Below are 113,104 nucleotides of genomic sequence, written 5' to 3' on the forward strand. Positions count from 1 at the left end.
GGCGGCGGCCCGGGTGGCGTCGGCGGATGCCGGCGTGGCCCCCGCGGATGCCCGGGCGGGCGCCCCGGAGGCCCGGCGGAAGGAGGCGAAGAGCGTGCTCACGTGCCCCAGCATCCCGTTTCCGGCGCGGGCGCGTCCCGTCCGCCGTCTGCGTCGTCTGGTTCGGGATCATGGGCGGCACGACGATGTTCTTCGAGCACGCCGGGCGGGCGATCAGCGAGGCCGGACCGCCCGAGGCCGTGCTGTTCGCCGTGCTGCACGAGCTGCCGTTCGGGACCGTGCTGTCGGTGCTGGCGATGATCTCCATCGTGCTGTTCTTCGTCACCTCCGCCGACTCCGCGTCGATCGTGATGGCCTCGATGAGCCAGCGCGGCAAGCCCGAGCCGTCCACGTGGGTGACCATCACCTGGGGCGTGCTGCTGGGCGCGGCCGCCCTGGCGCTGCTGCTGGCGGGCGGTGAGACGGCGCTGTCGGGGCTGCAGTCGATCATGGTGGTCTCGGCGCTGCCGTTCGCCCTCGTCGTGATCGGCATCATGTTCGCGTGGGCCACGGAGCTGCACACCGACCCCTACATGCTGCGACGCCGGTTCGCCCGGGCCGCGATCGCGCAGGGCGTGCGCCGGGGAATCAGCGAGCACGGCGACGACTTCGTGTTCGGGGCGACCGAGGTCGCCACGGAGGAGGGCGCCGGCGCCGGCATCGACACCGACGACCCGCCCTGACCGAGTGGTACGAGACCGCCACCGAGCAGGCGCCGGTCGTCACCGCCACCGACGTCACCCGCACGCTGGAGCCGGGACGCATCCAGCACCGAGGTCCCGAGGACCCGCACCACACCGCCTCGGGCGACGCCTCCCTCACCGTCGGCGAGGAGCGCCGCGAGTTGCGCCGGGCCCGCCGGCACCGCGACGGCGACGACCACGGCCACGACGACCACGCCGACGACCACGGCCACGACGGCGACCGCCGCGATGACGCCGGCCCCCCGTCCTCTTAGTGGGTCGCGGCGCCCCGCGTCAACCCCCGAGACGGACACCCGCGCAGGGGGCATGGTGGGCTGTGGGGGATTCTGACGTCAAGGAGGGGCCGTGGTTCTCGCCGATCTTCACCAGGTGGCGGCCGAGGCGCTGCCCGCACTGCAGCAGCTCCCCACCCGCATCACGCGCCGCGAGCCCGACCCCGGCCGGGTCGTGCGCTGGGAGCGCGTGGCATCCGAACGCTACGTCGTGTGCGACGGCGACCGGATCGCCGGCTTCGTCGACGTCGTCGGCGCGGTCTTCGTCGTGCTGCACGGCGAGCGGTACGACCGGGCGACCGAGATCGGGCAGACGCTCGTCTTCGCCGACGCGGTCGCCGCGCTCACCCGCTGAGCAGCGCCGGCGCGGGGCTGCGGCACACGCGGGTGGCCGCCGCGCCCGGATCCCCTGCCCCGCGGCATCCGTCATCCGCGCCACCCCGACGCGGCGAGCCTGCGAGAATGGAGAGTCCTGACCCCCGGAGGAGCCACGTGCAGTACATCTCCACCCGCGGCGGCATGCAGCCGCAGCCGTTCAGCGAGACGCTGCTCGAGGGACTGGCGCCCGACGGCGGCCTGGCCGTCCCCGAGCAGCTGCCGCGCGTCGACGCGGAGACCCTCGAGTCGTGGCGCGGCCTGAGCTATCCGCAGCTGGCGACCGAGGTGCTCGCCCTGTTCGCCACCGACATCCCGCGCGACGACCTGGCGCGGATGTGCGCGGAGGCGTACGCGGGCTTCCCCGAGCAGGTCGTGCCGCTGCGGTCCATCGGGGACGGGATCACCCTCGTCGGGCTGTCCGAGGGGCCGACCCTCGCGTTCAAGGACATGGCCATGCAGTTCCTCGGCCAGGTTCTCGAGTACGTGCTCGAGCGCAACGACGGGGTGCTGAACATCCTCGGCGCGACGTCCGGCGACACCGGGTCCGCCGCCGAGCACGCGCTGCGCGGCAAGGACCGGGTCTCGGTGTTCATGCTCTCGCCGCAGGGCCGGATGAGCGCGTTCCAGCGTGCGCAGATGTACTCGCTGCAGGACGAGAACATCCACAACATCGCCGTCGACGGGGTCTTCGACGACTGCCAGAACCTCGTCAAGCGCCTCGCCGGCGACCTCGAGTTCAAGCGCAGTCAGCACCTGGGCGCCGTGAACTCGATCAACCTCGCCCGCATCACCGCCCAGATCGTGTACTACTTCTGGGCCTGGCTGCGGGTGACGGATGCCGTGGAGCCCGACTTCCGCGCCGGCTTCGAGGTCTCCTTCACCGTACCGTCCGGCAACTTCGGCAACATCCTCTCCGGCTTCTTCGCCAAGGGCATGGGCCTGCCGATCCGCCGGCTCGTGCTCGCCGCGAACGAGAACAACGTGCTCGACGAGTTCTTCCGCACCGGCGTGTACCGGCCGCGCAGCGCCGCGCAGACCCTCGCGACCTCCAGCCCGTCGATGGACATCTCCAAGGCGTCCAACCTGGAGCGGTTCCTGTTCGAGCTCGTCGGCCGCGACCCCGAGCGGATGGTCGCCGTCTGGGACGACCTGGAGGCCCGCGGCCACGTCGACTTCTCCGCCGAGCAGCCGCGCTTCGCCTCCGAGTTCGGCATCGTCAGCGGCACCAGCACGCACGCCGACCGGCTCGCCACGATCCGCGCCGTGCACGAGGCCTCCGGCGAGATCATCGACCCGCACACCGCCGACGGCGTGCACGTGGCGCGGTCGTTCGTGGAGCAGGACGTGCCGATGCTCGTCCTCGAGACCGCCAAGCCGCAGAAATTCGCAGACACCATCCGCGAAGCCATCGGCGTCGATCTCGAGTTCTCGCCCGAGCTGCAGCGGATGCTGGAGGCTCCACAGCGCGTGGTGGAGATGCCGGACGACGCCGCGGCGCTGCGCGGATACATCGAGACGCACGCTCGGCACTGACGGCGAGCGGAGGGCGCGATGGACTTCGACTTCGACGACGTCGGGTTCGTCACCTCCGATCACCACTTCGGGCACGCGCGGATCATCGAGCTGTGCGACCGGCCGTTCGGCTCCGTCGAGGAGATGGACGCCGAGCTGCTCGTGCCCGGCAACCACGACCGGGTCTCCACCGCGACCCAGACCAGGGCCGCGATCGCCCGCTTCACGCCGGTGTACCAGGCGGCCGGGTGGACGGTGCTGCCCGAGACCCTGCGCGGCGGGCGCCGCGGCATCCGTCTCGCGGCGAGCCACTACCCGTACTACGGCGACTCGCACGGCGAGGACCGGTTCCGCCGGTGCCGCCCGGTCGACGACGGCACCCCGCTGCTGCACGGGCACATCCACGCGCGCGACCACGGCCCGAACCTGCGCCAGTTCCACGTCGGGGTCGACGCCTGGGACTTCGCGCCCGTGCCGATGGCGACGGTCGACGCCTGGCTCGCCGGGCTGGGAGCGGCGATCGCCTGATCCCGCGCCCCGCCCGCATCGCGTCCGGCATCCGCATTCAGGTCTAAAAGAGATAACCCTTGACTTTAGAACGCGGCCAGGCCTGTAATGGAAGCGGACGCGAGGAGGTCGCCATGACGATGCCACTGGCCTTCGACGAGAACGGGATCGACGACGAGGACGGACCGCTCAGGGCGCTCCCCGACGGCCCGGACCGGGTCCGGATCCATGCGGCGCCGCATCCGGTGGACCTCCCCGCCGCCGAGCGTGCGGGCCGCGCGTTCCTGCGCGCGCTCGGCATCGAGACGGATGCCGCGGACGCGCCAGACCTGGCCCGCACGCCGCACCGCTTCGCCGCCGCCTACGCGGAGCTGCTCAGCCCGGAGCCGTTCGACTTCACCACGTTCCCGAACCGGGAGGGCTACGACGAGATGGTGCTCGTCCGCGACATCCCGGTGCGCTCGCTCTGCGAGCACCACCTGCTGCCCTTCACCGGCATCGCGCACGTCGCCTACCTCCCCGCCGATCGCGTGGTCGGGCTCTCCAAGATCCCCCGGCTCGTCGACCACTGCGCGTGCCGCCCGCAGACGCAGGAGCGGCTGACCGTGGAGATCGCGGAGGCCCTCGCCGGCCACCTGCAGCCGCGCGGCGTCGGGGTGATCGTCGAGGCCGTGCACAGCTGCATGACGCTGCGCGGCGCCCGAGCCGCGGGCACCGCGACCAGCACCTCCGCGGTGCGAGGCGCCCTGCGCGAGGACGCCCGTTCGCGGGCGGAGTTCTTCGCGCTCGTCGACGGACGCACGCGCTGAGGCCGTGCTCGAGAAGGGACAGGACATGACCATCGCCATCGTCGGCGGCGGGCTCGCCGCCGCCACCGCCGTCACCGAGCTGCGGGAGCAGGGGTATCAGGGGGAGCTGGTGCTCTACGCCGCGGAGAACCACCTGCCCTACGAGCGCCCGCCGCTGTCGAAGGGCTACCTCCTCGGCGACGCCGACCTGCACGCCGCGAGCGTGCACGACGCCGCCTGGTACCGCGACCACGACGTGCGCCTGGAACTCGGCACCCGGGTGACGCGCCTGGATCCGGCGGCGCACACCCTCACCGCAGGGCCGGACGACCGCGAGCAGCGGTACGACCGCCTGCTCCTCGCGACCGGGTCCGCACCACGCCGCTTCGCCCTGGCCGACGAGACCGGCGACCCGGTGTACCTGCGCACCATGGAGGACAGCATCCGGCTGAAGGAGAGCCTGCGTCCCGGCGTCCGCGTCGTGATCGTGGGCGCCGGCTGGATCGGGCTCGAGGTCGCCTCCGCAGCCCGGCACGCCGGCGCCGACGTGACCGTGTTCGAGGCTGCGGAGCTCCCGCTGGTGCGCGTGCTGGGGCCGGAGGTGGCCGCCGTGTTCGCCGACCTGCACCGGCACCACGGGGTCGACCTGCGCCTGAGCAGCAAGGTCACGGCATCCGATCTCGCCGGCGGCGACCTCGTCGTCGTCGGCGTGGGGGCCGTCCCCGACACCACGCTCGCCGAGGCGGCCGGGCTCGCGGTGGCAGGCGGCGTGCTCGTGGACGCCACCCTGCGCACCTCCGACCCCGACATCTACGCCATCGGCGACGTCGCGAACCATGACCACCCGGTGCTCGGCCGCCGCATCCGGGTCGAGCACTGGGACACCGCGATCGAACAGGGCAAAGTGGCGGCGCGCAACCTGCTCGGCGGCGCGGAGCCGTACACGCGGCAGCCGTACTTCTTCACCGACCAGTACGATCTCGGCATGGAGTACGTCGGCAGCGTCCCGCCGTCCGGATACGACCGCGTGGACATCGAGGGGGACACCGACGTGGCCCACGGCGGCGCTTTCCGCGCGTACTGGATCGCCGACGGGACGGTGTGCGCGGCCATGCACGCCAACGACTGGGACGCCTCCGACGCCATCCGCGAGAGCATCGGGACGCACCGGTGACGACGGGCCCGGTCAGCGCGACCCGCATCGGCGGGCGCGACTTCGACTTCGCGCGTCAGGTGGCGGTGATGGCGGTCGTCAACCGCACGCCGGACTCGTTCTACGACCGCGGCGCGACCTTCGCGCTGGACCGGGCCGTCGGCAGCGCGCTGCGCGCCGCGGACCTCGGCGCCGACTGGGTCGACGTCGGCGGGGTGCCGTTCGGACGCGGCCCCGCGGTGTCGGTGCCGGAGGAGATCGACCGGGTCGTGCCCGTGGTGGAGGCCATCGCGCGGGAGCGGCCGGACCTGGTCGTCTCCGTCGACACCAACCGGGCGGAGGTGGCGCGGCACGCGATCGCGGCCGGAGCCGGCGTGATCAACGACACCAGCGGACTCGGCGACCCGGAGATGGCGGGCGTCGTCGCCCACGGTGGGGCGCACGTCGTGATCACGCACAGCGTCGGCCCGCCGCGGGTGGAGAAGCCCGCCGCGCACTACGGCGACGTCGTCGCCGAGGTCCGAGCCTTCCTCACCGACCGGGTCGCCCGCGCCGAGGCTGCCGGCATCCCGCGCGAGCGCCTCATCATCGATCCCGGGCACGACCTCGACAAGAACACGCTGCACTCCCTCGAACTCACCCGCCGGCTCGACGAGATCGCGGACATCGGGCTCCCGCTGCTCGTCGCGGTGTCGAACAAGGACTTCATCGGCGAGTCCATCGACCGCCCGCAGGGTCAGCGGCTGGCCGGGTCGCTGGCCGCGATGACGGCGTGCATCCTCAAGGGTGCGCGGATCGTGCGGATGCACGACGTCGCCGAGGCCGTCGACGCGGCGCGCATGGCAGAGGCCATCCTCGGGCTGCGCCCGCCGGTGCGGCTCGAGCACAACACGCATCCGACGCGCAACGTCTGAAGGCCGGGGACCTCGGAACGATCCCGAGCGCAACGTCCGAACCGCCCCGCAGAACCGAACCGTCCCGCAGAACCGAACCGTCCCGCAGAGGAGCGACATGACGCACATCGACCGCATCTGGCCCGACCCGGCATCCGACCTGAGCGACGACGACCTCCTCGCACAGACCCGCATGCCGGAGGGGCGGCGCTGGGTGCGGATGAACTTCATTTCCAGCCTGGACGGCGCCGCGACCCACGAGGGACGTTCCGGCGGGCTCGGCGACCCGGCCGACCGCCGGCTCTTCGACCTGCTGCGCCGGCCCGCCGACGTCGTGCTCCTCGGGGCCGGGACGGCACGCATCGAGGGATACGGCGGCCTGCGGCTCGACGAGCCCGCGGTGCGCTGGCGGCGGGAGCGCGGCATGCCGCCGCATCCGGTGCTGGCCCTCGTCTCGCGCCGGCTCGACCTCGACCCGGATTCGGCGGTCTTCGCCGACGCCCCGGTGCGCCCGATCGTGTGCACGGTGCCGACCGCGCCGGCCGACCGGCGGGAGGCGCTCGCGGAGGTCGCGGACCTCATCGAGACCGGCGAGCACGACGTCGACCCCCGGCGGCTGCTCGACGAGCTGGCCGATCGTGGCCTGCGCCACGTGCACAGCGAGGGCGGGCCGAGCCTGTTCGGCTCCTTCCTCGACGCCGGCGTCGTCGACGCGCTGCACCTCACCCTCGCGCCCCGGCTTGAGGGTGCCACCACGCGCCGGATCACCGACCACGGCCCCGCGGCCCCGGTGGGCATGCGGCTGGAATCCGTGCTGCGGGCCGGGAGCGAGCTGCTGCTGCATTACGTCAGGGAGTGAGCCGGCGCGGGGGAGCGGATCACTCGACGAGCTTCCCCGCCGTGTCCACCTCGCGGACCAGCCGGGCGACCTCCTCCGGCACCGCGGGGATCTCCTCACGGGTGACGCCGGTGGCGGGCGACCAGACGAGGTTCACCTGCAGCTGCGGGTCGAGGTCGGGGAAGTCGCTGCGGTTGTGGCATCCGCGGGTCTCCCGCCGCTCCCGCGCGGCCGCGAGCGTCGCGCGAGCGGCCAGCGCGGACGCTTTCAGGTCGAACGCGTGGGCGAGGTCCTGGAAGCCCGCGATGTCGGGATGGATGCCGATGTCGTGCATCCGCTCCTCGATCGCGTCCAGTTCGGCGAGCCCCGCCCGCAGGCCCTCCTCGGACCGGACCACGCCGGCGTGCGCGGTCATCGTGTTGCGGATCGCGCGCTGCAGCGCCCGCACGTTCTCGCGGCCGTCGGCGGCGAGGAGGTCGTCGATCTCCCGCCGCGCCTGGGCGACGGCTGCGGGCGAGCGGCGCTGCGCGTCGAGGGAGGCCGCATGCTCGATCGCCGCCCGGCCGACGAGCCGGCCGTAGACGAGCAGCTCGATGAGAGAGTTGCCGCCGAGCCGGTTCGCACCGTGCAGCCCGCTGGAGGCCTCTCCGATCGCGTAGAGCCCGTCGACGTCGGTGCCGTGGTCCTCGGAGCGCACCCCACACCCCGCCCATGGAGTAGTGCGCCGTCGGGGCGACCTCGATCGGCTCGGCGGTGATGTCGAGCATCTGCAGCTCGAGCATGGTCTGGTAGACGCGCGGCAGCCGGTTCATGATCGTCTCGCGCCGCAGGTGCGAGACGTCGAGCCACACGCCCCCCTTCTCGGTGCCGCGCCCCTCGCTGATCTCGGTGTACGCGGCGAGGGCCACGCGGTCGCGGGTGGACAGCTCCATCCGCTCGGGGTCGTAGCGCTCCATGAAGCGCTCGCCGAGCGCGTTGCGCAGGATCCCGCCCTCGCCGCGGGCGGCCTCGGAGATCAGCGTGCCCGCCGCGTTCTCCGGCTCGATGATCCCGGACGGGTGGAACTGCACCAGTTCCGGGTCGCGCAGCCCGGCGCCGGCGTCGACCGCGAGGCGGAAGGAATCGCCGGTGTTCTCGTCGCGGCGCGACGACGTGCGCCGCCAGATCCGGTTGTGCCCTCCCGCGGCGAGGATCACGGCATCCGCGTGGATGAGGAGGCGGGTGCCGTCGCTCTGGTCGAAGCCGTACGCCCCGAAGACCACGTTGTCGCGCACCAGGATGCGGGTGATGTAGACGCCGTCGAGGATCGGCACCCCCAGGTGCTCGGCCCGGCGCACCAGGGTGCGCTGGATCTCGAGCCCGGTGTAGTCGCCGGCGAACGCGGTGCGGCGGTAGGTGTGCGCCCCGAAGAAGCGCTGCGAGATGCGCCCGTCGTCCTCGCGGGGAAGAATAGCTAGGAACCGCGTTTCGATAACTCCAATGAATTGTGCCACTGGTGACGATACGGCTATGGTATCGACATGAACCTGGAGCAGCTGCGGAGCTTCGTCGAGGTCGCGCACCTCGGGCACTTCACCCGGGCCGCCGAACTGCTGCATGTGACACAGCCCTCCCTGAGCCGACAGATCTCGACCCTGGAGCAGGAGCTCGGCTCGGAGCTGTTCCACCGGGCGCGCGGCAACATCCGGCTGACCGCCGCAGGCGAGGCGCTGCTGCCGCGGGCGAAGCGGATGCTCGCGGATGCCGACGCGATCCGCGCGGAGATGGCGGAGCTCGCCGGGCTGCAGCGCGGCCGCGTGCGGCTGGGCGCCCCGCCGACGCTGTGCGTGAGCCTGGTCGCCGAGGCGATGAGCACGTTCCGTGCGGCGCATCCGGGCGTGGATCTGCAGCTGACCGAGGGCGGGTCGAATCTGCTGATCGAACAGCTCGCCGGCGGCGTGCTGGACCTGGCGCTCATCACCGCGTCGGCAGGGATGCCGGCATCCGGGACGGCGCTGGTGCGCGTGCCGCTGCTCACCGAGGAGCTCGTGGTCGTCTCGTCCGCGGCCCAGCCGCCCGTGGCCGAGGGCGAGACCGTCGACCTCCGGCGCCTGGCCGGGCTGCCGCTGATCGCGTTCCCCGGAAGTTACGCGCTGCGCGCCGTGACGGATGCCGTCTTCCGGGCGGCCGCGCTGACCCCGTCGATCGTCGTCGAGGGTGCGGAGATGGACACCGTGCTGCGGTTCGTCGAGCGCGGTCTCGGCGTCGCGGTGGTGCCGGCGATGGTGCTCCTCGACCGGCCCGGGCTCCGGTCGGTGCGGCTGGTGGAGCCGACGCTGACCCGCACCGTGAGCCTCGCGCACCGGTCGGACATCACCTCCACGCGGGCCGCCGCCGCGATGCACCGCGTCCTCGTCAGCACCGCGCGGGAGCTCGCCGAGCGGGCCCCGGAGCGGATGCGAGCGGCGGAGGCGCACGCCTGAACCGGAGCGTCGGGCGTCAGGCGCAGGTTCTCTCGCGTCAGTTGTCGATCGCGATCATCCACGCGATCCCGAACCGATCGACGAGCATGCCGAACTCGCCGCCCCACGGTGCGGGCTCCAGGGGCAGGGTCACCGTCGCGCCGTCGCTGAGCCCGGTCCAGATCGCGTGCAGCCGGTCGCTCTCGGATCCGCTGACCGACACCGAGACGCCCTGCGGCTCCCGATACTCCATGCCGCCCGGCGTGTCGGACGCCATCAGCACCATGCCGTCGTCGGTGGTGAGCTGTCCGTGCATGACGAGCTCGCTCTCGCTCGGGTCGTAGCCCATGTCGGGCATGGAGCCGAAGGTCATGATGTCGAGCGAGCCGCCGAGCACGTTCTGGTAGTACTCGAGGGCCACGCGGGCGTTGTCGCGGAACGTGAGGTAGGGGTTGAGGGTGGGCACGTCGGGCTCCTTCGACGAACGGATGCCGCGGCAGGCCGTCGCGGCACGCTCAGTCTCATCCCGGGGGCGGGGCGGCGCAACCCTTCGTCGCCGCCGCATCCGGGTCCGGCGGAGCCGTTGTTCACGCCGCCATCCATCGAGACTACTGTCCTGGCATGAGACTGCACGACAGCCGTGAGGTTTCGTGCTGAAAGATAAGTCTCGTCGGCGGGGCGGTGCGCGGGCTACTCGCGGAGTTCGGCCGGCGGGTTGTGCATGAACTCGATGCGGATGCCGTTGTCGTCCTCGACGAACGAGGCGTAGTACCGGTCCGAGAACCGGGGGTACGGCTTCGGCTCGCGCACCACGTGCCAGCCGGCGTCGACCGCGACCCGGTGCAGACGGTCCACCTCGTCGCGGGAGTCCATCGCGAACGCGAGGTGCTGCCAGCCGACCCGTCCGTGCCGGTGCGGTCCGGAGTCTGTCTCGCGCGGGGCGTAGATGATGATCTCGGTCTCGTCGCCGCAGTGCCACGAGATCCCGCCCTCCTCCTCGGTGCCGAGCGTGTACCCGAGAGCCTCGATCACCGGGCCGAACTGCGCGTGTCCCCGCTCGATGTCGTCCACCGTGATGCCCAGATGATCCACAAGCGCCATGCATCCAGTCTGCGCGATCCCCCGGGCGCGGGAGGAACCGCCGCGCCTGGCGGTCTCGCCTGGCGCGGGCAGCGGGTCTCAGTGCGGGGCGTGGTACTCCGCCTCGCCGCGCTTCCAGTAGCCCTTCACGACCGCATTCGCCGGGTCGACGCCCCAGCGCTCCAGCAGTGCACGCCCCGGCTTGACGATCTGCTGCTCGGCGGCGATGAAGCAGAACGGGTCCGCGCCGACGGCATCCGTCGCGCCGAGCCCCTCGAGGAAGGCGATCAGCGCCGAGCCGGCCGGCGCGTCGCCGCGGTGCAGCCACTCGATCGCGACCGGGGCGTCGATGTCGACCTCGTCCGCGGGAGTCGCCGTCTCCACGACGATGCGCGCGGGGGCATCCGCGGGGATGAGCGCGGCGAAGCGCCGGATCGCCGGGATCGCCGTCTCGTCGCCGACGAGCAGCCACGATGAGGGCGTGCCGGTCAGCACCGCAGAGCCGCGCGGGCCGCCCACGCCGATCACGGAGCCGATCTCCGCCGTGGCCGCCCAGCGTGCGGCCACGCCCTCGTCGCCGTGCACCGCGAATTCGACGTCGAGCCAGTCCTCGCCCCACGCGAGCGGGGTGTACTCGCGGCTCGGCGCGGCCCGCATCTCCTCGATCGAGGACACCGGGCCCTCCGGGAAGAACAGCCGCATGTGGTCGTCCGCGCCCAGCGAGGCGAAGCCCGCCAGCTCCGGTCCGGTCAGTTGGACGCGCACGTAGTTGGGCGCGAGCCACTCCCGTGCGCCCAGTGCCACGGAGCGGAAGCGGAGATCGAGGCCGCGGCGCTCGAGCGAGAAGCCGGATTTCGTGGATCTCATAAAGTAAGGCTAACCTACATTCGAGTCGCGGCGGGGTCGCCTCGCACCGGCTCGATCGGCGCTCTTCGCGCACCAACACACAGCAGAACAGGAGTCTCTCCATGTCCGTGCCCAGAATCCTCACCGCCACCGGTCTCGGTCTCGTGACCGTTCTCGCCCTCGCCGGCTGCTCCGGTCAGGCGGCCACCGAACCCGAAGAGAGCACGCCCGCGGCGGGCACGGTCACGGTGGAGGACAACAACGGCACGCAGAAGATCGCGGCGCCCCCGGCATCCGTCGTCGCCACCGACAACCGCACCTTCCAGACCCTGTCCGACTGGGGCATCGAGCTCTCGGCAGCCGCCGTCTCGCTGATGCCGGACACCGTCGGCTACGTCGACGACGAGGGCATCGTCGACCTGGGCACGCATAACGAGCCCGACCTCGAGGCCGTCGTCGCCGCCGACCCCGACCTCATCATCAACGGGCAGCGCTTCGCCCAGTACCACGCCGACTTCGAGGAGCTCGTGCCGGACGCGACCGTGCTCGAGCTCGACCCCCGCGAGGGCGAGCCGTTCGACGCCGAGCTGAAGCGGCAGGTCACCGTGCTCGGTGAGATCTTCGGCAAGCAGGACGAGGCGAAGAGGCTCGTCGACGACTTCGAGGCCGCCATCGAGCGTGCGAAGAAGGCGTACGACGACGCCGACACGGTCATGGCCGTCACCACCTCCGGCGGGCAGATCGGCTACATCGCCCCCGCGGTCGGCCGCACCCTCGGCCCCGTGTTCGACATCCTCGGTCTCACCCCGGCGCTCGAGGTGCCGGAAGCGACCGACGACCACCAGGGCGACGACATCTCCGTGGAAGCCATCGCCGAGGCGAACCCGGACTGGATCCTGGTGATGGACCGCGACGCGGTCTTCGCCGATGAGACCCCCGACTACGTGCAGGCCGCCGAGATCCTGGAAGGCACCGAGGCACTCGCATCCGTCACCGCCGTGCAGGAGAGCCAGATCGTGTACATGCCGACGGACACCTACCTCAACGAGGGCATCCAGACCTACACGACGTTCCTCAACGACTTCGCCGACGCCCTCGAGAAGGCCGCGAAGAAGAAGTGATCCCGCCGGCGGCGGCATCCGGCACAGCCCCGGATGCCGCCGCCGCGGCGTCCTCAGCATGACCGCCACCACCGCATCGCCGTCCCGCCGCACCGGGCGGCTCGTCGACGCCCGGCTCCTCGTCGGGGTCCTCGTCGTCGCCGCGCTCCTCGTCCTCTCCCTGTTCACCGGCGTGTACGACATCGCCGGGGCCGCGGACGGCGCGGAGATGTTCCAGATCACCCGCGTCCCGCGCACGATCGCCCTCGTCCTCGCCGGAGCCGCCATGGCGATGTCGGGGCTCGTGATGCAGCTGCTCACGCAGAACCGCTTCGTCGAGCCGACGACGACCGGCACCACCGAGTGGGCGGGCCTCGGGCTGCTCGCCGTCATGGTGCTCGTCCCGCAGCCGTCGATCCCGCTCCGGATGGCGGGCGCCGTGCTGGCGGCCTTCCTCGGAACCATGGTGTTCTTCCTGTTCCTGCGCCGGGTGTCGCTGCGCTCCTCCCTGATCGTCCCGATCGTCGGCATCATGCTCGGCGCCGTCGTCGGCGCGGTCTCCACCTACCTCGCCCTGGCCACCAACACGCTGCAGAGCCTGGGCATCTGGTTCGCCGGCAGCTTCACCTCGGTGCTGCGAGGTCAGTACGAGCTGCTGTGGATCGTGGCCGCCGCCGGCGCGGTCGTCTTCGTCGTCGCCGACCGGCTCACCGTCGCCGGCCTCGGCGAGGAGATCGCGACCAGCATCGGGCTGAACTACGACCGGATCATCCTGCTCGGCACCGTGCTCATCGCGGTGGCGACCGGGGTGGTCACCGTCGTCGTCGGCAACCTGCCCTTCCTCGGGCTGATCGTGCCGAACATCGTCTCGATGGTCCGCGGCGACGACCTGCGCAGCAACCTGCCCTGGGTCTGCCTGCTCGGCATCGCGATCGTCACCGTGTGCGACCTGATCGGCCGCACGATCATCATGCCGTTCGAGGTGCCCGTGTCCCTGATCCTCGGCGTCGTCGGCGCCGCCGTGTTCATCCTGCTCCTGCTGAGGCAGCGTCGTCGTGCCTAGGCCCGTCACCGCCACCGGCATGCTCGCTCCGTCCGGCGTCCTCGCGCGGGCATCCGGCCCGCTCTCCGCGCCCGGAGCGCGACGGCGCTACGCCCTCGTGCTCACCGTGCTCATCCTGGCCGCCGCCGGCTTCGCGTTCGCGCTGCTCGCCGGGGACAATCCGATGCCGGTCGGCTCGGAGGGCTTCTGGCGCATCGCGCATCGCCGGCTCACGAACGTGACGGTGATGGCGATCGTCGCCGTCTGCCAGGCGGTGGCGACGGTCAGCTTCCAGACCGTGACGACGAACCGCATCATCACGCCGTCGATCATGGGCTTCGAGTCCCTCTACCGGGCGGTGCAGACCTCGTCGGTGTACTTCTTCGGGGTCGCCGGCCTCGTGGCCATCCAGGGCCTGTGGCAGTTCGGGCTGCAGATCGCGCTCATGGTGGGTCTGGCCATGCTGCTCTACGGCTGGCTGCTGTCCGGCCGCTACGCGAACCTGCAGATCATGCTGCTGATCGGCATCGTCCTCGGCGGGGGCCTGGGCGCGGTGGCCACGTTCATGCAGCGGCTGCTCACGCCCAGCGAGTTCGACGTGCTCGCGGCGCGCCTGTTCGGGAACATCTCCAACGCCGACGCCTCCCTCCTGCCGCTGGCCGTCCCGCTCTGCGCGGGGGCATCCGCTCTGCTGTGGATGCGTGCGCGGCGTCTGAACATCATGGCGCTGGGGGCCGACACCGCCCGGGCCCTCGGCGTCGACCACCGCAGGGAGCTCATGATCGTGCTGTTCCTCGTGGCGGTGCTGATGGCGACCTCCACCGCCCTGGTCGGCCCGATGACCTTCCTCGGCTTCCTGGTCGCGACGCTCGCCTACCAGGTCGCCGACACCTACGACCATCGGCTGGTGTTCCCGGTCGCGGTGCTCATCGCGTTCACGATCATCGCCGGCGCGTACGTCGTGATGCGCACCATCTTCTCCGCGCAGGGCGTCGTCTCGATCGTCATCGAGCTCGTCGGCGGCCTCGTGTTCCTCATCGTCATCCTCCGGAAGGGGCGACTGTGATCACCATCGACGGCGTGCGCCGCAACTACAGCACCGAGGTCGCGATCGGTCCCGTGGACCTGAGGATCCCGACCGGCGGCATCACCGCGCTGATCGGGCCCAACGGCGCCGGCAAGTCGACGCTGCTGACCATGATCGGCCGGCTGATGGGGATGGACGCCGGCAGCATCGAGATCGCCGGCTACGACGTGACCTCGACGAAGTCGGCGGACCTGGCGAAGATCGTCTCGATCCTGCGACAGGAGAACCACTTCATCACCCGCCTCACCGTGCGCCAGCTCGTCGGCTTCGGGCGCTTCCCGTATTCGAAGGGGCGGCTGAACCGGGCCGACGAGGAGATCATCAGCCGCGCGATCGACTTCCTCGACCTGCGTGAGCTGGAGGACCGCTACCTGGACGAGCTCTCCGGCGGGCAGCGGCAGCGGGCGTACGTCGCGATGGTGCTCGCGCAGGACACCGAGTTCGTGCTGCTGGACGAGCCGCTGAACAACCTCGACATGAAGCACGCTGTGCAGATGATGAAGCACCTGCGCCGGGCCGCCGAGGAGCTCGGGCGCACCATCGTCATCGTGCTGCACGACATCAACTTCGCCGGGCACTACGCCGATCACATCTGCGCCATGAAGGACGGCGGGGTGGTCGAGTTCGGGCGGCCGGAGGAGATCATGACGGATGCCGTGCTCACCCGCGTCTTCGACACCGAGGTGCGGGTCGTCGAGGGGCCGTCGGGGCCGCTCGCGGTGTACTACTGAGTCGCGCTCAGCGGCGGCGGTGGTCCTCCGGAGCCAGCCGGGGCGCGCGCCGGGGCTCGGAGACGCCGGATGCCAGGATGAGCCGGATCACCCGCTGACGGTGGCCCTTCCACGGGGCGAGCAGCTCGAGCATCCCGGCGTCGTCGGTGCGCTGCCCGGTGAGGGCGTAGCCCACCTGGTGCGCGAGATGGAAGTCGCCGACGCTCACCGCATCCGGGTCGCCCAGAGCGCGCACCCGCGTCTCCGCCGAGGTCCACGGGCCGATGCCGTGCAGGCTGGTCAGCACGCGGTCGCGCTCCTCGCCGGTCGCGGCCGCGCGGACCGCGCGCTCGATGCTGGGTCCGCGCATCGCGGCGGCGGTCAGGGTGCGCGACTGCGGCGGCTGCACCCCGGCGCGATGCCACGCCCAGGACGGGATGCGGTACCAGACCTCGGGTGCCGGTGCGGCGAACAGGGGCCGCGGCGTCGGCCCAGGGGCGCGCTCCCCGTAGCTGGAGACGAGCCGGCGCCACGCGCCGAACGCCTGCATGGTGGTGACCTTCTGCTCGAGGATCGAGCAGGCCAGCGCGTCGAAGACACGGTCGGTCCGGCCCAGCCGCATCCCCGGGTTCCGCCGTGCCGCGTCAGCGAGAAGCGGATGCCGGGACACGTCGAATCCGGTCGGATCGTCGTCGGCGCCGCACAGGCGCGGCACGCGATCCAGCGCCTCGCCGGCGCCGGGACCCCAGGCGATGGCGCGGATCTCGCCGCGCGCGGCGCGCAGTTGGAGGGTGGCGATGCCGGCGGCGGTGCGGAACGCCATCCAGATCGCGGGGCCGTCGATCACCATCGTGGGGTCGGTGCCGCCGCGTCGCAGTCTCCCGACGGTGCTGATCAGATCGACCGGATGTGGCGGGCGGTAGACGGCGTGGCGTGCGGGCGTCACGGCCCGCGGCGCAGCATCCGAGGGCGCAGCTGCCTGGGGCGCAGCATCCGCCATCAACGTCATGCGCTCACCCTACGCGCCGCGAGCGACATCCCGTGCATCGTCCGCGCGGGCATCGCCTGCCGGGCGACGTCGACACCCCGTGCTGCCGTCGCCGCGGGATCAGAACCGGTCGGGCGAGGGGGTGCCGTGGCCGTAGCGGATCACGACGTCCGCGTGACGGTCGAAGCGGTAGCCGACGCCGCGCACGGTGCGGACGATGTCCTCGTAGCGCCCGAGCTTCGCGCGCAGCCGGCGCACGTGCACGTCGATGGTGCGCTCGCCGGGGGCCTCCTCGTCGGACGCCTGCCACAGGGCGGCGACCAGCTCGGAGCGCTCGATGGTGCGGCCCTCGCGCAGCACCAGGTACTGCAGCAGTTCGAACTCCTTGTAGGTGAACGACGCGGACTCGCCGTCCAGCAGCACGCGCTTGCGGGAGATGTCGACGACGACGCCGGACTCCTCGTCCTTCTCCTCGACGGTGGCGGCCTTGGCGCGGGCGATCGCGCCGGGCTCCTGCAGGGCGAGGCGCACGACGTCGAGGTCGCGGCCACCCGAGCCGTGCGGGGCGAGGGCGACGGTCGCGTGCGTCTCGGCCTTCGGCGCGAGCTCGGCGAGCGTGCGGCGCAGGGCGTCGACGAGAAGCGGGAGGCTCACGCCGGCCTCGGCGGCCTTGATCTCGTCGATGCCGACGTACAGGGCGAAGCCTCGCGGCGAGCGGACCGAGGGCAGATCCGCGCTCTGCGGGTCGGTGACCTGGCGGACCGGGACGGCGCGGACGGGAGCGGTGGCGGGGCGGTCGAGGAGAGCGGTGTTCGACATGATGATGGGTCCTTGGAGGGGAGGTCGAGCCGTCGGGCTCTGAATGCGTTGCACGAATGACCGGGCGGAGCCGGTGGGAGAGGAGCACAGGGTGGGTGCTCGGGACTCACTCCCCAGAGATGCGGGGAGGGATGAGTCGGGCGGGGAGGTTGCGCCTTAGCAACACATTCGGCAACACATGCCAACGCGGCCGGCCATCATCATGCCGGCAGTCCCGTTCGCCTCCTGGGCGGACATGGGGCGTGCGTTGGTGGTCATGGGTGGGATTATGTCGGATCGTGACCCGCCGTGTCAAAACGTGACGGCCCGGCGCGGGCCCTGCCGCCGCAACCCGGCGTAACGTAGTCGCGTGAGCCTGCCCGCCGACGACACCAGATTCGTGGTCACCGACGAGAAGGACGCCTCGCGCTACACGCTGATGCGCAACGGCGTCCTGGTCAGCGTGCTCGACTACCGCGACGACGGCCGCACGGTAGCCCTGACGCGCGCGTTCACGATCCCCGCCTACCGCGGCAAGGGGTATGCCGCGCAGGTGGTCGCCGGGGCGGTCGCCGACATCGCGGCGCGCGGGGACCGCACGGTGGATGCGGTGTGCTGGTACGTCGCCGAGTGGTTCGCCGATCACCCCGAATACCGGCACCTGCTCCGTCGCGGCTGAAGGATCTCCGTCGGCGCCGTCGCGGGGGTGACGGATGCCCGGTGTCCGGCCTTCGCGGCACGCCTCGGCGGCGATGTCGGAGGCGGTCCGTACCGTGAGGGCATGCGAATCCTGCACACCTCCGACTGGCACATCGGCCGCACGTTCCACGGGCACTCCACGCTCGACGCGCTCGCCGTCGTGCTGGAGGCGCTGGTGCAGCAGGTGCGCGAGCACGCCGTGGACGTGGTCGTCGTCGCCGGCGACGTGTTCGACTCGGCCACGCCCGCGGCGGCCGCCTACACGCTGCTCGACGAGGCGATGGCCTCGCTGCACGAGACCGGGGCGACCGTGATCGTCACGAGCGGGAACCACGACTCCGCTGCGCGGCTCGGCTTCCGTTCGCGACTGCTGCGCGACGGCATCCACGTCCTCACCGATCCCCGCACCATCGCCACCCCGGTCACCGTGGCCGACGAGCACGGGCCGGTGCACTTCTTCGGCATCCCGTATCTGGAGCCGTCGATCGTGCGCCAGCACTGGGCGCACGGCGAGGACGGCCCCGTCCTGCGCACACAGGCGCAGACGATGTCGCACGCCATGGACCTGGTCCGGGCCGGCATGGACGCGCATCCGGGGCGTGCCGTCGCGATCGCGCACTGCTTCGCGGCGGGGGTGGACGCCACCGCCGGGCTGGAGCGCGAGGTGCGGCAGGGCGGGCTGGACGTCGTCCCGCTCGCGGCCTTCGATGGCCCCGACTATGTCGCTCTGGGGCACATCCACGGCCGACAGCAGGTCAGTGACCGGGTCCGCTACTGCGGGGCTCCGCTGCACTACAGCTTCGGCGAACAGCACAAGGAGCGCGGGTCGTGGCTGGTCGAGCTCGACGCGGACGGCCTGGCCGGCGTCGAGTGGCTTCCGCTGCCCGTGCCGCGGGCGCTGGTGACGCTCACCGGCACGCTGGACGAGATCCTCACCGCGGCGAACGCGGACGCGCACGCGGAGAGCTGGGTGTGCGCGGTCTACACCGACGCGCTGCCGCAGCACGAGCCCATGCGCCGGCTGCGCGAACGGTTCCCGTACTGCGCCATGGTGCAGCACCAGCCGTCGGCCCGGCCGGCGGCGGACGAGCGGTCGTATGCGCAGCGCCTGCGCACCGCCGTGACCGACACCGAGCGGATCGAGGCGTTCCTGGTGCACGTGCGCGACGGCGCCGGGCCGACCGAGCGGGAGGCGGAGCTCATCCGCGACGTGCTGGACGACCGGGTGCGCGCCGAGGCGCTCATCTGAGGGACGCGGATGCGACTGCACAGACTCGAGGTCGAGGGGTTCGGCCCGTTCCGGTCCCGGCAGGTGGTGGACTTCGACGCGTTCGCCGACGACGGCATCTTCCTCATCGGCGGTCGCACCGGCGCCGGCAAGTCCAGCATCCTGGACGCGGTCTGCTTCGGCCTGTACGGCGGCGTCCCGCGTTACGACGGCGGCGAGAAGCGGCTGCGCAGCGACCACTGCGAACCGGACGACCCGACCTCGGTCGCAGTCGAGTTCAGCACCGTCGCCGGCCGGTTCCGGGTGACGCGCTCGCCCTCCTACGAGCGGCCCGCCAAGCGCGGGGGCGGCATGACGACGCAGGCGCCGTCCGCCTCGCTGGAGGAGCTCACGGATGCCGGGTGGGTGGGCCGGGCCGCGCGCGTCGTCGACGTCGCCAACGAGCTCGCCGACATCCTGCAGCTGTCGCAGGAGCAGTTCCTGCAGGTGATCCTGCTGGCGCAGAACCGCTTCGCCGACTTCCTCCTCGCCGACAGCAGGGAGCGGCAGAAGCTGCTGCGCCGGCTGTTCGGCACCGAGCGCTTCGAGGACTACCAGCAGCGGTTCGACGAGCGGCGGCGCCTCGCCGAGCAGAGCCTCGCCGCCCGGCGCGCAACGATCGAGGCCCGGCTCGAGGAGGCGGAGCGGATCGCGACGGATGCTGAGCTGTGGGGCGACTCCGGCCCCGCGGCGGGCGGTGCGACGACCGAGGAACGGCTCGAAACGCTGCAGCGTGCCCTCGCCCGGGCGGAGTACCGGGCGGAGCGGCTCGCCGCCGAGCGCGCCGACGCCGAGAAGCGGCTGGAGGCCGCGGATGCCGCGCTCACCGAGCTCACCCGGCAGCGGGAGGCGCAGACCGAGCGCGACCGGGCGCGCGCGGCTCTCGCCGCGCTCGACGCCCAGGCCGACGAGATCGCCGCGGACCGGCGGCGCCGCGACCTCGGCCGGGCCGCCGAGGCGCTGCGCGGTGTGATCGCCGCCGCGCGGAGGGCGCAGGCCGCGCTCGCCGACGCCGAGCGCGGCGAGTCGGAGGCCCGCGACGCTCTGCCTGCCGCGGTGGCGGCGGCGTGCCGGCAGACGGAGACCGACGGCGACCTCCCGCCGGCGGCCGAGGGGAGCGGGGACGTCACCCGGCTGCGCGCCTTCGCTTCGGACCTGACACGGGAGAGCGGAGCGTGGCAGCGCGCCGCCGAACTGGAGCAGCGGAGCGCCGACCGTGAGCGCGAGCTCGCCGAGGCCGAGCAGGAGGCCGCGGCGGCGGGGGAGCGGATCACCGCTCTGCAGGCCGAGCGTGCCGAACTCCCCGGCCGCATCGCCGAGCTGACCGCGGAGCGCGACGCCGCCCGGCGCGCCGGAGATCGTGCCGAAGACCTCGCCCGGGCGGTCGAGGACGCCCGCACCTGCCGGGCGGCCGCGGCCGAGGTGGCGCGCCTGGACGACGAGATCGCGGCGGCCGAGCGACGGCTCGCCGAGCTCACCACCGCCCATGCCGAGGCGCAGACCGCGCTCGCCCGCCTGCGCCAGCGGCGGCTGGACGGATTCGCCGGCGAGCTCGCCACCGCGCTCGTCCCCGGTGAGCCCTGCGCCGTGTGCGGGGCGACCGAGCATCCGTCCCCGGCCGAGCACGCCGATCCCGTCTCCGCCGAGGACATCGCGGACGCCGAGGCGCGCCGCGACGACGCCGCCCGGGCCGAACGGCAGGCGGAGAGCAGGCTCGGCGAGCGGCGCGCCGAGCGCGCGGCCGCCGCGGAGCGCTCACGGGGCCTCAGCCCGTCCGCGGCGGAGGCCGTGCTCGAGACGGCATCCGCCGCGCACGCCGAGGCCGAAGCCGCGGCCGAACGCGCCCTCGCCCTGGACGCCGCCCTGGCCCGGTGCACCGCTCAGGCCGAGGACGTGGAGCGCCGGCAGACGGAGGCCGCCCAGGAGCAGGCCGCGGCGCGGGAGCGGCTCGCCCTCCTCCGGCAGACGGCCGAGGATGCCCAGCGGGCGATCGCCGCCGCGCGCGGCGCGCACGCCACCGTCGCCGACCGCCTCGCCGAGGCCGGCGCGCACATCCACGCCGCGACCCGCGCCGCGGACGCCATCGAGGACCGGCTCGTCCGTGAGACCGCCGCCGCCGACGCGGACGCCGATCTCGCGGCGGCCCTGGAGACGTCCCCGTTCGGGGACACCGCCGAGGTCGAGGCCGCACTGCTGCCTGCGGCGGAGATCGCCCGGCTGGACGACCGCATCACCCAGCACGCCGTCCAGCGCGAGAAGGAACGCGGCATCCTCCTCGAACTGGAGCTGCTCACCCTGCCCGAGGAGCCGATCGACCTGGCGCCGGCGACGGCCGCAGCCGCGGAGGCCCGCGCCGCCTGGATCGCAGCGGTGGAGGCCGCCGGCCGCATCGACGGCGTGAACGCCGCCCTCGCCGCGGCCATCGACGGCGCGGCATCCGAACACCGCGTCTCGGCGGCCGACACGGCCGACTACGAGACGATCCGCGGACTCGCGGATGCCGTCGCCGGCCGCTCCGGCAACACGCACCGCATGAACCTGGAGACCTTCGTCCTGGCCGCGGAGCTCGAGGAGATCGTCGATGCGGCGAACCTGCGCCTGCGCGAGATGTCGTCGGGGAGGTACCGGCTGCAGCACTCGGACGCCCTCGCGGCCCGCGGCGCCGCCTCCGGCCTCGGCATCGTCGTGCACGACGCGTACACCGGGCAGACCCGCCCCGCCAGGTCGCTGTCCGGCGGCGAGACCTTCCTCAGCTCGCTCGCACTCGCCCTCGGACTCGCCGAGGTCGTCACGGCGCGGGCCGGCGGCATCCGGCTGGACACGCTGTTCATCGACGAGGGCTTCGGCTCCCTCGACGCCGACACCCTCGAGATCGCGATGCGCACCCTCGACGAGCTACGGCAGGGCGGGCGCACCGTCGGAGTGATCAGCCACGTCGAGGCCATGCAGGAGCAGATCCCCGCTCAGCTGACGGTGCGCACCCTGCCGGACGGGCCGAGCGTGGTCGAAGCGGCGTTCCGAACGTCCTAGCGCTCTCGCGTGTTCGAGACCTCCGGGGCGTCCTCGAGGCCGTACTCGCGCTTCACGTAGGCCCACAGCTGGGCGCTGCACGCCGCGACCATGTCGTCCCAGATCGTGGTCGCGCCGTCCTTCGCACGGTCCGACACCGCCCGGAGCACCCGGATCGGCACCCCGAACTGCTGTGCCACCCAGACGAACGCGAAGGTCTCCATGTCGACGAGCACGCCGCCGAGCGAGCGGATGCGGGCCACGGCATCCGCGTCGTCGACGAAGATGTCGCCGGTCGCGATCGTCAGCCCCTCGCGTCCCGTCTCCACGCGCGGCGGCAGCGAGACGTGCTGACCGACGATCCCGTCCAGGTCCTGCACGTCGTGCTGGATCGCCGCGCTCACCTCGTACACGTCCGCGGGCAGGTCCTCCTCCACCGCGCCCGCGGTGCCGACCACGAGAACCTCCTCGTAGTCGCCGGCGTCGAGGGCGCGGGTGAGCCCGTACGCCGCCTTGAGCTTGCCGGGACCGGTGACCAGCCGGTCGAAACCGGGGATCTCTGCGGGGAACGCCTGCAGCTCGGATTCGAGGGCGGCGACGAGGAGTTTCACGCATCCATCCTGTCAGGTGGACACTGGTACCAGCGAAGGAGGACACCGTGACGATGCAGCAGGAGATCGCCGAGGCCCTGGGAGTCCAGGCCGACATCGACCCGACCACCGAGACCGAGGCACGCGTGCAGTTCCTCGTCGACTACCTGACCGCCACCGGCACCAAGGGCTACGTGCTCGGCATCTCCGGCGGTCAGGACTCGACGCTGGCGGGCCGGCTCGCGCAGCTCGCGGTGGAGCGCGTGCGCGAGTACGGGGGCGAGGCGTCGTTCTTCGCCGTCCGGCTGCCGTATCGCGTGCAGGCGGATGCCGCGGACGCCCGGGCCGCCCTGGAGTTCATCGCCCCCGACCGCTCCGTCGAGGTGAACATCCAGCACGGGGTGGACGGGATCGAGGCCGACATCGAGGAGGCCTTCGGCTCGGACATCTCGGACTTCAACCGCGGCAACATCAAAGCGCGGATCCGCATGGTCACGCAGTACGCGATCGCCGGGCACGACGGGATGCTCGTGATCGGCACGGACCACGCCGCCGAGGCCGTGACCGGCTTCTACACGAAGTTCGGCGACGGGGCGGCCGACATCCTGCCGCTGTCGGGCCTCACCAAGCGGCAGGGGCGCGCCATGCTGCGCGCGCTGGGCGCCCCGGAGCGGCTGTACCTGAAGGTGCCGACCGCCGACCTGCTCGACGGGCAGCCCGGCCGCCCGGACGAGGACGAGCTCGGCCTCACCTACGAGCAGATCGACGACTACCTGGAGGGCAAGGAGGTCGATCCCGCCGTCGCCGAGCGCATCGAGGCGAAGTACCTCGCCACCCGACACAAGCGGCACCTGCCGGTCACACCGCAGGACGGGTGGTGGCGGTAGGGACGCTCCGCGCGGGGATGCCGCGTGCGAGCATGCCCTCGCACGGCCCGGTGCCAGCTCGCTCGCGGCATCCCCGCGCTCCGCTGGGGGGCAGGGGCAGGGCGGAGGGGGTGTCGGAGGCCACGGATAGTCTCGAGTGAGCGGCTCCCGAAGGCCGCGGAGAAGGAGCATCCGTGCGCGTCGTCACCACCGACAGCCCGCCCCGCGTCGTCTGGAGCGCGAGCGATCTGAAGCTCGCCGCCGAGTGCGAGTTCGCGTGGGCGCGGGCGCTCGACGCCAAACTCGGGCGGGTGGCCGCGGTCGAGGAACCTGAGGACGCCACGCTCGCACGGGCGGCCGAGCTCGGCGACGTGCACGAGCGCGCGGTCCTCGAACAGTACATCGCCCGCTTCGGCGAGGGCGGCGAGGCCGGCGTCGTCGCGTTGCCGAAGGTCTCCTCTGCGGATGCGGATGCCCTCGGCGCCGCCGTCGCCGAGACCGGACGCGCGCTGCGCTCCGCGGCATCCGTCATCTTCCAGGCCGCCTTCGCCACGCCCGAGTTCGTGGGCTTCGCCGACTTCCTGCTCCGCGACCCCGACGGGCGCTGGCGCGTCCAGGACACCAAGCTCGCCCGCACCGCCCGGGTGACCGCGCTCATGCAGCTGGCGGCATACGTCGACCAGCTCGACCGGCTCGGCATCCCTCGCGCCGACGAAGTCGATCTGATCCTCGGCGACGGCACCATCAGCACCCACGCCGTCGACGACCTGCTGCCGCTGTTCCACGTGCGCCGTGCCCGCCTCCGTGCGCTCATCGCGGACCGCCGCATCGACACCGGCGCCGCCGGCGAGCCGCTCGCCTGGGGTGATGATCGCGGCGACCTTCAGATCACGGCGTGCGGGCGCTGCGCCACCTGCGAAGAGCAGGTGGATGCGCACCGCGATCTGCTGCTGGTCGCCCGGATGCGTCCGGTGCAGCGGCAGCGCCTGCGCGCCGCCGGCATCCGCACCATCGACGAGCTGGCGGTCGCGACGGATGCGCCCGAGGGAATGAACGGTGACACCTTCACCGCATTGCGCGCCCAGGCGCGCCTCCAGGCCGGTGCGTCGGCGGAGCCGGGGGCCGCGCCGCCCTTCGAGCTGGTGTCGCCGCACGCGATCGGCATGATGCCCAGGCCCAGCCACGGCGACATCTTCTTCGACTTCGAGGGCGACCCGCTGTACACCGAGCAGGCCGAGAACCCGCACTGGGGACTGGACTACCTGTTCGGATGGATCGACAACGCGGAGCAGTACTCCGCGCTGTGGGCGCACACGTTCGCCGAGGAGAAGCAGGCGCTGCTCGACTTCCTCGAGTTCGTGAAGCTGCGCCGGCAGACCCATCCCGACATGCACATCTACCACTACGCGCCGTACGAGACCGCGCATCTCGCGGCGATGGCCGCGCGGCACGGCGTCGGCGAGGCCGACGTCGACCGGCTGCTGCGGGAGGGCGTGTTCGTCGACCTGTACCCGATCGTGCTGCGCTCGGTGCGGGTCGGCTCCCGGTCCTACTCGATCAAGAAGCTCGAGCCGCTGTACATGGGCGACGAGGTGCGCGAGAGCGACGTGCAGAAGGGCGACGAGTCGATCGTCCAGTACGTCGAGGCGCGCGCGCTCGCCGCGGCCGGGCGGGATGCCGAGGCGCAGGCGATCCTCGACGACCTCGCCGACTACAACCGGTACGACTGCGTCTCCACGCGGCGGCTGCGCGACTGGCTGATCGGCCTGGCCCGCGAGACCGGGGTGCTTCCGGCGCCACCGGACGATCCCGAGACCCGGGTGTACGAGCCGTCGCCGCTGTCGCTGGCGCTGCAGGCCGAGGCGCTGCGGGTCGAGCGCGAGGGCGGGAACGGAGAGTGCCACCGGGTGGCGGCCGCCGCGATCGACTACTACCCGCGCGAGGCGAAGAGCTTCTGGGTCGCGCACTTCCAGCGGCTGCGCGAACCGGTGTCGCTGTGGGAGTCGACCCGCGATGTGCTGCGGGTGGATGCCGACCGCAGCGGCGTCGACGAGCCGTGGGCGGTGGACGAGGGCCGGCGCATCCAGACGCGGGTCGTGCGGCTGCGCGGCGAGGTCGCGCCGGGGAGCACGGTCGGGGCGGGCGCGCGGCCGTTCGCGCTGTACGCCGCACCCGCCCCGTTCGACGTGGACGCGCCCTCGCGGGTCATCCACATCCCGCACGAGGTCGAGGTGCTCGAGGTGCTCGACGACGGCTACCTCGTGCGCGAACGGGCCGTGCAGGGGCAGACCTGGGACGAGCTGCCGCTCGCACTCACCCCGGCCGCGCCCCCGAACGTCGCCTCGCAGCAGTCCGCGATCGAGGAATGGGCGGATGCCGTGCACCGCGCCGCACCGGAGTTCCCGGAGGATCCGGCCTCGGACATCCTCTGCCGCATCCCGCCGCGCACCCGCTCCGGCGGCCCGATCCCGGCCGCCGGTGAAGAACGGATCGACGCCATCGTGCGGGCGGTCCTCGACCTCGACCGCAGCTATCTGGCGGTGCAGGGCCCGCCCGGGACCGGCAAGACGTACACCGGCTCGCAGGTGATCGCGCGGCTGGTGCGCGAGCACCGATTCCGGATCGGCGTGGTCGCGCAGTCGCACGCGATCGTGGAGAACCTGCTGGAGCGGGTCGTCGCCGACGGCGTGCCGGCTTCGCAGGTCGCGAAGGCGCCGAAGGACCCGGATGCCGATCCGTGCTTCACCGTCATCCGCAAGGACGGCATGGCGGGCTTCATCGCCGAGCACGCGGACCAGGGGTTCGTGGTGGGCGGCACGGCGTGGGACTTCAGCAACACGCGGCGCGTCGACCGGCGCGGCCTCGACCTGCTCGTGATCGACGAGGCCGGGCAGTTCTCGCTCGCCTCGACCATCGCGGTGGCCGCCGGCGCGCAGCGCCTGCTGCTGCTCGGCGACCCGCAGCAGCTGCCGCAGGTCAGCCAGGGGGCGCACCCGGAACCCGTGGACACCTCGGCGCTCGGCTGGGTGATGGATGGCGACGCGGTCATCGATCCGGCCTACGGCTACTTCCTGGACGCGTCGTGGCGGATGCATCCCGCTGTCGCGGCACCGGTCTCACGGCTCGCGTACGCGGGCAAGCTGGCATCCGCCCCGGGCACCGAGACCCGCGTGGTGGAGGGCGTCGAGCCCGGCCTGCACATCGTGCCGGTGCGGCACCGCGGCAACGCGACGCAGTCGCCGGAGGAAGCCGCCGCGGTCGTGGCGATCGTGCGGGACCTCGTCGGTCGCCGTTACGTCGACGGATGCGGGACGGATGCCGCGCCGCGCCCGCTCGAGCAGGCGGACATCATCGTCGTCGCGCCGTACAACGCGCAGAAGCAGCTCATCCACGACGAGCTCGCCGCCGCCGGATTCGGTGAGGTCGCGGTGGGCACGGTGGACAACTTCCAGGGCAAGGAGGCGGTCGTGTCGATCACCTCGCTCGCCGCCTCCAGCGGACGCGACGCCCCGCGAGGCCCGGAGTTCCTGCTGCTGCAGAACCGCCTGAACGTCGCGATCTCACGAGCCAAGAGCGTCGCCTACCTGGTGCACTCCCCGGCCCTGCTCGACGACCTGCCGCACACCCCGGAAGGCGTCGCCCGCCTCAGCGCTTTCGCCCGCCTCGTCGGCGCCGACCGCGACTGAGGCCCACCGGCGCCGCCCGCCGCGCCGGGCGCGCTGGCGGTTCGGCGTGGCGCGGGCGCTGGCTGTTCGGCGCCCCGGCTGTTCGGCGCCCCGCGCTCGAGCGACGCCGCGCCGCGGAGGCCCCGCGTCGTTCCCGTCGCGGGGAGGTTCGCGCATCCGCCGGGGTGTTCCGCGATGCGTTTCTCTTCTGGCGGAGGCGGGCGCCAACGGCGTGGCCGCCGCGCCCCCGGGTCGGATCCTCTTGCTAGCGTGGCGAGCAGGCATTCCGTCGACGACATCCTGCGCGCCTCGGCATCCTGGGTCTGGTTCCCGCGTGACAGCGACGAGGAGAAGACGGAACTGCAACTCGTCCGGTACCCGTCGCGCTTCGGCGGGGGAGTGCGGGCCTCCCAGGTCGATTCGATCCTCGACGCGGCATCCGTGCTCGACCATGCGATCGAGCGCACGCGCGCCTGGGGCGAGACGAAGCTCACGTTCTGGACCAACGAGTCCGACCGCCCCGACCTCGAGGCGGAGCTGCGCGCTCGCGGCGCCGAGCACATCGACACGGTCGCCGTCCTCGCCCGGCCCGTCGCCGGCGAGCCCGTCGCCGCCCCCGAGGACGTCTCGGTCGAGGTCGTGCGCACCCTCCAGCAGGTGCGCGAGATGGACGCCGTGAACGTTCCGGTGTGGGAGCAGGAGCCCCTCGACGAGGACGGCCTGCGGGCCGAGCTCGACGAGATCTCCGCGGCGCTGGCGGCCCGCATCCACGCCCGGGTGATCGCGCGGCTCGACGGTGATGCGGTGAGCACCGGCGGATGCACGATCGTGGACGGCTTCGTCCGCCTCTGGGGCGCGGCGACCCTGCCGCACGCCCGCGGCCGCGGGGCCTACCGGGCCGTGCTCGCCGAACGGATGCGGATCGGCGCCGAGTTCGGGGCGATCACCGCGCTCGTGAAGGGACGGATCGGCACCTCCGCCCCGATCCTCGCCCGCGCCGGCTTCGCGCACTACGGCGACGAGCGCGGCTACGTCCTCGACGTCGCCTGACGCGCGAGCGGCACGGGCGGTGCGAACGCGCGCCCAGGGACCGTCCGGTCAGACCGTGCCGTACAGCCGGTCGCCGGCGTCGCCGAGCCCGGGGACGATGTAGCCCTTCTCGTTGAGCCCCTCGTCCAGAGCGCCCAGCACGATGGTCACGTCGCGGTCGCCGACGAGCTGCTCGATGGCGGCCAGGCCTTCCGGGGTGCCGAGCAGGCAGATCGCGGTGACGTCCCTGGCCCCACGGTCGAAGAGGAACTGGATCGCCGCACCGAGCGATCCCCCGGTCGCGAGCATGGGGTCGATCGCGAAGCACTGGCGGTCGCTGAGGTCATCGGGCAGCCGCTCCGCATACGTCGTGGGCTCGAACGTCGTCTCGTCGCGGACCATGCCGAGGAAGCCGACCTCCGCGGTCGGCAGCAGCTTGACCATGCCCTCGAGCATCCCGAGCCCCGCGCGCAGGATCGGCACGACGATCGGCCGCGGCTCGGAGATCTTCACGCCGGTGGTCTTCGTGACCGGCGTCTGGATCTCGATCGGGCTCACCTTGACATTGCGGGTCGCCTCGTACGCCAGGAGGGTGACCAGCTCCTCGGTGAGCTGGCGGAACACCGGCGACGGCGTGCGCTCGTCACGCAGCACGGTGAGCTTGTGGGTGATCAGGGGGTGGTCGGCCACGTGAACGCGCATGCGTACAGGCTACTTGTCCGCGTCGTCTCGCGAGGACGGGCCCGTTCCATCCGGGATCCGGCGGGGACGGATGCCGGAGACTAGGCTCGACCGACGGGAGGACGCATGACAGCCGCCGACGAACGCGCCATGCAGCGGGCGCTCGCGCTCGCCGCCGAGGCGGCCGCGGCCGGGGAGATCCCGGTCGGCGCCGTGGTGCTCGATCCGGACGGGCGGATGGCGGGCGAGGGCCGCAACCTCCGCGAGGCCACGCACGACCCGACCGCCCATGCGGAGGTCGTCGCGTTGCGCCAGGCGGCCGACGCGCTGGGGTCGTGGAACCTGCAGGGGCATACTCTCGTCGTCACGCTGGAGCCGTGCGTGATGTGCGCCGGGGCGGTGCTGCAGTCGCGGGTGAGCCGTGTCGTCTTCGGCGCGTGGGACGACAAGGCCGGCGCCGCCGGCTCCATGTACGACGTGCTCCGCGATCGTCGCCTGCCATATCGCGCCGAGGTCGTCGCGGGCATCCAGTCGGATGCCGCGATCGCGCTGCTCCGCGACTTCTTCGAGCAGCGCCGCTGACCCGGACTGGCCCGTATGGACCCTGACCCGAATGGACACATTGTGTCCGGAACTGCGGGTCGGCCGGCGCACTACCCTCACGTGGCGACACAATGTGTCGGGAAGTGAGGGTGTGTCGGGAAGTGAGGGTGTGTCGGGAAGTGAGGGTCAGTCGGAGGACTTGAGCACGAAGGCGTCCGTCGACGGCTCCGGGTCCAGGGCCGGACGGTAGATGTCCGGTTCGAGGTAGATCACCCTCGCCGCGGGCACGGCCGCGCGGATCCGCTTCTCGATCGCGTCGATGTCGTCCGCGGCCTGACGCACGGTCTTGTCCGAGCGCAGCGCGATCTTCGCGGCGACCATGAGCTCGTCCGGGCCGAGGTGCAGCGTCTTGATGTGGATGAGCTTCTCCACCTCGTCGCCCTCGCCGATGGCGTCGACGATCCGGTCCACGTCCGCCGGGTTCGCGCCCTCACCGACGAGCAGGCTCTTGGTCTCCACGCCCAGCACCACGGCGATCAGGATCAGGAGGACGCCGATCGCGAGCGTCCCGATCGCGTCGAACACCGTGTTCCCGGTGATCACGGTCAGCCCCACGCCGACCAGTGCGAACATCAGGCCGGTCAGCGCACCGGCATCCTCCAGCAGCACGACGGGCAGCTCGGGCGCTTTGGCGCGCCGGATGAACGACGTCCACGACTGCCCCTTCTCGCGCACCAGGTTGCTCTCCTTCACCGCGGTGCGCAGCGAGAACGACTCGAGCGCGATCGCGATCACCAGCACCACGAGCGGCAGCCACCACCACACCGGGTCCAGTTCGTGCGGGTCGCGCAGCTTGCCGATGCCCTCGTAGATGGCGAACAGGCCGCCGACGGAGAACAGGATGATCGACACCACGAACGCCGACACGTAGCGCTCGCGCCCGTAGCCGAACGGATGCGAACGGTCCGCGGCCCTGCGCGCCTTGCGCCCGCCGAGCAGCAGGAGCAGCTGGTTGCCGGAGTCGGCGACGGAGTGGATCGCCTCGGCGAGCATCGAGGCGGAGCCGGAGAGCGCGGCCGCGATGAACTTCGCGATCGCGATGCCCACATTGGCGAGGAACGCCGCGATGATCGCCTTGCCGCCACCGGATGCACTCATGGCACGAGTCTACGTCGGCCCTCCGGCGCTCGTAGGATGACGGCATGGCTGACACTCTTCCCGCTCTCGCGTTCCTCGGCGCCGGCTCGATGGGCGGCGCGATCCTGCACGGCGTCGTCGACTCGGGTGCGACCGTCGACGGCGGCATCGTCGCCACCAACCGCAGCCGGGAGAAGGCGGATGCCCTCGCCGGCATCGACGGCGTGACCAGCATCGCGCTGGAGGACCGGCCCGACGGGAACCGGGATGCCGCGGCATCCGCGCGCATCGTGCTGATCGGCGTGAAGCCGGCCATGGTGCCGGATCTGCTGCGCGAGATCGCTCCGGTGCTGCGTGAGGACGCGATCGTCGTAAGCCTCGCCGCCGGCGTCACCCTCGCCACGTTCGCGGATGCCCTCGGCGGCGACGTCCGGACCATCCGCTCCATGCCGAACACGCCCGCGATGGTCGGCAAGGCGGTCACCGGGCTCGCCGCGGGGCCGAGCGCGAGCGCCGAGGACATGGCGGTCGTGCGCGCCCTGTTCGAGACGGTGGGCGCGGTGATCGAGGTGCCCGAGGAGCAGATCGACGCGCTGTCGACCGTGTCGGGCTCCGGGCCGGCGTACGTGTTCCTACTCATCGAGGAGCTGACGAAGGCGGCGATCGGGATGGGCTTCAGCGAAGCGGATGCCCGGCTGATGGCCGAACAGACCTTCATCGGGGCGACCGCGCTGCTGGAGGCCTCCGGCGAGGACCCGGCCGAGCTGCGCCGCCGCGTCACCAGCCCGAAGGGCACCACCGAGCGCGCGATCGCGGTGCTGCAGGAGGCGCGTCTCGACGACGTGTTCGCGCGTGCCACGGCGGCCGCGCTGGCACGCGCGAAGGAGCTCGCCGCCGGAAGCTGAGCTCCGCCGGCATCCGTCCATCCGCCGGCATCCGTCGATCCTCCGGCACCCGTCTATTTGTCGCGAACTGCTGGAACCCGGGGCCGGAAACCGCAGTCTGGCACAAATAGACGGGGAGGGAGGGACGGGAGGGCGGGTCAGCGGTCCAGAGCCGCGAAGCGCTCGATGTCGCTGTTCGTCCCGGACACGATGATCAGGTCGTGGTTGGTGACGACCGTGTTCGCCTCGGCGTACCGGAACGGCTTGCCGGGGCTCTTCACACCGACGACCGTGACGTTGTACTTGGTGCGCACGCCGGACTCGTTCAGGCCGACGCCGCGGATGAACTTCGGCGGGTACATCTTCGCCAGCACGAAGTCGTCGTCGAAGCGGATGAAGTCCAGCATCCGGCCGCTGACGAGGTGCGCGACACGCTCACCCGCCTCGCGCTCCGGGTAGATCACGTGGTTCGCGCCGACCCGGGCGAGGATCTTGCCGTGCGACTGCGACACGGCCTTCGCCCAGATCTGCGGCACCTTCAGGTCGACGAGGTTCGCGGTGATGAGCACGGATGCCTCGATCAGCGACCCGACCGCGACGACCGCGACCTGGAAGTCCTGCGCGCCGATCTGGCGCAGGGCGTCGATGTTGCGGGCATCCGCCTGCACCGTGTGCGTGACGCGCTCCGACCACTTCTGGACGAGCTCCAGGTTGTCGTCGATGGCGAGCACCTCGCGGTCGAGCCGGTCCAGCTCACCGGCGCATGCCGCGCCGAAGCGTCCGAGTCCGATGACGAGCACCGGGGCGTCGCCCCTGACCATCTCAACCAACGATCGGCCTTTCCACGGGCAGCGAATACAGCTGCGATCGGGACGTCGCGGCGACCGCCGCGGCGAGTGTCACTGTACCAACGCGCCCCATGAAGATGGTGGCCGCCAGCACGTAGGAGGCGGAGTCGGGCAGCTCGGCGGTGAGCCCCGAACTCAGCCCCACGGTCGCGAATGCGGAGATGACGTCGAAGAGCACGTCGATGATGTCGGCCTTCGTGATCTGGGCGATGATGATCGTCGAGACGGCGACGATCGTCGCACCCCACGCCACCACCGACAGCGCCACACGCTGCACGTCGCTCGGGATGCGGCGGCCGAACGCCTCGACCGACGGGCGCCCCTTCGCCTCCGACCACACCGCGAGTGCGAGCACGGCGAGCGTGGTGACCTTGATGCCGCCGGCGGTGGACGCCGAGCCGCCGCCGACGAACATGAGCATGCAGACCGCGAGCATCGTCGACCCGTTCAGGTCGGCCATGTCGATCACGTTGAATCCGCCGGAGCGGGTCATCGACGACAGGAACAGCGCCTGCACCGTCGTGTCGACCGCGTCCATCGAGCCGAACGTGCGCATGTTGTCGTACTCGAGCACGAGGATCACCGCCGCCCCGGCGAAGAACAGCAGCACCGTGGTGATCAGCGTGAGCTTGGTGTGCAGCGACCACCGCTTGACGTGCCAGGTGTGCTTGGCGAGCGCGTAGATCACCGGGAAGCCGATGCTGCCGAGGAACACGCTGATCATCAGCACGGTGAGCACGAAGTAGTCGTCGGCGAAGATCGTCACGCCGCCGGCGTTCGGGGTGAAGCCGGTGTTCGTGAACGACATCGCCGCGTAGTACGGCGCCTCCCACAGCGCCACGAGCGGGTCGATGCCCGCCATCACCAGACCCGGATAGAGCAGCAGCGCCACCACGGTCTCGATGAGCAGGGTCGAGAACGCGACCGTGGTGAGCAGCTGACCCACCTCGCCGAGGCGCACGGTCTGGCTCTCGTTGACCGGCCCGCCGTGCGCGCGCAGCGGGTTCGTGTCGCCGGCGGCGAGAAGCTTGGCGCGCAGTCCCAGGCGGCGCGAGATCACCATGCCGAGCAGGGACGCCAGCGTGAGCACGCCCATGCCGCCGATGTTCACGCCGATGAAGATCACGACGTTCCCGAACGGCGACCAGTGCGTGGCCATGTCCACCGTGGTCAGGCCGGTGACGCAGATGGTCGACATCGCCGTGAACAGCGCGTCGCTGAGGGGCGTCACGGTGCGGTCGGCGGAGGAGATCGGCAGTGACAGGATGCCGGTGAACAGCAGGATCAGGGCGGCGAACACCACGATCGCGAGGCGTGATGGCGAGGAGGTGATCAGGCGCTTGAAGAACCCGCCGACCCGAAGCAGTCCACGGCGGGGAGCGGCGGCGAGGATGCCCGACATCGCCCTCCCTCGCAGTCCCGCGGCCGCCGGCGTTCGGCGACGCTCCGTCATGGTACTCCGCTCGCGCGGCGACTACCCTGATGTCATGACCGACATCTTCGACGTGATCGCGGACGGCACGCGGCGGGACATCCTGCAGTTCCTCCTGCGCCGGGGCAACGAAGGAGCCGCCGGCACGAGCGTCACCGAGATCGTCAGCGAGCTCGGGATCAGCCAGCCCACGGTCTCGAAGCACCTGAAGGTGCTCCGCGAGGCGTCGCTGGTCACGGTCCGCGAAGACGGTCAGCGCCGCTACTACAGCCTCGCCGTGGCGCCCCTGGAAGAGGTCGACGACTGGCTGTTCCCGTTCCTTGTCGACGCGTTCGGCGACGAGGACGAGGGCGCCGAGCACCCGCACATCCCGCTGCCCGACGGCGCGGCGCACGCGGCCGAGGTCGTCGGCCGCGCCGCGGCATCCGCGAAGCACGTCGTCGCGACCGCCCTCAAGCGCCTCGGCGCCTGAGACCCGATCCGGGCGGGCGAGGCCCGCGCTCAGCCGTCGCGGTGCGGACGATCAGGATGCCGAGCACGATGCCGGATGCCCGACGGCCCGGCCGCGGTGCGCATCGCGGGCGGGGGAACCGGACATGGCATCCCGCATCCGCTCCTCCCGCCCGCGCCGCGAACCCGCTCCCGCCCGGCCCGGCTCAGTGGTGCCCGCACCACTGAGCCGATTCCGCCCGGCCCGGCTCAGCGGCGCGCGGAGCGGCGCCGGAACAGCACGGATCCCCACAGGACGGCGACGGCGAGGATGCCGACGCACCAGCACACCGCCCACAGCGGCGCCGTCCCCGGGTCTCTGCCGAGCAGCAGCGCACGGATGCTGTCGATGATCGGGGTCAGCGGCTGGTGCTCCGCGACCGGGCGCAGCCACTCCGGCATGGTGTCGACGGGCACGAAGCCGCTGGACAGGTACGGCAGGAACAGCAGGATGAAGCCGTAGCCGGCTGCCGCCTCGGCGCTGCCGGCCGCCATGCCGATCGCCGCGAACAGGTACGTCAGCGCGAGGATGTAGAGGGCGATCAGGCCCGCTGCCGCCAGCCACGCGCCGACGCCGGCGGACGGGCGGAAGCCGACCAGCAGGGCGACGCCGACGACCAGCGCGGTCGCGCACAGGCTGCGGACCAGGCTCGCACCGACGTGACCGGTGAGCACCGCGCTCGGACGCAGCGGCATGGTGCGGAAGCGGTCCACGATGCCGGAGGCCATGTCGCCGGCGACATAGAGGGCGGTGGAGGAGGCGCCGAAGCCGGCGCAGGTGAGGATGATGCCGGGCACCACGTAGTCGACGTAGCCCCCGGTCGGGTCGATCGCCCCGCCGAAGATCCAGGTGAACATGAGCATCAGCATCACCGGTAGCATCACGGCCATCAGCAGCGATTCGCCGTCGCGGAACGAATGGCGCAGGTTCCGCCCGAGGAAGACGGATTCGGCGGTGAGCCCCCGCAGGCGCGGGCGGACGAGGGTCGGGTCGGTCATGCGAGCTCCTTCGCGTGGGTTGCGTATGCGGTGGCGGGTGCGGCGGATGCGGCGGAGGCGGGCGCCGGGCCGGAGGTGAGGGCGAGGAAGACGTCGTCGAGGGTCGGCCGGTGCAGGCGCACCTCGCCCGCACCGGGCGCGTCCGCACCGGCTGCGTCGATCTCGTCGAGCGCGCGACGGATGCCGGCGAGACTGCCGTCGGTCGAGATGCTGCGTCGCACGCCGCCCGCCTCGTCGACCAGCTGCACCGCCGTCCCGCCGATGCGATCCTTCAGCGCGGCGGCGGTGCCTTCGGCGACCACCCGGCCGCCGTCCAGCACCGCGATCCGGTCCGCGAGCTCGTCGGCCTCCTCGAGGTACTGGGTGGTGAGGAACACCGTGGTGCCGGATGACGCCAGTCCGCGGATCACGTCCCACAGGGCTCGGCGGCTGCGGGTGTCGAGCCCCGTGGTCGGTTCATCCAGGAACAGCACCTCGGGCGCGGTGACGAAGCTGAGCGCGAGGTCGAGCCGGCGGCGCATGCCCCCGGAGAACGTGCCGACCCGGCGGGCGGCGGCGTCGGCGAGGTCGAAGCGCTCGAGCAGCTGGTCCGCACGTTCGGCGGCGGCACGGCGGCCGAGACCCGCCAGGCGTCCGAACATCACGAGGTTCTCGGCGCCGGTGAGCACATCGTCCACCGCGGCGGACTGACCGGTGAGGCTGATCCGGCGCCGCACCTCCTCCGGCGCGCCGGCGACGTCGTGACCGGCCACGCGGGCGCGGCCGCCGTCGGGCGGACCAGCGTGGTGAGGATGCCGATCGTCGTGGTCTTCCCGGCGCCGTTGGCGCCGAGCAGGGCGAAGATGCGGCCTTCCTCGACGGCGAGATCGAGACCGTCGAGCACGGGGCGGCCGCGGTAGCTCTTGCAGAGCCCGCGGACGTCGATGGCGAGAGGCATCCGTGATCCTTTCTGTATACGTTGTCGCTCTACCGTTACGTCAGCGCCAAGGACGACCTGCTGCTGCTGATGCAGGAGCAGGCGATCGGGCTGCCGCCCGAGCCGGAGCCGGATGCCGACTGGCGTGCACGGCTGGTGCAGCTGTTCACGGCGCAGGTGGCCATGTTCGTCGCGCATCCGTGGGTGCTCTCCCTGCCGATCCAGGGCACGCCGGTCACCCCGAACAGCTCGGCGTGGCTGGACGCCGCACTGGAGGCGCTGGCGCCGACCGCGCTCAGCGAGCAGGAGCAGGTGGCTGTCGCGCTGCTGATCGCCGGACAGGCCCGGTTCTGCGGCATGGTGCTGGCCGGCTACTCCGACCGCGTCCGGCGCAGCGGGCAGCATCCGGATGCCATCACCGCCGAGGAGGCCGGGCTCTACGACGCCCTCATCTCCGCCGAGGAGTTCCCGGCCCTGCGCCGGGCCGTCGACGCCGGCGTGTTCGCGTCGGATGCGGATCCGTTCCGCTTCGGCCTGGAGCGGTGTCTGGACGGTGTGGCCGCGTACGTCGCGGAGCTCGACGGCGGAGCTCCGCATGCAGAGCCGGCCGAGTGGGCGGCGACCGAGGACCTCGCCCTGCTCGCCGACAAGCGCTACCGCGAAGCGCAGAAGGCGGTGCGGGAGGCGCAGAAGGCCCTGCGGGACGCGCGCAGGCTCGAGCGTCAGGCCCGCAGGGAGGCCGGGGAGCGCCTGGCGCGAGGACGGCGCGAGGCCTGAACATCCGCGGCGCTGTGAGTCACAGCGCTCACACACGCCACAGAGATTTACACGTGTCGCACGCAACCCCTAGACGGTATGTAGTAGCCCTCTTTTGGTGAGGGGGTCGCGGGACGGGGCCTCACTCGCAAAGCTCGTGGGTTACCGGGTGGAGGTGGTCCGCCCGGCCTATCCGACAGTTGTGGGAGGCCCCGTGTTTACTGAGCGTACGAGTGTTGGGCTCGACGTGCACGCCCGTTCCGTCGCGGCAGCGGCGATCGATGGTGTGACAGGCGAGCTAATCCAGGCGAAGTTGCCGCCGGGCAATGATCGAATCGTTGAGTGGGTGCGCGGGCTTCCCGGTCCGGTCGCGGTGGCGTATGAGGCCGGCCCGACGGGGTTCGGGCTGCACCGGTCGCTGATGTCGGCAGGTGTTCGGTGCGTGGTCGCGGCGCCGTCAAAGTTGCAGCGTCCGTCGGGGGATCGGGTGAAGACCGATGCGAAGGACGCGGTGCATCTGGCGAGACTGCTGCGGCTGGACGAGATCACCGCGGTTTCGGTGCCGTCCGCCGATCAGGAAGCCGCACGCGATCTGGTGCGCGCACGCGAGGACTGTCGTGGCGATCTGATGCGCGCGAGGCATCGGCTCAGCAAACTGCTGCTGCGACACGGGATCGTCTATGACGATGGTGCCGCGTGGACGGCCAAGCACGACCGGTGGCTGCTCCAGCAGCACTTGGTCGGTGCCGCGTCGCGGGCGGCGTTCGATGCGGAGTACGAGACGGTGCTGCAGATCAAGGCACGCCGGGATCGGCTCGACCGGGCGATCGAGCAGCTCGCCGCCGACAGCGAGTTCACCCCGGTCGTGCGCAGGCTCGGGTGTCTGCGTGGAGTGAGCACGCTGACGGCGTTTGCTCTGGCCGTGGAGATCGGCGACTGGGACAGGTTCACCGGCAACAGCATCGGATCGTTCGTCGGACTCGTGCCCAGTGAGTTCTCGTCCGGGCAATCCCGGGTGCAGGGGCCCATCACCAAGACCGGCAACGGCCATGCCCGTCGGCTGCTCGTCGAATCCGCCTGGCATCATCGTCCGCGCTATCACGTCGGCGCTGTCATGCACGGGCGTTGGGAACAAGCCTCCGCCGCAGCTCGTGCCCGCGGTGACCTCGGGAACAGGCGCCTCCACGACCGGTGGGTCAGGTTCATCGAACGACGCAAACGACCCACGATCGCGAACGTCGCCGTCGCGAGAGAACTCGCCGGCTGGTGCTGGTCCCTGGCAGTGATGAACGACTGATCCCTCGAGCTGCTTCGCGATCTCAACGGCCGGTGGCAGCGCGAGGAGCGACCCGCGAAACACCTATGAGCAGCTCGGCATCATGCGGGCGACGCTCGTTCCTAGACACGCGGTCCCGCTCCTGCCGAAGAACCGTCCTGCGGTAACCAACCCGCGAATATCAGACTGACCGCGCGTCGCAACGACACGCTCACCCGCCAGCCCGACCACGAAGCAAGAGGCGCCGCCCGGGGCAATCCCGGACGGCGCCTCGCCATGCCCTCTTGACAACAAGGCACTACATATCAGAGTGTGCATCAGCAGAAAGGGGGACGGGGGATGCCCGATGTCCAAGACGTCCGATTCCTGACGGTGGCCGAGGTCGCCGAGCTGATGCGCGTGTCCAAGATGACCGTGTACCGTCTGGTGCACTCCGGGGAGCTGCCGGCCATTCGATTCGGGCGCAGCTATCGCGTGCCGGAGTCCGCCGTGGCGGAGGCCCTGCAGCGGCCGATCGCCGACGCCGGCTGACGGGCGGCCGCGCGGTCGCACGCAGAGCCGCTCGCGCGCTGAGCCGACTCCGTGCCCTTCGTCGCCCCGTGACGGTCGCGCCTCGGCGGTTTGCTAGACTCGTCCGAGGCATTTTTCCTGCCCGTACCCGGGTGCCCGTTCCGGTGGCACCCAGCCCCTGACGTAGTGAGGTTTCCGTGGGTTCTGTCATCAAGAAGCGCCGCAAGCGCATGGCGAAGAAGAAGCACCGCAAGCTGCTTCGCAAGACTCGCCACCAGCGCCGCAACAAGAAGTAAGCGGCACGACACCGAGCGCCCCCGACTGCGGTCGACGGGGCGCTTCGTGTCTGCGCCGCAGGAGGAATGACATGAAGTCGATCACCGTCGCCCAGCTCGCGCAGCGCCAGGGCGTTCCGCTCATCGACGTGCGCGAGCGCGACGAGTTCGCGGCGGGGCACGTCCCCGGCGCGGTGAACCTCCCGATGTCCGAGCTCGGTGACCGGCTCGGCGAGCTTCCCGCGGAGGCGTTCGATGTGATCTGCCAGGTCGGCGGGCGCTCGGCCCGTGTCGCCGAGGCGCTCGAAGCGCGCGGCTACGACGTCACCAACGTCGAGGGCGGCACCGCGGAATGGGTCGCCCAGGGGCATCCGGTGGAGCGTCCGTGACGACGCTGACGATCATCGGCAAGCCGGACTGCCACCTGTGCGAGGTCGCCGGCGAGGTCGTCGACGCGGTGGTCGCCGAGCTGCCGGACGCCGCTGCCGAGCGGATCGAGGTCGTCGAGGCGTCCATCGCCGACGATCCCGCCCTGCACGAGCTGTGGTGGGAGAAGATCCCGGTGATCCTCATCGACGGCAGGCTGCACGCGCACTGGCGCGTCGCCCCCGAGCGGCTCCGCGCCGCTCTCGAGGAGTCCCTGCGCACGGATGCTGCGCGCCCCGCCGTCGCGGACGAGGAGAAGGAGCCGGCATGACCATCCGCCATCTCGTGATGTGGAAGCTCGCCGCCGAGGACGCCGCCGTGCGCGCCGAGCAGGCCGCCGAGGTCGCCCGCCGGCTGAACGCCCTGGACGGGGTCGTCCCGCAGCTGCGGTCGGTGTCGGCCGGCGCGAACGTCGCCCACCCGGACGTGAACTGGTACGTCGCGCTCGTCGCCGACGTCGACTCGCTCGACGACCTCGCCGCGTACCAGGTGCATCCCGCGCACGAGGAGGTCGCGATCTACATCCGCTCGGTGGTGGCCTCCCGCGTCGCCGTCGATTTCGAGATCTGAGCCGTTCACGCACTTGCAACGAAACCGTGACCGGTCTGAGACCGCCTCGGTTCGTCGCGACAGCGGGTCCCGTGTCAGGATGAGTTCCTGAATCGACCCGGGGCCGCCCGTACCCCGTCAGAACCTGGAGTGAAAATGCAACGTCGCAACTTCTTCCCCCTCGCCGCTGTCGCGGCCGCTGCCACGCTCGCCCTGGCCGGATGCTCCGGCGGCGACACGTCCGGCGGCGACGCCGGAGACGAGTACGGGCTGGTCACGCCGGGCACGCTCACCGCGTGCTCCGACATCCCGTACCCGCCGTTCGAGTTCGAGGGCGGCGACAACGGCACGGGCTACACCGGCTTCGACATCGACCTCCTCGACGCGATCGCCGAGAAGCTCGACCTCGAGCTCGCGGTTCAGGACGTCGGCTTCGAGGCGCTGCAGTCCGGCACCACCCTGCAGTCCGGCACCTGCGACATCGGCGCGTCGGCCATGACGATCACCGACGAGCGCAAGGAGAACCTGGACTTCTCCGACCCGTACTACGACTCGCTGCAGTCGCTGCTCGTCCGCGCCGACTCCGGCATCGAGAGCATCGAGGACCTGGCCGGCAAGAACGTCGGCGTGCAGCAGGGCACGACCGGTGAGGCCTACGCGCAGGAGCACGCCCCGGACGCGCAGCTGGTGCAGTACCCGTCCGACGGCGAGCTGTGGCCGGCGCTGCAGGCCGGGCAGATCGACGCGATCCTGCAGGACCAGCCGGTGAACCTCGAGCACGAGAAGGCCGACTCCGCCTACACGATCGTCGAGACGTACGAGACCGGCGAGTCCTACGGCTTCGCCTTCGCCAAGGGCGAGAAGGACGCCCTGCTCGAGGCGGTGAACGAGGCGCTCGCAGAGCTCCGCGAGAGCGGCGAGTACGAGAAGATCTACAACGAGTACTTCACCGCGAAGTGAGCCGGAGACACGCAGAGCGGTCGGAAGGACCTTCACCATGGCGCTGAGGCGCAGCACCAAAACCAAGCTCTACCGGTACACCGTCTACGCGCTGCTGATCGCGCTCCTGGTCTGGATCGTGTTCAGCACCAACTGGGCGAGGATCGGGCCGCTGTTCTTCAACCCGGCGGTGGCGGCGAAGCTGTTCCCCGGGATCATCACCACCGCGCTCGTGAACACGCTGTGGTTCACGGCGGTCGCCTTCCTCGGCGGCCTGCTGCTGGGCATCGTGCTGGCCCTGCTGAAGATGTCGAGCATCGGGCCGTTCCGGTGGATCGCGACGGCCTGGATCGAGCTGTTCCGCGGTCTTCCTGCGGTGCTCACGATCTTCGGCGTGGCCTTCATCGTGCCGATCGCCACCGGCGTCCGCGGGCAGGCGCTCGGCGGTCCGGTGGTGCTCGGGCTGATCGGTCTCATCCTCGTCGCATCCGCGTACATGGCGGAGACGATCCGCGCCGGCCTTCAGGCCGTGCCGAAGGGGCAGACCGAGGCGGCGCGTTCGCTCGGCATGTCGCCGATGAAGACGACCTTCTGGATCGTGGTGCCGCAGGGGTTCCGGATCATCATCCCGCCGCTCACGAACGAGTTCGTGCTGCTGCTGAAGGACACGTCGCTGCTGTTCGTCGCGGGAACCTTCATCTGGTCGAAGGAGCTCACGACGTTCGCCCGCGACGCGACGACGCAGAACACGAACGCGACGCCGCTGATCATGGCGGCGATCCTGTACCTGATCGTGACGATCCCGCTCACGCGCTACACCGCGTGGCTGGAGCGTCGGATGGCGAGGCAGCGATGATCACCGATCTGATCGATGTCCATGCCCCGGCCATCGAGGTCCGGGGTCTGGTGAAGACGTACGGCGACAACGAGGTGCTCAAGGGCATCGACCTCACCGTCACCGCCGGCGAGGTGGTCTGCATCATCGGCCCGTCGGGCTCGGGGAAGTCGACGCTGCTGCGGTCGGTGAACCTGCTCGAGGAGCCGACGGACGGGAAGATCCTCATCGAGGGGATCGACATCACCGACCCGGAGACCGACATCGACCGGGTGCGCACGCGCATCGGCATGGTGTTCCAGAGCTTCAACCTGTTCCCGCACATGAGCGTGCTGGGCAACCTCACCATCGCGCAGCGCCGGGTCAAGAAGCGCTCCAAGGAGGAGTCCGAGCGGATCGCGCACGAGATGCTGGCACGGGTCGGCATGGCGCACAAGGCGGATGCCTATCCGGGGCACCTGTCCGGAGGTCAGCAGCAGCGCGTGGCGATCGCGCGGGCGCTGTGCATGAACCCCGACATGATGCTGTTCGACGAGCCGACCTCGGCGCTGGACCCGGAGCTGGTGGGCGAGGTGCTGCAGGTGATGCGGAAGCTCGCCGACGAGGGGATGACCATGCTGGTCGTCACGCACGAGATGGGCTTCGCCCGCGAAGTCGGGTCGCGCCTGATCTTCATGGACGGCGGGCACATCCTCGAGCAGGGCGACCCGCGCGAGGTGCTCGCCAACCCGCAGCACCAGCGCACGCAGGACTTCCTGTCCCGCGTGCTCTGACCCCGACACCCGCTTCATCACCGAGACCCCGTGCTGCCGACGCCGGCAGTACGGGGTCTCGGCATCTGCCCGGGGTCGCGCCATGGGGTGGGGCACAGGATCGTCGTCGTCGCGGATCGCACGTCGGCGTCTGGCATCCTTGAGGGGATGGACATCGGCGCGCTCCTCGGTCTGGAACAGCTCACCTGGGGAACGCTCATCCTCATCGTCCTTGCCGCGTTCGCGGCCGGATGGATCGACGCCGTGGTCGGCGGCGGCGGCCTGCTGCAGCTGCCCGCCCTGCTCCTCATCCCGGGCATCGCGCCCGTGCAGGCGCTGGCCACCAACAAGCTCGCCTCGGTGTTCGGCACCGCGACCAGCAGCATCACCTACTACCGCCGTGCCAAGCCCGACATCCGTACCGCGCTGCCGATGGCGGGAATCGCGCTCGCCGGGTCCTTCGGCGGGGCGGCCGTGGCCACGCTGCTGCCCGCCGCCGCGTTCAAGCCGATCATCGTCGTCGCGCTCCTGGCCGTCGCCCTGTTCACCGCCTTCCGGCCCGAGATGGGAGCGGCCACGCGGCTGCGCTTCTCCGGGCGCCGGCACCACATCATGGCCGGGGCGGCCGGGCTCGTGATCGGCTTCTACGACGGGCTGATCGGACCGGGGACCGGCACGTTCCTGGTGATCGGCCTGGTGGCCCTGATGGGCTACGACTTTCTGCAGTCCAGCGCGAAGGCGAAGATCGTGAACTTCGCCACGAACACCGGGGCGCTGCTGCTGTTCATCCCGCACGGGGCGGTGCTCTGGCTGCTCGGCGGGATCCTCGCGGTGGCGAACGTCGCGGGCAGTTACCTGGGGTCGCGGATGGCGATCGCCCGGGGATCGACGTTCATCCGGGTGGTGTTCCTGGTGATCGTGATCGCCCTGATCGGCAAGCTCGGCGTCGACGTCTGGGCCGAGAACGTGGTGCCGCTGTTCTCCGGACCCTGAGCCCGTCGGACCCTTCGACGGGCTCAGGGTCCGACGGGCTCAAGTCCGACCGGTTCAGGGTCCGACGGGCTCAGGAGCCTTCGACGAGGTCAGGGGCCGGGGCGTCGACGCCCGCCTCGGCGCGCTGCTCCGGGGTGATCGGGGCGGGCGCCTCGGTGAGCGGGTCGAAGCCGCCGCCAGACTTCGGGAAGGCGATGACCTCGCGGATCGAGTCCGTCTTCGTGAGGTGCTGCAGCACGCGGTCCATGCCGAGCGCGATCCCGCCGTGCGGGGGAGCGCCGAACTTGAACGCCTCGAGCAGGAAGCCGAACTTCTCCTCGGCCTCCTCTTCGGTGATCCCCATCACGGTGAAGACGCGCTTCTGGATGTCCTCGCGGTGGATGCGGATGGATCCGCCGCCGAGCTCCGACCCGTTGCAGACCAGATCGTACGCGTAAGCCAGCGCCGAGCCCGGGTCGGTGTCGAAGGTGTCCTCGAACTCCGGCTTGGGGCCGGTGAACGCGTGATGCACCGCGGTCCACGCACCCGCGCCGACCGCGACGTCGCCGGAGGCCACGGCATCCGACGCCGGCTCGAACATCGGCGCGTCCACGATCCAGGTGAAGGCGAACACGTCCGGGTCGAGCAGGCCCAGCCGGCGTCCGATCTCCACGCGGGCGGCGCCCAGCAGGGCGCGGCTGGCCCTCGTCTCGCCGGCGGCGAAGAACGCGCAGTCTCCCGGCTCCGCGCCGACGAGCTCGGCGAGGCCGGCCTGCTCCGCCTCGGACAGGTTCTTGGCGACCGGCCCGCCCAGCGTGCCGTCCTCGTTGAACAGGACGTACGCGAGGCCGCGGGCGCCGCGCTGCTTCGCCCAGTCCTGCCAGGCGTCCAGGGTCTTTCGCGGCTGCGAGGCGCCGCCGGGCATCCGCACCGCTCCCACGTACTCCGACTGGAACACGCGGAACGGGGTGTCCTTGAAGTACTCGGTCGCCTCGACCAGCTCGAGGCCGAAGCGCAGGTCGGGCTTGTCGGAGCCGTACTTCGCCATGGCGTCGGCGTAGGTCATCCGCGGCAGCGGGGTGTCCACCTCGACGCCGATCGTCGCCCACATCGCCGTGACGACGTCCTCCATCATCTCGATGACGTCCTCCTGGTCCACGAAGCTCATCTCGATGTCGAGCTGGGTGAACTCGGGCTGACGGTCGGCGCGGAAGTCCTCGTCGCGGTAGCAGCGCGCGATCTGGAAGTACTTCTCGATGCCGCCCACCATCAGCAGCTGCTTGAACAGCTGCGGCGACTGCGGTAGCGCGTACCAGCTGCCGGGATGCAGGCGGGCAGGCACCAGGAAGTCACGGGCGCCCTCCGGCGTGGAGCGGGTGAGCGTCGGGGTCTCCACCTCGACGAAGTCGCGGGCATGCAGCACGTCGCGGATCGCCTTGTACACCTGCGAGCGCAGCCGCATGGCCGCCGCGGGACCGGGGCGGCGCAGGTCGAGGTAGCGGTGCTTCAGGCGCGCCTCCTCGCCGACCGGGTCGCTGTCGGCGAGTCCCGAGGAGACCGGGAACGGCAGCGGAGCCGACTCGTTCAGCACCTCGACGTCGGCCGCGATGAGCTCGATCTCCCCGGTGGGCAGGTTCGGGTTCTCGTTGCCCGCGGGGCGGCGGGAGACCTCGCCGGTGACCTTGAGCACGAACTCGCTGCGCAGCGGGTGGGCCACCTCCTCGTCACGGATGACGACCTGCGCGATGCCCGACGCGTCCCGCAGGTCGATGAACGCGACGCCCCCGTGATCGCGGCGGCGGTCGACCCAGCCCGTGAGGGTGACGGTCTGACCGATGTGCGAGGCATCGAGCGAGCCTGCCGTGTGTGTGCGGAGCACGGAGGATTCCTTCTGATCGGGGGAAAGACGGACCCGGCCATTCTACGGGCGCACCTGCGGCGCCTCCGCCGCCGTCCTCGCGGCCCTCAGTAGACTCGCGATGGCCGCCCACAGACACGATCCCGGAAGGCATCCCGATGAACACCGCACTCGTCCCCTCCGCGACCAACGGACTCGAAGACCTCTACCGGGGCCTCTTCACCGGCACCAGCGGTGTGATCGCCTTCCTCTTCTACGTGGTCGTCGCCATCGCGCTGTGGAAGGTGTTCACGAAGGCCGGGTACCCGGGCATCCTCGCGATCATCCCGATCGTGAACGTCGTCTTCCTGGTCAAGGTGGCCGGCATGACCGGGTGGGCCGCGCTGCTGTACCTCATCCCGATCATCAACATCGTGTTCTCGATCGTGGTCGCCTTCAAGCTCGGCGCCCGCTTCGGCAAGGGCGGCGTGTTCTCGTTCTTCCTGCTCTGGCTGCTGCCGTTCATCGGATACCTGATCCTCGGCTTCGGCGACGCCCGCTACCGTCAGGCCTGAGCGTGCCGGCATCCCGCCTGCATCTGGTCCGCCACGGCGAGGTGCACAACCCCGACCGGGTGCTCTACGGCCGCCTGCCGGACTACCACCTCAGCGCCGCCGGGCAGCTGATGGCGAAGGCCGCGGCGGAGTACGTGCTCGGGCTCGGCCGGCCGATCGCCGAGCTGCGCACCTCCCCGCTGGAGCGCACCCGCGAATCGGTGCAGCCGTTCATGGATGCGCTGCACATGGAGGCGGTGCTCGACCCGCGTCTGCTTGAGCCCACGAACGTGTTCGAGGGCACGCGGATGCGGCGCGCGCTGCGCGATCCGCGGAACTGGCGCCACCTGCGGCGCCCGTCGATCCCCAGCTGGGGCGAGCCGTACGCGTCGATCGTGGCGCGGATGCGGGCGGTGATGGACGAGCGGTGGGATGCCGTGCCCTCGGGCGATCTGGTCTTCGTGTCCCACCAGGCGCCGATCTGGATCACCCACCTGGCGGTCGCCGGTCTGCCGCTGCGGCACGACCCCCGCACCCGGCGCTGCGCGCTCTCCAGCGTCACCTCGTTCGTGCGCGACGACGACGGCTGGCACGAGGTCGGCTACGCGGAGCCCGCCGCCGGGGGCGTCGACCTCGGCGCGGTGTGACGATCGCCGCCCGGTGGATGCCGGATCCGCTGCATCGGCCGGGCGGCATCTTCCGGCGGACGCATAGGAACCCGGACGTACACTGGCAACCGTGCCTCTCGCGTCGACGGTTCGCCCTGTCCGCAGCGGGCGCCCCCGACGCCGCATCCGCTCTCTGCGTGCGGCCGGAGCCGCGCTCGCCGCGGTGCTCGCCGTCGGCCTCGCCGCCTGCGCACCCGACCCGCTCACCGAGTCGTACCGCAACGGCGAGCAGAAGGCGTACACGGCCGACGACTTCCGGGTGACGGAGATCCCCGCCGACGAGCGCGGCGAGCCGGTCGAGTTCGGCGGCGTCACCGAGGACGGCGCGCAGTTCTCCAGCGACGACGTCCGCGGCAAGGTGACCGTGGTCAACTTCTGGTACGCGGCGTGCGGACCGTGCCGCATCGAGGCGGAGGACCTCGAGGCGGTCTGGCAGGAGCACCAGGACGACGAGGTCGCCTTCATCGGCGTGAACATCTACGACCAGGCCGACACCGCCAAGGCGTTCGCCGAGCGCTACGGGGTCACCTATCCCAGCCTGATCGACGCGAACAGCGGCGAGGCCAAGCTCGCCTTCGCGAAGGTCACCCCCATCCAGGCGCCTCCGGTCACCCTGGTGCTCGACCGCGACGGCCGCGTCGCCGCGCGCATCATCGGCCCGATCGACGGGACGTCGATCCTCTCCACGCTCGTCCGGGACGCGCTCGCGGAGAGCGCGTGAGCCCCCAGGACGTCATCGGCTTCGGGGCTCTCTGGGTCGCGATCCCGCTGGCGATGCTGGCGGGCCTGGTCTCCTTCCTGTCCCCGTGCGTGCTGCCCCTCGTGCCGGGGTACCTCGGCTTCATCGGGGGAGCGGTGGCGCCGAAGGCGGGCGCTTCGACGGGCTCAGCGTCCGGAACGGCGGGCGCTTCGGCGGGCTCAGCGCCCGTGGCCACGGCGACCCGCGGCCGACTGGTGCTCGGGGTGCTGCTGTTCATCGCCGGGTTCACCGTGGTGTTCGTGGCGTACACGGTGATCGGCGGCGCGGCATCCGTCTTCTTCCTCGAATGGGGCGACCTGATCACCCGCGTCCTCGGTCTCGTCATCATCGCGATGGGGCTCGTGTTCCTGGGCCTGTTCGGCTTCGCGCAGCGCGAGATGCGGATGCACGTGAACTCGGCCACCGGCCTGATCGGCGCGCCCCTGCTCGGATTCGCCCTCGGCATCGGCTGGGCGCCGTGCATCGGCCCGACCCTGGCCGCGATCACGGCGGTGAGCTGGACGCTCGGCGACCCGTGGCGCGCCGGTCTGCTCGGCGTGGCGTACTCGCTCGGGCTCGGCATCCCGTTCCTGCTCGTCGCGCTCGGCTTCGGCTGGGCCTCGCGCGCGATCGCGTTCCTGCGCCGGCACATCCGGGTGGTGAACATCGTCGGCGGGGCGCTGCTGATCCTGCTCGGCGTGCTCATGGTCACGGGCCTGTGGACGCAGCTCATGTCGACGGTGGGGGCGGTGATGCAGAGTGTCGAACTCCCGCTCTGATCTCTCGGCGACCGACCCGCTCCGCCCCTCCGACCACGTCGACGCGGCCGACGACCTCGAGCCGAACCAGCCGAAGCTCGGGTTCGCCGGGTGGCTGCGCTGGGGCTGGCGACAGCTGACCTCGATGCGGGTGGCGCTGATCCTGCTGCTCGTGCTCGCCATCGCGGCGATCCCGGGCTCGATCTTCCCGCAGCGGATGGCGGACCCGAACGGCGTCACCCAGTTCAAGGCCGACAACCCCGACCTGTTCCCGGCGCTCGACGCGCTGAGCATGTTCGACGTGTACCTGTCGCCGTGGTTCTCGGCGGTGTACCTGCTGCTGTTCGTGTCGCTGATCGGCTGCATCGTCCCGCGGATCCGGCACCACCTGAAGGCGCTGCGCGCCCAGCCGCCGCGGACGCCGGCCCGGCTGTCGCGGCTGGAGGACCACCGCGAGCTGGTGCGGCCGCTGACGGACGCTGCTTCGACGGATGCTGCGGCCGAAGCCGCGCAGGCCGTCGACGTCGCGGAGAAGCAGCTCAAGGCGCTCGGCTACCGGGTCGCCCGCTACGACCGCGGCCGCACCTGGTCGGTGTCGGCCGAGCGCGGCTACTGGCGCGAGACCGGCAACCTCCTCTTCCACATCGCGCTCGTCGGCGTGCTCGTCACCGTCGGCGTCGGCGGGGGCTTCGCCTACACCGGGCAGAAGGTCGTGGTCGAGGGCTCGACCTTCGTGAACACGCTGATCGACTACAACTCGATCAACCGGGGCCGCTTCGTCTCCGACACGGCCCTGGCCCCCTACGCGCTCACCCTGGACTCCTTCGACGTCACCTACGAGGACATCGGCAGCGCCGGCGCCGGGCAGGCCGGGAACTTCTCCGCGAACGTCACCGTCCGCGACGTCGACGGCTCCGAGTGGGAGGGCGCCGTGCGGGTGAACCACCCGCTGCGCGTCGGCGGCGACCAGATCTACCTGCTCGGCAACGGCTACGCCCCGACCATCACGGTGCGCAACCCCGACGGCGAGGTCGTCTTCCGGCAGCCGGTGGAGTTCCTGCCGCAGGACAACAACATGACCTCGCTCGGCGTGGTGAAGATCACCGACGGGATGCCGGAGCAGCTCGGCCTCACCGGCTTCTTCTACCCGACGGCGGCGCAGCTGGAATCCGGCGCCTACACCTCCGCCTACGGCGACCTGTACGGCCCGCTGCTCACCCTGGACGTGTACGAGGGCGACCTCGGGATCGACGACGGCACGCCCCGGTCGGTCTACGTGCTCGACACCGGATCGCTGACGAAGCTCACCGGCCGTGGCACCGAGGTGGACTCCCTCGAACTGGAGCCGGGGGAGACCGCAGAGCTGCCGGGCGGCCGCGGCACGGTCACCTTCGAGGACGAGTCGCCCGAGGGCGCCACCGATCTGCGGCAGTCCGTGAAGCGCTACGTGTCGCTGCAGATCCACCACGACGCCTCCGCCCCGTGGGTGCTCGGCTTCGCGCTGCTCGCGCTCGCCGGGCTGGGGCTGGCGCTGTTCGTGCCCCGTCGCCGGATGTGGGTGAAGGCCACGGCATCCGACGACGGCATCCGCCTGGAGTACGCCGGCCTCGCGCGCGGCGAGGACCCGACCCTGGCCGCCGCCGTGGACGATCTCGTCCGCGGGCACGAGCGGCTGCTCGACGGGGTGGCGCCGCGCCGCGACACCCCCGCGAAGGGAGCATGACATGCCCGAACTCGACTCTCTCTCCGTCCTGCTGCTGTGGACGGCGATCGCGATCTACGCCGCCGCGTTCGTCGCCTTCGCCTTCGACCTGGCCTCTCGCTCCGCCGCGCAGACCGCGCGCGCGGACGCGCTCGTGGGCGCCGGGGTCGCCGCGGGTGCGACGGCCGCGAGCGGTGGCGCGGAGGCCGGTGGCGACGCCCCGGCATCCGGAGACCAGCCCAGGCCGCGCCTCGTGATGGCGCGCATCGGCACCTCGCTCACCGTGCTCGGGTTCCTGTTCCACCTGGGAGCGACCGTGACCCGCGGGATCGCGGCCGGCCGGGTGCCGTGGGCGAACCTGTACGAGTTCGCGATGATCGGCACGCTGCTGGTCGTCGCGGTGTTCCTCGCCGTGCTGACCCGCCTCGACCTGCGCTACCTCGGCACCTTCATCGTCGGGCTCATCGTCGTGCTGCTGGGCCTGTCGTCCACCAACTTCTACGTGCCGATCGTGCCGCTGATGGACCCGCTGAAGTCGGTGTGGCTGATCATCCACGTCTTCGTCGCCTCGCTGTCGACGGCGCTGCTCGCCCTGGCGTTCGCGCTGTCGGTGATGCAGCTCATGCAGACCCGGCGCGAGCGGCTGATCGCCGAGGGCGCCGCGAAGACCGGGCCCGGATTCCTGCGGACGATCCCGGATGCCGCCCGGCTGGAGAACCTCGCCTACCGGTTCACCGTGGTCGGGTTCATCTTCTGGACCTTCACCCTCATCGCCGGCGCGATCTGGGCGCAGGACGCGTGGGGCCGGTACTGGGGCTTCGACGTCAAGGAGACCTGGACGTTCATCATCTGGGTGCTCTACGCCGGCTACATCCACGCGCGCGCCACGCGCGGCTGGCGCGGCACCCCGTCGGCCTGGCTGTCGATCACCGGATTCGCGGCCGTGCTGTTCAACTTCACGATCGTCAACGTCTTCTTCAAGGGCCTGCACGCGTACTCCGGCCTGAGCTGACCCCCACCGCGCGGCGCGCACGACCGCCACGGCTGTCTCCGGGGAACAGGAGATTCCTCCGGCGCGCGCGACGGATGCCGCCCGGCGGTCACGCCGCGGCGAGCACCGCCCGGACCGACGTGGTCCGCCGCCGCGCCACCGCGACCGTCGTGACCCCCAGCGACAGCACCGTCCAGACCACCAGCCCGGCGACGGCGGCGCCGCTCGGCGCGATCAGTCCGCTGAGCGCCGGGGCGGTCGGCATCGCCGCGCCGAGACCGGCCAGCCAGCCCGGCACCGTGGAGATGACACCCGTCGCGAGCGCCAACACGCCGACCAGGGCGCTCACCCAGCGACCGGCGCCGCCCAGTGCCGCGACGAGCGTCTGGTTCACCGCGGCGAAGGCGATCCCGGCCAGGGCGGCGACGCCGGCGAAGCCCCACCATGCGGCCGCGTCGTAGCCGGCGACGAGCTGCACCACCAGCGCGACGAGAAGCCCCTGCCCGGCACCGAGCACCGCGCCCGGCCAGAACGCCCGGACCGCGAGACCGGCCGCCGACCTCCGGGATGTGAGCACCGACCCCGGCATCGCGCGGCGCGTGAGGAACGTGGCCAGCGCGCCGAACCAGAGCACGACGGCGGCCAGCAGCGGGATGGCGGTGGGCCCGAAGAGGGTCGCCGGCCCGGCATCCGCCGCCACGGGATCCGCGATGACCGACGCGAGCGAGGTGGACTCCTCGTCGCTGAACGACGGCAGCGAGGTGGCCGCCGTGTCGAGGCCGGAGGCGAGCTCGTCCGCGCCCGTCGCGAGGCCGTCGAGGCCGTCGGCGAGAGCGGATGCCCCGTCGCCGAGCTCGGCGGCGCCGTCCGCGAGACGGCCCGCCCCGCCGGACAGCTCGCGCGCACCGGTGGCGGACTGGTCCACGCCGTCGGCCAGCTGTCCGAGCCCGGCGCCGAGCTGATGCGCGGCGTCCGCGGCCGTCCGCATCTGCCCGGCGATCCGACCCGGCGCGGCCTGGTCGAACCGGGTCAGGCCGTCCGACGTGCCTGCGGCGGCCTGTGCCGCCAGATCTGCGCCGGCGCGAAGGTCGGGCAGTCCCTGCTGCAGCCCCCCGAGGCCTGCGCAGACCTGGTCGCCAGTGGGGTCGACACCGGGCGTGCGGGTCTGGCAGAGCGCCACCAGCCCGTCGACGCCGGTGGCCAGCTCTCCCACGCCGGACGCCACGCCGCTCGTGGCGTCCGCCGCTCCGCGGGCGGCGGCGAACAGCTCCTCGGGCACCAGCCCGTCCTGCTCCAGGGTGGCGGCCCCGCCGCTCAGTCCGTCGCCGAGCGCGCCGGCTCCGCCGGAGGCCTCGCGCGCCTTGCCCGCGATCGTGTCCAGCCCGCCGGCGAGCTGTCCGCCGCCGTCGCGGAGCGAAGCGGCGCCCTCGGCGAGCTGCGCCGCGCCGTCGGGGATCTCACCCGCCCCGGCCGCGGCCTCATCCGCGCCGTCCGCGAGCCGGGCGGCGCCGTCCGCCGCCGCGCCGATCTGATCGCCGATCGTCGCGAAGCCGACGAGCACGTTGTCGACGGTCGCCTCCGACACGGCGGTGCCCAGAGCGGATGCCGCCGCCGACGCGATCTGCTGCGTGATGAGGTCGTCCGCCACGCGTCCGTCCGGCGGCGTGGTCACCGTGATCTCCGCGCGCTCGGCGTCGTCGGCGTCGCCGCCGGTGAGCGCCGTGCCGGCCGAGGTCGCGGCGGCGGAGAAGTCCGCCGGGATCGTCACGATCGCCTGGTAGGTGCCGTCGGCGAGCCCCTCGCGGGCGTCGTCCTCGTTCGAGATCACCCAGGTGAGGTTGGAGTCGAGCTCGTCGGCGCCGTCGACCAGCCCGGCGGCGAGCTGCCGGCCGAGCGGCGTGTACTGTCCGTCGATCGTGACCGGCTCGTCCAGGTTGACGACGGCCGCGGTCATCGCGTCCAGCCGCTGGGTCGGGTTCTGCAGCGCCGCGACCAGGATGCCGCCGATCACCGCGGGCAGAAGCAGCACGCCCAGGATCGACAGCAGGCGGCGCGATCGGCGGGATTCGATGGGGAGGGTCATGCGTTCACCTCGGCGGGTTCGGCGGGGAGGGTGGCGGGGGAGTCGTCGGGCTGAGATCCCGGGTCGGCGTCGACACCCCGGGCTGCGGGCGTCGATTCAGCGGGGTATGGACGGGAGGGCGGGGCGTCGGCGAGGTCGAGGACGGATGCCGCGTACCCGGCATCCGTGAGCACCGCCTCCGCGGCGCCCGCGTCCGCGGCCGTCGCGAACACCGCGACGGGGGCGTCGCCGCGCCGCTCCCTGTCGTTGCGGAGCCGCGCGAGGACCGCCTCGCGTCCCGGTCCGGACAGCCGGTCAACGCCGTCGATCACGACGATCTGCGGAGCGCCGCGCAGAGCCTCGGCGAGCTCCGCGTCCAGGCCGTCCGCCGACACGGCTTCCGCCCGCACCACCCCGACGTGTCCTCGCACCCACGCGGCACGACCGGGCAGCAGGTGCCCGGCGACGCGCAGGCGCCCGGCATCCGGGGTCAGACGGCCGGCGATCGCGAGGGCCAGGGCGCGGAGCGCGCCCGACGCCGCCCCGGTGGCGATCACCGCCGCACCGGGCGCCACCCGCAGCCGGAGGTCGTGGATGCCGGCATCCGTCAGTGCCAGCCCGTCGGCCGCGACGACGCTTCCGTCACCAGGCCACTCGGCCAGTGCCCGCTCCCGCTCGACCGCTTCACCCTCGATATCGACGTGCGGCAGCATCCGCTCCAGCCCGCGGGGGATCCGCCACGCGCGCTCGCCGAGGATCGCCATCACGGCCGGGATCAGCGTCATCCGCACCAGGAACGCGTCGATCGCGATGCCCGCCGCCAGCCCCAGCGCGATCGGCTTGAGCGAGGAGTCGCCCTCCGGCACGAACGCGACGAACACCGCGAACATGATCAGCGCGGCGGCCGTCACCACGCGCGCGGTGCCGGCGAAACCGGTGCGCACCGCGCGGACCGCGGCCTCCCGGCCGGATGCCGGGTCGTGGACGTAGTCCTCCCGCATCCGCGAGACGAGGAAGACCTGGTAGTCCATCGCCAGGCCGAACAGCACCCCCATCAGCACGATCGGCATGAAGCTGATCACCGGGCCGGTGCGGGCGACGTGCAGGGCGTCCGCGAACCATCCCCACTCGAAGACCGCGGCGACCACGCCGAAGGCGGCGACGATCGACAGCAGGTAGCCGACCGCAGCGGTCACCGGCACCCAGACCGAGCGGAACACGATCGTGAGCAGGATCAGTGACAGGCCGATCACGAAGATCCCGAACGGCAGCAGCGCGGCGCCGAGACGGTCGGAGATGTCGATCGCGACCGCGGTGAAGCCGGTCACGCGGAGGTCGATGCCGTACTCCTCCTGCCACTCGTCGTGGTGGGCGCGCAGCTCGCGGACCAGGTCCGCGGTGGCGGGGTCGTCCGGGGCGGTCTCCGGGATGATCTGCACGATCCCGGTGTCGGCGGCCTCGTTCGGTGTGGCCAGGGCGACCTCCCGGACGCCCTGGAGCGCCTCCACCTCCTCGCCGAGGTCCTGCATCAGGGCGAGCGGGTCGGTCGAGGTGACGATGGTGCCGGTGAGGATGAGCGGTCCGTTGAAGCCGGGACCGAAGTGCTCGGCGGTGAGGTCGTAACCCTGCCGCGCCTCGCTGCCCTTCGGCAGCACGCCGGCGTTCGGCAGAGCGAGGTCGAGGCTGAGCGCCGGGATCGCGGTGACGCCGAGGCCGAGCACGACGGCGACGGTCGCCAGCACCGGGCGCCGCGTGACGCCGTCGACCCAGCGCCGCGCGAACCCCGGTCGCCGAGCCGGCGCGGTGCGTCGAGACCCCGTGCTGTCGCCGACACCCCGTGGTGCGGGCGTCGCTGAGACGGGGTCTCGGTGAGGGCTCGGGGTCTCGGCGCGGGAGGTGAGGCGGACGCGACCCGCGACCCGGCCCTTCACGAACCCGAGCAGCGCGGGGGTGAGCGTCACGGCGACCGCCACCGCGATCGCCACGGCCACGGAGGCGGCGATGCCCATCGTGGTCAGGAACGGGATGCCGGCGAAGCCGAGCCCGATCAGCGCGATCAGCACGGTGACCCCGGCGAACACGACCGCCGACCCGGCGGTGCCGACCGCACGGGCGGCGGACTCCTCGGGGTCGACGCCGTCGCGCACCTGATCCTGGTGGCGGGCGACGATGAAGAGCGCGTAGTCGATGCCCACCGCGAGGCCGAGCATGAGGGCGAGCAGCGGCGTGGTGGATGACACGGTGGCGACGGCCGTGGCGGCGAAGATCCCGGCCATCGAGATCCCGACGCCGAGCACCGCCGTGAGCAGCGGCAGCCCCGCCACGACGAAGGAGCGGAAGGTGACGATCAGCACGAGCAGCGCGATCGCGAGGCCCACCGCCTCGGTGAGGGTCACCGTCGGGATCGACATCGCGAACAGGTCGCCGCCCAGCGCGGTCTGCGCGCCCTCGGGGAGCGCCGCGGCGAGGTCGTCCACGGTGTCCTGCAGCTGCTCCTTCACCGCGTCCGGCACGTCGCTGGCCTGCCCGTCGAACTGCATCCGGACGATGGCGGCGGTGGCGTCGTCGTTCACCATCCCGTCCACGCTCTCGTCGAACGGGGAGGTCACCGCGAGCACGCCGTCGAGTCGGCCGAGCGCGTCCACGGCGTCCTCGATCTCGTCGCGGTAGGCGGCGTCGGAGACCTCCGCGCCGGAGGCGGCCACGACGATGAACTGCGCGCTGGTCCCGCTCACCTGCGGGAAGGTGCGCGACAGCTGCTCGAGCCCGGCTTCGGACTCGGTGCCGGGGATCGAGAAGGTGTTGTCCGTGCCGGTGCCGAGCAGCACGGCCCCGCTGCCGGCGATCCCGAGCACGAGCAGCCAGGAGACGAGCACGCGCCACGGATGCCGGAAGGACCAGCGCCCGAGCGACGAGAGCAGAGTGGACACGCGGCCTCCCCATTTGGATACACAGATGTATCGGATACGTAGATGTATCGTAATCGGACGGCACCGCACGGATGCTGTGTGCTTGGTGGGAACCGGCGGTCACCGCATCCGCACGGACAGTACGGCGGGCACCCGATCGGGTCGGGAGGAGCGGCCCGGCATCCGATCTGGAAGAGTGGAGGAGGAGGCTTCGATGACGACACCCGCGACCCGGCGCCGGGAGAACACGCGCACGCGGCTGCTGGACGCCGCCGCGCAGGTGTTCGCCGAGCTCGGCCTGGAGGGGGCGACCGTCGAGGCGGTGTGCGAGCGGGCCGGCTTCACGCGCGGCGCGTTCTACTCCAACTTCGACTCCAAGGACGAGCTGTTCCTCATGCTGGCCGCGCGGGTCGGCTCGGCACGCGTGGCCGCGGTGCGCGAGCGGGTGCATCAGATGGTCGGCGACGGCGCCCTCGAGGACTGCGATCCGGTCGACCTCGTGCAGCAGGTGATGGACTCGGCGGGGGACGACCGACTGGGCGTCCTGCTGATGAGCGAGATCCGCATCCGGGCGCTCCGCGACCCCGCGTTCGGGGCCGCGTATCTCGCCCAGGAGCGTGAGATGGTGGCGAGCATCGCCGAGATCATCGCCGACATCGTCGCCTCGGGGCAGCTCTCCCTGCGCCTGGACCCGGAGACCGCCGCGCGCACGCTCATGATCGTGTGGGAGGGGATGACCGTGCGCGGCGCGATGGCGGGGATGGATGCCGACGCGCTGCGGCGCTCCGGCAGCGAGGAGCTCGGCCGGATGGTCGAGCTCATGGTCGCCGAGGGCCGGGCGACGTCCCGCCCGTAGTCTCAGCCGGCCGCGGTGAGCGCGGCGTGGCAGCGGCGCAGGCGGCCCAGCCACCAGTCCCGGCGGTCGTCCGTCGCGGCCAGGCGGTCGAGCGCCGCGGCATCCGGGACCACCCGCTGCACGGGGATCGCGCCGGCGACCGCGTGCGCCTCGGCGACATCGTCCGCGAAGAGGGAGGCCGTGCCGAGCCCGCAGTCGTACTCGAGCTCGGGCAGTGCGGCGGCCAGGGCCGCACCCTGCGCCAGGCCGACCGCGGTGTCCAGCGCGCTGGAGACGACCGCCGGCAGACCCGCGGCGGAGACGATCTCCAGGGCCCGGCGGGCGCCGCCCAGCGGCTGCGCCTTGACGACGAGCAGGTCGGCGGCATCCGCATCCGCCACCGCGAGCGGGTCGGTCGCCTTGCGCACGCTCTCGTCGGCGGCGACCGGGATGCCCATGTAGCGGATGCGGGCGCGCAGCTCGGCGAGTTCGGGCACCGTCGCGCACGGCTGCTCCAGGTATTCCAGGTCGAACTCGGCGAGGGCGTGCGTGGCGTGCTCGGCCTCGTCGACGTTCCACGCGCCGTTCGCGTCGAGGCGGATGCGGCCCTCCGGGCCCATCGCGGCGCGCACGGCGCGCACCCGGGCGATGTCGTCGGCGAGCGTCTGGCCGCGCTCGGCGACCTTGACCTTGGCGGTGCGGCATCCGTCGAAGCGGGCGAGCACCTCGGGTACACGCGACGCGTCGACGGCCGGGACCGTGGCGTTCACCGGGATGCGGTCGCGCAGCGGCGCCGGCTGTGGGTTCCAGGCGAAGTCGATCGCCGCCGCCAGCCAGGTCGCCGCCTCGGCGTCCTCGTATTCGGGGAACGGCGAGAACTCCGCCCAGCCCTGCGGGCCCTCGAACAGCAGCGCCTCGCGGACGTCGACGCCGCGGAACCGGGTGTGCAGCGGGAGCGCGACGACGTGCGCCGTGGCGAGGAGGTCGGCGAGCGGGGGCGTCATGCGTCCATCATGCCCCGCCGTGTGCGCTCCCCCGGGAGCCAGCCGCGTCTGGAGTCCTGCGCGTCGCCCGACCGGGCCCGCCGATACCCCGGTCGCATGCGTCGTTGACAATAGTGTGTGGCACACATTATAGTGACGAACATGGAAGAGGCGGATTTCGACGGACACCTGCAGGAGCTGCGGCGGGGCACGATCGTGCTGGCCAGCCTCCAGCTGCTGCGCGAGCCGGGGTACGGCTACGGGCTGCTGGAGCAGCTCAGCGCGGCGGGTTTCCCCACCGACGCGAACACGCTCTATCCGCTGCTGCGCCGGCTCGAGAAGCAGGGGTACCTCGACAGCGCCTGGAACACGGACGAGGCGAGACCCCGCAAGTTCTACCGCACCTCGGCGTCCGGAATCCGCCTCGCCGAGACCCTGACCCGGGAGCTTGCGGCCATCGCATCGGCATCCGCCGCGCTCGCCGAGACGACCCGCCGGGGTGCCGACAACACCGGTGCCGACGCGATCGGCGCCGAGAAGACCCGCGCCGAGAAGGAGAAGTGATCATGCCCACGACCCTCACCGAGCGGTACATCGCCGCCACCATCCGCAGCCTGCCGCCGTCCGCCCAGGACGACGTGCGCGCCGAGCTCGAGGCGTCCATCGCCGACGCCGTGGAGGCGCGTGTGGAGCAGGGGGAGAGCCCGACCGACGCCGAGCGCGCGGTGCTGAGCGGACTCGGCGACCCGGCCGTCCTCGCCGCCGGCTACGCCGACCGGCCGCTGCACCTCATCGGACCCCGGTACTACCTGGTGTGGTGGCGTCTGCTGAGGCTGCTGCTGTGGATCGTCACCCCGCTGGCGATGGGCGCCGTGCTGCTGGCGCGGCTGCTCACCGACGCCACCGCGGGGGAGGCCATCGCCGCCTCGGTGACGACCGGCATCGGCGTCATCGTGCACATCGCCTTCTGGACGACGCTGGTGTTCGTCCTCCTGGAACGCCGCGGCGCGGAGACGGGCGTCACGTGGGACATCGACCGGCTGCCGGAGCCGCCGCAGAACGCGACCGGCCGGACGGACCTGATCGGCTCGCTGGTGTTCCTCGCCATCGCCGCCGGCGCGGTGCTGTGGGACGCGGTCCGCGGCTTCGTGCGCGTCGACGGCGAGGCGATGCCGATCCTCGACCCGGCGCTGTGGCCGTGGGGCGTGACGGCTCTGCTCGTGCTGCTCGTGGCGGAGGCCGCACTCGCGATCCGCGTGTATCTCGCCGGTCGCTGGACGGTTCCGCTGGCCGTGGTCAACACGGTCCTGGCGTTCGCCGTCGCCGTCCCCGTGATGGTGCTGCTGCTGCAGGGCCGGATCGTGAACCCGGAGTTCGTCCGGTACCTCGTCGAGAGCGGTGCGGAGGATGCCGGAGCGTCCGCCGGCGGGATCGTCGCGACGGTCGCCGTCATCGTCGGCGTCGTGATCGTCGGCGGTGCGCTGTGGGACATCGTGGACGGGTGGCGGAAGGCGCTGTCCGCCCGGTCGCCGGCGCCGGCGGCTCCCCGCCGCGAGGCCGTGCCGAACTAGGCTGGACGCCGTGACCGACGCCTTCGTCTCCGACCTGTTCGACCCGGCCGAGTGGGTGCTCGCCCCCGGTGCGGAGGACTACACCGACATCACCGCGCACATCTCGCGCGACGGCGGCGTCGCGCGGATCGCGTTCGACCGCCCGGAGGTGCGGAACGCGTTCCGGCCGCACACGGTCGACGAGCTGTACCGGGCGCTCGACATCGCCCGCCAGGATCCGCGGATCGGCGCCGTGCTGCTCACCGGCAACGGCCCCAGTCCGAAGGACGGCGGGTGGGCGTTCTGCTCCGGCGGCGACCAGCGCATCCGCGGCCGGGACGGGTACAAGTACTCCGACGACGAGACCGCCGTTCCCGCCGAGGCGCAGGCCAGGGCGGGCCGGCTGCACATCCTCGAGGTGCAGCGGCTGATCCGGTTCATGCCGAAGGTGGTCATCGCCGTCGTCCCGGGCTGGGCGGCCGGCGGCGGGCATTCCCTGCACGTGGTGTGCGACCTGACGATCGCCTCGGCCGAGCACGGCCGGTTCAAGCAGACGGATGCCGACGTCGGCAGCTTCGACGCCGGATACGGATCCGCGTACATGGCGCGCCAGACCGGGCAGAAGATCGCCCGCGAGGTGTTCTTCCTCGCCGAGGAGTACTCGGCTCAGCGGGCGTACGAGATGGGCGCCGTCAACCGGGTCGTCCCGCACGCCGACCTCGAACGCGAGGCGCTGAGGATGGCGCGGACGGTGCTGACGAAGTCGCCCACCGCGATCCGGATGCTGAAGTTCGCCTTCAACGCCGTCGACGACGGACTGGTCGGCCAGCAGGTGTTCGCCGGGGAGGCCACGCGCCTCGCGTACGGCACCGACGAAGCCCTCGAGGGGCGCGACGCCTTCCTCGAGAAGCGCGCGCCGGACTGGTCGCCGTTCCCCTGGCACTTCTGAGCCGCACCCGAGGGAGGAACGGATGCCGCGGCTGATCGGGCTCTCCGGGGACGACCCGAGGGCGGTGCTCGACGGCATCCGTCACGCCCTCGACGGCGGACCTGCCCTCGGGCTGGGCATGCTCGACGACGTGCGGGCGGAGGCGCCGGACGGAACCGCCGCGGTGATCGCGACGTCCGGGTCGAGCGGCATCCCCAAGCGCGTCGTCCTCAGCGCCGGTGCGCTGCGGGCCAGTGCGCGCGCCACGGCCGCCCGGATCGGGCAGGGACGCTGGCTGCTCGCGCTGCCGGCCGGCTACGTCGCCGGCCTCCAGGTGCTCGTCCGCTCCCTCCTCGCCGGCACCGACCCGGTGATGCTGGAGGGCAGGTTCCGCCCCGAGGCGTTCGCCGAGGCCACCCGGGCCGCGGCCGGCGGGGGCGACGGGCTCTACACCTCCCTGGTCCCGGCGCAGCTGGCGACGCTGCTCGACGCGGCGGCTGAGGATACCGGCGTCCTCGACGCCCTGCGGGCGTACCGGGCCGTGCTCGTCGGCGGGCAGGCGCTGCCGGAGCCGTTGCGCGATCGGGCGGCGGACGCCGGCATCCGCCTGGTGCGCACGTACGGGTCGAGCGAGACGAGCGGCGGATGCGTGTACGACGGCCTCCCGCTGGACGGCGTCACCGTGCGGGCGGTCGACGGCGAACTGCGGATCAGCGGGCCGATGCTCGCGGACGGATACCTCGGCGACGAGGAGCTGACCGCCCGCGTCTTCCTCCGCGACGCGGACGGCACCCGGTGGTACCGCACCGGCGACCTCGGACTCGTCGAGGACGGCGTCGTCCGTGTGCACGGCCGCGCCGACAACGTCATCGTCTCCGGTGGCATCAACGTCTCCCTCGACCGGGTGGAGCGGATCGTCCGGCGCATCCCCGGGTTCGCCGGCGCGGTCGTCGTCGGCATCCCGGATCCGCGGTGGGGCGAGGCGTCCGTGATCGTCGCCGCGCGCGGGGAGGAGCTCCGGCGCAGCGAGGCCGAGCAGCTCGAACGCGCCCGCGACGCCGTGGCGGCCGAGATCGGCCGGCACGCCCGGCCCGCCCGGCTCATCCTCGTCGACGAGCTGGCGGCCCTGCCCTCCGGCAAGCCCGACCGGGAGGCCGTCCGCCGGCTGGTGTCGGAGCTGCGCCGGACGGACTGAACCGCTGCCCGTCCGCATCCGCAGGCCACGCCGCCTGACAGACTGGCCGCATGGCCGTCTACACCCACGGACACCACGACTCGGTGCTCCGCTCGCACAGCAATCGGACGATCGCGAACTCCGCGGCCTATCTCGCGCCGCACCTCGCCCCCGACCAGCGGCTGCTCGACGTCGGCGCCGGCCCCGGCACGATCACGATCGACTTCGCCTCCCGCGTGGCGCACGTCACCGCGACCGAGATCGACGCCCAGGCGCTGTCGCTGTCGCAGGCGCTCGCCGCCCGGACCGGCACGACCAACATCGCGTTCGCCGTGGCGGACGTGCACGCGCTCGGCTTCCCCGATGACGCCTTCGACATCGCCCACGCGCACCAGGTGCTGCAGCACGTCGGCGATCCGGTGCAGGCGCTGCGGGAGATGGCCCGCGTCGTCCGTCCCGGCGGGCTCGTCGCCGCGCGCGACGCCGATTACGCCGGCTTCCTCTGGTACCCGCTGCTGCCCGAACTCGACGAGTGGATGCGGCTCTACCAGGCGGCGGCACGCGCCAACGGCGGGGAGCCGGATGCCGGGCGCCGGCTGCTCTCCTGGGCGCACGCCGCCGGGCTCGCCGACGTCACGGCATCCGCCTCCACCTGGCTGTACGCCACGCCGGAGGAGCGGGCGTGGTGGGGCGGGATGTGGGCCGACCGCATCCTGGAGTCGGCGCTGGCGCGGCAGCTGGTCGACACCGGCCTGGCCGGCACCGCCGATCTGCGGCGGATCAGCGCCGGCTGGCGCGCCTGGGCGGGGCACGACGACGGCTGGTTCCTGCTGCCGCACGGGGAGATCCTCGCCCGGGTCTGAATCGCCGGGTCTGATCCGCTCGGGCCCGCCGCGGGTGCGGATCCGCGGACCGGGATACATCTCGCGACGGATGCCGGGCCGCGCGACGCTCCCGTAGCGTGGGGGAGTGATCCGCTCCGTCCCCCGCGTCTGGCTCGTGCTCGACATCGTCGGCAGCGTGCTCGGCTTCGCGATCACGATGCCGCTGTCGTTCGCCTTCGCCGTCGGCTCGCCCAGCGCATGGGTCGCGCCGGAGAGCGTCGCGATCGCCCTGTTCGTGCTCGTCGGCGCTGTGATGTGGGGCGCCGCGGCGATCAGCCGGACCTCGCCGAGCCTGGCGCTGCTCATCGCCTGGGGTGCGGCGATCGTGCAGATGGCCTGCGGTTTCCCCGCCGCCGTGTTCGACATCGCCGTGTTCGGCGTGCTCTTCGCCACGGCCGCCTGGGGCAGCCGCACGCTGATGTGGGTCGGTGCCGGGTCGGCGGTCGCCGGCGGCGTGATCGCCGGCTTCTACATCGCGCTGCTGCAGTTCGGGCCGACGGTGGTCGACACCACGACCGGGCTGCGCCTGGTGACCGTCGGCGGGCTGATCGGCACCAGCGCCGTCCTCGCACTGGTGCTGTCCTGGGGAGCCGGCGTGCTCTGGCGCGTCGTGCTGCGCGGCCGCGCCACCCGCGAGGCCCAGCTGCGCGCGGAGACGGTCGCCGCCGAGGAGCAGGAGCGGGTGCGCATCGCCCGCGACATGCACGACGTCGTGGCGCACTCGCTCGCCGCCGTGATCGCCCAGGCCGACGGGGCGCGGTACGCCGCGGCATCCGACCCCGCCGTCGCGTCCGAAGCGCTCGGCACCATCGCACAGACGGCGCGCGGGGCGCTGTCGGACGTGCGGATGCTGCTCACCCAGCTCCGCCACCGCCAGGGCGACGGCCCGCAGCCGACGCTGGCCGACCTCGAGGCGCTGTTCGCGCAGGTGCGGCAAGCCGGCGTCGAGCCGCGGGTCACGGTCGCCCCGACCCCTCCCGGCGAGCCGCCCGGGGCGATCCAGCTGGCGGTGTACCGCATCCTGCAGGAGGCGCTGACGAACGCCCTCCGGCACGGGACCGGCGACGTCGACGTGCGACTGTCGTGGTGGCCGGACCGGGTGGACCTGGAGGTGGCGAACGGGGTGGCCGGATCCGCCGCGCCGGCGCCGGGCGGCCACGGGCTGATCGGCATGCGGGAACGCGCGCAGCTCGTGGGCGGTACGCTGACGGCGGGGAGGGATGCCGGGCGGTTCATCGTCCGCGCCACGCTACCCATCGTGCCGCCGGTCGGGCCATGACCGCGGCCGTCGACCGTCCGCGGCGCCGTCGAGCCGCACCGCGCGCACTGTCGCGCCGGGATACACCATCGAGGGCGCTGCCGCGCCGCAGCAGGAGGAACGCATGATCAGGGTCGTGCTCGTGGACGACCAGGCGCTGTTCCGTGCCGGCGTCCGGATGCTCGTGGCGTCCCAACCCGACATGGACGTCGTCGGCGAGGCCGGGGACGGGCAGGAGGCGCTCGGCGTGGTCGCGGCGACCCGGCCGGATGTGGTGCTCATGGACATCCGGATGCCGGTGATGGACGGCCTCACCGCGACCTCCCGCATCCTCGCCGCCCCCGATGCGCCCCGGATCGTGATGCTCACGACCTTCGACCTCGACGAGTCGGCGGCGCGGGCGATCCAGCAGGGTGCGAGCGGCTTCCTGCTCAAGGACGCCGACCCGGAGTTCCTGCTCGCCGCGATCCGCACGGTGCACGCCGGATCGAGCGTGATCGCGGCATCCGCCACCCGCGAGCTGTTCGCGCACTTCACGGCGCAGACGACGCCGGTTCCGCCGGAGTACGCCGACCTCACCGATCGGGAGCGCGAGATCTTCGCCCTCGCGGCGCGCGGCCTGTCGAACGCCGAGATCGCGGCGCGCGAGTTCCTCAGCGAGGCGACCGTGAAGACCCACATCTCCCGCATCCTCACCAAGCTGGCACTGCGCGACCGCGTGCAGCTGGTCGTCTTCGCCTTCGAGCACGGACTGGCCTGACCCCCCAGACACGACACATTGTGTCCCTTCCTGCTGGTTGTCACGCCCGGCACCCGCCGATCGGGACACAATGTGTCGCTTCGGGTGGGTTGCGAAGGTCACCCGCCGATCGGGACACAATGTGTCCGTTCGGGTGGGTTGCCGTGGCGGGCACCTGCGGAACGCGACACGATGTGGCTGTTCATGTGGATGCGGGGCGGCGTCACGAGGGGGATGATCATCCTGCGGATGTACGACGGATGCATCCCCGGGGCGATGTGTCGGGCGGGGCCTGGAAAATAGCGTCGGAGGCATGGAGATCACGACCTCGGGCCTCGGGCTCGCCGCCCGCGTCCAGCACCTCACCAAGACCTACGGCACCGGCGATGCGGGGGTGCGGGCGCTCGACGACGTCAGCGTCGGCATCCGCCGGGGCCAGTTCACCGCGATCATGGGGCCGTCCGGTTCGGGCAAGTCCACGCTCATGCACATCATGGCCGGGCTCGACGCCCCCACCGAGGGGCGGGTGTGGATCGGCGACACCGAGATCACCGGCCTCGGCGACCTGGACATGACGATCCTTCGCCGCCGCCGCGTGGGGTTCATCTTCCAGGCCTTCAACCTCGTGCCGACCCTCGACGTGCTGGGGAACATCCTGCTGCCGTTCGAGCTCGACGGCCGCCGACCGAGCGCGATCGAGCGGGCGCGGATCGACGACCTCGTCGATACGCTCGGCCTGGGCGCCCGGCTGAGGCACCGCCCGCACCAGCTGTCCGGCGGGCAGCAGCAGCGGGTCGCGATCGCCCGCGCCCTCGCCACCGCGCCCGACCTCGTCTTCGCCGACGAGCCCACCGGCAACCTCGACTCCGCGACCGGACGCGAGGTGCTGAAGCTCCTCGCCGCGGCCAGCCGTGACCACGGGCAGTCGATCGCGATGGTCACCCACGACGCCATCGCCGCGAGTCACGCGGACCGCGTGCTGTTCCTCGGCGACGGCCGGATCGTGGCCGACCACCCGCGGCAGACCGCGGAGCAGATCGCCTCGTACATGCTCGCGGCGGAGGTGGCGGCGTGACCGCGCTGGTGGCCGAGGCGATCCTCGAGCGCCCCCGGCCGGCGCGGCTGGCGTGGCTGCGTGATCGCGGCATGGGTGCCAGCATCCTCGTCGCCGCGCTGGCCTCCGCGTTCGGCGTGTTCCTCGTCGAGGTCACCGTCTACACGGGCGACCTGCTGAAGTCCGACCCGTTCATCGGCGACAGCGGGACGCTCGCCGCGGTCGTCGCGATCCTGTCCGTGCTGCTCACCGGAGTCGCGATGTACGTCGCGGCGATCGTCACCGCGAACACCTTCTCCACGATCATCGCCGGACGGACGCGCCGCATCGCGCTGATGCGCCTGATCGGGGCATCCGCACGGTCGCAGCGCAGCGAGGTCGCCGGGCAGGGCTTCGTCGTCGGGATCATCGGCGCAGCCGTCGGGCTGGCATCCGGTCTCGGCCTCTCGGCCCTCGGGGTGCTCGTGGGGGAGCGGCTGCTCGAGCGGACCCCGGATACGTTCACCCTCGCCCAGCCGGCGCTCGTGCTGCCCGTCGTCGGCGTCGCCGTCACCACCTGGCTGGCGGCCTGGGTCGGGTCGCGCCGCGTGCTGACGGTCACGCCGCTGCAGGCGCTGGGCGGCTCGGTGGAGCGCTCGCACGAGGAGGTCGCCACCCGCCCGGCCCGTCACGTCGGTGCCCTCATCCTGCTGCTGCTGGGCATCGGCCTGCTCGCGGCGGGGATGGCGCTCGGCCTTGTGACGCCGCTCGGCGTCGTGGTCGCGTTCTTCGGCGGCATCCTGTCGTTCACCGGCCTGGCGACCGGCGCGGTGCTCGTGATGCCGCCGGTGCTGCGCCTGGTCGGACGGATGCTCGGCGACAGCGCGACCGCGCGCCTGGCTGCCGAGAACGCCCTGCGTCACCCCGAGCGCTCGAGCCGGATGGCCATCGGCGTCGTGATGGGCGTCACGCTCGTCACGATGTTCGCGGTGGCGCTGGAGACGACGAAGGCGCTGATGATGGGGCAGATGGAGGGGCAGATGTCGTCCGACGAGATGGCACAGGCGTTCATCGCGCCGATGGACGGGTTCGCCTCGGTGATGATGGTGCTCGTCGCGGTGTCGGCCGTGATCGCCTCGGTCGGGCTGGTGAACCTGCTCACCATCGGGGTGGTGCAGCGCAAGCGGGAGCTCGGGCTGCTGCGGGCGATCGGCCTCACCGCGGGGCAGGTGCGCCGGATGGTGCTGCTCGAGGCGCTGCACATCACCCTGGCGTCGACCCTCACCGGGCTCGTGCTCGGAATCGCGTACGGCTGGATCGCGGCGCAGTCGCTGCTCGGGTCGGTGCCGACGCTGCCGGAGTTCCAGCCCGCCGGACTCGTGCTGCCGGCGGTGCCCTGGATTCCGGTGGCGGTGATCGTCGCCGCGACCGCCGTGCTCACCGTGGTCGCCGCGGTCACCCCGACCCGCCTCGCCACGCGGGTATCGCCGGTGGAGGCGCTCGCCGCGGACTGAGGCGGGTGGGCCGCGGGCGGGGCCGGGTTCCCTCGTCGCGGGGAGGTTCCCGCACCTGCGGATGCCCGGCGGGGTGCGTTCTTCTCCCTGCGGCGGGGGACGTCCTGGTCGCGGGGAGATTCCCGCATCCGCCCCGACGCGCATGCCCGGGCGGGTTCCCCGCCTCGCGGGGATCCGCGCATAGGCTGGACGGATGCCGTCCCCGTTCGACCAGTCCACGTATCAGGTGCGCTTCGAATGGGGCGCCGAGGGCCTCGCCCGGCTCGCTCCGGCCGACGTCGTCGTGGTCGTCGACGTGCTGCGGTTCTCGTCGACGGTCGCCGACCTCGTCGCCGCAGGCGGCACCGTCGAGCTCGAGGCTGCGATCCCGTGGTCGATCAACGGTGCCGCCGTCGCGGCCGCAGCGGATGCCGGGACGGTGCTGCTCGGCTCGCTCCGCAACGCGGCGGCGACGGCTCGCGCGGTGATGGCCGAGCAGGAGCGCCGCGGTGCCCGCACATCGGTCGCCGTCATCGCGGCCGGAGAACGCGCACCGGACGACACGCTCCGCTTCGCGGTGGAGGACCAGCTCGGCGCTGGAGCGGTGATCGCCGCGCTGTCGGATCTCGGCATCGACCACAGCTCGCCGGAGGCCGCCGCCGCATCCGAGTCGTTCCGGGCACTGCGGCGCGCGCTGCGGCACCTGCTGTCAGCCGGCGGCTCCGGCAGGGAGCTCGCCGAGGGCGTTCCGTCCACGGAGCGGATGGCGGACGCCGGCATCCATCCCGTCACCGTCGCGCAGGCGGCGGAACTGGACGCGGTCGACGCGGTACCCGTGCTGCGGGACGGCGTCTTCGTCGCTTTCGCCTGATCGCTCGCGCGCCGCCGACGTTCCCGGATGCCGCGGCGTAGGGTCAGCGCTATGAGGTACCTCCCCGCGCTCATCGTCGACGCCGCCCTCGTCCTCGTGTTCGCCGTGATCGGGCGAGCATCTCACGCCGAGGATCCGTCGGGATTCCTCCTCACCGCCTGGCCGTTCCTGGCCGCGCTCGCCGCGGGGCACCTCCTGGCCGCGCTCCTGCCGGGGCGCCCGCGCCGACCCTGGTCGTTGAGGTGGGGCGCCGTCGTGTGGGTCGTCACCGTCGTCGGCGGGATGCTGCTGCGGCTGGCATCCGGCGCCACGGCGCAGTTGCCGTTCGTCATCGTGGCGACGCTCACGCTCGCGGTGCTCCTGCTCGGGTGGCGGGCCCTGGCATCCGTCGTCCGCCGCAGGTCGGCCACCGCTCCCACGCCCTGACGGCGCGCGGCCGGTTCCCCGCCACATTGTGGCGCCATCGGTCGGTTTCGGCTGTCCGCAGTGGTCGGACGTGACACATTGTGGCTGCGGGCGGGCGGCGGTGCCGCCTCGGGGAGAAGGTCAGCGTGGACGCATGGCGGCGAGTCGGTCGGCCGGCGTGATCTCGCGGCGGGTCCACTCGAACAGGTAGCGCTGGTCGAAGCGCCGCGAGCACTTGGCGCACGACGTGGCACGCGTGGGACGGCGATGCCGGTACGCGATGTGGCCCGCCGGGCAGCGACCGATCCACGGCGCGAGCTCCACCGCCGTCTCCCCGGTGTGGGTCGTTCCGCCGACGTAGCCCAGCTCGCGGGCCACCCGCCTCCACGCGGGACCGTGTGCGGCGGCATGACCGGCGAGCGCATGGGCGACCTCGTGCAGCAGCACCTGGTGGATCTCGTCGTCGTCGAACCGGGCGGCGAGGTAGCGGGAGACGGTGATCGTCTTGGTCTGGTAGTGGCAGGCACCGGCCCGGCGCTTGGCGTGGTCGAAGCCGAACGACCAGGACTCGTCGAGGTGGAGCCTGATCAGTGCCTCGCCCCAGACGCGCACCCGGTCCAGATCTGCCATGCGCTCAGACTAGAACGGATCTCCGACATCGGGCGCGTTTCGTCTCGCTCCGCCTGCGGCGCGCTTGCTCAACGACGGCGAGGAGAGGCCCGGGTGCGCGGCGGAGCGGATGCCGCCGGGAGGAAACCGCACGGCGGAGGGGGCTGTGGGGCGCAGGATTCTCCTGGCGGTGATCGCGCTCGGCGTCGCGAGGAGGAAATCGCACCGCGGAGGGTGCTGGGGAATGCGGGATTCTCCCGGCGGCGGTGCTCGCTCAACGACCGGGAAACGCTGCTCGCTCGGCGACCGGGGAAGCGAGCGGGGGCAAAGGGTGTCAGACGCTGACGGGCTCGGACGTGCGGCGCCGCTCCACGGCCTCGATCGCGAGCAGCGCGGTCTCCAGCTCGCTGTCGTCCGCACCGGACTCGCGGCGCAGGAACAGCCAGCGCTTGAAGCTCTCGCGCGCCTGCTCGTAGTCGCCGGCGTCGTACGCGTTCTTGCCATGGTGCTGGTGGGCGAACGCGGCGATGCCGGCCCAGCGCTGTCCCTCGGCCTCGTTCGCGCACGTCGCCAGCTCCTGCTCGGCGGCGGCGTGGGCGCCGCGGTACTGCAGCACGGTCGCGTGCAGCACCCTGGCCCGGAGCACATCCTTCCGGGTGCCGGCCATGCGCGCCTGCCGCACGGTCTCCTCGGCCAGCACGAGCGCGTCGTCCAGGCGGCCGAGCACCTTCAGCAGCCAGACGCGCTCCAGCAGGGCGGGGATGCTGCGCTGCTGCTCGATCTCGGCCAGCCGGTCGGCGCACTCCCGGGGGTCCACCAGTTCACGAAGCGTCTCGGGGTCGTAACCCTTGATGAAACCCATGACCGGTGGCTCCTCTCTCCGCGACGTCCTTTCCAGTCTGCCTGGCCGACCCGGGAACCCTCTGAGGCACGCCCGGCGCGTGCCGCATCCGCCGTCTCCCGCGTCACGCCCCCGGGCGCTCCGGCGGCTCAGCGCAGGAACACCGAGGCGTCCGGTCGCGGCGAGTCCACGGCATCCGCATCCGTGACGATGCGCGCTCCCTCGGCGAACGCCGCGATCTCGTCACCCTGCGCGATCTTCGCCGGGTGCGGCCCGGCGGCGAGCATCCGCGGCAGCCACGCGGTCGGCAGCGATGTGGCGGATGCCGCGATGACGAGGTTCCCGAACCGACGCCCCTTGAGGACCTGGGTGTCGGCGAGCAGCGCCACGTCGGAGAACACCGCCGCCACGGTCGCGACCTGGCGGCGCGCGAAGGCGAGGCCGGGTCCGTCGGCGACGTTCACGAGCAGCACGCCGGGCGGCGCGAGGAGCGCGGACAGCTCGCGGTAGAACTCGACGCTGGTCAGGTGCGCGGGTGTCCGCGCCCCGGAGTAGACGTCCGAGACGACGAGATCGCACCGCCCCTTCAGCGCGGGCGGCAGGCGCTTCAAACCCTCGCGGGCGTCGCCGATGCGGGTGCGGATGGCCGCGCCCCGCGGCAGGGGGAGCTCCTCGCGCACCAGCTGCACGAGCGGGGCCTCGAGCTCGATCACCTGCTGCCGCGAACCGGGGCGGGTCGCCTCGATGTAACGGGGGAGCGTGAGCGCTCCGGCGCCGAGGTGCACCGCGGTGAGCGGTTGCCCGGGCTCGCCGAGCTGGTCGATCACCGCGCCCATCCGGACGATGTACTCGAAATGCAGGTGCGTCGGGTCGTCGAGGTCGACGTGCGACTGGGGCGTGCCGTCGACGATCAGCTCGAAGCCGCGGGTGAACTCGGACGGGGCGATCTCGACGACGCCGCCATGATCGAGGCGGATGCGGGGGTGCTCGGCGTCCCGGCCGCGTGCTCGTCCCATGAGATGAGGGTACGCGGAAGGGCGGGGTCGGCGGGGGCGGGGCGTTTCGTCTCGGTCGGCTTCGCCGTCCTCGCTCAACGACCGGGAGTGCCCGGGACGGCCGGGGAGGGACCGGGGAGCGCGGAAGCCGATACCGGATCGCAACCGTGGTGAGTTGGAATGTCACGCGGTCGTGGGTAGCGTCGATTTCATCACGTGTGCGGATGCGACGCCGCATCCGATGCGCGCAATGAAGCGTTCAAGGGAAGGCACACCATGCACTACTCACCCACGCGTCGGGGACGGCTGATCGCCGTCGCCGGAGCCGCCGTCGCGGCGATGCTGCTGTCCGGATGCGTCGCGAGCCAGCGCGACGACGACAACGGCGACGAGGGCGCCGCCGAGGTCGACACGACCTTCGTGTTCGCGGCATCCGCGGACCCGGCCAGCCTCGACCCCGCCATCGCCCAGGACGGCGAGACGTTCCGCGTCTCCCGCCAGATCTTCGAGGGCCTGGTCGGCACCAAGCCCGGCACGGCCGACCCGGCCCCGCTGCTCGCCGAGGAGTGGGAGTCGTCCGAGGACGGCATGACCCACACCTTCACCCTGAAAGAGGGCGTCACCTTCCACGACGGCACCCCGTTCAACGCCGAGGCCGTCTGCTACAACTTCGACCGCTGGTACAACTGGACCGGGCTGCTGGCCTCCGAGGCGCTCGGCTACTACTACAACAAGCTGTTCAAGGGCTACGCCTCCAACCCGGCCGACGCCGTCTACAAGTCCTGTACGCCCGACGGCGAGCACTCGGTGACGATCGAGCTGAACAAGCCGTTCGCGGGGTTCGTGGCCTCCCTGTCGCTGCCGGCGTTCGGCATGCAGAGCCCGTCCGCGCTGAAGGAGTTCGGCGCCGACGAGGTGGGCGGCACCGCCGAGGCGCCCGTGCTCTCCGAGTACGCCAAGGCGCACCCGGTCGGCACCGGCCCGTTCAAGTTCGAGTCGTGGAGCACGGGCGAGAACGTCACGCTGACCGCCTACGAGGACTACTGGGGCGAGCAGGGCCAGATCGAGGAGATCATCTTCCGGGTGATCGGCGAGCCCACCGCCCGCCGGCAGGCGCTCGAGGCCGGCGACATCGACGGCTACGACCTGGTCGGCCCGGCCGACACCAAGGCGCTCGAGGAGGCCGGGTTCACGATGGTGTCCCGCCCGCCGTTCACGATCCTGTACCTCGGCTTCAACCAGGCCGTCCCGGAGCTGCAGGACATCCGCGTCCGGCAGGCGCTGTCGCACGCGATCGACAAGGACGCGCTGATCAAGCAGGTGCTCCCTGAGGGCACGCAGAAGGCGACGCAGTTCGTCCCCGAGGTCGTCAACGGCTACAACCCCGACGTGACCACGTACGAGTACGACCCGGAGAAGGCCAAGGCTCTCCTCGCGGAGGCCGGCTTCACCGCCGAGAACCCGCTCAGCCTGACCTTCAACTACCCGGTCAACGTGTCGCGTCCGTACATGCCGAACCCGGAGCAGATCTTCACCGTCCTCTCGAAGCAGCTCGAGGAGGTCGGGGTGCAGATCACGCCGGAGACGGATGCCTGGAGCCCGGACTACCTGGACAAGATCACCGGCACCCCCGACCACGGCATCCACCTGCTCGGCTGGACCGGCGACTACAACGACACCGACAACTTCGTCGGCGTCTTCTTCGGGCAGCCCAGCTCCGAGTGGGGCTTCGACAACCCGGAGCTGTTCCAGAAGCTGACCGAGGCCCGGGGCATCTCGAGCCTGGAGGAGCAGACCCCGCTGTACGAGGAGATCAACGAGGACGTCGCGCAGTTCATCCCGGGCGTTCCGCTCGCCCACCCGGCTCCGACCCTGGCGTTCTCGCCGCGGGTGAAGAGCTACCCGGCGAGCCCGGTGAACGACGAGGTGTTCACGGACATCGTCCTGACCGAGTGATGCCCGGCCGCGTCCCTCTCCCGGTCGCCTTCCGGCCGGGAGAGGGGACCGTGGCGACGATCGGAGATACTTCGTGCTGCGCACCATCGGCAGGCGACTGCTGTTCCTCATCCCCACCCTCTTCGGCCTGAGCATCCTCCTGTTCGCGTGGGTCAGGGCCCTGCCCGGCGGCCCCGCGGTCGCGCTTCTCGGCGAGAAGGCGACGCCGGATGCCGTGGAGCGGGTCAATCGGCTCTACGGCTTCGACCGGCCCCTGATCGAGCAGTACGTCACGTGGATCGGACGGCTGCTGCAGGGCGACTTCGGCGCGTCGATCGTGACCTCGCGCCCCGTCGTGGAGGAGTTCTTCCGCCGCTTCCCGGCGACGATCGAGCTCAGCGTGCTCGCGCTGATCTTCGCCGTCGGCGTGGGCATCCCCCTCGGATACTGGGCCGCGCGCCGGCACGGCAGGTTCAGCGACCACTCCGCGGTGGTGCTGAGCCTGGTCGGCATCACGATCCCGGTGTTCTTCCTGGCGTTCATCCTGAAGTACGTGTTCGCGGTGGAGCTGGGCTGGCTGCCGTCGGACGGCCGGCAGAACCCGCGCATCGACGCCACGCACGTCACCGGGTTCTACGTCTGGGACGGCATCATCACCGGAGAGTTCGACGCCGCGTGGGACGCGATCCTGCACCTCGTCCTGCCGGCGCTCGCCCTCGGCACCATCCCGCTGGCGATCATCGTGCGGATCACGCGCGCCAGCGTGCTGGAGGTGCAGAACGCCGACTACGTCCGCACCGGCAAGGCCAAGGGCGTGACCCAGAGCACCCTGCGCAGCCGGTTCATCCTGCGCAACGCCATGCTGCCGGTGATCACCACGATCGGCCTGCAGACCGGCCTGCTGATCTCGGGGGCGGTGCTCACCGAGACGGTGTTCGCCTTCCCCGGCATCGGATCGTTCCTGGCGCGGGCGATCTTCGCGCGCGACTTCCCGGTGCTGCAGGGCTTCATCATCTTCATCGCGATCGCGTACGCGCTGATCAACCTCGCGGTGGACATCTCGTACAGCCTGATCGACCCGAGAGTGAGGGTGCAGTGATGAGCGCAGTCCTCCCACCGGCCCAGGGGCCCATGGCCGAGGGCGAGGTCGTCGACACCGTCGCGGTGGCGCAGGCCGGCCTGAAGAAGGGACCGGGCGGCTTCTGGCGGGACGTGTTCCGCCGCATCCGCCGCAACCCCACCGCGTGGATCGGAGCCGCCATCGTCGGCGTGTTCCTGCTGGTCGCGGCGCTCGCGCCGCTGATCGCCCCGTACCCGGAGACCGCGCTGCCCGGCGCCAGCGACATCACCCCGACGCACATCCCCGGGCCCGGGGAGCTGCCGGAGTTCCCCCTCGGCCTCGACCGCTTCGGCGGCGACGTGCTCTCCAAGCTCATCTGGGGCGCGCAGGCGTCGCTCATGGTCGGCGTCGTCTCGACCGCCTTCGGCCTCGTCGGCGGGATGCTGCTGGGCCTGCTCGCCGGCACGTTCGGCGGCTGGGTGGACACCCTCATCATGCGCCTCGTGGACATCATCCTGTCGGTGCCGAACCTGCTGCTCGCGGTGTCGATCGCGGCGATCCTCGGCCAGACGCCGTCCGCGGTGATGATCGCGATCGGCGCCTCGCAGGTGCCGATCTTCGCCCGCCTGCTGCGCGCGTCGATGCTGCAGCAGCGCACCTCCGAGTACGTGCTGTCGGCGCAGACCCTGGGTCTCGGCCGCGGCGCGATCACGATGACGCACGTGCTGCCGAACGCGATCGGCCCGGTCATCGTGCAGGGCACGCTGACCCTCGCCACCGCGGTCATCGACGCGGCGGCGCTGTCGTTCCTCGGTCTCGGCGGCGGGCGTCCCGAGACGGCGGAGTGGGGACGGATGCTGACCTACGCCCAGAGCGAGCTGGCGATCGCCCCGTGGCTGGCGTTCCTGCCCGGCATCTGCATCGCGGTCACCGCCCTGGGCTTCACCCTGTTCGGCGAGGCGCTGCGCGAGGCGATGGACCCGCGGACGAGGGCGCGATGAGCGCGCGAGGAGGAGGCGCAGAGATGAGCGAGCGCGACACCGTGACCGCGCAGCCGCTGCTGCAGGTGAGCGATCTGGCCGTGGACTTCACCACGATCGACGGCGTGGTGCACGCCGTCGAGGGCGTCGATCTGGAGATCGCCCCCGGCGAGACGGTCGCGATCGTGGGCGAGTCCGGGTCGGGCAAGTCCACCACCGCGATGGCCGTGATCGGACTGCTCGCCTCGGGCGGGCGGGTCGCCGGCGGCAGCATCCGTCTGGACGGGCGCGAGCTCGTCGGCATTCCGGAGAGCGAGCTGCGCAGCATCCGCGGCCGCGACATCGGGATGGTCCCGCAGGACCCGATGTCGAACCTCAACCCGGTGGCGAAGATCGGCACGCAGGTCGCCGAGACGCTGCTGGCGCACGGCCTCGCGAACCGGCAGAACGTGCACGAGAAGGTGATCGAGGCGCTCGCCGCCGCGGGCCTGCCCGACCCGGAGCGGCGGGCGAAGCAGTACCCGCACGAGCTCTCCGGCGGTCTGCGGCAGCGGGCGCTGATCGCGATCGGCCTGGCCTGCCGGCCGCGGCTGCTCATCGCCGACGAGCCGACCAGCGCCCTTGACGTCACCGTGCAGCGCACCATCCTCGACCAGCTCGCGACGATGACCCGCGACCTCGGCACGGCGGTGCTGCTGATCACGCACGACCTCGGCCTCGCCGCCGAACGCGCCCAGCGCGTGGTGGTGATGCACCGCGGCCGCGTGGTCGAGCAGGGCCCGGCGCGGCGGATCCTCGACGACCCGCAGCATCCGTACACCCAGAGCCTGGTCAAGGCCGCCCCCTCGATCGCCGCCGTGCGCCTGCGGCCGGAGGCGTACCGGCGCTCCGCAGACGCGGGGGACGCTTCGACGGGCTCAGCGTCCGACGGCACAGCGTCCGGCGGCTCAGCGTCCGACGGCTCGGCGTCCGGCAGTTCGGACAACATCGTCGAGATCGAGAACCTCCGCAAGGTGTACCCGGTCCGCGGCCGCGGCGAGGACTTCGTGGCCGTCGACGACGTCTCCCTCGCGATCCCGCGCGGCGAGACGGTGGCGATCGTGGGGGAGTCCGGCTCCGGGAAGACCACCACGGCACGGATGCTGCTGAAGCTGATCGAGCCGACCGCCGGCAGCATCCGTTTCGAGGGCCGCGACATCTTCGCCCTCGACCGGGCGCAGACCCGCGACTTCCGCCAGCGCGTGCAGCCGGTGTTCCAGGACCCGTACTCCAGCCTGAACCCGATGTTCACGATCGAGCGGCTGATCGCCGAGCCGCTGGAGTTCTACAAGCGGGGCAGCCGGGCCGAGCGGCGTGCGCGCGTGCGGCAGCTGCTCGACGACGTCGCGCTGCCGCAGTCGATGCTGCAGCGGTACCCGTCCGAGCTGTCCGGCGGGCAGCGTCAGCGGGTGGCGATCGCCCGGGCGCTGGCGCTCTCGCCCGACCTGGTGGTCTGCGACGAGCCGGTATCGGCGCTGGACGTGCTGGTGCAGGCGCAGATCCTCACCCTCCTCGGCGACCTCCAGCGCGAGTACGGGCTCAGCTACCTGTTCATCTCGCACGACCTCGCCGTGGTGCGTCTGATCAGCGACTACGTCTGCGTGATGAAGGACGGCGCGCTGGTGGAGGCGGCGAGCTCCGAGGAGATCTTCACGAACCCCCGCGACCCGTACACGCGCCGGCTGCTCGCGTCCATCCCCGGCAACGAACTCGGCATCGCGTCCTGACGGCGTCGACGGGCCCAGCGGCCGGCACCGCCGGGATCGGGAAGCCCTTGTGCCGGGGCATCCGCAGGTCTAGAACGGTGCTGTGCGGCAATCGGCCGCGCGCGGGCGCCGTGGGACGCGCCCGGGATTCCTCTGGGGATGGGAAGCGACATGAAGAAGACAGCGATCGGTGCTGCGCTCGCGCTGGTGTTCGTGCTCGGCAGCAGCGGCACGGCGATGGCGGGGGAGTACACGACGTGCCGGACGACGTGGAGATGAACCCGCCGGGATTCGACGACGACATGATCACCGAGGGTCACGTGCAGAGCTACGGACAGTACGTGCGGGCCGGCATGAAGGCCGTGATGCCGAGCCCCGGCGACGCCTGCCGCGGCAACGTGATGCACTGAGGGGTCCGATCGGACGCTGAGCCCGTCGAAGCGTCGGACGCTGAGCCCGTCGAAGCGTCGGACCCTTCGACAGGCTCAGGGTCCGACAGGCTCAGGGTCCGACAGGCTCAGGGTCCTTCGACAGGCTCAGGGCCGATACCGCAGCCGGGCGCGATCGTCAAGCACCTTGGTGGACATGGCGCGTCGGAGCGTCTATAGTGATACTTTGCGTTCGTTTCTCCCTGCCCTCATATGGTGGTCGGCAGTCGTCGTGTGCCCCGCTCTCCGAGCGATGCGTGCATGCGAGGTGGATTCGAGCGCGCGCTCCACCGACGACACGGAATCGAAGAGCCCCGCCCGGGCTCACGGAGGTTATTCCCTTGGCTGCTGCTCGCAACGCATCCACATCCACCACCACCCCCAAGAACGGACGCGGAGCATCCCGCCTCTCGTTCGCCAAGATCTCCGACACGCTGACGGTCCCCGACCTCCTCGCCCTGCAGACCGAGTCCTTCGGCTGGCTCGTCGGCAACGACGCCTGGAAGGCGCGCGTGGCCGAGGCCAAGGCCGCCGGCCGCACCGACGTCTCCGAGATCTCCGGTCTGGGTGAGGTCTTCGAGGAGATCTCCCCGATCGAGGACCTCGGCGAGACGATGCAGCTCTCGTTCACGAACCCGTACCTCGAGCCGGAGAAGTACTCCATCGAGGAGTGCAAGGAGCGCGGCAAGACGTACGCCGCCCCGCTGTACGTCGAGGCCGAGTTCATGAACCACCAGACCGGTGAGATCAAGACGCAGACGGTCTTCATGGGCGACTTCCCGCTGCAGACCGACAAGGGCACGTTCATCATCAACGGCTCCGAGCGCGTCGTCGTCTCGCAGCTGGTGCGCTCGCCCGGCGTCTACTTCGACAAGACCCCGGACAAGACCAGCGACAAGGACATCGTGTCCGCCCGCGTCATCCCCAGCCGCGGCGCCTGGCTCGAGTTCGAGATCGACAAGCGCGACCAGGTCGGCGTGCGCATCGACCGCAAGCGCAAGCAGTCCGTGACCGTCTTCCTCAAGGCGCTCGGCATGACCAGCGAGGAGATCCTCGCCGAGTTCGCCGGGTTCCCGTCGATCGAGGAGACCCTCGCGAAGGACACCATCCTCACCAAGGAGGACGCGCTCCGCGACATCTACCGCAAGCTGCGTCCGGGTGAGCAGGTCGCCGCCGAGGCCGCCCGCGCGCTGCTGGACAACTTCTACTTCAACCCGAAGCGCTACGACCTGGCCAAGGTGGGTCGCTACAAGATCAACCACAAGCTGGGCCTGGACACCCCGCTCACCGAGTCGGTGCTCACGGTCGAGGACATCGTCGCGACCATCAAGTACCTGGTGCGTCTGCACCGCGGCGACGAGACCTTCGAAGGCATCCGCGGCGGCAAGAAGACCGAGATCCGCCTCGCCACCGACGACATCGACAACTTCGGCAACCGCCGCATCCGCGCCGTCGGCGAGCTGATCCAGAACCAGGTCCGCACCGGTCTGTCCCGCATGGAGCGCGTCGTCCGCGAGCGCATGACCACGCAGGACATCGAGGCGATCACCCCGCAGACCCTGATCAACGTGCGCCCCGTCGTGGCGGCGATCAAGGAGTTCTTCGGCACCTCGCAGCTGTCCCAGTTCATGGACCAGAACAACCCGCTCGCGGGTCTGACCAACAAGCGCCGCCTCTCGGCTCTGGGCCCCGGTGGTCTGAGCCGTGACCGCGCCGGCGTCGAGGTCCGTGACGTGCACCCGTCGCACTACGGCCGCATGTGCCCGATCGAGACGCCGGAAGGCCCGAACATCGGTCTGATCGGTGCGCTCGCGACCTTCGCGCGCATCAACGCCTTCGGCTTCATCGAGACGCCGTACCGCAAGGTCGTCGACGGCCGGGTCACCGACCAGATCGACTACCTGACCGCGGCCGAGGAGGTCGAGTTCAACATCGCGCAGGCGAACGCCCCGCTCGACGCGGACGGCCGCTTCCGCGAGAGCCACGTGCTCGCGCGCCCCAAGGGCGGCAGCGGCGAGGTGGACCTGTTCCTCCCCGAGGAGATCGGCTACATCGACGTCTCCCCGCGCCAGATGGTGTCGGTGGCGACCTCGCTCGTGCCGTTCCTCGAGCACGACGACGCGCAGCGCGCGCTCATGGGCGCGAACATGCAGCGTCAGGCCGTGCCGCTGCTGCGCTCGGAGTCCCCGCTGGTCGGAACCGGTATGGAGGGCTACACCGCGATCGACGCCGGTGACGTGATCACCGCCGAGAAGGCCGGTGTGGTCAGCGAGGTCTCCGCCGACCGCGTCGTGGTCATGCTCGACGAGGGCGGCACGCAGGAGTACCACCTGCGCAAGTTCGACCGCTCCAACCAGGGCACCTCCTACAACCAGCGCGTGATCGTCTCCGCCGGCGAGCGGGTCGAGGTCGGCGAGGTCATCGCCGACGGCCCCGCCACCGAGAACGGCGAGCTCGCGCTCGGCAAGAACCTGCTCGTGGCGTTCATGCCGTGGGAGGGTCACAACTTCGAGGACGCGATCATCCTCAGCCAGGAGCTGGTGAAGGACGACACCCTCTCCTCGATCCACATCGAGGAGTACGAGGTCGACGCCCGCGACACCAAGCTGGGCAAGGAGGAGATCACCCGTGACCTCCCCAACGTCAGCCCTGAGCTGCTGAAGGACCTGGACGAGCGCGGCATCATCCGCATCGGCGCCGAGGTCCGCCCCGGCGACATCCTCGTCGGCAAGGTCACGCCGAAGGGCGAGACCGAGCTGTCCGCCGAGGAGCGCCTGCTCCGCGCGATCTTCAACGAGAAGAGCCGCGAGGTGCGCGACACCTCCCTCAAGGTGCCGCACGGTGAGCAGGGCACGATCATCGCGGTCAAGGAGTTCAACGCCGAGGACGGCGACGACGAGCTCGGCTCCGGCGTGAACCGCCGCGTCGTGGTCTACATCGCCCAGAAGCGCAAGATCACCGAGGGCGACAAGCTCGCCGGCCGTCACGGCAACAAGGGCGTCATCGCGAAGATCCTGCCGGTCGAGGACATGCCGTTCCTCGCCGACGGCACCCCGGTCGACGTGGTCCTCAACCCGCTCGGCATCCCGGGCCGCATGAACTTCGGCCAGGTGCTGGAGACCCACCTCGGGTGGGCCGCCAAGCAGGGCTGGAAGATCGAGGGCAACCCGGAGTGGGCTGCGAAGCTCCCGAAGGAGGCGTACGACGTCGCCCCGAACACCAAGGTCGCGACCCCGGTGTTCGACGGCGCCCGCGAGGAGGAGATCGCCGGTCTCCTCGACTCCACGCTGCCGACCCGCGACGGCGAGCGCCTGATCGACTCGTCCGGCAAGACGACGCTGTTCGACGGCCGCTCCGGCGAGCCGTTCCCGGCGCCGATCTCGGTGGGCTACATGTACATCCTGAAGCTGCACCACCTGGTCGACGACAAGATCCACGCGCGCTCCACCGGCCCGTACTCGATGATCACCCAGCAGCCGCTCGGCGGTAAGGCCCAGTTCGGTGGCCAGCGCTTCGGTGAGATGGAGGTGTGGGCCCTCGAGGCCTACGGTGCCGCGTACGCGCTGCAGGAGCTCCTCACCATCAAGTCCGACGACATCCTCGGCCGCGTCAAGGTGTACGAGGCGATCGTCAAGGGCGAGAACATCCAGGAGCCGGGCATCCCCGAGTCGTTCAAGGTGCTCATGAAGGAGATGCAGTCGCTCTGCCTGAACGTCGAGGTGCTCTCGGCCGACGGCACGGCGGTCAACCTCCGTGACACCGACGACGAGGCCTTCCGCGCCGCGGAGGAGCTCGGCATCAACATCTCCAGCCGTTTCGAAGCCGCGTCGATCGACGAGATCTGACCCTCGGCCTCAAGAGATCTTTCTACCCAGGAGAACCAGTGCTCGACGCAACCACTTTCGATGAGCTTCGAATCGGCCTTGCCACTGCTGACGACATCCGCGGATGGTCGTACGGCGAGGTCAAGAAGCCCGAGACGATCAACTACCGCACGCTGAAGCCCGAGAAGGACGGGCTCTTCGGCGAGCAGATCTTCGGCCCCTCCCGCGACTGGGAGTGCGCCTGCGGCAAGTACAAGCGCGTCCGCTTCAAGGGCATCGTGTGCGAGCGCTGCGGCGTGGAGGTCACCAAGAGCTCCGTCCGCCGCGAGCGCATGGGCCACATCGAGCTCGCCGCCCCGGTCACCCACATCTGGTACTTCAAGGGCGTCCCGTCGCGCCTCGGGTACCTGCTGGACATGGCGCCGAAGGACCTCGAGAAGGTCATCTACTTCGCCGCCTACATGGTGATCTCGGTGGACGAGGAGGCGCGTCACCGCGACCTCGCCACCCAGGAGAACAACATCCGCCTCGAGCTGAAGACGCTCGGCGACCGCCGCGACGCGAAGATCGCCGCCCGCCTGGCCAAGCTGGAGGAGGAGCTCGCCGCTCTCGAGGCGGAGGGCGCCAAGGCCGACGCCAAGAAGAAGGTCAAGGACGCCGCCGAGAAGGAGATGGCGCAGATCCGCAAGGGCGCCGACGAGGCGATCGCCAAGCTCGAGCGCGTGTGGGAGGACTTCCGCACGCTCGAGGTCGGCGCGCTGCGTCCCGAGGACGACGTCTTCCACGAGCTGCAGGACCGCTTCGGCCAGTACTTCGAGGCGCACATGGGCGCCGAGGCGATCAAGAAGCGCCTCGAGTCCTTCGACCTGGCCGGCGAGGCCGAGTCGCTGCGCCTGCAGATCGCCGAGGGCAAGGGTCAGCGCAAGATCCGCGCGATCAAGCGACTGAAGGTCGTCAACTCCTTCCTGGAGACCGGCATGAGCCCGGCCGCCATGGTCCTCGACGTCGTCCCGGTGATCCCGCCGGAGCTGCGTCCGATGGTGCAGCTGGACGGCGGCCGCTTCGCGACCTCCGACCTGAACGACTTGTACCGTCGCGTGATCAACCGCAACAACCGTCTGCGTCGTCTGATCGACCTCGGCGCCCCCGAGATCATCGTGAACAACGAGAAGCGGATGCTGCAGGAGGCCGTCGACGCGCTGTTCGACAACGGCCGCCGCGGCCGCCCGGTCACCGGCACCGGCAACCGCGCCCTGAAGTCGCTCAGCGACATGCTCAAGGGCAAGCAGGGCCGGTTCCGTCAGAACCTGCTCGGCAAGCGCGTGGACTACTCGGGCCGTTCGGTCATCGTCGTGGGTCCGCAGCTGAAGCTGCACCAGTGCGGTCTGCCCAAGCAGATGGCGCTGGAGCTGTTCAAGCCGTTCGTGATCAAGCGCCTGATCGACCTCGGTCACTCGCAGAACATCAAGGCCGCCAAGCGCGCCGTCGAGCGCACCCGCCCCGAGGTGTGGGACGTGCTCGAGGAGATCATCCGCGAGCGCCCGGTGCTGCTGAACCGCGCCCCCACCCTGCACCGCCTGGGCATCCAGGCGTTCGAGCCGCAGCTCGTCGAGGGCAAGGCCATCCAGCTGCACCCGCTCGTCTGCGCGGCGTTCAACGCGGACTTCGACGGCGACCAGATGGCCGTGCACCTGCCGCTGTCGGTGGAGGCGCAGGCCGAGGCCCGCATCCTGATGCTCGCCTCGAACAACATCCTGAAGCCGTCCGACGGCCGCCCGGTGACCCTGCCCTCGCAGGACATGATCATCGGCCTGCACCACCTGACCACCCTGAAGGAGGGTGCGAAGGGCGAGGGCCGCGTGTTCGGCTCGGTGTCCGAGGCGATCCTCGCCAAGGACGAGGGCACCCTCGACCTGCAGGCGAAGGTCCGCATCCGCATCCCGAGTCTGACGTTCCTCGAGGGCGAAGCCCCCGAGGGCTACGAGCGCCACGGCCTCGTGGACACCTCGCTCGGCCAGGCGATCTTCAACGACGCGCTGCCGAAGGGCTACCCGTTCGTGCGCGGCGTCGCCGACAAGAGCAAGCTGTCGCAGATCGTGAACAAGCTCGCCGAGGAGTACCCGAAGGTCGAGACCGCCGCCACGCTGGACCGCATCAAGGACGCCGGCTTCTACTGGGCCACCCGTTCCGGTGTGACCGTCGCGCTCAGCGACATCCTCACCCCGCCGAACAAGGCCGAGATCGTCGCCGGCTACGAGAAGCAGGCCGCGAAGGTCCAGGCGCAGTACGAGAAGGGTCTCACCACCGACGCTGAGCGTCGTCAGGAGCTCATCAAGATCTGGACCGAGGCGACCGACGAGGTCCAGGCCGCGATGAAGGCCTACTTCCCGGCTGACAACACCATCAACCGCATGGTGTCCTCGGGCGCCCGTGGTAACTGGCTGCAGATCCGCAACATCGCGGGTATGCGCGGTCTGGTGAACAACCCGAAGGGTGAGATCATCCCGCGTCCGATCATCTCCTCGTACCGCGAGGGTCTGTCGGTGGCGGAGTACTTCATCGCGACGCACGGTACCCGCAAGGGTCTGGCCGACACCGCTCTGCGCACCGCCGACTCGGGTTACCTGACCCGTCGTCTGGTGGACGTCTCGCAGGATGTCATCATCCGCGAGGAGGACTGCGGCACGACCAAGGGCCTCGAGCTGCCGATCGCCGCGCCGAACTCGCAGGGCGAGCTGGTGCGCGACGCGAACGTGGAGAACTCGGTGTTCGCCCGGACGCTCGCCGAGGACGTGGTGAACGAGGCCGGCGAGGTGCTGGCATCCGCCGGCGACGATGTGGGCGACGTGCTCATCGACAAGCTGGTCGCCCTGGGTGTCGAGAACATCAAGGTCCGCTCGGTGCTGACCTGCGACTCGGCCGTCGGCGTCTGCGCGCAGTGCTACGGCCGCTCGCTCGCCACTGGCAAGACCGTGGACATCGGCGAGGCCGTCGGCATCATCGCCGCCCAGTCGATCGGTGAGCCCGGCACCCAGCTGACGATGCGTACCTTCCACACCGGTGGTTCCGCGTCGGCGGACGACATCACCCAGGGTCTGCCCCGTGTGCAGGAGCTCTTCGAGGCGCGTACCCCGAAGGGCGCCTCCCCGATCGCCGAGGCCGACGGCCGCATCACGATCGAGGAGACCGAGAAGTCGAAGAAGGTCATCCTGACGCCCGACAACGGCGACGAGGAGGTGGTCTACCCGGTGCTGAAGCGTGCGACGCTCCTCGTTGAGGACGGCCAGCACGTCACCGTCGGTCAGCCGCTCCAGGTCGGCACGCTCGACCCGAAGGAGGTCATGCGCGTCATGGGTGCCCGCGAGGTGCAGAAGTACCTCGTCGGCGGCGTGCAGGGCGTGTACCGCTCGCAGGGTGTGCCGATCCACGACAAGCACATCGAGGTCATCGTGCGCCAGATGCTGCGCAAGGTCACGGTCGTCGACCACGGCGACACGAACCTGCTGCCGGGTGAGATGGTCGACCTGAAGCGCTACCAGCAGATCAACCGCGAGGCCGTGGCCGAGGGCAAGCGCCCCGCCTCGGGCCGTCCGGAGCTGATGGGTATCACCAAGGCTTCGCTGGCGACCGAGTCCTGGCTGTCGGCCGCGTCCTTCCAGGAGACGACCCGCGTGCTCACGCAGGCCGCCATGGAGGGCAAGCGCGACCCGCTGGTCGGTCTCAAGGAGAACGTCATCATCGGTAAGCTCATCCCGGCCGGAACCGGTCTCGCCAAGTACCGCAACATCACGGTGGAGGCGACCGAGGAGGCCAAGAGCGAGCGCTACCCGAACCGGATCTTCGCATCCGACGGCGCGTACGCCGAGGGCGACTTCGGCTACGTCGACTTCGACGCGTTCTCGACGGACGACATCACCCCGGGCTCGTACAACTGACGCGCCTTCGGTGAGGTGAGGCCCCGGATTCTTCGGAATCCGGGGCCTCACCCGTTCTACGGCTCGGCGGTGCGGGACAGGAAGGTCAGCTGCGAGGCATCCTCCACGATGAGCTCCTGCAGCCGCTTGTTGAACGGGACGCCGTACGGTGCCGCGAGGTGCTCCTCGAACGCGGCGCGATCGCGGTACACCTCGAACACGAAGAACCTGTCCGGCTCCTCGGTGAGGCGGTAGGCGTCGAACACCAGGTTGCCCGGCTCCTGCCGCACATCGGCGACGAGGCCTCTCAGCAGTGCGTCGACCTCCTCGGTGCAGCCGCGCAGAGCCGTGAACTCGGCGAAGAGGGTGACTGCTTCGTCGGACATGGGTCCCTCCCGTCATCAGAGTGGGAACAGGATAGCGAGGGCGGCGGCCGCCGTGTCATCCGTTATGCGCAGGTCGGATGCTGCGCGAGAATGGGCGAATGACCGCTGAGAAGCCGAAGAGCGCCGTCGTGATCGGCGACGCCCTGATCGACGAGATCCGCGACGCGACGGGCATCCGGGAGCTGGTGGGCGGTGCGGCGCTGAACGTCGCCGTCGGCCTGCGCCGGCTCGGGGTGCCGACGACCCTCATCGCCATGGTCGGCGACGACGAGCCGGGCGCGCACATCCGCGAGTACCTGAAGGACCACGGCGTCGCGCTGATCTCGAGCCCGGCGCCGCACGGGTCGTCGCGCGCGATCGTCACGCGATCGGCGAGCGGCGAACCGGAGTACGTCTTCAACGAGGCGGCGCAGCGGCGCAGCATCCGGTACGACGACGAGGCGCGTGCCGCGATCGCGGATGCCGGTGTGGTCGCGATCAGCTGCTTCCCGTTCGACGTCCCGGCCGAGGTGGACGCCCTGGCGGACGCCCTCGGCGAGGCGCGCGTCGCGATCGACCCGAACCCGCGCTCGGGCATGCTCAGCGACCGGGACGAGTTCGTCCGCGGCTTCGAGCGGCTCGCCGCCCGGGCCGCGCTGGTGAAGGTCGGCGCCGACGACGCGTCGCTGCTCTACGACGGCGACCTGGACGCCCTGCGGCAGCGGCTACGGGGTCTCGGGGTTTCGGCGGTGCTGGCGACCGCCGGCTCGCGGGGTGCGGTGCTGGATTCGGATGCCGGCGTCTTCACGGCGCCGATCGCGGAGCTCCCGGGGTCGATCGTGGACACCGTCGGGGCCGGGGATGCGACGCTCGCCGCTGTCGCTGCGGGGCTCGCGGAAGGGGATCCCGGATCGGATGCCGAGTGGCAGGCGCTGCTGGATCGCGCCATGGCGATCGCCGCCGCGACATGCCGTGCGGAGGGCGGTCTGCTGCGCACGCCGGAGTCGCTGGTGGATGCGGATCGCGGCGTCCGCGGCAGCTGACCGCCGATTTCTCGCGCCCCGGTCGCGGAGAGTATGCTTGTACTTCGCGCCCCCGGTTGGCTGAACAAGCTGGACGGGTGTGCACTGGCGAGTTGCCCGAGCGGCCAAAGGGAGCTGACTGTAAATCAGCCGCGTAAGCTTCGGGGGTTCGAATCCCTCACTCGCCACCGAATGTCTGAAGGCCTCCGCCCAGCGGGGGCCTTCAGCCGTTCCCACCCCTCTTTCCGGTCGTCGAGCGCCCTTCGCAGGCTCAGGAACCGCACCGCCGGAGCGAGACGAAACGCCCTTTTCCGGTCGTTGAGCGAGCACCGCCGGAGGCGGAGCGAGACGAAACGCGCCTTCGCCGGGGCGCTTCGTCGCTTCGATCGCTCAACGACCGGGGAGGGAGTGGGCGTTCTCGCGTAATGAACGGGCGCCTGCCGCGTCTCACAGGTATGACGGCCAGCGACAGGCTCGAGAACGAGCGTGCGTCCACGCGCGCCCCGCAGGCACACAGCCGGCTCGAGCGGCGCGTGGCTCTGGATCTCAGCATCGACGAGGAGCTCGGTCGCGGCGAGGCGCGGGCCGCCGAGCTCCCGGAGGCGCTCAGCGACGTGCTCTCCGTGCTGGTCGATCACGAGCTGGCCCGCCTCGAGCCGCTCACCACGGAGGCGCTCCTCGCCGAGGAGCCCCTGATCGGCCCGTTCCGGATGCGGCGGCTGCGCCACCGGCTGGACGCCCTCGCCGACATGAACCTGGTCCGGTTCGAGGGCGAGTTCGTCCGTCCGACCATCGCCGGGATCGGCGCGATCGGGCGCTTCTCCACGATCCCTGGCCGCCACCGTCCGCCGGCGGAGCAGCTGCGCGCTCTGCGGCAGGCCGAGCTCCGCGGCATCCGGTCCTGACCGCCGCTCACCCGAGGGGAAGCCGCAGCAGGCGGTCGTCGCCCTCCCGCGGGTCGCCCCGCCCGTCGGTGTTGTTCGTGAGGATCCACAGCGACCCGTCCGGTGCCGGGACCACGTCGCGCAGCCGGCCATGCTCGCCCACGAGATGTTCGGTCGCCGTGGACGGATCCGCCACCGGCACCTGCCGCAGCCGCTCGCCGCGCAGGTTGGCGATGTAGATCGCGCCGCCCGTGACGGCGATCCCGCTCGGGCTGGCATCCGACGGCGTCCACTGCTGCACCGGGTCGATGAAGCCGTCCCGGCCGGCGATGCCCTCGACCTCCGGCCAGCCGTAGTTCCCGCCCGCCTCGATCACGTTGAGCTCGTCCCAGGTGTTCTGGCCGAACTCGCTCGCGTACATCGTGCCGTCCGCGCTCCACGCGATGCCCTGCGCGTTCCGGTGCCCGTAGCTGAACACCGGTGACCCGGGGAACGGGTTGTCCTCGGGGATGCCGCCATCCGGCCGCAGCCGCAGGATCTTCCCGGCGACGCTGTCGAGGTCCTGCGCGTTGCCGGTGTCGCCCGCATCGCCGGTCGTCGCGTACAGCATCCCATCGGGACCGAACGCGATGCGCCCGCCGTTGTGGATGCCCGCCGACGGGATGCCGTCGATGAGCGTCTCCGCCGGTCCGAGCGCCAGCGCGCCCGGCGCGCCCCGGATCTCGAACCGCTGCACGCGGTTGCCGTCCTCGCCGGTGGAGTACACGTACAGCCGGCCCTCGTGCGCGGCGATGCCGAGCAGTCCGCCCTCGCCCCGCGGCGCGACGCCGTCGATCACGGCGACCTCGCGGACCGCGCCGTCGCCGCCGAGCTCCAGGATCCGCGCCGTGTCGCGTTCGCTGATCAGCGCCGTCCCGTCGTGGAACGCGATCGACCACGGCGCGTCCAGCCCCTCCGCGATCACCGTCGCCGGGCCGGTGGGGCCGGTGGGGCCGGGCGGCGCCGGCTCCGCGCTCGCGCTCGGAACGGCCGGCCGCGAGGGGCTCGGCGGCCGGGCATCCGTCGCGGCCGTGCATCCGGCGAGCACCACCAGCGCCGCGACGAGGGCGACGGATGCCGCGGCGCGGCCGACCCGGAACAGTGCCATGCGACCACGGTAGGCTCCGCGCACCCGCCGCGGCACCCCTTGCTCGCCGCGGCACCCCTCACCTCCAGCCGCCCGCGCCCCTGACAGCCCTCACCTCCCGCCGCCGCGCCGCGACAGCCCGCGCCGCCCCGCGGCCCCGCCCGTGACAGCCCGCGCCGCCCGTCGCCGCACGCCCGAGCGCCGGCACAGCGGCCCCCGCAGCGCCGGCGCCCGGCCGGGCATCCGTCCTACTTGATCGAGCCGCGCGTAACGCCGGAGATCACCCAGCGCTGCGAGAAGATGTACACGATCAGCAGCGGGGCCATCGCCATCAGATACGAGGCGAACGCGACCGTGTAATCGGTGTTGAACTGCCCCTGCAGCACGTACTGCGCGAGCGGCAGCGTGCGCGCACCGGGATCGGTGAGCACCACCAGCGGCAGGATGAAGTCGTTCCACGCCCACACGCAGGTGAGGATGCCGACCGTCGCGTTCATCGGCGCCAGCAGCGGGAAGATGATCTGCCAGAACACCCGCCATGTGGACGCCCCGTCCACGCGCGCCGCCTCCTCGAGCTCCAGCGGGATCGAGCGGATGTACGCGGAGTAGAGAGGAGCCCGTCATGGCCGATGCACCCGCGCCCGTCACCGATCCCGAGGACCTGCTGCGCCTGCGCCGCTGCCTGGAGCTCGCCCGCGAGGCGCTGGAGGCCGGTGACGAACCGTTCGGATCGCTGCTCGTCGACGCGGACGGCACGGTCCGCTTCGAGGATCGGAACCGGGTCGCCGGCGGCGACCGCACCCGGCATCCGGAGTTCGAGATCGCGCGCTGGGCCGCCGCGCACCTGACGCCCGAGGAGCGGCGAGACGCCACCGTCTACACCTCCGGCGAGCACTGTCCGATGTGCAGCGCGGCGCACGCCTGGGTCGGGCTCGGCCGGATCGTGTACGCGGCGAGTTCGGCGCAGCTCGCGGAATGGCACGCCGCGTGGGGCGTGGCTCCCGGGCCGGTCGCGGGGCTGCCGATCGGCGTCATCGCTCCCGGGATCGCTGTCACCGGACCCGCCCTCGAGCTCGCCGACGAGATCGAAGCGCTGCACCGTGCGTTCATCGACCGTCAGCGAGCGCGATGAACCCGCGCCGGCCGCGCCTTCCTAGACTGGGACGATGCGACCGCTCACCGAGGCCGACGTCCGCGCGTCGATCGTCAACGCCGAGCCGGAGGAGATCGCCCAGCTCGGGATGCCGCACGACTTCCTCCTGATCGACTGGGACTACCTCGACTTCCTCGCCTGGCGCGACACCGTCTCCAGCCGCCGCGGGTGCGTGGTCGTGCAGCACGAGGGGCATCCCGTGGGCATCCTGCTGCGCTCCACCGACCCTGGCCGTGCCCGCTCCGGCATGTGCAACATCTGCCACACGCTGCAGCCGGGCAACCAGGTGGCGCTCTTCACCGCGCGCCGCACCGGAGCCCGCGGGGCCCGCGGCGACAGCGCAGGCACCTACATCTGCGCCGATCTGTCCTGCCACGAGAACGTGCGCCTCGCGCACCCGCTCGCCCCGAACGAGGTGCGCGCCCCGGGGCAGGCCGACATGCGGCTGGACGGCACCCGTCGGCGCATGGAGGCGTTCGTGGCGCGGGTCGTCGGGGAGTCCTGAGCCACGTCGCGCTCGGTTAGGATGGATTCACCGAAGCGCGCGAGCCCGTCGCGCGGCGGCATTCGAGCATCCGGCATCGAGGGAGAGCCATGAGCGACGCCATCCTGTTCACGGTCGACGAGGGACTGGCGCGGCTCACGCTGAACCGTCCGGCACGGCTGAACGCGTTCAACGCCGAGCTCGCGCACGCGTGGCGGGACGTCACCACCGAGGCCGTCGCCCGCGCGGACGTGAAGGCCATCCTGCTCGACGCTGCGGGCCCGGCCTTCTGCGCCGGCGGCGACGTCATCGACATGGCGCGCACGATGGGCTCGGGGGAGGAGATCACGGCCTTCGCCCGCGTGATCAACGAGGGCATCCTCGCGCTGACGTCGTCGGCGATCCCCGTCGTCGCGGCCGCCCACGGTACGACCGCCGGGGGAGGGCTGGGCATCCTGCTCTGCAGCGACTACGCCGTCGTGGGCGCCCGCTCGCGGCTGGGCAGCCTCTACGCGAACATCGGGCTCACCCCCGACCTGTCCGTCTCGGCGCAGCTCGCCCGCGCGATCGGGGAGCGCCGCGCGCTGCAGCTCGTGCTGCAGGACCGGCTGCTCACCGCCGCCGAGGCCCGCGAGTGGGGGCTCGTCGCCGAGGTCGTGGAGGGAGCGGATGCCGCGGCCGAGGCGGATGCGGTGCGCGCACGTGCCGAGGAGATCGCCCGGTTCTGGCTCGCCGGGGCGACGGATGCCTACGGCCAGGCGAAGCGTCTGGTGCGGTCGCAGCCGGCGCGCGGCTTCGCCGAGCAGCTGGAGGAGGAGGCCCGCACGATCGGCGCCGCCTTCGACACCGAGGACGCCAAGGCGGGCATCGCCGCGTTCGCCGCGGCCTCGGAGCGCGCCGCGCGCTGACTCGCTCTCCCTAGCCGACGCCCTCCGCGGAGTTGTCCACCGCTCCCGGGCCCCGAGCGGGCGGCGGATGCGGCGCATGGCAGGATGAGACCACGACGCCGACGAGAGGATCATCATGTCTGACGCCCCCACCACTGCGCCGAATCGGCCGAACACCTCGCTGCTGCTTCGCGGCGCGATCTGGATCGCCATCGGCGCCCTCATCGCGGCCGCGTTCGTGTGCGTGGTGTGGGTGCTCATCGGCGACCAGGACGGCCTGGTCGGCCGGGCGTTCCTCACCATCTTCCTGCTCGCGGCGTTCGCCGGTGTCGCAATCGCCGAGACCGGTCTGGCGCCCAACCGGCCGGACTGGCTGGCGCTGACCAGCATGATCACCTGGATCATCGCGCTCCTCGTCGGGGCGGTGAAGATCTGGCTTCCGGAGTCGGAGGAGGAGTACTACGGGCTGGAGGCCGCGCGCTTCCTGCAGTTCCTGCTCGTGGTCGGCATCCTGCAGCTGGCGCTGCTGCACGTGCGCCTCTACCTCAAGGCCGCGCGGCGGCATGTGACCGCGTTCACGCGCGGGATCGTCATCGGCACCCTGGTGCTGCTGGGCGTGCTGGTGGCGCTGCTGGTGTTCGCCCTGACCTTCCCGCACACCTTCGAGTACGGCGAGTTCTACTGGCGCATCGTCGTCGCCGTGACGATCCTCGTCGCGGTCGGCACGACGCTGATCCCGCTGCTGAACGCGCTGTTCGCCCCCAAGCGGCAGCCCGCGCCGGCCGCGGCACCCACGGTGGCCGCCTGGCCCACATATGCCGACGGTCGGACGCCGCTTCCGGTGATGCCGGACGGGTCGCCGGACTGGAACGCCTACTACACCGGCTACCCCACCTACCCGGCTGTGCAGCAGCCGCTGCAGTCGCCCGCCCCGGCGGCGACGCCGGCGGCCGAGACCGCGGGGCACCCGCAAGCGCAGACCTTCGCCGGTGCCTCGTCGGCGTACGCCGGGCCGCCGTCGCCCGGATTCCCGCCGCCCCCGCCCGCGGCGCCGCAGTCCCCGCCCGCTGCGGCGCCGGAGCCGCCCGCCGCACCGCAGGATCCCTTGACCGCGCCGCAGACGCCACAGCCGCCTCAAGCGCCGCAGGATCCCTTGACCGCGCCGCAGGATCCGTCGACCGCGCCGCAGGCGCCACAGCCGCCTCAACCGCCGCAGGATCCGTCGACCGCGCCGCAGGCCCCGCAGGCTCCGCGATGACCACGGCTGCAGAGCTCGGCGCGCTCGCCGCGGACATCGCCGCCGAAGCGGGCGACCTCGCCCGCCGCCGACGCGAGGCCGGCGTCCCCCTCGCCGCGACGAAGTCCACCCTGGCCGACATCGTCACCGAAGCCGACCGCGAGGTGGAGGAGCTGATCCGCGGACGCCTGCGCCGGGAGCGCCCCGGCGACGGGTTCCTCGGCGAGGAGTCCGGAGCGGAGCGCGGCGCCACGGAGTACACCTGGGTCGTCGACCCCATCGACGGCACGGTCAACTACGCGTACGGCATCCCCGGTTACTCGGTGAGCATCGCGGTCGTCGCCGGCGAGCCGACGCCCGAGCAGTGGCGCGGTGTCGCCGCGGCCGTCTGCGCTCCCCGCCTGGACGAGCTTTTCACCGCCGTCGCCGGCGAGGGTGCGTGGCTCGACGGCATCCGTCTCGCCGTCACCACCGAGCAGCCCGCCGGCGCCCTCCTCGGCACCGGATTCGGCTACGACCCGGCCACCCACGACGGCGACCTGCGGACCGTGCGCCGCGCGATGACGATGGCTCGGGACCTGCGCCGGATGGGGTCGGCGGCCATCGACCTCGCCTACGTCGCCGCCGGACGCCTGGACGGCTTCTTCGAGCGCGGTCTGCAGCCCTGGGATTTCGCCGCCGGGGCGCTGCTCATCGAGGAGGCGGGCGGCGTCGTCAGCCGCTTCGACACCGACTCCCGGCGGCCCCTGTTCGTCGCGGGCGGCCGCGCCGTGCACGACCGGCTGCGCGAACTCGTCGCCGGCGACCCTCCTCCGGATGACGGAGGGTGACCGGTTCATGGCATTCCCAGGTCTGAACCGGTAGTGTTTACCCGATCGTTACTTTCGTTGCCCGAACAACCGAAGTGACCAAGCCCTCCCCAGCTTGAACAACCCGAGAGAACCCCGACTTGCCCGCTGAACTCCCCCCGGTTGCGCCCGCGCTCACGCGACGCTCCAACCGTCTCCGCACCGCGCCCGCGGTCGGGGGCACGTCGACGCCCGTCACCGACGCCGACCCGCGTCAGACCCCCTCCGGCTCCTCGTTCTTCGTCACGAACGACGCCGGGGCGACGACTTCCGCACCGTCTTCTGCAGCCGACTCGCCCTCCGCCTCGGCTCCGGCACCGTCCGCCTCGGCACCGTCCGCCTCGGCTCCGGCACCGTCTTCCACTTCGGCACGGTCTGCTGCTCCGGCGTCCGCCGCGACGGCCTCCGCCCCCGCGCCGGCCCCGCTCACCCGCCGCGCCCGCCGCCAGTCGGCCCAGTCTGCGCCGTCCCGTCACGACGCCCCCGCGCCCGGTCGCACCGAGGCTCGCGTCGAGACCCGCCGGCACGAAGCGCACCTGCCGACCCCTGTCGAAGCCCGCCGTCACGACGGTCACGCCCCCGCTCGTCACGACGCGCACGCCCCGGCCGGCGTCGAGTCGGTCGACGCCGACCCGACCCGCCCCGCGGCCGAGGCCTCCCTGGCCGAGATGTTCGCCGAGCCGGCCGGCGACGCAGACGACGCGCTCCGCACGGTGATGTCCTCCCGCCTCCCGGACCTTGAGGACACGATCCCGGTGTCCCGCGTCGCGGCATCCGCGGTGGAGGAATCCCACGGGGTCGACGACCCGATGCCCTCGTGCGACACCGCCGCACCGCACGACCTCCCCCGCGCGAGCGAGCTTCCCCGCGCGGCCGAGCGTCTTTCCCGCGTGAACGACGACGCAACGGTCGTCCTCGAGGGCGACGCCTTCACCGCGGCCGCCCAGGCCTTCGGCTTCGACGCCGACGCGGACTCCGAGACGGCGACCGGCGCAGCGCGGGAGACCGGCGCAGCGCGGCAGACCGTCACGGCCGCACCTGCCGCCGCCACATCCGCCGCGTCGACCCCCGCCGCTTCCCGTCGGCCGCGCGTGCTGCGCAACATCCTCGCCGGCGGCGCAAGCGTCGGCGTGATGGGCGTCGCCTGCCTCCTCACCGTCTCGATGACGCTGCCGGCCGGCGCCGTCGCCGCGGCGCAGGGCCCGGGTGCCCAGACGGTCACCAGCCTGGTCGCCCCGCAGAAGGAGGGCACCGGCGCGAACGCCGTCGACGAGGACGAGATCCAGGCGTTCGTGGCCTCCTCCGACGTGCAGACCGAGCAGCTGGCGCGGTCCGAGAACTACTCGACCGTCTCGCTCGCCGAGGTGGCCGCCCAGGAGGGCATCAACTACTCCACCGACGTCTTCACCAACGACCCGGACGCCGCGATCCAGTGGCCGTTCATCGTCGGCACGTCGATGAGCTACGGCTACGGCATGCGCGACGGCCGCCTGCACGAGGGCATCGACTTCACCCCCGGCTCCGGCGCCCCGATCCAGGCGATCGCCGACGGCACGGTCCGCACCGCGACGGAGTCCGACGGCGCGTACGGCGTCAGCGTGTACATCGACCACGTCATCGACGGCCAGGTGATCACCAGCCACTACGCGCACATGCAGTACGGCTCGCTGCGCGTCCAGGCCGGCGACAAGGTCAAGGTCGGCGACACCGTCGGACTGGTCGGGAACACCGGCCGCTCGTTCGGCGCCCACCTGCACTTCGAGCTCATCGTCAACGGAAGCACCATCGACCCGATGCCGTGGCTCAAGGAGAACGCCGGTCGTTACGACGGGGTCGCCCCGGTTTCGTAACTCGGCCGTCGAGATGCTATTCTCGACTGGTTGCCCGGACAGGGCAGCAACGCCCCGATAGCTCAGTGGCAGAGCACTTCCATGGTAAGGAAGGGGTCGTCAGTTCAATCCTGACTCGGGGCTCTGGCATCCGCTCTCGCGAGCCGGTTGCATCGCGGCGGAGTAGCTCAGTTGGTGAGAGCGCACGACTCATAATCGTGAGGTCGCGGGTTCGAGTCCCGCCTCCGCTACGCAGATCAAGCCCTCGGTTCGCCGGGGGCTTCGTCGTTCCCGGGTCGATCCCGTGTCACATCCCCGGACCCCGTCGAACCGCCCGATAGGCTGCCGGAGCCCGACCCGAAGGAACCCGATGCCCGCCCGTCACGACCTGATCCAGCACCTGGCGAACGGGAACGAGATCTTCCTCGACGGCGCTCTTGCCACCGAGCTGGAGCGTCGCGGCTGCGACCTCGCCGACCCGCTCTGGTCCGCCAAGGTGCTCGTCGAGTAGCCCGAGGTCATCGCGGAGGTGCACCGCGACTACTTCGAGGTCGGCGCCCAGTGCGCCACCACCGCCAGCTACCAGGCCAGCGTGGAGGGATTCTCGGCTCGCGGCATCGACGGCCAGACCGCGCTCGACCTCATCGCGCGCAGCGTGCTCCTCGCGGAGGCGGCGCGTGAGGCGGCCCTCGACGCGAACCCCGACGGCCCGCCGCTGTTCGTCGCCGGGTCCGTCGGCCCGTACGGCGCCTACCGGGCGGACGGCTCGGAGTACCGCGGCGACTACGACCTGACCCGGGACGAGTTCATCGCGTTCCACCGTCCGCGCGCGACCGCGCTGGCAGAGGCCGGCGCCGACGTCCTCGCCGTGGAGACGCTGCCGAAGCTGACCGAGGCGCTCGCCGTGGCCACGCTCGCCGACGAACTCGGCATCCCCGCCTGGTACTCGTTCTCCCTGCGCGACGCGCGTCACCTCAGCGACGGCACGCCCCTCGCCGACGTCGCGCGCGCCTTCGAGGGCCGCCCCAGCGTGGTCGCGATCGGGGTGAACTGCGTCCCCGCCGACCTCGTCACTCCCGCGCTCGAGGAGCTCGCCGGGCACACCTGGCTGCCGCTGATCGTCTACCCGAACTCCGGGGAGAGCTACGACCCCGTCGCCAAACGCTGGGCCGGTGGCGGTGCATCCGCCTCGCTCGCCGACCTCGCACCGCAGTGGCGCGAGCGCGGCGCGAAACTCATCGGCGGATGCTGCCGCACCACGCCCGCCGACATCGCTGCACTGGCGGCGGCCCTGCGTTCCGGCTCCGGCAGGAGCGCTGCAGGGCTAAACTCGGGCCATGGGACTGCAGGTCGACCTGGATCGTGAAGTGATCGCGCGTATCGCGCGTTCGCACGCTGTTCAACGCTTGCACGTCTTCGGATCCGCGACCACGTCACGGTTCCGCGAGGAGAGCGATGTGGATGTCCTCGTTGAGTTCCACGCCGGCGTCCAGGATCCGTTCGACGCCTACTTCGGCTTGAAGGAAGACCTTGAGAAGGTGCTCGGAAGGCCTGTCGACCTCGTGATGGCGAGTGCTGTCCGGAATCCGTATTTCCGCGCCCGAGCGGCGGGCGAAGCTCAGGAGATCTATGCGGCCTGACTTGCTCGCGCTGCTGTGGGATGTGCGGGCGGCGTCTGAGCAGATCGCGGAGTTCATCGAAGGGCTTGATCAGGTCGCATACCTCGCGGATGGCCTCCGGCGGTCGGCCGTGGAACGCCAGCTCGAGATCATCGGGGAAGCTTTGAACCGTCTTCGAAGACTCGATCCCGAGATGGCTGACCAGATTCCGGAGATCAATCGCATCATCGGACTCCGCAACATTCTCGCCCATGGATACGCGACGGTCGACGATGACGTCGTCTGGACAGCGGCATCAACCCGTGTTCCGGAACTTCGTGCGATCGTGCGATTCTTGATCACCGCGGAGCAACGCCGAAGGGACGGCTCTGTCCTGGGCGACACTGTAGAGGTTCGGGTCTGGTTCGACGGCGACACGGGTACGGAGGACGGGGTTGAACCTCGCGAAGCGCTCATCGCGGGTGAACCCACCGAGGCGCTGATACACGCGTTGACAAGGACGTTCGGTCCGCTGTCTCAGAGTCCGTCGGTGGTCGTCCGGGAAGGCCGCGCGACGCGCTATTGGGTGGGAGTGATCACGGACGATGTGACGCTCGCAGATGCAGCCCGGCTGGCCGACGGTGAGGTCCTGCAGGTCGATGTGCATGGCCGCGGCGGTGACTTCATTCCGCTGGTGTGGGACGTGGTGCAGGCGGGTCTGACAATCGCGACACTCGTACAGGGCGGGCGTGCAGTCACGCGCGCACTTGATCGCGCGCGCACAAAGAGGCAGCGTCTCGCTGCCCAGGCATGGGTAGATGGCGGAGCCGACGATCAGCCCCCGATGGAACTTCGGCAAGCCGTCTGCTCTGAGCGAGAGTGGACGCGTGCGGAGTTCGACCGGTTTTTGGTCTGGATCGAGCCACTGGATCTCGGTTGCTACGGACTCTGGGCTTCGAGAAGATCTCCAGTAACCCCGAAACGTGGAGCGACTCACGCAGCAACTGACCCCGCCGACATCGCTGCACTGGCGGCGGCCCGGCGCGAAGGGGCCGCGCCGATAGGCTGAATCCGTGCGCATTCGGTTGGACATCGCCTACGACGGCACGCACTTCCGCGGCTGGGCGAAGCAGCCGGGCCTGCGCACCGTGCAGGGGGTGCTCGAGGCGGCGCTGGCCCGCATCGTCGGCTCCGAGGTGCAGTTCGTCGTCGCCGGGCGCACGGATGCCGGGGTGCACGCCACCGGGCAGGTCGCGCACGTCGACCTCGACGACGCGCAGTGGGCCCGCGTGGAATCGCGGCACGGTCGCGCCGCGCACGATCCCGCCGGATCGATCGCGGGACGGATGCGGGGTGTGCTCGGCGCCTACGCGGACGCCACCGTCACCGCGAGCTCCCTCGCCCCGGAGGGGTTCGACGCCCGCTTCTCCGCCGTCTGGCGGCGGTACCGGTACCGGCTCGCCGACGCCGTGAGCGGCTACGACCCGCTGCGCCGGAACGACACCACCAGCATCCGTGGCGAACTCGACGTCGACGCGATGGACGCCGCCGCCCGCACGCTCATCGGCCTGCACGATTTCGCCGCCTACTGCAAGGGGCGCGAGGGCGCCACCACGATCCGCACGCTGCTCGACTACCGCTGGCACCGCGACGAGGAGGGCGTGCTCGTCGCCGAGGTCAAGGCCGACGCGTTCTGCCACAGCATGGTCCGCGCCCTCGTCGGCGCGTGCGCGGCGGTGGGGGAGGGGCGCCTCGACGTCGACGACCTGGTGACCCTGCGCGACGCGCTCACCCGCACCAGCGAGTTCAAGGTGCTCGCCGCCCGCGGCCTCACCCTGACCGAGGTCGGCTACCCGGCCGACGAGCTGCTCTCCGCCCGCGCCGAGCAGACCAGGGCCCGCCGCGACCGCGACGGCTCGGTGCCCGGGATGGACCCCGTCGACGACGAGTGACCGGCACTCCCCGGCATCCGGAACCCCTGCCCGCCCGGCATCCGGAACCTGTGCCCGCCCGGCATCCGGAACCCCTGCCCGCCCGGCATCCGGAAAACGGAGATCAGTCGGTGTGCCGCCGGCGTGTCGGGCCGGGACACGCCGGGCGGGCGCCGGTTCGTCCGGATTTTCCGAAGCAACTCGCCGGTGGTGATTCGTCGTAACACCGTCCAGCCCCTTGCGTCATCCGCGGGACGGGCTACTAGCGTGGGCGCCATGAGGGTCATCTCGTACAACCTGCGTAAGCACCGGGCCGCGAGCGAACTCGCGCAGCTGGTCGCCGCGCAGGCCCCCGACATCCTCTGCCTGCAGGAATGCGACACCACCGCCCTCCCGGACGCCGTCGACGGCCTCACGCTCGTGCGCGCCACCGCCGGCAACCGCCTGGGGCTGGCGATGTACGCCCGCGCCAACACCTTCCGCATCGACGACGTGCGCACCATCGGCCTGAAGAAGTCGCTGCACGACCGGATGCTGAAACCCGCCCATGAACGCGTCCTCGGCGCCCGGATGCACGAGATCGACAGCGGGCGCGGGCTGATCGTGGCCTCCTTTCACGCCGCGCCGCTCACCGCGCTGAACTCCCTGCGCCGCAACCAGATCCGGGCCGCCCTGAACGAGCTCGAGGCGATGGGCCCGGGGCTCCCGGTGCTCATGGTCGGCGACTACAACTACCCCGTCTTCAAGGAGAACCTCGGGCAGACCGTGCGCGAGCACGGCTACGCGCTCACGCTCAGCGACGACCACACCTACACGCGCTACCGGGTGTTCCGCGGTCACTACGACTTCGCGACTTCGGTCGGGTTCCACATCGACAGCATCCGCACCCTGCCGCAGGGCACCAGCGACCACCGGCCGATCCTCGTGACGGCGGAGGCGGCGTAGCCGCGGCGCACCTCGATGCGGACCAGGCCGTCCAGACCCGTGAACGCCTCCCGGTCCCGCGTGACGAAGTTCGCGATCAGCCATAGGACGCGAGCACGCCCGGCAGTATCCTTGTGCGAACAGTCCAGCGTCGGGGGAGGATGCCATGGGTGTGCGGTCCGCATCTCGTAGGGGCGATGACGACGGACGCGCGGACGGGGTCGACGATGTCGAGCAGCTGTTCGCCGCCGACTCCGGCGACGAGAGCCCGCCGCGCCGTAAGCGCCGGCATCCGGTGCGCGCCGCGATCCTGTGGACCCTCCTCGTCCTGATCCTGCTCGCCATCGCCGCCGCGATCGCGGGTGCGGTCTTCGTCAACCAGGCGATGCAGGTGCGCGACGATCTGCAGGCGGCGAAGTCGAAGATGTCCCAGCTGGTGCCGCTCGTGCGCGCCGGCGACACCGCGAAGATCGACCAGGTCTCCGCGGAGGTGCTCGAGCTGACGGCATCCGCCGACCGCACCGCGAGCAACGATCTGTGGACGTTCGCCAGCCGGGTGCCCTGGGTGGGCGCGAACGTCACCGCCGTCAGCGAGACGACCCAGGCCACGCACATCCTGGTGCGCGACGCCATGCCGATCATGCTCGACCTGATGAAGGTCGCCGACATCGGCAACATCAAGGTCGAGGGCGGCGGCATCAACCTCGAGCCGTTCCGTGCCGCGCAACCGCAGATCCCGGCACTGCGCGCGGTGTTCGACGAGGCGAAGTCGCACGTCGACCGGATCGACCGGGACGCCATCCACCCGATGATCGAGGAGAACATCGGGCAGATCGTCGACGTGATCGACGATGCGGCGCCCGCTCTCGCCTTCGCGGAGAAGCACCTGCCCCTCGTCCTGTCCGTGCTCGGCGCGGACGGCCCCCGCACGTACGCCCTGCTGTTCCAGAACAACGCCGAGATCCGCGCCACCGGCGGCAACCCGGGCGCGGGCACCATCCTGCTCGTCGACAACGGCAGGGTGACGATGCGCGACGACCCGCAGGCGCGCATCTTCGTCAACGAGGGCCCGACCGGGCGCTACCGGGTGGGGCTGGACTCCCCGGAGAAGATGGCGCTGTTCGAGGAGGACACCTGGTTCTACTCGCAGAACTACACCCGGCCCCCGGACTTCGCGGATGCCGCGACGATGGTGAACGGTCTGTGGGCGCAGACCATCGGCGGCCGCCCCGACGGCATCATCGCACTCGACCCCGTCGTGCTGTCGTACATGCTCAGCGTCGCCGGTCCGGTGACCGTACCGGGGGAGGCGACGCCCGTGACCGCCGACAATGCGGTCAAGCTGCTGTTGAGTGACACCTACGAGCGCTTCGGGAACGACGGTCCGGCCGCGGACGCGTACTTCGCGAAGGTGTCGTCGGCGGTTTTCTCCACCGTGATGAGCGGCGGCTGGGATCCGCTGGCGATGCTCGAGCAGCTGAAGAAGGCGGCGTCCGAGCAGCGCATCTACGCGTGGTTCGCGGACCCCGCCCAGCAGGCGATGGCGGTCGAACTCGGCATCGACGGGCACGTCGCCTCGACGAACGCGGAGGAGACGCAGGTGGGCGTCTACCTCAACGACTCGTCGTACTCGAAGCTCGAGTACTACCTGTCCAACGCCGTCACCGTGACGTGTTCCGCCGAGAACCGGACCGTCACCACCGCCCTCACCATGCAGAACTCCGTGCCCACCGGCGACCTGAGCACCTACACCCTCGGCCACCGGAACCCGAGCTGGGGCTTCCCGCGCACGACGATGCTGCTCGATGTGATCGGCATGGCGCTGCCGGGCGGGCAGCTCGTCGGTGTCGATCCGGCCAGCGGCGACCGCGACGGGTGGGACCGCAGCGGCGTGTACAACGGCCGCGAGACCCGCAGCCTGTTCATCGCCGTGCCCAAGGGCGAGTCGCGCACGGTCTCGTTCACCTCGACCGTGCCGGCCGACGCCGCCGCTCCGCTCGCAGTGCGGTACACGCCCACCGTCACTCAGACTCCGGTGACGATCGATCCGTCGTGCGACGCGCTGTTCCCGCGGGCGGACGCCGCGCAGTGACCCTCGCTTTGCGCCGCGGATGCCGGATGCCGTAAGCTTGACCTTTGGTGCCCGGCTGCCGGGTGCCGCGAACGTGAGCCCTCCACTGGCGCTGTTCCCGCTCGGACCCTGAGCTTGTCGAAGGGTCATGATCGGGAACCACCCCGGAGTGGGATTCACGAACACCTCCGTTCGACAAGAAAGCAGCACTATCGTGACGCGCACTTACACCCCGAAGGCCGGGCAGGTCCAGCGTGACTGGGTCGTCATCGACGCCACTGACGTCGTCCTCGGCCGTCTGGCTTCGCACGCCGCCGCACTCCTGCGCGGCAAGCACAAGCCGACCTTCGCCAACCACATCGACACCGGTGACTTCGTCATCATCGTGAACGCCGACAAGGTCGCGCTCACCGGTCAGAAGCTCCAGAAGAAGCTGGCCTACCGCCACTCCGGCTACCCGGGCGGCCTCAAGTCGGTGAACTACGCCGAGCTCCTCGAGAAGAACCCGGTCCGCGCCGTGGAGAAGGCCGTCCGCGGCATGCTCCCGAAGAACAGCCTGGGCCGCCAGCAGCTGTCGAAGCTGAAGGTGTACGCCGGTGCCGAGCACCCGCACGCCGCTCAGCAGCCCACGCCGTACACGCTCGACCAGGTCGCCCAGTAAGCGCCGCTCAGACTAAGGACATACTCGTGGCCGACATCCAGGACACCACCGAATTCCCGCAGAACTACTCCACCGCGACCCCTGAGGCAGAGGTCGTGGAGAACGCTCCCCGCCCCGTGCTGAGCGTTCCCGGCGCCGCCGTGGGCCGTCGCAAGCAGGCCATCGCCCGCGTGCGTCTGATCCCCGGCTCGGGCGTCATCACGGTCAACGGCCGTACCCTCGAGGACTACTTCCCGAACAAGCTGCACCAGCAGCTGATCACCGACCCGTTCACCGCGCTGAACCTCGTCGGCGCGTACGACGTCATCGCCCGCATCTCGGGCGGCGGCGACTCGGGCCAGGCAGGCGCTCTGCGCCTCGGCATCGCCCGCGCGCTGAACAACATCGACGCCGAGAACAACCGCCCGACCCTGAAGAAGGCCGGCTTCCTCTCCCGTGACGCTCGCGTCAAGGAGCGCAAGAAGGCCGGTCTCAAGAAGGCCCGCAAGGCCCCGCAGTACTCGAAGCGCTGATCGACGCCGTTCCATACATGGCACTGTTCGGTACGGACGGGGTGCGGGGGCTGGCGAACGGCACCCTCACCGCCGAGCTTGCGCTCAACCTGGCCCAGGCGACTGCTGTCGTCCTGGGCCAGGGCCGTATCGCCGAGGCGCGTCGCGCCGCCGGCAAGCGGCTCACCGCGGTCGTCGCTCGCGACCCGCGGATCTCCGGTCACTTCCTCAGCGCGGCCGTCGAGGCGGGTCTCGCATCGTCGGGAGTGGACGTGCTGGATGCCGGTACGCTGCCGACCCCCGCGGCGGCGTTCCTCATCTCGGACATCGACGCCGACTTCGGCGTGATGATCTCGGCGTCCCACAACCCCGCGCCCGACAACGGGATCAAGATCTTCGCCCGCGGCGGCGTGAAGCTGCCCGACATCGTCGAGCAGCGCATCGAGCAGGCGATGTCCGGCCCGAAGCTGCAGCCCACCGGCGGTGACGTCGGCCGCGTGCAGCGCTTCTCGGATGCCGAGGACCGCTACGTCATGCACCTGCTGGCCTCGCTGCCGCACCGGCTGGAGGGCATCCACGTGGTGCTCGACTGCGCCAACGGCGCGGCATCCGGAGCGTCCCCCGAGGTGTTCCGCAACGCGGGCGCGAAGGTGACCGTCATCGGCGCCGATCCGGACGGCCTGAACATCAACGACGGCGTCGGTTCGACCCACCTCGACAAGCTCGCGGCCGAGGTCGTGCGCGTAGGCGCTGACGTCGGCATCGCCCACGACGGCGACGCGGACCGCTGCCTCGCGGTGGATGCCGATGGCAACGTCGTCGACGGCGACCAGATCATGGCGATCCTCGCGGTCGCGATGAAGGAGCGCGGCAAGCTCAAGCACGACACCCTCGTGGCGACCGTGATGAGCAACCTGGGCCTGCACGTCGCGATGCGCGAGCACGGCATCACTGTGCGCCAGACCGCGGTCGGCGACCGGTACGTGCTCGAGGACATGAACGCCGGCGGATACTCGCTCGGCGGCGAGCAGTCCGGGCACGTGATCATGAGCGACTACGCGACCACCGGTGACGGGCTGCTGACCGGCCTGCACCTGGTCGCCGAGATGGCGCGGCAAAAGAAGACGCTCGCCGAGCTCGCGTCGATCATGACCGTGTACCCGCAGCTGCTGGTGAACGTGAAGGACGTCGACAAGACCCGCGTGAACGACGAGTTCGTCATGGCGGCCGTGCGGGAGTGCGAGCAGGAGCTCGGCGAGACCGGCCGGGTGCTGCTGCGCGCGTCGGGCACGGAGTCGCTCGTGCGCGTCATGGTCGAGGCAGCGGATGCCGAGACCGCACAGCTGCACGTCGACCGGCTGGCCACGATCGTCAAGGAACGCCTCGCCCTCTGACCCTCGCCCGCCGGTCGTAGAGCGAGCACCGCCGCAGGCGGAGCGAGACGAAACGCGCGCTCCTCCCGGGTCGGCCCCTTCCCGGTCGTTGAGCGAGCGGAGCGAGACGAAACGCGCGCTCCTCCCGGGTCGGCCCCTTCCCGGTCGTTGAGCGAGCGAAGCGAGACGAAACGCGCGCTCCTCCCGGGTCGGCCCCTTCCCGGTCGTTGAGCGAGCGGAGCGAGACGAAACGCGCGCTCCTCCCGGGTCGGCCCCTTCCCGGTCGTTGAGCGAGCGAAGCGAGACGAAACGAGCTCGCCGGTTCAGCGCGCCGTGATCAGATGTCGCGGCGGCCCTTCGATGCGCGCCACGGCGATCTTCACCTCGGTGAGTTCGTCCTTCACTGCGTCGAAGCGTCCGGTGAACTTCTCGTCGAGTGCCCGGATCTCTCCGGTGAGCTTCTCGTCGACGGACTTGATCTCGGCAGTGAACTTGTCATTGAACGACGCGAACCTGGCGTCCATCCGGTGGATCACCCATGCGAAGCCCGCGAACATACCGACTCCGAGTGTCACGAGCGCGCTGATGATCGTGACGAGCTCCTCGGACATGTACATGCCTCCATTGTGACGCGGCCTGATCGGGGTTGTCAGCCCACGGTAACGCCCGTGCCGAGGCGCGTCGGCCTCTCCGCTGGCCGCTGTGGAGGACTCGCCACAGCGGCTCTGTGTGGAGGAGAGGCGTTTCGTCTCGTTTCGCCTGCGGCTGCGCTCGCTCAACGACCGGGAGGGGCGGCTGCGCTCACTCAACGACCGGGAGGGCGCTCCGCTCGCTCAACGACCGGGAGGTGACGGGCGGTTCAGGGACCGGGAGGGGCGGCGCAGACGCGGAAGACGGGCCCGTCGACGAGGATCTCGGTGGTGCAGGGGTCGTGCGTCAGGCGCGGCGTCTCGGCCATACCGGGGGCGTCGAACAGGCCGATGTGCGCGCCAGACAGGAACACGGCCGACACCGGCGCGCCCCAGGGCTGTGCCGCCAGCCACTCGGTGTCGGACTCCTCGACCTACTCGCGGATCGGCTCCACCACCGCGCGCTGCGCCGCCAGCGTCTCCTGCGGCATGAACGGGCGCTGCGCGTGCAGTACGTCGCCCGCCGCGGCGGTCAGCCCGATCACGCCGACCGCGACGGCGACACCGCCGCGCACCGCCGCCCCGGCCGGCCGCAGGTCGGCGCGCCACAGCATCCGTGCCCCCCACACCGCGACCGCCGCGAGGATCGGGACGAACGCGAAGATCCCCGGTGCCGGATGCCGCACCCAGAGCGGCAGATCGGACGACAGGGACCACCAGCCCAGGTAGTTCGCCAGGCCCGCCACCGTCGCCGCGGTCGTCGCCCGCACCCGCACCGGAATGCCGGCGCCGTTGCGCCGCCCGGCCCAGAATCCGCCGACGATCAGCAGCAGCGCCGCCAGCACGGCGAGCAGCGGCATCCACCACGGCAGGAACCACGCGTCGAGCATGGTGCGGAACTTCTCGATCGGCGTGTTCGGCGGGTACGTGTACGTGTTCCCGAACATGAAGTTCTTGATGTCGCGCAGGTGGACGTAGTAGCCGGCCGGGCGAGCGGTGCTCGCGCGTCATCGTCAGCACCAGGTCGCTCTCGCCGAGGATGCCCTCGGTGAGCAGCCGGGCGGCGTGGCCCGCGGCATCCGTCTCGAGCGCGCCGAAGCGCGTGGCCAGCGCGGCCGCCGGCTCGGTCATGCCGTGGCCGACGAGCGCGTGCGTGCCGGCGCTGTGCACGCGCACGCCCAGCCCCTGCAGGCGGGCGCGCAGCAGGACCTCGGCCATCGGCGAGCGGCAGATGTTCCCGGTGCAGACGGTAAGGATGGTCGCCTCGGCGACCGCGGTCGCAGGCGCGACGGATGCCGGCTGGGCGGGCGGGAACAGACCGGTCGGCTGAGGCGGCAGCGGGGGAGCGTCCGGCAGGGCTTCGCGCAGCTGCCGCAGCTCGCGGCGGCTCAGGCGGGGCAGGGTGTCGCCGTCGGGGTCACTCATCCCTCCAGGGTACGGCGAGTCTCGTCGCGGAGTGCACGGGCGCCGGCCACCAGCCCCCAGCCGCCGACGGCGCCGAGCGTGTTGGCGACGAGGTCGGAGAAGGACGGATACCGGCTCGGGAGGAGGATCTGCACCGCCTCGATCGTCACGGTGGTGGCGAGCCCGGTGGCGGCGATGGCCCAGCCCGACAGTCGCGGCCAGCCGGCGGCGAGCAGCAGCCCGAGCGGCACGAACAGGGCGATGTTCGCGAGGAACTCGAGCACGGGGTAGCCGAGCGCGTAGGGGACGATGTCGCGGGCGGCCAGGAAGCGCGCCAGACGGTTCACGATGCCGGTGGCCACGGCGGCCTGCTCGCCGGGCAGCCAGGTGAGCAGGAGGAGCACCACGGAGTACGGGGCGAGCACGAGGCGGGGGAGGAAGCGGAGGGGGTCGAGGGTGGCGGAGCGGCGGGGAGGGGACGACGCTTCGACGGGCTCAGCGTCCGGGTGCGGGCGGGACGCTTCGACGGGCTCAGCGTCCGGGAAGTCGGACCCTTCGACAGGCTCAGGGTCCGAGATAGGCTCAGGGTCCGGGGCGGGCTCAGGGGCCGGGGTCATCGGACGAACTCGCGGATGCGGGCGGTGAAGACGGACTCGCGGAAGCGGCCCACGGCGGCCTCCGCGTCGAAACACGGCAGGGCGATCGCGGCGGTGATGGCGGCGGCGAGGGCCCCGGCATCCGATGCGTCTGCCGTCACCCCGCTCACCCCGGCAGTGTACGTCTCGGTCTGGCCGCCCACCGGTCCGGTGACGACCGGGGTGCCGGCGGCCTGTGCCTCCACCGGCAGGATCCCGAAGTCCTCCACCGCCGGGAACACGAATGCGGAGGCCCGCTGCAGCAGCGCATACAGCAGAGCGTCCGACGGTGCGATGATGAACCGCACCGGCGTGCCCGCCGTCTCGGCGAGCGCGCGCAGCCGCGGCTCGTCCGGACCGCTGCCGGCGATCACGACCGGCAGCCCTGCCCTGGCCCCCGCCGCGATCACGAGATCGAGCCGCTTGTACGGCACGAACCGCGAGGCGCCCAGCACGAAGGCCTCGGGCAGCTCGTCGAGCACCCGCCGTTCGGCGTCGGCGCTCACCTCGGCGCGCCAGTCGTCCCGCGCGAGGATGCGGTCCACCGCCACCGGCGGGTGGATCACCTCGGCGCCCCGCCCCCAGGCGCGACGGATGCGGTCGCGCACGAACGCGCTGTTCGCCGCGATCCGTGTCGCCTCCTGCGCCCGGCGGCGGTCGAGCCGTCGCAGCGCCGGCGCCGCCGCCCGCACCAGGGGCCGGTCGCCGCGCTCGTCGAGCTCGGGATTCCAGATGTACCGGGCGGGAGTGTGCGCGTACACGTACTTCGGCACGTCGCGGCCCGGCATCCGGGCGTGGTGGGCGAAGAGGTGCGAGCTGACCAGCATCCACTCCGCCTCCGGGTCGGCGGCCAGCCGGCGCCACGTCGGGACCATGAACGGCAGCGCGAGCGCCTTGTGCCGGCGCAACGGCGTGCGCGCCAGCCAGCTCTCCCGGGCGCGACCCCCGAAGCGCTCCGGCGCGTCGTCCCACAGGCAGCGGATGCCGGCATCCGGGAACGCCCGCGCCATCGCCTCGAGCACCTGCTCGGCGCCGCCCGACGGTTCGATCCATTCGTGGACGAGGAGTCCGGGCACTACGGGCGCCCCATGCCGAAGTACGTCCAGCCTGCGGCCCGCCAGGCCTTCGGGTCGTACGAGTTGCGGCCGTCGACCACGACCCGACCGCGCGCGAGGGACGCCGCGTGCTCGGGGGTGAGCTGTCGGCGGTACTCGTCCCACTCGGTCACCAGCAGCACCGCATCCGCGTCGCGCAGCGCCTCGTCGCGCTCCGTCACGTACGTCAGCTGCGGATGCAGGCGCCGCGCGTTCTCGATCGCCTGCGGGTCGGTGACGACGACGTCGGCGCCGAGGCCGCGCAGCCGCACCGCCGCATCCAGAGCGGGGGAGTCGCGCACGTCGTCGCTGAACGGCTTGAACGCCGCACCCAGCACCGCCACCTTCTTGCCGAACACGCTTCCCCCCAGGCCGTCGATCACGAGCTGCACGGCGCGATCGCGGCGGCGCAGATTGATGGCATCCACCTCCCGCAGGAAGCTGACCGACTCGCGCCGGCCGAGCTCCTCGGCCCGTGCAGCGAAGGCGCGGATGTCCTTCGGCAGGCATCCGCCGCCGAACCCGATGCCGGCGCCGAGGAACTTGCGGCCGATCCGGGCGTCGTGCCCGATCGCCTCGGCGAGCAGCGTGACATCCGCCCCGGTGACCTCCGCGATCTCCGCCATCGCGTTGATGAACGAGATCTTCGTGGCCAGGAACGCGTTGGCGGCGACCTTGACGAGTTCGGCGGTGGCGTAGTCGGTGACGATGAACGGGGTGTCCTTCGCGATCGCGGGGTGGTACACCTCGCGCAGGACGGATGCCGCGCGCTCGCCCTCGTCGCCGTCGGGGACGCCCACGACGATGCGGTCGGGGTCGATCGTGTCCTGCACGGCCCAGCCCTCGCGCAGGAACTCCGGGTTCCAGACCAGGGTGGCGCCCGTGACCGCGACGCGCTCGGCGAGCACCGCGGCGGTGCCGACGGGCACCGTGGACTTGCCGGCGACGACGTCGCCCGGGCGCAGATGCGGCAGCAGGGAGTCGAAGGCCTCATCGACGTGGCTGAGGTCGGCCGCGTGGCCGCTCTGCTGCTGCGGGGTGCCGACCCCGACGAAGTGCACGTCGGCGCCCGCGGCGGCGGCGATGCCGGTGGTGAAGGTCAGCCGGCCCGAGCGGATGCCCTCGGCGAGCAGCTCCTGCAGGCGGGGCTCGAAGAACGGCGCCTCGCCGCGGGAGAGCGCGGCGATCTTGCCCTCGTCGATGTCGATGCCGACCACGTCGTGCCCGATGGAGGCCATGGCCGCGGCGTGCACGGCCCCGAGATAGCCGCACCCGATGACAGAGAGCCGCACGATCGTTCCTCTTCCCCCAGGGACACCGTAGTCTCATCATGGCGCATGCGTGCGACGCGGAGGTGAACGATCTGGACCCCTCTCCTGTTCGTGGCGAGCGTGCGGGTGTCATACTGAACTCACGCTTGAGGGGGCGGACATGGGGATGGGGCTGGGTACGCGCACGTCCCTTTCGCCGCGCCTCGCGGATGCCTGGTCGCACGTGTGGCAGTGGACGCTCTTCGCCGGCGGCGTCGCGGCCGGCGCCTACCTGCTGCTCGATCGCGGCATCGCGAACGGCGCCGTCACCGCCGCCGCGATCGGGGTGCTGCTGATCGGCCTGGTGCTGACCGGAGCGCAGCCGATGGCCATCCCGCTGATCGCCACGCCCGCGCTGTTCGTCGTCGAGCGGATGGGGCTGGGCGGCGGGGACCTCACCGTGTCGGATGCCGCGCTCGCGGCCGCCTGCGCCACAGCCGTGTTCCTCGGCGACCGCGATCTCAGCCCCCCGATGAAGGCGCTGCTGCGGCTGAACCTCGTCTACCAGTTCGCGACGCTGTTCACGGTGATCGTGAACCCGTTCGTCCAGAACACGATCGAATGGGTCCACGCGTGGCTGCTGATCTCCGGCGCGCTGATCACCGGCTGGGCGATCGGCCGGGCGGGCAAGGCGCGAATCGCGTTCGTGCTGATGCACCTGGTTGCGGCGACGATCGCCGTCGGCGTGCTGATCGCGGCCGTGCCGATGGTCGCGGCCTGGGAGTTCACCGGGGTGTATCCGCAGTGGCCCTGGCCGATGCACAAGAACTTCGCCGGCGGCGCCCTCGCGTTCGTGGCCTTCCTCGCGTACCTCAACCCGGACTGGGCGGCGCTGCCGAAGCGCTGGGCGCGCGCGTCGATGATCCTCGCCGCGGTCGGGCTGCTGCTCACCCAGTCGCGTCAGGCCATGATCGGCCTCCTCGTCGCCCTGCTGATCCACGTCGTCCGGCAGGGCGCGGCGAAGCACTGGGTGCTCATCAGCGCGATCACAGTGCCGGGCGTCGTCCTCATCGTGCAGAGCGTGGTCGAGCAGATCGAATCGCAGAACCGCTTCAATTCGGCGAACCAGCGCCTGGAGTGGATCCGCCAGGTGTACGCGCTCTGGAAGGAGTCGCCCCTGTTCGGGCACGGACTGCGCTACTGGTACGTCACCCCCACCTCGCCCTTCCAGCCGCCGCAGGCCGAGCTCGAGGTGGTGGCCTCGGCCGGCCTGGTGGGGCTGCTCGGCTTCGGCATCATGTGGCTGGGAATCGTCGTGGTCCTCTGGCGACTCGACCCGCGGTTCGGGATGCTCGCGCTCGGATCCGTTCTCGCCCGCATCGTGCAGGCGCAGTTCGACCTGTTCTGGGTGTCGGCGCAGGTGTCGATCCCCTTCGTGATCGCCGGCATCTGCCTCGGAGCGCAGGCGCTCGCCGTCTCTCGCGGCGAATCGAGCGACTACCGGAACACGCGCGGGCGTAAGATCAACCGCAATACACACGGGGGTGGAGATGGAGATCCGCGACTACTTCCTGGCGCTGCGGCGCCACGGAATTGCGATCGTGCTGCTGGTGCTCGTCGGGCTCGGGGCCGGGTACGGCTGGGTTCAGCTGCAGACGCCGGTCTACCAGGCGTCGGCCAGCGGCTTCGCGAAGGCCCGTGACACCATCACCGAGACCGGCGACCAGATCTCCCCCGCCGGCAACGACAGCCTGGCCCGCTCGAAGGTGCAGTCGTTCCTCGACATGGCGACCTGGCGCACGGTCGCCGAGTACGCCGCCGAGGAGATGGGCATCGAGGCTCGGCCGGAGGATCTGGTGCGCCGGATCGAGGTCACGAATCCCCCGGGCACGCCCATCCTCCGGATCACCGCGCAGGGCCCGACGCCCGAATCCGCTCGCAGCCTCGCCGAGGCGTGGGCGAAGGGCCTCATCGCCACCATCGACGCGAGCGACGGCGACGGCACCGAGGGGTCCGCCCCGGTGACGATCCTCCTCGGTGAGTCGGCGTCGCTGCCGACCGAGCCGGTCTTCCCCGACACCGAGACCTCACTGCTGGTCGGCGGCCTCCTCGGCCTGGGCGCGGGCATCGCGTTCGCCGTGCTGCGGGCGCTCTCCGACCGCCGCATCCGGCCGAACGACGACGTCGAGCAGCGCATCGGGATCCCCGTGCTCGGCAGCATCCCGCAGGTGAGCGGCATGGACCCCGGTACCCAGCTGATCGACGACAGCGCGAGGCACACCAAGGCCGGCTTCGCCATCACCGAGGCTCTGCGCACGCTGCGCACCAACCTGCAGTTCATGGACGTCGACCATCCGCCCCGGCGGATCGTCGTCACCAGCGCGCTGCCGGGGGACGGGAAGTCGACGGTGGCCGCGAACCTCGCCGCGATGCTCGCCGCGAACGGCGAGCACGTCGCGCTCATCGACGGCGACCTGCGCCGCCCCACGGTCGCTGCGACGATGGGGCTCGTGCCCGGCGCGGGACTCACCGACGTGCTGGCCGGCCGGGCCGAGCTGATCGAGGTGCTTCAGCGAGCGCCGCACACCCCGGGGCTGATCGTGCTGGGCGCCGGTACGATCCCGCCCAACCCGAGCGAGCTGCTCGGGTCGGACCGGATGCGCGCCGTCCTCGACGAGCTCGCGCAGCACGCCATCGTCATCATCGACGCCCCGCCGCTGCTGCCGGTGACCGACGGAGTCATCCTCACGCACCAGGCCGATGGCGCGATCATCGTCGTCACGGTCGGCAAGACCACCTACGACCTCGTCGACAAGGCCACCGCCGCGCTGGAGAAGGTGAACGGCCGCGTGCTCGGCCTCGTCCTCAACCGGGTGCCCCTCACCAGCGCCGGCGCCAAGTACTACGCGTACGAGTACCGTTCCCGCCACGACGAGCCGGAATCGGCCGCAGCATCCGAGACCGAGACGCCGGCGCCCGCCAAGCCGAAGGCGAGGGGAGGTCGCGGTGCGAAGCGCACCCCGCCGAAACGTCCCCGCACCGTGGGACAGGAGCTGCCCGCCATCGAGCACCTGGACGACGAGTCGACGCTCGATGAGCTGTTCGGTGACGAGCCCGTCCCCACGACGGCACCGGAACGGACCACGGGCGGCCGGCGTGACGTCGCGCACTGAGTCGATCGCCGGTCCGAGGGCCGGCGTCGATCCGCGTGCGCCGCTGCGCGTCGCGCTGATCGCGTCGTCGTTCATCCCGCACGTGGGGGGCGTGGAGACCCACGTCGCCCAGGTGGCGCAGCGCCTGCAGGACCGTGGGCACGCCGTCGAGGTCTGGACGGTGGACCGCGGCATGCGCTCCTCACGGCCGTTCCCGGTGCCGGTGCACTACCTGCCCGCGCCGTTACCCGCGCGCAGTCTCGACGGGGCGGTCCGCACGGTGTGGTCGATGCCCCGCGCGTGGCGCGAGTGGCGACACGTGTGCCGGGCCTTCGCGCCCGAGGTGCTCGCCGTCCAGTGCTTCGGACCGAACGGCGTCTACGCGTCGGCGCTGCACCGCTCGACCGGGACGCCGCTGATGATCAGCTCGCACGGCGAGACGCTGGGCGACGACAACAACGCCTACCGATCGGCGTTCCTGCGACGCAGCCTCACCGTCGCACTCGGCCGGGCCGCGGCCGTGACGGCCCCGAGCCGCTACGTGCTCGACGACCTCCGCGCCCGGTTCGGCCTGGCCCCGGGGCTCGGACGGATCGTCGCGAACGGCGTCGATCCCGCCCTCGGCGTGCGCTCACCCGACGCCCCGCGCGAGCGGCTCGTGCTGGCGGTCGGCCGGCTCGGGCGGATGAAGGGGTTCGACCTGCTCATCGACGCCTTCGCGCAGGCCGGTCTCGCCGGCGTGCGCCTGGAGATCATCGGCGGCGGCCCCGAACGCGACGCGCTGCACCGGCGGATCGAGGCGGCGGGCCTCGGCGACCGTGTGCGTCTCGTCGGCGAGCGGGATGCCGCCGGTGTGGCCCGCCGCATCGGCGAGGCGGCGGCGGTGGTCGTGCCCAGCCGCTCGGAGGCGTTCGGGATCGCGGCGCTGGAGGCCTGGCGCGGCGGCGCCGCCTTGGTGATGACCTCTCGCGGCGGGGGAGCCGAGCTCGTCCGCGACGGCGAGGACGCCGTCCTCGTCGACCCCACGGACACGGCGGCGCTCGCCGCGGCGATCCGCTCGGTGATGACGGACGAGGAGCGCCGGCTCTCCCTCGCCCGGCGCGGGGCGGAGCGTGTCGGCGCGTTCGGCTGGGACCGGATCGCCGAGGAGTACGAGCGGATCATGCTGCAGGTGCGCGCGCACGCCGGCTCCCCGGGCGGGCGTGCGGCAGTCGTCGGCGGCCGCGCGTGACGCGCCCGTGGACGCCGCCCTACCACGGCGGCCTGCGGCGGAGGGGGCGTCAGCTGCGCCGGCTCGCCGAGGCGCTGGGGCAGCCGTCGGCACGATCCGGCGGTGTCATCGTGCCGACGTTCTGGTGGGACGGGCACCCGAACTTCGGCGACGACCTCACGCCGTGGCTGCTGCCGCGCTACGGCATCGTGCCTCTCTACCGCGAACCGCGCACCGCCCGCCTGGTGGGAGTGGGCAGTCTGCTCGAATTCCTCCCGGGCGGCTACAGCGGGGCGATCTGGGGCTCGGGACTGATGGGTGACGTCCGGCATCCGCTGCCGCACGCCACCGTGCTCGCCGTCCGCGGGCCGCTGACCGCCGAACGGATCGGCCTGAGCTCCGCACCCGCCTACGGCGATCCCGGGCTGCTGGTCGGCCGCCTCCTGCCGCGCCCGCCCGGCGACGGCCGCATCGCCGTCGTGCCGCACGGGCATCACCGCGCGCACCCGGGGCTCGCGGCGCTCGTCGCCGCGGCCGGGGACGGCGCGAGGGTCGTGAACGTGCACCAGCGCGCCGCACCCGCCGTGCGGGAGATCGCGGCCTCCCGCGGCGTCGTGACGAC

General features: G+C 71.5%; 108 protein-coding genes, 3 tRNA genes and 4 pseudogenes (2 of these 115 cut by a window edge). 83 read left to right on the plus strand and 32 right to left on the minus strand.

What is annotated here, in order from left to right; translation table 11 throughout:
• On the minus strand, positions 1-102 hold the 5' end (the start) of the coding sequence (locus tag JRG78_RS01650) for a hypothetical protein (RefSeq protein ID WP_259607270.1). The gene continues 663 nt to the left of window position 1, outside the view; only the first 102 of its 765 coding nucleotides appear in the window; the start codon lies at positions 100-102; the stop codon falls past the left edge of the window.
• A gap of 68 nt (positions 103-170) precedes the next feature.
• Between JRG78_RS01650 and JRG78_RS01655 the strand changes: the two genes are divergently transcribed.
• From JRG78_RS01655 to JRG78_RS01690, 8 genes are all read left to right on the plus strand, one after another.
• A complete protein-coding gene (locus tag JRG78_RS01655; RefSeq protein ID WP_259607271.1) occupies positions 171-722 on the plus strand; it encodes a BCCT family transporter in 552 nt (183 codons plus the stop codon).
• 366 nt (positions 723-1,088) lie between these two features.
• The gene (locus JRG78_RS01660; protein ID WP_259607272.1) at positions 1,089-1,370 is read left to right on the plus strand and encodes a hypothetical protein; all 282 of its coding nucleotides are present in this window, start codon (positions 1,089-1,091) and stop codon (positions 1,368-1,370) included.
• Positions 1,371-1,507: 137 nt separating this feature from the next.
• Complete coding sequence (gene thrC, locus JRG78_RS01665) at positions 1,508-2,926, plus strand: threonine synthase (RefSeq protein ID WP_259607273.1); 1,419 nt, start codon at positions 1,508-1,510, stop codon at positions 2,924-2,926.
• An 18-nt stretch (positions 2,927-2,944) separates the two neighbouring features.
• Positions 2,945-3,433 (plus strand): hypothetical protein, encoded by a 489-nt coding sequence (locus tag JRG78_RS01670; protein ID WP_259607274.1) that lies wholly within the window; start codon positions 2,945-2,947, stop codon positions 3,431-3,433.
• A gap of 113 nt (positions 3,434-3,546) precedes the next feature.
• Positions 3,547-4,221, plus strand: a complete 675-nt coding sequence (gene folE / locus JRG78_RS01675) for a GTP cyclohydrolase I (RefSeq protein ID WP_259607275.1) — start codon at positions 3,547-3,549, stop codon at positions 4,219-4,221.
• A 25-nt stretch (positions 4,222-4,246) separates the two neighbouring features.
• Positions 4,247-5,374, plus strand: a complete 1,128-nt coding sequence (locus tag JRG78_RS01680) for an NAD(P)/FAD-dependent oxidoreductase (protein WP_259607276.1) — start codon at positions 4,247-4,249, stop codon at positions 5,372-5,374.
• Positions 5,371-6,267: a dihydropteroate synthase gene (folP, locus tag JRG78_RS01685; protein WP_432806427.1), complete on the plus strand. Its 897-nt coding sequence runs from the start codon at positions 5,371-5,373 to the stop codon at positions 6,265-6,267. The genes JRG78_RS01680 and folP overlap by 4 nt, the downstream gene beginning before the upstream one ends.
• 97 nt (positions 6,268-6,364) lie before the next feature.
• On the plus strand, positions 6,365-7,105 hold the full coding sequence (locus tag JRG78_RS01690) for a pyrimidine reductase family protein (protein ID WP_259607277.1): 741 nt from the start codon (positions 6,365-6,367) through the stop codon (positions 7,103-7,105).
• Positions 7,106-7,124: 19 nt separating this feature from the next.
• On the opposite strand, the pseudogene JRG78_RS01695 reads toward JRG78_RS01690, so the two are convergent.
• Positions 7,125-8,526, minus strand: a pseudogene (locus tag JRG78_RS01695) (FAD-binding protein); the annotation flags it as partial.
• A 78-nt stretch (positions 8,527-8,604) separates the two neighbouring features.
• Between JRG78_RS01695 and JRG78_RS01700 the strand changes: the two are divergent.
• The gene (locus JRG78_RS01700; RefSeq protein WP_259607278.1) at positions 8,605-9,546 is read left to right on the plus strand and encodes a LysR family transcriptional regulator; all 942 of its coding nucleotides are present in this window, start codon (positions 8,605-8,607) and stop codon (positions 9,544-9,546) included.
• Between the two features lie 37 nt (positions 9,547-9,583).
• On the opposite strand, the gene JRG78_RS01705 is transcribed toward JRG78_RS01700, so the two are convergent.
• The 3 genes from JRG78_RS01705 to JRG78_RS01715 form a co-directional block, all read right to left on the minus strand.
• Entirely contained in the window at positions 9,584-9,991 is a 408-nt protein-coding gene (locus tag JRG78_RS01705; RefSeq protein WP_259607279.1) for a VOC family protein, read from the minus strand.
• 224 nt (positions 9,992-10,215) lie between these two features.
• A complete protein-coding gene (locus JRG78_RS01710) occupies positions 10,216-10,626 on the minus strand; it encodes a VOC family protein (RefSeq protein ID WP_259607280.1) in 411 nt (136 codons plus the stop codon).
• A 78-nt stretch (positions 10,627-10,704) separates the two neighbouring features.
• Positions 10,705-11,472 (minus strand): siderophore-interacting protein, encoded by a 768-nt coding sequence (locus JRG78_RS01715; protein ID WP_259607281.1) that lies wholly within the window; start codon positions 11,470-11,472, stop codon positions 10,705-10,707.
• A gap of 101 nt (positions 11,473-11,573) precedes the next feature.
• Here JRG78_RS01715 and JRG78_RS01720 point away from each other — a divergent pair, with 101 nt between their 5' ends.
• Genes JRG78_RS01720 through JRG78_RS01735 form a run of 4 tightly spaced genes read left to right on the plus strand, consistent with a single transcriptional unit; the run spans position 11,574 to position 15,411 of the window.
• Positions 11,574-12,572 carry a siderophore ABC transporter substrate-binding protein gene (locus JRG78_RS01720; RefSeq protein ID WP_259607282.1) on the plus strand — a complete coding sequence of 333 codons (999 nt, stop codon included), beginning with the start codon at positions 11,574-11,576 and terminating at the stop codon, positions 12,570-12,572.
• Between the two features lie 58 nt (positions 12,573-12,630).
• Complete coding sequence (locus JRG78_RS01725) at positions 12,631-13,614, plus strand: ABC transporter permease (protein ID WP_259607283.1); 984 nt, start codon at positions 12,631-12,633, stop codon at positions 13,612-13,614.
• Positions 13,615-13,633: 19 nt separating this feature from the next.
• Positions 13,634-14,659: an iron chelate uptake ABC transporter family permease subunit gene (locus tag JRG78_RS01730; protein ID WP_259608238.1), complete on the plus strand. Its 1,026-nt coding sequence runs from the start codon at positions 13,634-13,636 to the stop codon at positions 14,657-14,659.
• A complete protein-coding gene (locus JRG78_RS01735; protein WP_259607284.1) occupies positions 14,656-15,411 on the plus strand; it encodes an iron ABC transporter ATP-binding protein in 756 nt (251 codons plus the stop codon). The genes JRG78_RS01730 and JRG78_RS01735 overlap by 4 nt, the downstream gene beginning before the upstream one ends.
• A 7-nt stretch (positions 15,412-15,418) precedes the next feature.
• On the opposite strand, the gene JRG78_RS01740 is transcribed toward JRG78_RS01735, so the two are convergent.
• Positions 15,419-16,399: a DNA-3-methyladenine glycosylase family protein gene (locus JRG78_RS01740; RefSeq protein WP_259607285.1), complete on the minus strand. Its 981-nt coding sequence runs from the start codon at positions 16,397-16,399 to the stop codon at positions 15,419-15,421.
• Positions 16,400-16,498: 99 nt separating this feature from the next.
• Positions 16,499-17,197 carry a winged helix-turn-helix domain-containing protein gene (locus tag JRG78_RS01745; protein WP_259607286.1) on the minus strand — a complete coding sequence of 233 codons (699 nt, stop codon included), beginning with the start codon at positions 17,195-17,197 and terminating at the stop codon, positions 16,499-16,501.
• Positions 17,198-17,546: 349 nt separating this feature from the next.
• Here JRG78_RS01745 and JRG78_RS01750 point away from each other — a divergent pair, with 349 nt between their 5' ends.
• The 3 genes from JRG78_RS01750 (at position 17,547) to JRG78_RS01760 (ending at position 22,172) form a co-directional block, all read left to right on the plus strand.
• A complete protein-coding gene (locus JRG78_RS01750) occupies positions 17,547-17,855 on the plus strand; it encodes a GNAT family N-acetyltransferase (RefSeq protein WP_336297698.1) in 309 nt (102 codons plus the stop codon).
• Between the two features lie 102 nt (positions 17,856-17,957).
• Positions 17,958-19,124 (plus strand): exonuclease SbcCD subunit D, encoded by a 1,167-nt coding sequence (locus JRG78_RS01755; protein ID WP_259607287.1) that lies wholly within the window; start codon positions 17,958-17,960, stop codon positions 19,122-19,124.
• A 9-nt stretch (positions 19,125-19,133) separates the two neighbouring features.
• Positions 19,134-22,172 (plus strand): AAA family ATPase, encoded by a 3,039-nt coding sequence (locus JRG78_RS01760; RefSeq protein WP_259607288.1) that lies wholly within the window; start codon positions 19,134-19,136, stop codon positions 22,170-22,172.
• Here the strand turns inward: JRG78_RS01760 and JRG78_RS01765 are convergent.
• Positions 22,169-22,762 (minus strand): phosphorylase family protein, encoded by a 594-nt coding sequence (locus JRG78_RS01765; RefSeq protein WP_259607289.1) that lies wholly within the window; start codon positions 22,760-22,762, stop codon positions 22,169-22,171. The two genes, JRG78_RS01760 and JRG78_RS01765, sit on opposite strands and share 4 nt — an antisense overlap.
• Before the next feature lie 53 nt (positions 22,763-22,815).
• Here JRG78_RS01765 and nadE point away from each other — a divergent pair, with 53 nt between their 5' ends.
• The 3 genes from nadE to JRG78_RS01780 all read left to right on the plus strand — a co-directional run bounded on the left by nadE (position 22,816) and on the right by JRG78_RS01780 (position 28,322).
• On the plus strand, positions 22,816-23,628 hold the full coding sequence (gene nadE / locus JRG78_RS01770; protein ID WP_272653818.1) for an ammonia-dependent NAD(+) synthetase: 813 nt from the start codon (positions 22,816-22,818) through the stop codon (positions 23,626-23,628).
• A 173-nt stretch (positions 23,629-23,801) separates the two neighbouring features.
• Positions 23,802-27,293: a TM0106 family RecB-like putative nuclease gene (locus JRG78_RS01775; protein ID WP_259607291.1), complete on the plus strand. Its 3,492-nt coding sequence runs from the start codon at positions 23,802-23,804 to the stop codon at positions 27,291-27,293.
• 249 nt (positions 27,294-27,542) lie between these two features.
• On the plus strand, positions 27,543-28,322 hold the full coding sequence (locus JRG78_RS01780) for a hypothetical protein (RefSeq protein ID WP_259607292.1): 780 nt from the start codon (positions 27,543-27,545) through the stop codon (positions 28,320-28,322).
• Positions 28,323-28,370: 48 nt separating this feature from the next.
• Here the strand turns inward: JRG78_RS01780 and upp are convergent, their stop codons facing one another.
• Positions 28,371-29,003, minus strand: a complete 633-nt coding sequence (upp, locus tag JRG78_RS01785; protein ID WP_259607293.1) for a uracil phosphoribosyltransferase — start codon at positions 29,001-29,003, stop codon at positions 28,371-28,373.
• A gap of 105 nt (positions 29,004-29,108) precedes the next feature.
• Here upp and tadA point away from each other — a divergent pair, with 105 nt between their 5' ends.
• Complete coding sequence (gene tadA / locus JRG78_RS01790) at positions 29,109-29,564, plus strand: tRNA adenosine(34) deaminase TadA (RefSeq protein ID WP_259607294.1); 456 nt, start codon at positions 29,109-29,111, stop codon at positions 29,562-29,564.
• Positions 29,565-29,711: 147 nt separating this feature from the next.
• Here tadA and JRG78_RS01795 read toward each other — a convergent pair whose 3' ends face one another.
• The gene (locus JRG78_RS01795; RefSeq protein ID WP_259607295.1) at positions 29,712-30,683 is read right to left on the minus strand and encodes a cation diffusion facilitator family transporter; all 972 of its coding nucleotides are present in this window, start codon (positions 30,681-30,683) and stop codon (positions 29,712-29,714) included.
• 44 nt (positions 30,684-30,727) lie between these two features.
• Here JRG78_RS01795 and proC point away from each other — a divergent pair, with 44 nt between their 5' ends.
• Positions 30,728-31,567 carry a pyrroline-5-carboxylate reductase gene (proC, locus tag JRG78_RS01800; protein WP_259607296.1) on the plus strand — a complete coding sequence of 280 codons (840 nt, stop codon included), beginning with the start codon at positions 30,728-30,730 and terminating at the stop codon, positions 31,565-31,567.
• Between the two features lie 137 nt (positions 31,568-31,704).
• On the opposite strand, the gene JRG78_RS01805 is transcribed toward proC, so the two are convergent.
• Together JRG78_RS01805 and JRG78_RS01810 are read right to left on the minus strand one after the other, a co-directional pair.
• On the minus strand, positions 31,705-32,367 hold the full coding sequence (locus JRG78_RS01805; RefSeq protein WP_432806428.1) for a potassium channel family protein: 663 nt from the start codon (positions 32,365-32,367) through the stop codon (positions 31,705-31,707).
• A gap of 1 nt (position 32,368) precedes the next feature.
• A complete protein-coding gene (locus JRG78_RS01810) occupies positions 32,369-33,796 on the minus strand; it encodes a TrkH family potassium uptake protein (RefSeq protein WP_259607298.1) in 1,428 nt (475 codons plus the stop codon).
• Positions 33,797-33,881: 85 nt separating this feature from the next.
• Here JRG78_RS01810 and JRG78_RS01815 point away from each other — a divergent pair, with 85 nt between their 5' ends.
• Positions 33,882-34,298, plus strand: a complete 417-nt coding sequence (locus JRG78_RS01815) for an ArsR/SmtB family transcription factor (RefSeq protein WP_259607299.1) — start codon at positions 33,882-33,884, stop codon at positions 34,296-34,298.
• A gap of 227 nt (positions 34,299-34,525) precedes the next feature.
• On the opposite strand, the gene JRG78_RS01820 is transcribed toward JRG78_RS01815, so the two are convergent.
• The gene (locus tag JRG78_RS01820) at positions 34,526-35,314 is read right to left on the minus strand and encodes an ABC transporter permease (protein ID WP_259607300.1); all 789 of its coding nucleotides are present in this window, start codon (positions 35,312-35,314) and stop codon (positions 34,526-34,528) included.
• Positions 35,311-36,251: pseudogene (locus JRG78_RS01825) on the minus strand (ATP-binding cassette domain-containing protein). Before JRG78_RS01825 ends, JRG78_RS01820 begins: the two are co-directional and overlap by 4 nt.
• Before the next feature lie 21 nt (positions 36,252-36,272).
• Between JRG78_RS01825 and JRG78_RS01830 the strand changes: the two are divergent.
• From JRG78_RS01830 to JRG78_RS01880, 11 genes are all read left to right on the plus strand, one after another.
• Positions 36,273-37,007 carry a TetR/AcrR family transcriptional regulator C-terminal domain-containing protein gene (locus JRG78_RS01830; protein WP_259607301.1) on the plus strand — a complete coding sequence of 245 codons (735 nt, stop codon included), beginning with the start codon at positions 36,273-36,275 and terminating at the stop codon, positions 37,005-37,007.
• A gap of 193 nt (positions 37,008-37,200) precedes the next feature.
• Positions 37,201-38,283, plus strand: coding sequence for an IS110 family transposase (locus tag JRG78_RS01835; RefSeq protein ID WP_272653466.1), 1,083 nt, complete (start codon positions 37,201-37,203; stop codon positions 38,281-38,283).
• Between the two features lie 318 nt (positions 38,284-38,601).
• Positions 38,602-38,793, plus strand: a complete 192-nt coding sequence (locus tag JRG78_RS01840; protein WP_259607302.1) for a helix-turn-helix domain-containing protein — start codon at positions 38,602-38,604, stop codon at positions 38,791-38,793.
• Between the two features lie 176 nt (positions 38,794-38,969).
• Positions 38,970-39,068, plus strand: a complete 99-nt coding sequence (locus JRG78_RS01845) for a 30S ribosomal protein bS22 (RefSeq protein ID WP_003792170.1) — start codon at positions 38,970-38,972, stop codon at positions 39,066-39,068.
• 71 nt (positions 39,069-39,139) lie between these two features.
• The gene (locus JRG78_RS01850; protein ID WP_259607303.1) at positions 39,140-39,436 is read left to right on the plus strand and encodes a rhodanese-like domain-containing protein; all 297 of its coding nucleotides are present in this window, start codon (positions 39,140-39,142) and stop codon (positions 39,434-39,436) included.
• Positions 39,433-39,744, plus strand: coding sequence for a glutaredoxin family protein (locus JRG78_RS01855; RefSeq protein ID WP_259607304.1), 312 nt, complete (start codon positions 39,433-39,435; stop codon positions 39,742-39,744). Before JRG78_RS01850 ends, JRG78_RS01855 begins: the two co-directional genes overlap by 4 nt.
• Positions 39,741-40,043 carry a Dabb family protein gene (locus JRG78_RS01860; protein WP_272653548.1) on the plus strand — a complete coding sequence of 101 codons (303 nt, stop codon included), beginning with the start codon at positions 39,741-39,743 and terminating at the stop codon, positions 40,041-40,043. Before JRG78_RS01855 ends, JRG78_RS01860 begins: the two co-directional genes overlap by 4 nt.
• Before the next feature lie 135 nt (positions 40,044-40,178).
• A complete protein-coding gene (locus JRG78_RS01865; RefSeq protein ID WP_259607306.1) occupies positions 40,179-40,982 on the plus strand; it encodes a basic amino acid ABC transporter substrate-binding protein in 804 nt (267 codons plus the stop codon).
• A 37-nt stretch (positions 40,983-41,019) separates the two neighbouring features.
• Positions 41,020-41,817, plus strand: coding sequence for an amino acid ABC transporter permease (locus tag JRG78_RS01870; RefSeq protein ID WP_259607307.1), 798 nt, complete (start codon positions 41,020-41,022; stop codon positions 41,815-41,817).
• A complete protein-coding gene (locus tag JRG78_RS01875) occupies positions 41,814-42,569 on the plus strand; it encodes an amino acid ABC transporter ATP-binding protein (protein WP_259607308.1) in 756 nt (251 codons plus the stop codon). Before JRG78_RS01870 ends, JRG78_RS01875 begins: the two co-directional genes overlap by 4 nt.
• A gap of 147 nt (positions 42,570-42,716) precedes the next feature.
• A complete protein-coding gene (locus JRG78_RS01880) occupies positions 42,717-43,541 on the plus strand; it encodes a sulfite exporter TauE/SafE family protein (RefSeq protein ID WP_259607309.1) in 825 nt (274 codons plus the stop codon).
• Between the two features lie 70 nt (positions 43,542-43,611).
• Here JRG78_RS01880 and aspS read toward each other — a convergent pair whose 3' ends face one another.
• Complete coding sequence (aspS, locus tag JRG78_RS01885) at positions 43,612-45,399, minus strand: aspartate--tRNA ligase (RefSeq protein WP_259607310.1); 1,788 nt, start codon at positions 45,397-45,399, stop codon at positions 43,612-43,614.
• Between the two features lie 137 nt (positions 45,400-45,536).
• On the opposite strand from aspS, the gene JRG78_RS01890 reads away from it, so the two are divergent.
• The 6 genes from JRG78_RS01890 (at position 45,537) to ccsB (ending at position 50,790) form a co-directional block, all read left to right on the plus strand.
• Complete coding sequence (locus tag JRG78_RS01890; RefSeq protein ID WP_259607311.1) at positions 45,537-45,932, plus strand: DUF5684 domain-containing protein; 396 nt, start codon at positions 45,537-45,539, stop codon at positions 45,930-45,932.
• Positions 45,933-45,934: 2 nt separating this feature from the next.
• Positions 45,935-46,558: a histidine phosphatase family protein gene (locus tag JRG78_RS01895; RefSeq protein ID WP_259607312.1), complete on the plus strand. Its 624-nt coding sequence runs from the start codon at positions 45,935-45,937 to the stop codon at positions 46,556-46,558.
• A gap of 91 nt (positions 46,559-46,649) precedes the next feature.
• A complete protein-coding gene (locus JRG78_RS01900) occupies positions 46,650-47,300 on the plus strand; it encodes a TlpA family protein disulfide reductase (RefSeq protein ID WP_259607313.1) in 651 nt (216 codons plus the stop codon).
• The gene (locus JRG78_RS01905) at positions 47,297-48,097 is read left to right on the plus strand and encodes a cytochrome c biogenesis CcdA family protein (RefSeq protein WP_259607314.1); all 801 of its coding nucleotides are present in this window, start codon (positions 47,297-47,299) and stop codon (positions 48,095-48,097) included. The genes JRG78_RS01900 and JRG78_RS01905 overlap by 4 nt, the downstream gene beginning before the upstream one ends.
• Positions 48,078-49,799: a cytochrome c biogenesis protein ResB gene (gene resB / locus JRG78_RS01910; protein WP_259607315.1), complete on the plus strand. Its 1,722-nt coding sequence runs from the start codon at positions 48,078-48,080 to the stop codon at positions 49,797-49,799. Before JRG78_RS01905 ends, resB begins: the two co-directional genes overlap by 20 nt.
• Before the next feature lies 1 nt (position 49,800).
• The gene (ccsB, locus tag JRG78_RS01915; RefSeq protein ID WP_259607316.1) at positions 49,801-50,790 is read left to right on the plus strand and encodes a c-type cytochrome biogenesis protein CcsB; all 990 of its coding nucleotides are present in this window, start codon (positions 49,801-49,803) and stop codon (positions 50,788-50,790) included.
• 88 nt (positions 50,791-50,878) lie between these two features.
• Here ccsB and JRG78_RS01920 read toward each other — a convergent pair whose 3' ends face one another.
• On the minus strand, positions 50,879-52,852 hold the full coding sequence (locus JRG78_RS01920) for a YhgE/Pip domain-containing protein (RefSeq protein ID WP_272653549.1): 1,974 nt from the start codon (positions 52,850-52,852) through the stop codon (positions 50,879-50,881).
• Positions 52,849-55,761, minus strand: a complete 2,913-nt coding sequence (locus tag JRG78_RS01925) for an MMPL family transporter (RefSeq protein ID WP_272653550.1) — start codon at positions 55,759-55,761, stop codon at positions 52,849-52,851. Before JRG78_RS01925 ends, JRG78_RS01920 begins: the two co-directional genes overlap by 4 nt.
• 193 nt (positions 55,762-55,954) lie before the next feature.
• Between JRG78_RS01925 and JRG78_RS01930 the strand changes: the two genes are divergently transcribed.
• A complete protein-coding gene (locus JRG78_RS01930) occupies positions 55,955-56,596 on the plus strand; it encodes a TetR/AcrR family transcriptional regulator (protein ID WP_272653551.1) in 642 nt (213 codons plus the stop codon).
• A 2-nt stretch (positions 56,597-56,598) separates the two neighbouring features.
• Here JRG78_RS01930 and JRG78_RS01935 read toward each other — a convergent pair whose 3' ends face one another.
• Positions 56,599-57,579, minus strand: coding sequence for an o-succinylbenzoate synthase (locus JRG78_RS01935; RefSeq protein ID WP_272653552.1), 981 nt, complete (start codon positions 57,577-57,579; stop codon positions 56,599-56,601).
• A 141-nt stretch (positions 57,580-57,720) separates the two neighbouring features.
• Between JRG78_RS01935 and JRG78_RS01940 the strand changes: the two genes are divergently transcribed.
• The 11 genes from JRG78_RS01940 to JRG78_RS01990 all read left to right on the plus strand — a co-directional run bounded on the left by JRG78_RS01940 (position 57,721) and on the right by JRG78_RS01990 (position 67,914).
• On the plus strand, positions 57,721-58,122 hold the full coding sequence (locus JRG78_RS01940) for a PadR family transcriptional regulator (protein ID WP_272653553.1): 402 nt from the start codon (positions 57,721-57,723) through the stop codon (positions 58,120-58,122).
• Between the two features lie 2 nt (positions 58,123-58,124).
• A complete protein-coding gene (locus JRG78_RS01945) occupies positions 58,125-59,129 on the plus strand; it encodes a permease prefix domain 1-containing protein (RefSeq protein ID WP_272653554.1) in 1,005 nt (334 codons plus the stop codon).
• A 10-nt stretch (positions 59,130-59,139) separates the two neighbouring features.
• Positions 59,140-60,057 (plus strand): 1,4-dihydroxy-2-naphthoyl-CoA synthase, encoded by a 918-nt coding sequence (locus tag JRG78_RS01950; protein WP_272653555.1) that lies wholly within the window; start codon positions 59,140-59,142, stop codon positions 60,055-60,057.
• 22 nt (positions 60,058-60,079) lie between these two features.
• On the plus strand, positions 60,080-61,231 hold the full coding sequence (locus JRG78_RS01955; protein WP_272653556.1) for an AMP-binding protein: 1,152 nt from the start codon (positions 60,080-60,082) through the stop codon (positions 61,229-61,231).
• A gap of 50 nt (positions 61,232-61,281) precedes the next feature.
• On the plus strand, positions 61,282-62,073 hold the full coding sequence (locus tag JRG78_RS01960; protein ID WP_272653557.1) for a class I SAM-dependent methyltransferase: 792 nt from the start codon (positions 61,282-61,284) through the stop codon (positions 62,071-62,073).
• A 106-nt stretch (positions 62,074-62,179) separates the two neighbouring features.
• Entirely contained in the window at positions 62,180-63,373 is a 1,194-nt protein-coding gene (locus JRG78_RS01965) for a histidine kinase (RefSeq protein ID WP_259607326.1), read from the plus strand.
• Positions 63,374-63,476: 103 nt separating this feature from the next.
• Positions 63,477-64,112 carry a response regulator gene (locus JRG78_RS01970; RefSeq protein WP_259607327.1) on the plus strand — a complete coding sequence of 212 codons (636 nt, stop codon included), beginning with the start codon at positions 63,477-63,479 and terminating at the stop codon, positions 64,110-64,112.
• 292 nt (positions 64,113-64,404) lie between these two features.
• Positions 64,405-65,166, plus strand: a complete 762-nt coding sequence (locus JRG78_RS01975; RefSeq protein WP_259607328.1) for an ABC transporter ATP-binding protein — start codon at positions 64,405-64,407, stop codon at positions 65,164-65,166.
• On the plus strand, positions 65,163-66,638 hold the full coding sequence (locus JRG78_RS01980; RefSeq protein WP_432806430.1) for an FtsX-like permease family protein: 1,476 nt from the start codon (positions 65,163-65,165) through the stop codon (positions 66,636-66,638). The genes JRG78_RS01975 and JRG78_RS01980 overlap by 4 nt, the downstream gene beginning before the upstream one ends.
• 193 nt (positions 66,639-66,831) lie before the next feature.
• Positions 66,832-67,488: a 2-phosphosulfolactate phosphatase gene (locus tag JRG78_RS01985; protein WP_259607329.1), complete on the plus strand. Its 657-nt coding sequence runs from the start codon at positions 66,832-66,834 to the stop codon at positions 67,486-67,488.
• 51 nt (positions 67,489-67,539) lie between these two features.
• Positions 67,540-67,914, plus strand: a complete 375-nt coding sequence (locus JRG78_RS01990) for a DUF3054 domain-containing protein (RefSeq protein ID WP_259607330.1) — start codon at positions 67,540-67,542, stop codon at positions 67,912-67,914.
• Between the two features lie 120 nt (positions 67,915-68,034).
• Here JRG78_RS01990 and JRG78_RS01995 read toward each other — a convergent pair whose 3' ends face one another.
• From JRG78_RS01995 to JRG78_RS02005, 3 genes are all read right to left on the minus strand, one after another.
• Positions 68,035-68,523 carry a SprT-like domain-containing protein gene (locus tag JRG78_RS01995; protein ID WP_259607331.1) on the minus strand — a complete coding sequence of 163 codons (489 nt, stop codon included), beginning with the start codon at positions 68,521-68,523 and terminating at the stop codon, positions 68,035-68,037.
• A 313-nt stretch (positions 68,524-68,836) separates the two neighbouring features.
• On the minus strand, positions 68,837-69,364 hold the full coding sequence (locus tag JRG78_RS02000; RefSeq protein WP_259607332.1) for a hypothetical protein: 528 nt from the start codon (positions 69,362-69,364) through the stop codon (positions 68,837-68,839).
• Positions 69,365-69,492: 128 nt separating this feature from the next.
• Positions 69,493-70,359, minus strand: a complete 867-nt coding sequence (locus tag JRG78_RS02005; RefSeq protein WP_259607333.1) for a spermidine synthase — start codon at positions 70,357-70,359, stop codon at positions 69,493-69,495.
• Between the two features lie 255 nt (positions 70,360-70,614).
• Here JRG78_RS02005 and JRG78_RS02010 point away from each other — a divergent pair, with 255 nt between their 5' ends.
• From JRG78_RS02010 to rpoC, 7 genes are all read left to right on the plus strand, one after another.
• Positions 70,615-72,294, plus strand: coding sequence for an ABC transporter substrate-binding protein (locus JRG78_RS02010; RefSeq protein ID WP_259607334.1), 1,680 nt, complete (start codon positions 70,615-70,617; stop codon positions 72,292-72,294).
• Between the two features lie 73 nt (positions 72,295-72,367).
• The gene (locus JRG78_RS02015; protein WP_259607335.1) at positions 72,368-73,372 is read left to right on the plus strand and encodes an ABC transporter permease; all 1,005 of its coding nucleotides are present in this window, start codon (positions 72,368-72,370) and stop codon (positions 73,370-73,372) included.
• Positions 73,372-74,334, plus strand: a complete 963-nt coding sequence (locus JRG78_RS02020) for an ABC transporter permease (protein ID WP_259607336.1) — start codon at positions 73,372-73,374, stop codon at positions 74,332-74,334. The genes JRG78_RS02015 and JRG78_RS02020 overlap by 1 nt, the downstream gene beginning before the upstream one ends.
• Before the next feature lie 23 nt (positions 74,335-74,357).
• The gene (locus JRG78_RS02025) at positions 74,358-76,079 is read left to right on the plus strand and encodes an ABC transporter ATP-binding protein (RefSeq protein WP_272653558.1); all 1,722 of its coding nucleotides are present in this window, start codon (positions 74,358-74,360) and stop codon (positions 76,077-76,079) included.
• 236 nt (positions 76,080-76,315) lie between these two features.
• Positions 76,316-76,468 (plus strand): hypothetical protein, encoded by a 153-nt coding sequence (locus JRG78_RS02030; protein WP_272653559.1) that lies wholly within the window; start codon positions 76,316-76,318, stop codon positions 76,466-76,468.
• A 359-nt stretch (positions 76,469-76,827) separates the two neighbouring features.
• A complete protein-coding gene (gene rpoB / locus JRG78_RS02035; RefSeq protein ID WP_272653560.1) occupies positions 76,828-80,331 on the plus strand; it encodes a DNA-directed RNA polymerase subunit beta in 3,504 nt (1,167 codons plus the stop codon).
• A 38-nt stretch (positions 80,332-80,369) separates the two neighbouring features.
• Complete coding sequence (gene rpoC, locus JRG78_RS02040) at positions 80,370-84,245, plus strand: DNA-directed RNA polymerase subunit beta' (RefSeq protein WP_272653561.1); 3,876 nt, start codon at positions 80,370-80,372, stop codon at positions 84,243-84,245.
• A 56-nt stretch (positions 84,246-84,301) separates the two neighbouring features.
• On the opposite strand, the gene JRG78_RS02045 is transcribed toward rpoC, so the two are convergent.
• A complete protein-coding gene (locus JRG78_RS02045; RefSeq protein WP_272653562.1) occupies positions 84,302-84,610 on the minus strand; it encodes a putative quinol monooxygenase in 309 nt (102 codons plus the stop codon).
• A 98-nt stretch (positions 84,611-84,708) separates the two neighbouring features.
• On the opposite strand from JRG78_RS02045, the gene JRG78_RS02050 reads away from it, so the two are divergent.
• From JRG78_RS02050 to JRG78_RS02060, 3 genes are all read left to right on the plus strand, one after another.
• Entirely contained in the window at positions 84,709-85,632 is a 924-nt protein-coding gene (locus tag JRG78_RS02050) for a carbohydrate kinase family protein (protein WP_272653563.1), read from the plus strand.
• 86 nt (positions 85,633-85,718) lie between these two features.
• A tRNA-Tyr gene (locus JRG78_RS02055) sits at positions 85,719-85,799 on the plus strand.
• Between the two features lie 267 nt (positions 85,800-86,066).
• Positions 86,067-86,516: a hypothetical protein gene (locus tag JRG78_RS02060; RefSeq protein ID WP_259607343.1), complete on the plus strand. Its 450-nt coding sequence runs from the start codon at positions 86,067-86,069 to the stop codon at positions 86,514-86,516.
• Positions 86,517-86,523: 7 nt separating this feature from the next.
• On the opposite strand, the gene JRG78_RS02065 is transcribed toward JRG78_RS02060, so the two are convergent.
• Both JRG78_RS02065 and JRG78_RS02070 read right to left on the minus strand, forming a co-directional pair.
• Complete coding sequence (locus tag JRG78_RS02065; protein WP_272653564.1) at positions 86,524-87,642, minus strand: PQQ-dependent sugar dehydrogenase; 1,119 nt, start codon at positions 87,640-87,642, stop codon at positions 86,524-86,526.
• A 227-nt stretch (positions 87,643-87,869) separates the two neighbouring features.
• Positions 87,870-88,232: pseudogene (locus JRG78_RS02070) on the minus strand (carbohydrate ABC transporter permease); the annotation flags it as partial.
• A gap of 11 nt (positions 88,233-88,243) precedes the next feature.
• Here JRG78_RS02070 and JRG78_RS02075 point away from each other — a divergent pair.
• From JRG78_RS02075 to JRG78_RS02095, 5 genes are all read left to right on the plus strand, one after another.
• Positions 88,244-88,753 (plus strand): nucleoside deaminase, encoded by a 510-nt coding sequence (locus tag JRG78_RS02075; RefSeq protein WP_259607345.1) that lies wholly within the window; start codon positions 88,244-88,246, stop codon positions 88,751-88,753.
• Between the two features lie 34 nt (positions 88,754-88,787).
• A complete protein-coding gene (locus JRG78_RS02080) occupies positions 88,788-89,279 on the plus strand; it encodes an FBP domain-containing protein (protein ID WP_259607347.1) in 492 nt (163 codons plus the stop codon).
• An 89-nt stretch (positions 89,280-89,368) separates the two neighbouring features.
• Positions 89,369-90,166 (plus strand): enoyl-CoA hydratase/isomerase family protein, encoded by a 798-nt coding sequence (locus JRG78_RS02085; protein WP_259607348.1) that lies wholly within the window; start codon positions 89,369-89,371, stop codon positions 90,164-90,166.
• A gap of 115 nt (positions 90,167-90,281) precedes the next feature.
• Positions 90,282-91,403, plus strand: a complete 1,122-nt coding sequence (locus JRG78_RS02090; RefSeq protein ID WP_259607349.1) for a hypothetical protein — start codon at positions 90,282-90,284, stop codon at positions 91,401-91,403.
• On the plus strand, positions 91,400-92,212 hold the full coding sequence (locus JRG78_RS02095; protein WP_259607350.1) for an inositol monophosphatase family protein: 813 nt from the start codon (positions 91,400-91,402) through the stop codon (positions 92,210-92,212). Before JRG78_RS02090 ends, JRG78_RS02095 begins: the two co-directional genes overlap by 4 nt.
• 232 nt (positions 92,213-92,444) lie before the next feature.
• Here JRG78_RS02095 and JRG78_RS02100 read toward each other — a convergent pair whose 3' ends face one another.
• Complete coding sequence (locus JRG78_RS02100) at positions 92,445-92,594, minus strand: hypothetical protein (RefSeq protein ID WP_259607351.1); 150 nt, start codon at positions 92,592-92,594, stop codon at positions 92,445-92,447.
• Positions 92,595-92,898: 304 nt separating this feature from the next.
• Between JRG78_RS02100 and JRG78_RS02105 the strand changes: the two genes are divergently transcribed.
• From JRG78_RS02105 to glmM, 13 genes are all read left to right on the plus strand, one after another.
• Positions 92,899-94,080 carry a M23 family metallopeptidase gene (locus JRG78_RS02105; protein ID WP_259607352.1) on the plus strand — a complete coding sequence of 394 codons (1,182 nt, stop codon included), beginning with the start codon at positions 92,899-92,901 and terminating at the stop codon, positions 94,078-94,080.
• Between the two features lie 51 nt (positions 94,081-94,131).
• A tRNA-Thr gene (locus tag JRG78_RS02110) sits at positions 94,132-94,203 on the plus strand.
• A gap of 33 nt (positions 94,204-94,236) precedes the next feature.
• Positions 94,237-94,310: transfer RNA gene (locus JRG78_RS02115), tRNA-Met, on the plus strand.
• A gap of 119 nt (positions 94,311-94,429) precedes the next feature.
• Entirely contained in the window at positions 94,430-94,570 is a 141-nt protein-coding gene (locus tag JRG78_RS12555; RefSeq protein ID WP_336297699.1) for a hypothetical protein, read from the plus strand.
• Positions 94,571-94,579: 9 nt separating this feature from the next.
• Entirely contained in the window at positions 94,580-95,425 is an 846-nt protein-coding gene (gene mmuM, locus JRG78_RS02120; RefSeq protein ID WP_336297719.1) for a homocysteine S-methyltransferase, read from the plus strand.
• The gene (locus JRG78_RS02125) at positions 95,397-95,699 is read left to right on the plus strand and encodes a nucleotidyltransferase family protein (RefSeq protein WP_259607353.1); all 303 of its coding nucleotides are present in this window, start codon (positions 95,397-95,399) and stop codon (positions 95,697-95,699) included. The genes mmuM and JRG78_RS02125 overlap by 29 nt, the downstream gene beginning before the upstream one ends.
• Before the next feature lies 1 nt (position 95,700).
• Positions 95,701-96,726: a HepT-like ribonuclease domain-containing protein gene (locus JRG78_RS02130; RefSeq protein ID WP_259607354.1), complete on the plus strand. Its 1,026-nt coding sequence runs from the start codon at positions 95,701-95,703 to the stop codon at positions 96,724-96,726.
• A 4-nt stretch (positions 96,727-96,730) separates the two neighbouring features.
• Entirely contained in the window at positions 96,731-97,609 is an 879-nt protein-coding gene (truA, locus tag JRG78_RS02135) for a tRNA pseudouridine(38-40) synthase TruA (protein WP_259607355.1), read from the plus strand.
• A gap of 255 nt (positions 97,610-97,864) precedes the next feature.
• Entirely contained in the window at positions 97,865-98,533 is a 669-nt protein-coding gene (locus JRG78_RS02140) for an endonuclease/exonuclease/phosphatase family protein (protein WP_259607356.1), read from the plus strand.
• Positions 98,534-98,678: 145 nt separating this feature from the next.
• A complete protein-coding gene (locus tag JRG78_RS02145) occupies positions 98,679-100,604 on the plus strand; it encodes a DUF4012 domain-containing protein (RefSeq protein ID WP_259607357.1) in 1,926 nt (641 codons plus the stop codon).
• A gap of 193 nt (positions 100,605-100,797) precedes the next feature.
• Positions 100,798-101,244 carry a 50S ribosomal protein L13 gene (rplM, locus tag JRG78_RS02150; protein WP_259607358.1) on the plus strand — a complete coding sequence of 149 codons (447 nt, stop codon included), beginning with the start codon at positions 100,798-100,800 and terminating at the stop codon, positions 101,242-101,244.
• Positions 101,245-101,270: 26 nt separating this feature from the next.
• Entirely contained in the window at positions 101,271-101,756 is a 486-nt protein-coding gene (gene rpsI, locus JRG78_RS02155; RefSeq protein WP_272653565.1) for a 30S ribosomal protein S9, read from the plus strand.
• A 17-nt stretch (positions 101,757-101,773) separates the two neighbouring features.
• The gene (glmM, locus tag JRG78_RS02160; protein WP_259607360.1) at positions 101,774-103,129 is read left to right on the plus strand and encodes a phosphoglucosamine mutase; all 1,356 of its coding nucleotides are present in this window, start codon (positions 101,774-101,776) and stop codon (positions 103,127-103,129) included.
• 302 nt (positions 103,130-103,431) lie between these two features.
• On the opposite strand, the gene JRG78_RS02165 is transcribed toward glmM, so the two are convergent.
• From JRG78_RS02165 to JRG78_RS02195, 7 genes and pseudogenes are all read right to left on the minus strand, one after another.
• Entirely contained in the window at positions 103,432-103,719 is a 288-nt protein-coding gene (locus JRG78_RS02165; RefSeq protein WP_259607361.1) for a hypothetical protein, read from the minus strand.
• 248 nt (positions 103,720-103,967) lie between these two features.
• Entirely contained in the window at positions 103,968-104,120 is a 153-nt protein-coding gene (locus JRG78_RS02170; protein WP_272653566.1) for a hypothetical protein, read from the minus strand.
• Between the two features lie 51 nt (positions 104,121-104,171).
• Entirely contained in the window at positions 104,172-104,684 is a 513-nt protein-coding gene (locus JRG78_RS02175; RefSeq protein WP_272653567.1) for a hypothetical protein, read from the minus strand.
• Positions 104,685-104,778: 94 nt separating this feature from the next.
• Positions 104,779-105,162, minus strand: a pseudogene (locus tag JRG78_RS12655) (arsenate reductase/protein-tyrosine-phosphatase family protein); the annotation flags it as partial.
• The gene (locus JRG78_RS02185) at positions 105,159-105,566 is read right to left on the minus strand and encodes a VanZ family protein (protein ID WP_272653569.1); all 408 of its coding nucleotides are present in this window, start codon (positions 105,564-105,566) and stop codon (positions 105,159-105,161) included. The gene JRG78_RS02185 and the pseudogene JRG78_RS12655, both read right to left, overlap by 4 nt.
• Before the next feature lie 188 nt (positions 105,567-105,754).
• A complete protein-coding gene (locus JRG78_RS02190; RefSeq protein ID WP_259607363.1) occupies positions 105,755-106,852 on the minus strand; it encodes a glycosyltransferase in 1,098 nt (365 codons plus the stop codon).
• Positions 106,852-108,162, minus strand: a complete 1,311-nt coding sequence (locus tag JRG78_RS02195; protein WP_259607364.1) for a UDP-glucose dehydrogenase family protein — start codon at positions 108,160-108,162, stop codon at positions 106,852-106,854. Before JRG78_RS02195 ends, JRG78_RS02190 begins: the two co-directional genes overlap by 1 nt.
• A 139-nt stretch (positions 108,163-108,301) precedes the next feature.
• On the opposite strand from JRG78_RS02195, the gene JRG78_RS02200 reads away from it, so the two are divergent.
• The 4 genes from JRG78_RS02200 to JRG78_RS02215 all read left to right on the plus strand — a co-directional run.
• A complete protein-coding gene (locus JRG78_RS02200) occupies positions 108,302-109,822 on the plus strand; it encodes an O-antigen ligase family protein (RefSeq protein ID WP_259607365.1) in 1,521 nt (506 codons plus the stop codon).
• Between the two features lie 535 nt (positions 109,823-110,357).
• Positions 110,358-111,293, plus strand: a complete 936-nt coding sequence (locus JRG78_RS02205) for a CpsD/CapB family tyrosine-protein kinase (protein WP_259608242.1) — start codon at positions 110,358-110,360, stop codon at positions 111,291-111,293.
• Positions 111,277-112,503 carry a glycosyltransferase family 4 protein gene (locus JRG78_RS02210; RefSeq protein ID WP_272653570.1) on the plus strand — a complete coding sequence of 409 codons (1,227 nt, stop codon included), beginning with the start codon at positions 111,277-111,279 and terminating at the stop codon, positions 112,501-112,503. The genes JRG78_RS02205 and JRG78_RS02210 overlap by 17 nt, the downstream gene beginning before the upstream one ends.
• On the plus strand, positions 112,500-113,104 hold the 5' portion of the coding sequence (locus JRG78_RS02215; RefSeq protein WP_259607367.1) for a polysaccharide pyruvyl transferase family protein. 310 nt of this gene lie beyond the right edge of the window; the window shows 605 of its 915 coding nt (coding positions 1-605); the start codon lies at positions 112,500-112,502; the stop codon falls past the right edge of the window. Before JRG78_RS02210 ends, JRG78_RS02215 begins: the two co-directional genes overlap by 4 nt.

The sequence above is a fragment of the Microbacterium sp. EF45047 genome (assembly GCF_028472845.1).
Classification (GTDB): Bacteria; Actinomycetota; Actinomycetes; order Actinomycetales; family Microbacteriaceae; genus Microbacterium; species Microbacterium neungamense.

Bases quoted from the DNA above. Each gene is read 5' to 3' on its own strand.
- JRG78_RS02005 (WP_259607333.1), bottom strand. From the start codon at position 70,359: ATGGGACGAGCACGCGGCCGGGACGCCGAGCACCCCCGCATCCGCCTC.
- JRG78_RS02050 (WP_272653563.1), top strand. From the start codon at position 84,709: ATGACCGCTGAGAAGCCGAAGAGCGCCGTCGTGATCGGCGACGCCCTG.
- proC (WP_259607296.1), top strand. From the start codon at position 30,728: ATGGCTGACACTCTTCCCGCTCTCGCGTTCCTCGGCGCCGGCTCGATG.
- JRG78_RS02085 (WP_259607348.1), top strand. From the start codon at position 89,369: ATGAGCGACGCCATCCTGTTCACGGTCGACGAGGGACTGGCGCGGCTC.
- glmM (WP_259607360.1), top strand. From the start codon at position 101,774: ATGGCACTGTTCGGTACGGACGGGGTGCGGGGGCTGGCGAACGGCACC.
- JRG78_RS01990 (WP_259607330.1), top strand. From the start codon at position 67,540: ATGAGGTACCTCCCCGCGCTCATCGTCGACGCCGCCCTCGTCCTCGTG.
- JRG78_RS01670 (WP_259607274.1), top strand. From the start codon at position 2,945: ATGGACTTCGACTTCGACGACGTCGGGTTCGTCACCTCCGATCACCAC.
- JRG78_RS01795 (WP_259607295.1), bottom strand. From the start codon at position 30,683: ATGAGTGCATCCGGTGGCGGCAAGGCGATCATCGCGGCGTTCCTCGCC.
- JRG78_RS01940 (WP_272653553.1), top strand. From the start codon at position 57,721: ATGGAAGAGGCGGATTTCGACGGACACCTGCAGGAGCTGCGGCGGGGC.
- JRG78_RS02105 (WP_259607352.1), top strand. From the start codon at position 92,899: ATGTTCGCCGAGCCGGCCGGCGACGCAGACGACGCGCTCCGCACGGTG.
- JRG78_RS02010 (WP_259607334.1), top strand. From the start codon at position 70,615: ATGCACTACTCACCCACGCGTCGGGGACGGCTGATCGCCGTCGCCGGA.
- JRG78_RS01920 (WP_272653549.1), bottom strand. From the start codon at position 52,852: ATGACCCTCCCCATCGAATCCCGCCGATCGCGCCGCCTGCTGTCGATC.
- JRG78_RS01945 (WP_272653554.1), top strand. From the start codon at position 58,125: ATGCCCACGACCCTCACCGAGCGGTACATCGCCGCCACCATCCGCAGC.
- JRG78_RS02145 (WP_259607357.1), top strand. From the start codon at position 98,679: ATGGGTGTGCGGTCCGCATCTCGTAGGGGCGATGACGACGGACGCGCG.
- JRG78_RS02140 (WP_259607356.1), top strand. From the start codon at position 97,865: ATGAGGGTCATCTCGTACAACCTGCGTAAGCACCGGGCCGCGAGCGAA.
- JRG78_RS01870 (WP_259607307.1), top strand. From the start codon at position 41,020: ATGGCGCTGAGGCGCAGCACCAAAACCAAGCTCTACCGGTACACCGTC.
- JRG78_RS02090 (WP_259607349.1), top strand. From the start codon at position 90,282: ATGTCTGACGCCCCCACCACTGCGCCGAATCGGCCGAACACCTCGCTG.
- JRG78_RS01890 (WP_259607311.1), top strand. From the start codon at position 45,537: ATGAACACCGCACTCGTCCCCTCCGCGACCAACGGACTCGAAGACCTC.
- JRG78_RS01725 (WP_259607283.1), top strand. From the start codon at position 12,631: ATGACCGCCACCACCGCATCGCCGTCCCGCCGCACCGGGCGGCTCGTC.
- JRG78_RS02065 (WP_272653564.1), bottom strand. From the start codon at position 87,642: ATGGCACTGTTCCGGGTCGGCCGCGCCGCGGCATCCGTCGCCCTCGTC.
- JRG78_RS02025 (WP_272653558.1), top strand. From the start codon at position 74,358: ATGAGCGAGCGCGACACCGTGACCGCGCAGCCGCTGCTGCAGGTGAGC.
- JRG78_RS01720 (WP_259607282.1), top strand. From the start codon at position 11,574: ATGTCCGTGCCCAGAATCCTCACCGCCACCGGTCTCGGTCTCGTGACC.
- nadE (WP_272653818.1), top strand. From the start codon at position 22,816: ATGCAGCAGGAGATCGCCGAGGCCCTGGGAGTCCAGGCCGACATCGAC.
- JRG78_RS01745 (WP_259607286.1), bottom strand. From the start codon at position 17,197: ATGTCGAACACCGCTCTCCTCGACCGCCCCGCCACCGCTCCCGTCCGC.
- JRG78_RS01935 (WP_272653552.1), bottom strand. From the start codon at position 57,579: ATGACGCCCCCGCTCGCCGACCTCCTCGCCACGGCGCACGTCGTCGCG.
- JRG78_RS02200 (WP_259607365.1), top strand. From the start codon at position 108,302: ATGGGGATGGGGCTGGGTACGCGCACGTCCCTTTCGCCGCGCCTCGCG.
- JRG78_RS02125 (WP_259607353.1), top strand. From the start codon at position 95,397: ATGGGACTGCAGGTCGACCTGGATCGTGAAGTGATCGCGCGTATCGCG.
- ccsB (WP_259607316.1), top strand. From the start codon at position 49,801: ATGCCCGAACTCGACTCTCTCTCCGTCCTGCTGCTGTGGACGGCGATC.
- JRG78_RS01995 (WP_259607331.1), bottom strand. From the start codon at position 68,523: ATGGCAGATCTGGACCGGGTGCGCGTCTGGGGCGAGGCACTGATCAGG.
- JRG78_RS01815 (WP_259607299.1), top strand. From the start codon at position 33,882: ATGACCGACATCTTCGACGTGATCGCGGACGGCACGCGGCGGGACATC.
- JRG78_RS01955 (WP_272653556.1), top strand. From the start codon at position 60,080: ATGCCGCGGCTGATCGGGCTCTCCGGGGACGACCCGAGGGCGGTGCTC.
- JRG78_RS01820 (WP_259607300.1), bottom strand. From the start codon at position 35,314: ATGACCGACCCGACCCTCGTCCGCCCGCGCCTGCGGGGGCTCACCGCC.
- JRG78_RS01805 (WP_432806428.1), bottom strand. From the start codon at position 32,367: ATGGTCAGGGGCGACGCCCCGGTGCTCGTCATCGGACTCGGACGCTTC.
- JRG78_RS01880 (WP_259607309.1), top strand. From the start codon at position 42,717: ATGGACATCGGCGCGCTCCTCGGTCTGGAACAGCTCACCTGGGGAACG.
- JRG78_RS01700 (WP_259607278.1), top strand. From the start codon at position 8,605: ATGAACCTGGAGCAGCTGCGGAGCTTCGTCGAGGTCGCGCACCTCGGG.
- JRG78_RS02060 (WP_259607343.1), top strand. From the start codon at position 86,067: ATGACGGCCAGCGACAGGCTCGAGAACGAGCGTGCGTCCACGCGCGCC.
- JRG78_RS01865 (WP_259607306.1), top strand. From the start codon at position 40,179: ATGCAACGTCGCAACTTCTTCCCCCTCGCCGCTGTCGCGGCCGCTGCC.
- JRG78_RS01860 (WP_272653548.1), top strand. From the start codon at position 39,741: ATGACCATCCGCCATCTCGTGATGTGGAAGCTCGCCGCCGAGGACGCC.
- JRG78_RS01975 (WP_259607328.1), top strand. From the start codon at position 64,405: ATGGAGATCACGACCTCGGGCCTCGGGCTCGCCGCCCGCGTCCAGCAC.
- JRG78_RS01755 (WP_259607287.1), top strand. From the start codon at position 17,958: ATGCGAATCCTGCACACCTCCGACTGGCACATCGGCCGCACGTTCCAC.
- JRG78_RS01810 (WP_259607298.1), bottom strand. From the start codon at position 33,796: ATGTCGGGCATCCTCGCCGCCGCTCCCCGCCGTGGACTGCTTCGGGTC.
- upp (WP_259607293.1), bottom strand. From the start codon at position 29,003: ATGCGCGTTCACGTGGCCGACCACCCCCTGATCACCCACAAGCTCACC.
- folE (WP_259607275.1), top strand. From the start codon at position 3,547: ATGACGATGCCACTGGCCTTCGACGAGAACGGGATCGACGACGAGGAC.
- JRG78_RS01655 (WP_259607271.1), top strand. From the start codon at position 171: ATGGGCGGCACGACGATGTTCTTCGAGCACGCCGGGCGGGCGATCAGC.
- JRG78_RS01850 (WP_259607303.1), top strand. From the start codon at position 39,140: ATGAAGTCGATCACCGTCGCCCAGCTCGCGCAGCGCCAGGGCGTTCCG.
- JRG78_RS01960 (WP_272653557.1), top strand. From the start codon at position 61,282: ATGGCCGTCTACACCCACGGACACCACGACTCGGTGCTCCGCTCGCAC.
- JRG78_RS01690 (WP_259607277.1), top strand. From the start codon at position 6,365: ATGACGCACATCGACCGCATCTGGCCCGACCCGGCATCCGACCTGAGC.
- JRG78_RS02080 (WP_259607347.1), top strand. From the start codon at position 88,788: ATGCGACCGCTCACCGAGGCCGACGTCCGCGCGTCGATCGTCAACGCC.
- JRG78_RS01740 (WP_259607285.1), bottom strand. From the start codon at position 16,399: ATGACGTTGATGGCGGATGCTGCGCCCCAGGCAGCTGCGCCCTCGGAT.
- JRG78_RS01970 (WP_259607327.1), top strand. From the start codon at position 63,477: ATGATCAGGGTCGTGCTCGTGGACGACCAGGCGCTGTTCCGTGCCGGC.
- JRG78_RS02045 (WP_272653562.1), bottom strand. From the start codon at position 84,610: ATGTCCGACGAAGCAGTCACCCTCTTCGCCGAGTTCACGGCTCTGCGC.
- JRG78_RS02000 (WP_259607332.1), bottom strand. From the start codon at position 69,364: ATGGGTTTCATCAAGGGTTACGACCCCGAGACGCTTCGTGAACTGGTG.
- JRG78_RS02075 (WP_259607345.1), top strand. From the start codon at position 88,244: ATGGCCGATGCACCCGCGCCCGTCACCGATCCCGAGGACCTGCTGCGC.
- JRG78_RS01840 (WP_259607302.1), top strand. From the start codon at position 38,602: ATGCCCGATGTCCAAGACGTCCGATTCCTGACGGTGGCCGAGGTCGCC.
- JRG78_RS02020 (WP_259607336.1), top strand. From the start codon at position 73,372: ATGAGCGCAGTCCTCCCACCGGCCCAGGGGCCCATGGCCGAGGGCGAG.
- JRG78_RS02165 (WP_259607361.1), bottom strand. From the start codon at position 103,719: ATGTCCGAGGAGCTCGTCACGATCATCAGCGCGCTCGTGACACTCGGA.
- JRG78_RS01710 (WP_259607280.1), bottom strand. From the start codon at position 10,626: ATGGCGCTTGTGGATCATCTGGGCATCACGGTGGACGACATCGAGCGG.
- JRG78_RS01680 (WP_259607276.1), top strand. From the start codon at position 4,247: ATGACCATCGCCATCGTCGGCGGCGGGCTCGCCGCCGCCACCGCCGTC.
- JRG78_RS02095 (WP_259607350.1), top strand. From the start codon at position 91,400: ATGACCACGGCTGCAGAGCTCGGCGCGCTCGCCGCGGACATCGCCGCC.
- JRG78_RS01985 (WP_259607329.1), top strand. From the start codon at position 66,832: ATGCCGTCCCCGTTCGACCAGTCCACGTATCAGGTGCGCTTCGAATGG.
- tadA (WP_259607294.1), top strand. From the start codon at position 29,109: ATGACAGCCGCCGACGAACGCGCCATGCAGCGGGCGCTCGCGCTCGCC.
- JRG78_RS01875 (WP_259607308.1), top strand. From the start codon at position 41,814: ATGATCACCGATCTGATCGATGTCCATGCCCCGGCCATCGAGGTCCGG.
- JRG78_RS12555 (WP_336297699.1), top strand. From the start codon at position 94,430: ATGCCCGCCCGTCACGACCTGATCCAGCACCTGGCGAACGGGAACGAG.
- JRG78_RS01730 (WP_259608238.1), top strand. From the start codon at position 13,634: ATGCTCGCTCCGTCCGGCGTCCTCGCGCGGGCATCCGGCCCGCTCTCC.
- JRG78_RS01715 (WP_259607281.1), bottom strand. From the start codon at position 11,472: ATGAGATCCACGAAATCCGGCTTCTCGCTCGAGCGCCGCGGCCTCGAT.
- JRG78_RS01760 (WP_259607288.1), top strand. From the start codon at position 19,134: ATGCGACTGCACAGACTCGAGGTCGAGGGGTTCGGCCCGTTCCGGTCC.
- JRG78_RS02205 (WP_259608242.1), top strand. From the start codon at position 110,358: ATGGACCCCGGTACCCAGCTGATCGACGACAGCGCGAGGCACACCAAG.
- JRG78_RS02175 (WP_272653567.1), bottom strand. From the start codon at position 104,684: ATGTTCGGGAACACGTACACGTACCCGCCGAACACGCCGATCGAGAAG.
- JRG78_RS01930 (WP_272653551.1), top strand. From the start codon at position 55,955: ATGACGACACCCGCGACCCGGCGCCGGGAGAACACGCGCACGCGGCTG.